Source organism: Pseudomonas sp. CFBP13508 (assembly GCF_005233515.1).
In the GTDB taxonomy this organism is placed as follows: domain Bacteria; phylum Pseudomonadota; class Gammaproteobacteria; order Pseudomonadales; family Pseudomonadaceae; genus Aquipseudomonas; species Aquipseudomonas mercuritolerans.
Genome location: NZ_QFZZ01000003.1, coordinates 395,266 through 505,588, shown reverse-complemented (window position 1 = coordinate 505,588; position 110,323 = coordinate 395,266). Strand labels below are relative to the sequence as shown.

The window sequence follows — 110,323 nt, the reverse complement described above, 5'->3', positions numbered from 1 at the left end:
CCTGTAGGAGCTGCCGAAGGCTGCGATCTTTTGCTCTGGCTGTTTAGCGGCGACGTTCGAGCGAATAAACAAACGGCGCAACAATTTCGATCGAGCCGTTGTTGAGCATGTCGGCCGGCGGCTTGGGCAGTGGTTGCGCGCGGCGGATCATGTCCAGGGTGGCCCGGTCCAGATCAGCGTTGCCAGAGCGGCCCACCAGTTCGAACGACAGTACATTACCTTCGCCATCGACCACGAAGCGCAGACGATTCAAACCTTCCTTGCCACGCGACTGTGCACTCTGCGGGTACTTTTTGTACTTCTGCAAATGCGCGAGCAGGGTGCCTTGCCAACTGGCCTTGGCCGCCAGTTGCGCTGGCGACGGGCCCGGTGCCGGCTGGGCGGATTTCTCCGTCGGTGCCTGGGTCGGCTGGGTATCGGCCGGTTTCTCCTCGGAAGGTTTTTCCTTCGGCGGCTCGGGCAGCTTTTTCTCGACCGGCTTCGGCGGTTTTGGCTTGGGTTTCGGCTTGGGTTTGGGTACCGCGATTTCCGCTTTCGGTGCTTCAGCCAGTTTCGGGATCGGCAACTCTTCCACCGGAGCCGGTGGCTGCGGCGGCGTGACGACTTTCGGCGGAGCCGGCGGTGGCGGGGCGGGCAACGGGGCCAGCTCGACCATCATTGCCTGCGGCGGCAATTCGATGGGCGGGCGGGCAGTCCAGTTCAGCGCCAGCGCGATGGCCAGCGCATGCACGCCCAGCACCACGGCCAGGCTACCGCTGTAACGCGTCAGCTTATGGCGCGTCGTGATCATTTCTTGGCTGCCGTCTCAAGTCCGACCAGACCAACCTTCAGGTAACCGGCGGCGCGCAGGCTGTCCATCACGCTCATCAGGTCGCCGTAATCCACGCCTTTGTCGGCCTGGAAGAAGATGGTGGTGTCTTTCTTGCCCTGGGTCTTGGCGTCGAGGGTGGCGCCGAGGGTTTCGGCTTTCACTTCGTCGTCACCGAGGAACAGGCGCTGGTCAGCTTTGACACTGAGGAACACCGGTTTCTCTGGCCTCGGCGCCGGTTTGGCGGTCGAGGCGGGCAGGTCGATTTTGATGTCCACGGTGGCCAGCGGCGCGGCCACCATGAAGATGATCAACAGCACCAGCATCACGTCGATGAACGGCGTAACGTTGATTTCGTGGTTCTCGGCCAGATCGTCGTCTGCGCCTTCTTTCAAATGCAGGCCCATGGCCGATTACCCCACTTTAACCATGTGCGGCTGCGAGCTGCGCTCAGGCTGGTGGTCGAGATCGCGGCTGACCAGCAGCAGGACTTCTGCCGAGGCATCGGAGACCTGCGCCTTGTAACCGGCGATGGAGCGGGCGAAGACGTTGTAGATCACCACCGCAGGAATCGCCGCAACCAGACCCAGTGCAGTGGCCAGCAGTGCTTCAGCAATACCCGGTGCGACAACGGCGAGGTTGGTGGTCTGGGTTTTGGCGATGCCGATGAACGAGTTCATGATGCCCCACACGGTACCGAACAGACCTACGAACGGTGCGGTCGAACCGATGGTGGCGAGGACGCCGGTGCCGCTGCTCATGTTGCGACCGCAGGCAGCAACAAGGCGCTCGAGGCGGAAGCTGACACGCTCCTTGATGCCTTCTTTCTCGCGGCTGTTGACCGACAGGCGCATCTCTTCGAGCGCGTCATGCACCAGCAGGTTGGCGAGGGTGCCTTCTTTACCAGCGGTGGCGCTGGCTTCCTTGAGGGTGGTGGCTTTTTTCAGTGCGGCGATTTCGCCACGCAGACGACGCTTGGCGCCCATCAGCTCGAAGCCTTTGGCGATCCAGATGGTCCAGGTGATGATCGATGCGATGGCCAGACCGATCATCACGATTTTCACGATGATGTCGGCGTTCTGGTACATGCCCCACGGCGACAGGTCGTGGGCCATGCCCAAGGTGTTGTCGGCTTCGAGGACTTCAGGTGCGTCGGCCGCGTCGACAGCCTGCACCGGATCGGTGGCGGCCGGTGCAGCCGGAGCGGCAGCGGGTGCGCTCTGCTCGGTGGCGGCTGGTGTGGCTGGCGCTTGAGCGTCGGCGAAGGCCGCGGTCGGTGCCAGCATCAGGCTGAGCAACAGAGCCGCGACGGCGCTCCAGGCGCGAGGTCGAGTGGTTGGCGAAGCGGGAGTTTGATTACGTGTCATGCTGGCCGGACCTGAGGTAGAAAAACGTTATTGCTCTTCCAGGCCTCGTGAGGCCGAGAACAAAAGTGGCGTGCATTATTGCAAGTAATTCTTGTTAACAAAAGTAATAGAGTAACTTTTTTTCCACCATTGCTAGCCGTTCGTCCTGTGCCAGAGCTAGTCTGTGCCTTTCCGATGGGAGTTTTCTGATGTCCGCGCCTTCTGTTTTGATTGCCGGTTGTGGTGATGTCGGCAGTCGTCTGGCCACGCAATTGCTGGCGGCTGGCTGGCAAGTCCATGGCCTGCGCCGCGACGTTTCCAAGCTGCCGGAGGGTGTCATCGGCGTCGCCGGCGATCTGTTCAACGAAGAATGCCCGGCGACCTGGCCAGTGGGTGCCGTGGATTATCTGGTGTATTGCGCTGCGGCCACTGATCACGATGAAGAGGGCTATCGCAAGGCCTACGTGCAGGGCTTGCAGAATGTGCTGAGCTGGCTGGGCGACTATGGGCAAGTGCCCGAGCGACTGATCTTTGTGTCCAGCAGCAGCGTTTACGGTCAGCAGGATGGCGCTTGGGTGGATGAGACCTCCGAGACGGTCGCGGCCGGATATTCAGGTCGCTTGATGCTTGAAGCCGAGCAGGTCGCGCTCAATAGCGGCATCCCGGCAAGCGTGCTGCGCTTGACCGGGATTTACGGGCCGGGTCGCGAGTGGCTGCTGACTCAGGTGCGTCGCGGCTATCGCGTGGCGATTGATCCGCCGCTGTATGGCAATCGGATTCATGCCGATGATGCAGCGGGGCTGCTGGCGTTCTTGCTGGAAAAAGACCGTGAGGGGGGCAAGCTGGACCAGCTCTATATCGGTGTGGATGACGCGCCAGCGCCGTTGGCCGAAGTGGTGGGCTGGTTGCGCGAGTACCTGGGCGTGACTGAATGGGCCGAAGACGCCAGCGTGCGGCGCACTGGCAGCAAGCGTTGCAGCAATGCGCGGGCGAAAGCGTTGGGGTGGGTGCCGAAGTATTCGAGTTATCGCGAAGGCTATGCAGCGATTCTTGAAGGTAAGTGCTGAGTTTTAAGCAACACAAAAACCACTGTGGGAGCGAGCCTGCTCGCGAATGCGGTATGTCAGTCATTATCAGTTTGACTGACCCACCGCGTTCGCGAGCAGGCTCGCTCCCACATTTGATCTTCTGAGATTTCGGAGGCAGGTTACTGCTTCTCCAGCAACCACTTGCGCTCACCTGCGGCAAACTGCGGTTGCTCATCCGCCAGCGCAGCGTTGACTGCCTGCAGAATCTCCAGCTCCTTGCCCTTGCGCACAAAGATCCAGTTATTACCTTGGCCATTGAGTTGCAGCCACATGCTGTCGTTGCCATTGCTCATGGACGCGCAATCGCCCGCCAGACACAAGGCATAACGGTCAACGCCCGGCAGGCCGGTCACCTGGCCGTCGGCCTGGAACTGCACGGTACCGCCTTCACCCTGGCCGCTGGCGATGGTCCAGTTGCCGCCCAGGTACGCCGAGTACAGCGCGCGTTCGAAGCTCGCACCGATTGGCGCGCCTTCGGGCACCGGGATCTGTGCGCGATCGAAGAGTTGTTCGGGTTCGTTGTCGCTGGCGGCTTGCTGCAGGCGTCCGCCGTCGCGTTTCAGTTCACTGGCGGAGCTGCCATAGAAGTCGACTTTCCAAGCGCCGGACTCTTCGCCCAGCAGCCGTCCTTCGACATTCTCAAAACCGTTGGTGTAGCGGGCCTGACCGGCCTTGGTGTTGACGTCCCATTCCAGATTCGGGCCGTAAGCCTGGAGCGCTTCACGCAGGGGACCGCCCTTGGCGGCGGCATCGATCGCCACCTGATTGATCCAGGTGCCGCTGATGTCACGGTCGGCAGGGTCGCTGGCGCAGCCGCCGAGAAACAGGGCGAGCAGCGAGAGAGCTAGCGCTTTGCGCATGGTGGAATCCTTTCAAAACCTTTTCTTGCGGCAGTCGGCGCGGCGTGGAGGCCGCGCCGTGCGCATCACTCGATGACCAGAATGGCATCCATTTCAACCTGCGCACCCTTCGGCAGGGCGGCCACGCCGATGGCGGCGCGGGCAGGGTATGGCTGGTCGAAGTACTTGCCCATGATCTCGTTGACCTTGGCGAAGTGGCTCAGATCGGTGAGGAAGATGTTCAGTTTGACGATGTCCTTGAACGAACCGCCGGCGGCTTCGGCCACGGCTTTGAGGTTCTCGAAGACCTGGACGGTCTGGGCTTCGAAGCCTTCGACCAGTTCCATGGTTTTCGGGTCCAGAGGAATCTGGCCCGACATGTACACGGTGTTGCCTGCCTTGATCGCCTGGGAGTAAGTACCGATGGCGGCCGGGGCCTTGTCGCTGGTGATGACGGTTTTGGTCATGTAGGACTCCTTGTAATAGGCAGGTTATGCACGCATGCGGGTGATGCGGATCACCCCGGTCAAGGCGCGCAGTTTCTTGATCACGCGGGCCAGGTGCACACGGTCGTGAACGCTGACCACCAACTGCACGACGCTGATGCGACCATCGCGTTCGTCCATGCTGATTTTCTCGATGTTGCCGTCGGCCGCGTTGACGCTGCTGGCCAGCAGGGCGATCAGGCCACGCTGGTGTTCCAGCTCGACGCGCAGCTCGACGTTGAATTCGCCGGTGACATCCTTGGCCCAGGAGAGCTGGATGCATTTTTCCGGGTTGTGCCTGATTTCGCTGATGTTGCGGCAGTTGTCCAGGTGCACGACCATGCCTTTGCCCGCCGACAGGTGCCCGACAATCGGGTCGCCCGGGATCGGCGTGCAGCACTTGGCGTAACTGAGCACCAGGCCTTCGGTGCCGCGAATCGCCAGCGGGCCTTCCGGGCTCGGCAGTTGTTCGCCTTCGCCAAGCAGGCGGCGGGCGACCACGTAGGCCATGCGATTGCCCAGGCCAATGTCTTCGAGCAGGTCTTCGATCAGTTCGAGACGGTATTCGGTAAGCATCGCTTTGACGCGCTCGGCCGGAATCTTTTCCAGCGAGCTGTCGAAACCGTTGAGGACCTTGTTCAGCAGACGTTCGCCGAGACTGATGGACTCCGAACGGCGCTGCAGTTTCAACGCATGACGAATGTGCGTGCGCGCCTTGCCGGTAACGACGAAGTTGAGCCACGCCGGATTTGGCCGTGCGCCGGGGGCGCTGACGATCTCGACCGTGGAGCCGCTTTGCAGCGGTTCCGACAGCGGCGCGAGACGACGATTGATCCGGCAGGCGATGCAGCTGTTGCCGACATCGGTGTGTACCGCGTAGGCAAAGTCGACCGCCGTGGAGCCTTTCGGCAGCTCCATGATCCGGCCTTTTGGCGTGAACACGTAGACCTCGTCCGGAAACAGGTCGATCTTCACGCTCTCGATGAATTCCAGCGAGTTGCCGGCGCGTTGCTGCATTTCCAGCACGCCTTTGACCCACTGGCGGGCGCGGGCGTGAGTGCCTTTCGGCTGCTCGTCGCCGCTGGATTTGTACAGCCAATGCGCGGCGATGCCGTTGTTGGCCATCTCTTCCATTTCGCGGGTGCGGATCTGGATCTCGATCGGTACACCGTGCATGCCGAACAGCGTGGTGTGCAGCGACTGATAGCCGTTGGCCTTGGGGATCGCGATGTAATCCTTGAAGCGTCCGGGCAACGGTTTGTACAAATTATGCACAGCACCCAGTACGCGGTAGCAGGTATCGACCTTGTCGACGATGATCCGGAACGCATAGACGTCCATGATCTCGTTGAAGGCCCGACGCTTGCCGCGCATTTTCTTGTAGATGCCGTAGAGGTGTTTCTGCCGCCCGCTGACTTCGCCCTGGATGCCGTCGATGGCGAGGCAATGGCCAAGGGACTCTTCGATCTTGTTGACGATTTCCTTGCGGTTGCCCCGGGCGCGCTTGACCGCCTGGTAGATCCGCGCGGAACGCATCGGGTGCATTGCCTTGAAACCTAGGTCTTCGAACTCGATGCGGATCGCGTGCATGCCCAGCCGGTTGGCGATGGGTGCGTAGATCTCGAGGGTTTCCTTGGCGATGCGTCGGCGCTTTTCGCCGGACAGCACTTCCAGCGTGCGCATGTTGTGCAGACGGTCGGCGAGTTTTACCAGGATCACCCGGATGTCGCGCGCCATCGCCATGGCCATTTTCTGGAAGTTTTCCGCCTGGGCTTCGGCCTTGGTCTCGAAATTCATCTGGGTCAGTTTGCTGACCCCGTCGACCAGTTCGGCCACGGTTTCACCGAACTGCGCTTGCAGCGCTTCCTTGGCGATACCGGTGTCTTCGATCACGTCATGCAGCATCGCGGCCATCAGGCTCTGATGGTCCATGTGCATGTCGGCAAGAATATTGGCCACGGCAAGAGGATGCGTGACGTACGCCTCGCCGCTGCGACGGCGTTGACCGTCATGGGCTTGTTCGGCGTAGAAATACGCTCGGCGGACCAGGTTGACCTGGTCGTTGCCGAGGTAGGTCGATAAGCGATCGGCGAGGGCGTCTATGCTCGGCATGATGAATCCTGCCGAAAGCTGTGACCCCGCGCCGTGCTACGTCGACCAGGCATAGGCTTAGACGGCCTCGTTCGACTCGTCCTCGAACGCTGCGAACAGCGGTTCATCCTGGACGATTTCCTGCTCGGCGATGAACTCGTAGCTCATCAGGCCTTCAGCAATTTCACGCAGCGCGACAACGGTCGGCTTGTCGTTTTCCCACTGCACCAATGGCTCTTTGCCGCCGGTGGCCAGTTGACGGGCACGCTTGGTAGAGAGCATGACCAGCTCAAAGCGGTTTTCCACGTGTTCTAGGCAGTCTTCAACGGTTACGCGGGCCATGGTATTCCTCGGAGCGAATGCAATATGCGCGCTGCCCGGTTGGGCGAGCGGACTGAACAGTTTAAAAAATCACCAGCGATTAGGGAAGCGCTGATTTTTTGACCAGACCCTTCAACGCGCTGCAAGCACCAATGTAAAGCGCTTGCAGGCATTTTGGGAAGTGCTGATTTAGCCGAGCAATTCAGCCAGCAATTTGCCGAAACGCACTTGCTGGCGTTTCTGTTGCAGCTGATTGGCGCGGAAAATCGCTTTCAGATCGTCCAGCGCGTGGGCGAAATCGTCGTTGATTATCAGGTAATCGTAATCGACGTAATGGCTCATCTCGCTGACCGCCTCGCGCATGCGGCCGTCGATGATCTCGTCGCTGTCCTGGCCGCGGTTGGTCAGGCGCTGGTGCAGGGCTTGCAGCGATGGCGGCAGGATGAAGATCGAGCGCGCTTGCGGCATCAGCTTGCGCACTTGCTCGGCGCCTTGCCAGTCGATTTCCAGAATCAGGTCGTGACCTTCGTCCAGGGTCTGTTGCAAACGGCTTTGCGAGGTGCCGTAGAAGTTGCCAAAGACTTCGGCGCGTTCAAGGAAGTCGCCGTGCTCGCCCATCTTCACGAACTCTTCGCGGGTCACGAAATGGTAGTTCACGCCATCCACTTCGCCCGGGCGCATGGCGCGGGTGGTGTGCGAGACCGAAACGCGGATCTCCGGATCGGCGTCGGTCAACGCCTTGACCAGGCTGCTCTTGCCCGCGCCCGATGGCGCGGAAATGATGTACAGGGTGCCGGTGTGTTGGGTCATGTCAGGGTAGCCTTACTCAATATTCTGCACTTGTTCGCGCATCTGCTCGATCAACACTTTGAGGTTGACGGCGGCCTGGGTGCTGCGCGGGTCGAAGGCTTTGGAGCCCAGTGTGTTGGCTTCGCGGTTGAGCTCCTGCATCAGGAAGTCCAGACGCCGCCCGGCGGCACCACCGGACTTGAGCACCCGGCGAACTTCGATGATGTGGGTGCTCAGGCGATCCAGTTCTTCGGCCACGTCGCTTTTTTGCGCGAGGATGACCATTTCCTGTTCCAGGCGCTGCGGGTCGAGCTCGGCCTTCATGTCGGCAAAGCGGTCGAGGACTTTCTGGCGCTGGGTAGCGAGCATCTGCGGCACCAGTTCTCGCAGGGTCACGACGTCTTCTTCGATGGAAGTAAGGCGGTCGTTGATCAGACGAGCCAGCTCCGCGCCTTCGCGCTCGCGGCCAGCCTTCAGATCCTTCAAGCCCTGATTGAACAGCTCCAGCGCTTCGGCGTTCAGCGCTTGCGGGTCGGTCGCATCGGCCACCAGCACGCCGGGCCAGGCCAGCACTTCCAGCGGATTCAGCGCGGCGGGATTCTTGATCAGGCCGGCCACGGTTTCCGCAGCGGCAACCAGTTGTGCAGCGCGCTCGCGGTCGACTTGCAGCGGCTTGCCGGTGCTTTCTTCGGTGAAGCGCAGCGTGCATTCCAGTTTGCCCCGCGACAGACCCTGGCGCAGCGCTTCACGTACGGCGCCTTCGAGGTCGCGAAACGATTCGGGCAAGCGCAGGTGCGGTTCCAGATAGCGGCTGTTGACCGAGCGCAGTTCCCAGCTCAGGGTGCCCTGAACGCCGGCTTTCTCGACGCGGGCGAAGGCGGTCATGCTGTGCACCATGGCGGTGACCTCGCAATGCAGATCGGCGCGAAACGCTGTTTCGCAGGCGCGATTTCAATGAATTTAAGCCGACTGGCAGCAAAGGCGCAGGATTGTAGCGCAGTGCGGCGAGTGCGCCCAAACACACGGTGTGACAAAGCGCTGCAGCCCGTCGGTTATGCGCGCTTGAGGGGCTTCGGTCGTCGGCCGGCGGTTTTAACCAGTGCCCACTCGCGGTGCAGCGCTCTATAATGCTCGGCAGTTTTCCGTCCTCAGTACAGGTATCCCTATGAAACGTCCAAGTGGTCGCGCTGCCGATCAGCTCCGCTCGATCCGCATCACCCGCAACTACACCAAACACGCCGAGGGATCCGTACTGGTCGAATTCGGTGATACCAAAGTCATTTGCACCGTCAGCGTCGAAAACGGCGTACCGCGCTTCCTCAAAGGCCAGGGCCAGGGCTGGTTGACTGCCGAGTACGGTATGCTGCCGCGCGCCACCGGCGAGCGTAACCAGCGTGAAGCCAGCCGTGGCAAGCAGGGCGGTCGTACTCTGGAAATCCAGCGCCTGATCGGCCGTTCCCTGCGCGCAGCGCTGGACATGTCCAAGCTCGGCGACGTGACCCTGTACGTCGATTGCGACGTGATCCAGGCCGATGGCGGTACTCGCACCGCCTCCATCACCGGCGCCATGGTTGCACTGGTCGATGCCTTGAAAGTGATCAAGAAGCGCGGCGGCTTGAAAGGCGGTGACCCGCTCAAGCAGATGATCGGTGCGGTCTCGGTGGGCATGTACCAGGGCGAGCCGGTGCTGGATCTGGACTATCTTGAAGATTCCGCAGCTGAAACCGATCTGAACGTGGTGATGACCAGCACCGGTGGTTTCATCGAAGTGCAGGGCACCGCCGAGGGCGCCCCTTTCCAGCCTGAAGATTTGAATGCCATGCTGGAACTGGCGAAGAAAGGCATGAACGAGATCTTCGAACTGCAGAAGGCTGCGCTGGCCGACTAAGGTTCTTGACCACAAGGAGGACGTGATGAGTGACGAGCAAGAGTTGCTGCCCAAGCCGAGCCAGGAGGTTCGCCAATGGGCGATGTTCTGTCACTTGTCCGCCTTGCTGGGGATCTGGATTCCGTTCGGCAATCTGATCGGGCCGCTGATCCTATGGCAGATGAAGCGCGAGAAGGACCCTTTCATCGATGCACAGGGCAAAGAGGCGCTGAATTTTCAGATCACTGTCGCCATTGCCTCGATGATCTGCTTTTTGCTCATGCTGCTGATCATTGGTTTCTTCCTCTTTGGTTTGCTGGCAATCGCGGCATTGGTCCTGACGATCATTGCAGGGGTCAAAGCCAACGAAGGTTTTCCTTACAGATATCCGTTCACTTGGCGACTGATCAAGTGAAAGTCTGTTGTATCGCAATATGAAAATGCCCCGACTTATCGGGGCATTTTTATTTGTGCAACTTAATAATTGGTTTTTGTTGTAGGACTAGTCTGTTAACGATGTGCGGTTTGGCATTTATTTGCTGATATTCGTCTATTACATGTTTGGTCACAACTGATCGATCCAGTGCTTGTTCCCGTTCTTGTTATTGGCGCGAACGGGTTGTTAAAGTTGCCCAATGTAATGTTTCGGTTGAAACATTCCGATATGTTCAAGCCATCGATGGCGCTTGAATTCCCCAGTAATCAGTGTTGAGAAAATCAGCCGGTTCACCCGTCGAGCCCAGGTAAACGCTCGCCTCGTGAATACTTAGCCAAGAATAATCCACATGATTGAGCTCGATTTCTACGGCACGCTCGTGGCCGCTTCCTTAGTATTACTGCTCGGACGCGGACTCGTTACGCGTGTTGGCTTTCTGCGAAGTTACAATATTCCTGAACCGGTGGCGGGCGGCCTGGTGGTTGCCGTGCTCCTGTTGATATTGCGCACTTGCGATATAGAAGTCCGCTTCGATACATCATTGCAAACACCGTTGATGTTGGCTTTCTTCGCCACGATTGGCTTGAGCGCGGACCTCGCCAGCCTGAAAAAGGGTGGCCGCGTTGTCGGCGTCTTTCTGCTGGCGGTCATTGGCTTGCTGGTGGTGCAGAACGCCATGGGAATAGGGTTGGCAACTTTGCTTGGGCTTGATCCTTTGATGGGCTTGCTGACGGGGTCCATCACGCTCGCCGGCGGTCACGGCACTGGCGCTGCATGGGGCGCGGTGTTCAGCGAGAAATATGGCCTGGCCTCGGCTTCGGAACTGGCGCTGGCCTCAGCGACGTTCGGTCTGGTGCTGGGCGGGCTGATCGGTGGGCCCGTCGCGCGGTTGCTGATCAAGCGCGTGCAAGTGCCAGGTTGCAATCCGCAACAAGCGCCGCGATTGCCAAAAGGTTTTGAACAGCCGAACAAGGAACGTTCGATCACGCCTTTTTCGTTCGTCGAGACGCTGGCGCTGATTGCCGTCAGCCTGCTCGCAGGCAATCTTTTGAATGGCTTGCTGCAAGGCACTGCTTTCGAGCTACCGACGTTTGTCTGCGTGCTGTTTGTGGGTGTGGTGTTGCGCAACAGTCTGTCAGCGCTTGGCTTGTATCAGGTATTCGAGCGCGAAGTTTCCGTGCTCGGCAATGTCAGCCTCTCGCTATTTCTGGCAATCGCTTTGATGTCGCTGAAGCTTTGGGATCTGGCGGCGCTGGCATTGCCGATCTTCATTATTCTGGCCGTGCAGGCGCTGGTCATGGCGCTGTTCGCGATTTTCGTGACGTTCCGCGTGATGGGCGGCAACTATGATGCCGCCGTACTCGCTGCGGGGCATTGCGGCTTTGGTCTGGGCGCCACACCGACGGCGATTGCCAACATGCAAGCCGTGACGCAGCGCTATGGGCCTTCGCAGATCGCGTTTCTGGTGGTGCCGATGGTAGGAGCGTTCTTCATCGATATCGTTAACGTCATCGTGATCAAGCTGTACCTGACCTTGCCATTCTTGGCTGCGGTCTAGCATAGACAGGCGCATAAAAAATGCCCGCATCTCACGATGCGGGCATTTTTTTGGCTGCGAGGACGCTTAGATGGTCAGCGTCCAGTCGTAGTCGACGATCAACGGCGCGTGCTGCGAGAACCGTGGCTGACGCGGCAGGCGTGCACTGCGCACCGAGCGACGCAGGCCCGGGGTCAGGATCTGATAATCGAAACGCCAGCCCAGATTGAGCATCTCGGCCTGTTCGTTATCCGGCCACCAGCTGTACTGATCGCCTTCACGACTGACTTCGCGCAGCGCATCGACATAGCCCATGTTGCCGACAATCTCGTCCATCCACGCGCGTTCCGGCGCGAGGAAGCCTGGAGATTGCTGGCTGTCGCGCCAGTTCTTGATGTCGAGTTTCTGCTGCGCAACGTACAGCGAGCCACAGTAAATGTACTCGCGACGTTTGCGTCGCTGTTTGTCCAGGTACTTGCCGAAATCGTCCATGAGCTTGAACTTCTGGTTCAAGTCCTCATCGCCGTTCATCCCCGAAGGAAACAGCAAGGTGGCAATACTGACTTTGTCGAAATCTGCTTGCAGGTAGCGCCCGTAGCGGTCGGCCGTCTCGAAACCGAGACCGCTGATGACAGCCTTCGGTTGCAACCGCGAATACAAAGCCACGCCGCCTTGGGCAGGGACTTCAGCATCGCAGGCATAAAGGAAGTAGCCATCCAGTTGGAAGGCTGGGTCATCCAGTTCAAAGGCGGAGGCACGGGTGTCCTGCAGGCAGATGACGTCGGCATTCTGGGCTTGCAGCCAACTGAGCAAACCGCGCTCGACTGCCGCCTGAATACCATTGACGTTCACACTGATGATCCGCATAAATGGCCCCAAAAATCGCGTGCGTGTATGATACACGGCGTCAAGCTAATTAGCTAAATCCGTGGTATTTGGGGTTTTTTTCATGCAAGCGTATCAGCGCGATTTCATTCGTTTTGCCATCGATCGCGGCGTTTTGCGCTTCGGTGAGTTCACCCTGAAGTCCGGGCGCACCAGTCCCTACTTCTTCAACGCCGGCCTGTTCAACTCCGGTTCGGCCCTGGCGCAACTGGGGCGTTTCTACGCCGCCGCCATCGCCGAAAGCGGCATCTCCTTCGACGTCCTGTTTGGCCCGGCTTATAAAGGCATTCCGCTGGCGGCCACGACCGCCGTTGCGCTGGCCGAGCATCACGATCGTGACCTGCCATGGTGCTTCAACCGCAAGGAAGCCAAGGCCCACGGCGAAGGCGGCAGCCTGGTCGGCGCACCGTTGACCGGCGAAGTCTTGATCATCGACGACGTGATCACCGCCGGCACCGCCATTCGTGAAGTGATGCAGATCATCGCTTCCCAGGACGGCGCCAAAGCCGCCGGTGTGCTGATCGCACTGAACCGCCAGGAGCGTGGCAACGGCGAGTTGTCGGCGATCCAGGAAGTCGAGCGCGACTTCGGCATCCCGGTGATCAGCATCGTCTCGCTGAATCAGGTGCTGGAGTTCCTCGCCGACGATCCCCAGCTCAAGCAGCATCTGTCAGCTGTGGAAGCGTATCGCGCGCAATTTGGCGTGTGATCCATACCTGTAGGAGCTGCCGAAGGCTGCGATCTTTTGATCTTGTTTTTCAGGATCAAGATCAAAAGATCGCAGCCTTCGGCAGCTCCTACAGTGGTCTACGCAGTTTTTGCCATTTCCTGAGCAGTCTCAGCGCCAATCCGACATTGACCAGCGCAAACACCAATAGCGCAACAACCACCATCACGTACAACGTGCGATCCACATCGAAATCCCAAAGGTCCAGCGTGCTGCTGCGCATGATCCCGACTGCTGCCGGCAAGTTAACGTAAAACAGCGCCACGAAAGCGCACGTCAATGGCAATGCTCGCCAGTAGAAAGCAGCCATCACCTTGTCTCGACTGCGCTTGCGGGCCTGCGAACCTTTTTGAAATTCATCCTCAGCCAGCGCTTCATTGAGCGCCGGCCACGCCAGATTGAACATGAACGTGGTCAGGGTCAGCAGCAAGCCACTGACCGCGACGATGTCACTGAACGGCATTCAGACCCAGCGTTGCACAGAGCAATGCGTGGGAATCTTCGCTGATCTCGAATTGCCCGGCGCTGCCCTTGCGTTTGGTGATGGGTTTGAAGGTCGGCTCGTTCTGGGTGATGAGCATGTTCAATTCATCGCGGATCACGTCCGAGCTGATCACCACCAGAAACACGTTTTGCGCATGTTCGGCGGACTCGATCACTGCGCGCATGCTGTGCTGCAGGATGTCGTCGAGCTGATTGCGAAAGCGCGATACGGTGTTCTTCAACAGGGTTTTGCTTTGGCTCTGGGTCAGTTGAAAGATCGTCGAGATCTGCGATTCGGTCGGCAGGGTTTGCCCGAAGTAACTCTGGATCAGATACAGCAGGCGATCCTGCTTGGCTTCGTCCGCCCGGCTGGGCATGCCGCCCTCGACCAGCATTTTCAGGTATTCGGTCAGACTGGCTTTGGCGATGCGCTCCAGCGCATGGGCGATTTCAGCGTCGCCGATGCGCAAGGTCTTTTTTACCGGTTCTTTTTGTTCCTGCTCGAAAGCGTCGGCGTCGATCATGAACGAGATCTGCATGGCTCAGGCGCTCCGGAATTATTTTTTGCTGGCAGCCGGCTTTTCGGATTTTTCCGGGTACGGATCTTGTGGGGCGTCACCCTGGCCGGTGAGGGTTTTCCAGCCGTTCAGGACATGCGCCGTTTTCCTGAACTGCGGGCAGGGTGGCATAGAGGTTTTGGCTTGATTGGAATAACGATGGCCGCAGTCCACGCATTCGTAGGTGCCTGCTGAAACATCGCTGCCGTAGGGAACGTAATCTTTCTGCATGAGTGAATCTCCGTTGGATGAGAGGAAGATCCTATGGAGATTTGTTCTGAGTGGATGTCGGACGTTTCGCTGTATCGAGTCAGGCTTTTCCTGCGCGCACCAAAAAATCGCAGCCTTCGTCAGTTCCTGCAAAAGCGGATTCTCGCATGTGCGAAATCCCCGTAGGAGCTGCCGAAGGCCGCGATCTTTTGCTTTCAGCTATTAGCGATCAGGGACGCTTGCGATTGCTGATCAGCGTACCCACGCCAGTGTCAGTGAAGATTTCCAGCAGGATCGCATTCGGCACACGACCATCGATGATCAACGAACTGCCAACCCCACCCTGAACCGCTTCCAGTGCGCAACGGATCTTCGGCAGCATGCCGCCGTAGATCGTGCCGTCAGCGATCAAGTCGTCGACTTGCTGAGTGCACAGGCCGGTCAATACATGCCCCGATTTGTCCATCAGGCCGGCAATGTTGGTCAGCAGCATCAGTTTTTCAGCTTTCAGTGCTTCGGCAACCTTGCCCGCCACCAGGTCGGCGTTGATGTTGTACGATTCGCCGTTCTCACCGACGCCAATCGGTGCGATGACCGGGATGAAGTTGCCTTTGACCAGCAGGTTCAGCAGTTCGGTGTTGATGCCGACGACTTCGCCAACGTGGCCGATGTCGATGATTTCCGGCTGGGTCATTTCCGGGGTCTGGCGGGAGACGGTGAGCTTCTTCGCCCGGATCAGCCCGGCATCTTTACCGGTCAGGCCGATGGCGCTGCCGCCATGGCGGTTGATCAGGTTGACGATGCTTTTGTTGACCTGACCGCCAAGGACCATTTCCACCACGTCCATGGTCGCCGCGTCGGTGACGCGCATGCCGTCGACGAAATGGCTTTCGATCGACAGGCGCTTGAGCAGATCACCGATCTGCGGGCCGCCACCGTGCACGACCACCGGATTGATACCCACGGCTTTCATCAGCACGATGTCGCGGGCGAAGCCGGTTTTCAGCTCCTCGCTTTCCATCGCGTTGCCGCCGTATTTGATCACCAGGGTCTTGCCGACATAACGTCGGATGTAAGGCAGTGCTTCGGACAGGACCTTGGCAGTGTTGGCGGCGGCTTCGCGTTCGAGGGTCATTCAGGGCTCCGGGTGGATCAGAACGGTAATTGGAGATCAGGTGCAACGCGTTTCAGTTGGGCGTGGAACACATCCTTGATGCGCTGCAGTTCAGCCTCGTCATCGGCCTCGAAGCGCAGCACCAGCACCGGTGTGGTGTTGGATGCGCGCACCAGGCCCCAGCCTTTGGCGTAATCGACCCGCACGCCGTCGATGGTGGTCAGGTCGGCGCCTTCGCCCCACTGAGCATCGTGCAGTGCATCAATGATGCTGAATTTGCTCTCTTCGGTCACATGGATATTGATTTCCGGCGTGGAAATATCGTTCGGGAAGGTCGCAAACAGCTCTTCCGCAGTGGATTTTTCCTTGCTGAGGATCTCCAGCAGACGTGCGGCGCTGTAGATGCCGTCGTCGAAACCGAACCAGCGCTCCTTGAAGAAGATGTGCCCGCTCATTTCGCCGGCCAACAGCGCGCCGGATTGTTTCATTTTCTTTTTGATCAACGAGTGACCGGTCTTCCACATTAGCGGCCGACCGCCGTATTCCTTGATCAGCGGCACCAGGCGACGGGTGCATTTGACGTCGAAGATGATTTCCGCGTCCGGGTTACGCGCCACTACGTCGCGAGCGAACAGCATCAGCAGACGGTCCGGGTAGACGATGCTGCCGGTGTTGGTCACCACGCCGACGCGGTCGCCGTCACCGTCGAAGGCCAGACCGATATCGGCGTTGGTTTCCTTGACCTTGGCGATCAGGTCGACGAGGTTTTCCGGTTTGCCCGGGTCCGGGTGATGGTTGGGGAAGTTGCCGTCGACTTCGCAGAACAGCGGGATGACTTCGCAGTTCAGCGCTTCGATCAGTTGCGGGGCGATCACGCCGGCCGCGCCGTTGCCGCAGTCGACCACGACTTTCAGGCGGCGGGCCAGTTTGATGTCCTGGACGATTTCGGTGTTGTAGCGGTCGAGGATTTCGACCTGAGTGACGCTGCCCTGGCCGCTGCTCAGGTCATTGTTCTTGATGCGCTCGTGGAGCACCTGAATCTGCTCGTTGGCGAGGGTGTCGCCGGCGATGACGATTTTGAAACCGTTGTAGTTCGACGGATTGTGGCTACCGGTGAGCATCACCCCGGACTTGCCGGCCAGCACGTTGGCGGCGTAATACAGCGCTGGCGTTGGCACCAGGCCGACATCGCTGACGTGGCAACCGCTCTCGGCGATGCCGCGAATGAGTTCCGCGACCAGCTCCGGGCCGGACAGGCGACCGTCGCGACCGACCGAAACATTCGGTTCGCCCTGGGCCAGGCTCTGCGAGCCGATGGCACGGCCGATCCAGTAGGCGGTTTCACCGTTGAGGTATTCCGGCACGGTGCCGCGAATGTCGTAGGCGCGGAAAATGCTGTCAGGCAGCTTCGGGGCGATCTTGGCGGGGGTGCTCATCTGTGGACATGCTCCATCTCGAAAAGGGCGGGACAGACCGACGAAATGTTCGACGGCAGGCTCAAACTGAAGGGTATGACGGCGTTTTCCACAGAGAGTTCGTGCTATGAAAGGGCCATGATGCCTCGGCGGACCGGGCTCGCGACCAGCAAAACCTTGATTTACGGTGTTAAAACCTGCTGCCGATGTAGTGCATTTTTTGTGGTGAGGGGATAAGCCCCCTCACCACAATAATTTCTATCCGGTTATTTGGTGCCGGTATGGCCAAAACCACCGGTACCGCGCTCGGTCTCGACAAACTCTTCAACCATTTCGAAATGCGCCTGCACCACCGGCACCAGCACCAATTGCGCCAAGCGTTCGCCGACGGTCATGGTGAAGTCGCTCTGGCCGCGGTTCCAGCAGGAGACCATCAGCGGGCCCTGGTAGTCGGAGTCGATCAGGCCGACCAGATTGCCCAGCACGATGCCGTGTTTGTGGCCCATGCCCGAGCGCGGCAGGATCAGCGCGGCGAGATTCGGGTCGCCGATGTACACCGACAGGCCTGTAGGAATCAGCACGGTTTCACCCGGTTTGATCACGATGTCCTGTTCCAGCATGGCGCGCAGGTCGAGGCCGGCGGAGCCCGGGGTGGCGTATTGCGGCAGCGGGAATTCGGTGCCGATGCGTGGGTCGAGGATCTTGGCTTGCAAAGCGTGCATGTAAATTAAACCTGGTTCAGACGTTCGGCGATAAAAGTGACCAGTTGGCGAGCAATCTTGCTCTTGCTGGTCTGGGCGAAAACCGTGGCGTGCAGCTCACGGTCGATGACGCTGCAGGCGTTTTCTTCGCTGTTGAAACCGATGCTCGGGTTGGCGACGTCGTTGGCGACGATCAGATCGAGATTCTTGTCCTTCAGCTTGCGTGCAGCGTAGTCGAGCAGGTGTTCGGTTTCGGCAGCGAAGCCGACACTGAACGGACGGTCGGGACGGGTCGCGATAGTGGCAAGGATGTCCGGGTTGCGCACCATTTGCAGGACGAAGCCGTCACCGCTCGTAGGATCTTTCTTGAGTTTATGCGGGGCGACGACTTCAGGGCGATAGTCCGCCACCGCTGCCGACGAGATGAACACATCGCAAGGCATGGCAGATTCGCAGGCGGCGAGCATGTCGCGGGCGCTGACCACATCGATCCGCGTCACGCGATCCGGCGTCGGCAGGTGCACCGGGCCGCTGATCAACGTGACACGGGCACCGGCTTCCACGGCTGCTTCGGCGAGGGCAAAACCCATTTTGCCGGAGCTGTGGTTGGTGATGTAGCGCACCGGGTCGATGTTTTCCTGAGTCGGGCCGGCGGTGATCACCACATGCTTGCCGGTCAGGGCCTGGCGCTGGAAGCAATCAGCGGCGAGCAGCGCCAGATCGGTGGCTTCCATCATGCGGCCCATGCCGACGTCGCCGCAGGCCTGGCTGCCCGAGGCCGGGCCGAAAGTCTTCAGGCCACGGCTTTCGAGCAGTTGCAGGTTGGCCTGGGTCGCCGGGTCGCGCCACATCGCCTGATTCATTGCTGGCGCGACAGCAACCACGGCGTCGGTGGCCAGCACCAATGTGGTCAGCAGATCGTTGGCAATGCCTTGGGCCAGGCGGGCGATCAGGTCGGCGGTGGCCGGGGCGATCAGCACCAGATCGGCCCATTTCGCCAGCTCGATATGGCCCATGGCGGCTTCGGCGGCAGGGTCGAGCAAGTCGAGGTGAACCGGGTGGCCCGACAGGGCCTGCATGGTCAGCGGGGTGATGAATTCGGCGCCGCCATGGGTCATGACCACGCGCACTTCGGCACCCTGGTCGATCAGGCGGCGAACCAGATCGGCGCTCTTGTAGGCCGCAATGCCGCCGCCGACGCCCAGAACGATGCGTTTCCGATACAGCCGCTGCATAGGTCTGCCTTTCATTTCGTTGATGACTGCGGCGCGATGCCCCTCCCCAGGGTTGAATCGACCGCCAAAAAGATGGGCTACGATATCACAGCGACCGCTACGGAACAGCGGCGCCCACAGACAAGGAGGTGCTATGAGTATTCGCGATTGGCCGGCGGCGGAACGGCCGCGGGAAAGGCTGTTGGAACACGGCGCAGGGAGTCTTTCGGACGCTGAGCTGTTGGCGATTTTTCTGCGCACCGGATTGCCCGGAAAAAGCGCAGTCGACCTTGCCAGGCATCTGCTGACGCAATTCGGTGGCCTGCGTTTGCTGCTTGAGGCCGATCAGGACGCATTCAGCAAACAATTGGGCCTCGGCCCGGCCAAGTTCGCCCAACTGCAAGCCGCGCAGGAAATGAGCAAGCGCCATCTGGCCGAGCGCTCACGGCAGAAACCGGCGCTGGAGAACCCTCAGGTCGTCCGCGATTACCTCAAGGCGATGCTGCGACATGAGCCGCACGAGGTATTCGGCTGCCTGTTTCTCGATTCAAAGCACCAGGTGCTGAATTTCGAGGCGCTGTTTCGCGGCTCGATCGACAACACCAGCGTGCACCCCCGGGAGGTGGTGAAGCGCGCGCTGGCCAATAACGCCGCAGCGGTGATCCTCTGTCACAACCATCCGTCCGGCAACACCGATCCGAGTCAGGCCGATCGGCTGCTGACCAAGCGCCTGCAGAAAGCGCTGGAGCTGATTGACGTGCGAGTGCTCGATCACTTCATCGTCGGAGATGGCGAACCGCTGTCGATGGCGGAGTGTGGCTGGATGTAGTTCTCGGCGCCAATTCTGGACCCTGTGGGAGCGAGCCTGCTCGCGAAGGCGTTGTATCAGTCAGCATCATTGTTTGCTGACAGACCGCTTTCGCGAGCAGGCTCGCTCCCACAGATTGTTTACATCCACCGGTTTGTGTCAGACAGGTTATTTGAGGCTGACCTTGGAATAATCCTGCCGTCCGAACGGGCTGACGGAATAACCCTGAACATCCTTGCGCGTCAAAGCGTAGGCCGTCGGGTGCGCCAGTGGCAGCCACAACGCCTGCTGCTGGATCTGCGCCTGTGCCTGTTCATACAGCTTGGTGCGCACGCCTTGTTCGCTGGTGGTCTTGCCGGCGCTGATCAGCTTGTCCAGGTCGGCGTTGCAGTACCGTGCGAAGTTGGTCCCGGACTTCACTGCTGCGCAGGAAAATTGCGGCGTGAGGAAATTGTCCGGGTCGCCGTTGTCGCCGGCCCAGCCCATGAACAGCAGGTCATGCTCGCCGGCCTTGGCGCGTCGAATCAGCTCGCCCCATTCGATCACACGGATCTCAGCCTGAATGCCGATCTCGGCCAGATCCGATTGCAGCATCTGCGCGCCGAGGCTCGGGTTCGGGTTGAGCAGGCTGCCCGACGGCCGCGTCCAGATTGTGGTCTGGAAGCCATCCTTCAAGCCGGCCTTGGCCAGCAGCGCCTTGGCTTTGGCCACGTCGTGTGGATAGCCCGGCAGGTTCTTGGCATAGCTCCAGGTGTTCGGCGGGTACGGGCCGTTGGCCGCTTCGGCGGTGTCTTCGAACACGGCTTTGATGTAGTTGGCCTTGTCGAAAGCGAGGTTGATCGCCTGGCGCACTTCCGGTTTGTCCAGTGGCGGATGCTGGCTGTTGATGCCCACGAAAGCGGTCATGAAAGCGTCAGTCTTTTCGACTTTCAGCGACAGTTCCTTCAGCGCAGCCTGTACGTCCAATGGTTTTGGCGACAGGGCGATCTGGCATTCATTGCGCCGCAGCTTTTGCAGGCGCACGTTGGCGTCCGGCGTGATGGCGAAGATCAATGGGTCGACGGCAGGTTTGCCACGGAAATATTCCGGGTTGGCCTTGTAGCGGATCGCCGCGTCTTTCTGGAAACGGTTGAACACGAACGGGCCGGTGCCGATCGGCTGGCTGTTGAGTTTGTCGGTCGCGCCGGCCTTCATCAGTTTGTCAGCGTATTCGGCGGAATAGATCGAGGCGAAGCCCATGCTCAGGGTCGCGAGGAAAGTCGAATCCGGATGGTCGAGAGTAAAGCGCACGGTCAACGGGTCGAGGGCGTCGATTTTCTTGATCAGAGTCGGTAGCTGCATCGACTGCGCATGGGGGAAGCCGCTCTGGGCGACTTTGTGCCAGGGGTTGGCCGGGTCGAGCATGCGGTCGAAGCTGAACTTGACGTCTTCGGCACTCAGCTCGCGGCTCGGTTTGAAGTAGTCGGTTGTATGAAATTTCACCTGCGGGTGCAGCTTGAATACATACGTCAGGCCGTCGGTGCTGACTTCCCAACTGTCGGCCAGGCTCGGGATGACCTTGCCACTGGCAGTGTCGAAATCCACCAGACGGTTCATCAGCACATCGGCCGAAGCATTGGTGGTGGTCAGCGAGTTGTACTGCACCACGTCGAACCCTTCGGGACTGGCCTCGGTACACACGCTCAGCGCGGCGGCCTGGGCGAGGGGGCTTAGCAACAGCGGAGCGAGTAACAGGGGTAGGGCAGCGAGGCGCATGGTCGGTTTCCTTTACAGATCGAAGGCCCATCTGCAAGTGCAGTCTGGAAAAGTCCTACCCTAGAGCTCTGAATTGCAAATGACTATCCCCTTTTTGCATTTTCAGGCGCACTCTTTCGCGGTTTCGAACGTGGGCAGCCAGATGAAAAGTCTGAATCGGCTGTAGGGCGGGATTTCTGCGACGAGTGGTCAAAACTGGCCGCAGCCTTTGTCCAAGGCGTTTGCGGCGGAAAAAATCGCCCTTTTGCCGATTGATTGCACACCGATTGTTGTTGCACCCCGGTCTTTCTGGTATAAAGCAGCGCTCTTTTCTAGGGGCCCGGTTCCTTCACTGTAGGTGTAGCCGGTAAGACCTCTAAAGAAACGCGGCGCCTGGCGCCAAATGACTGAGAGATTAAGCGGCCAACCCATGCCGGGTTGGGCATGTGGTTTTAGAGGGCTGAGGCATGTCGAGAGTATGTCAAGTTACCGGTAAGGGTCCGGTGACTGGGAATAACATTTCCCACGCAAACAACAAAACCCGTCGTCGTTTCCTGCCGAACCTGCAGCATCACCGCTTCTGGGTTGAAGAAGAGAAACGTTTTGTGCGTCTGCGCGTATCTGCCAAAGGCATGCGTATCATCGACAAGCGTGGCATCACTGTCGTGCTCGCCGAACTTCGCCGCGATGGCAAGATTTAAGGGAGCTAATCATGCGTGAATTGATTCGTTTGATCTCGAGCGCCGGTACTGGTCACTTCTACACTACCGACAAGAACAAGCGTACTACCCCGGACAAAATCGAGATCAAGAAATATGATCCGGTTGTTCGCAAGCACGTGATGTACAAGGAAGGCAAAATCAAGTAATTGATTTTCCTGGCTGCGAAAAAGGCCCGTATCGTGAGATACGGGCCTTTTTTGTTTGCCGTGGATTTGGTGTTGCCTGTCCTGCGCTCCCACAATGAAATGCGTTCGAATGTGGGAGCGAGCCTGCTCGCGAAGAGGCCGATAAAATCAGCGCAAAGACTCAAGCCTTCTGTTCAAAGATCACATAAACCTTGCGACAAGCCTCCAGCACTTCCCAGGTTCCGCGAAACCCCGCCGGAATCACGAAGCGATCGCCAACGCGCAAGGTCTTGGCATTGCCATCGCTGTCACGCAACACCGAAACCCCCTGCAGAATCTCGCAGTACTCATGCTCGGTGTAATTCACCGTCCACTGACCCACCGCGCCTTCCCACACACCCACGCCCATTTGCCCACAAGGGCTGTCGTATTGATGAAACACCGCCTGCTCAGGATCGCCCTTTAGCACTTTCGCCGGGTCCGGTCGATAGCGCTCGGCTTCGCTGCTGGCGAGGCTGATGTCGACGACGTTCTGGATGTTCATTGTTGTTTTCTCCGCTAATGACGGCGCGTTGGCTGGAATGGGCCAAAGTCTATGTTTATTAAAATGAACACCGCAAGGCCGTATGGCCAGCTTATGTCAAATATATTGAAACAAACCCGGTCGCTGGTTTAGGGTGGCGGGTGCCTCGGGCCGAAAGTGCAGGCTGGCCGGGCAGAATTCTTGAACAGCGCCGCAGCGCTTGCGGTGCTCGTATTCAATAAGAGGAGGACACCCGAATGACCACCCTGACTCGTGCCGACTGGGAACAACGCGCCCGCGATCTGAAAATCGAAGGCCGCGCCTTCCTGAATGGCGAATACACCGACGCCGTCTCCGGCGAAACCTTCGAATGCATCAGCCCGGTCGATGGCCGTCTGCTCGGCAAGATCGCCAGCTGTGATGCCGCTGATGCCGACCGTGCCGTGGAAAACGCCCGCGCCACTTTCAATTCCGGCGTCTGGTCGCGCCTGGCGCCGACCAAGCGCAAAGCCACCATGATCCGCTTCGCCAGCCTGCTGAAACAGCACGCCGAAGAACTGGCGCTGCTGGAAACACTCGATATGGGCAAGCCGATCAGCGATTCGCTGTACATCGACGTACCGGGTGCGGCGCAGGCTTTGAGCTGGAGCGGTGAAGCGATCGACAAGATCTACGACGAAGTCGCCGCGACTCCACATGATCAACTGGGGCTGGTAACCCGTGAGCCGGTGGGCGTGGTTGGCGCTATCGTGCCGTGGAACTTCCCGCTGATGATGGCCTGCTGGAAACTCGGCCCGGCGCTGTCGACCGGTAACTCGGTGATCCTCAAGCCGTCGGAAAAGTCGCCGCTGACCGCCATCCGCATCGCTGCGCTGGCCATTGAGGCCGGGATCCCCAAAGGCGTGCTCAACGTACTGCCGGGCTATGGCCACACCGTGGGCAAGGCGCTGGGTCTGCACAATGATGTCGACACGCTGGTGTTCACCGGCTCGACCAAGATTGCCAAGCAGTTGATGGTCTATGCCGGCGAATCGAACATGAAGCGCGTCTGGCTGGAAGCCGGTGGCAAGAGCCCGAACATCGTCTTCGCCGATGCGCCGGACCTGCAGGCCGCCGCTGAATCCGCCGCCAGCGCCATCGCCTTCAACCAGGGCGAAGTGTGCACCGCCGGTTCGCGCCTGCTGGTCGAGCGTTCGATCAAGGACAAATTCCTGCCAATGGTGATCGAGGCGCTGAAAGCCTGGAGGCCGGGCAATCCGCTGGATCCGGCGACCAACGTCGGTGCGCTGGTCGATACCCAGCAGATGAACACCGTGCTGTCGTACATCGAATCCGGCCATAGCGATGGCGCCAAACTGGTCGCCGGCGGCAAGCGCATCCTCCAGGAGACCGGTGGCACTTACGTCGAGCCAACCATTTTCGATGGTGTGAGCAACGCGATGAAGATTGCCCAGGAAGAGATTTTCGGTCCGGTGTTGTCGGTGATCGCTTTCGACAGCGCCGAAGAAGCCATCCAGATCGCCAACGACACGCCATATGGTCTGGCCGCAGCGGTGTGGACCCAGGACATCTCCAAGGCACACCTGACCGCCAAGGCTTTGCGCGCCGGTAGTGTGTGGGTCAATCAGTACGATGGCGGCGACATGACCGCGCCGTTCGGTGGCTTCAAGCAGTCGGGCAACGGTCGCGACAAATCGCTGCATGCCTTCGACAAGTACACCGAGCTGAAGGCGACGTGGATCAAGCTGTAATTCATTAAGAGAGCCTGAGTTAATCAGGCTCTCGAACCTACAGAGATCCCCTGTGGGAGCGAGCCTCTGTGGTGAGGGGATTTATCCCCGTTCGGCTGCGAAGCAGTCGCTAAACCATTGCACGCGGTGTACCTGATACATCGTGGTTGCAGGTTTTGGGGCCGCTGCGCGACCCAACGGGGATAAATCCCCTCGCCACAGGGGCTCGCTCCCACAGTGTTTTGGGTGAATACAAAAAGAATATCCACAGGAGCGTGGAACATGCGGTGGGCGACGTATTTCGCCGTGTTGGCGTCTGTCTTGAGTGTCGGCCTGGCCCTGGGGGTCAGCATGCCGCTGGTGTCGTTGCGTCTGGAGGGCTGGGGCTATGGCTCGTTCGCCATCGGCGTGATGGCAGCCATGCCGGCAATCGGCGTGCTGCTGGGGGCGAAGATTTCCAGCCATCTCGCCGCGTATTTCGGCACGGCGAACCTGATGCGACTGTGCCTCTGGGCCGGGGCACTGTCGATCGGCCTGCTGGCGCTGCTGCCAAGTTATCCGATCTGGCTACTGCTGCGCCTGCTGATCGGGGTGATCCTGACCATCGTGTTCATCCTCGGCGAGAGCTGGATCAATCAACTGGTGGTCGAGCGGTGGCGTGGGCGACTGGTCGCGCTGTATGGCAGCAGCTATGCGTTGAGCCAACTGTCTGGTCCGTTGCTGCTGGGGGCGCTCGGTACCGAGCATGATTACGGTTTCTGGGTCGGGGTCGGCCTGCTCACGCTCTCGCCCCTGCTGCTGCTGGGGCGCAGCGGTGCGCCGAACAGTGAGGCCAACAGCGTGACCTTTGGCGATCTGTGGGGCTTCGCCCGCGAGTTGCCGGCGATTGCCTGGGCGGTGTCGTTGTTCGCCGCGTTCGAGGCGATGATCCTGACACTGCTGCCGGTGTACTGCCTGCAACAAGGGTTCACCGCCGAAATCGCGCTGGCCATGGTCAGTACCGTGGTGGTCGGCGATGCGCTGCTGCAATTGCCGATCGGCGCATTGGCCGATTACCTGTCGCGGCGCACGCTGTTCGCCGGGTGCGCGGTGGTATTGATGCTGTCGAGTCTGGCCATTCCGATGTTGCTCGACACGCTGCTGATCTGGCCGTTGTGGGTGCTGTTCGGCGCCAGTGCCGGCGGCTTGTTCACCCTGTCGCTGATTCTGATTGGCGAGCGTTATCGAGACGATGCGCTGGTTCGCGCCAATGCGCATATCGCGCAGTTGTGGGGTGTCGGTTGTCTGGTCGGGCCGTTGGCGGCGGGGGCGGGGAGTCAGTGGATCAATGGGCATGCGTTGCCGCTGCTGATGGCGGCGGGGGCGTTTGGCCTGGTGCTTTTGTTGTTGCGCCAAGGGGCCTTTGGCACAACGGCGGAAGCAGCCTGAGCGCATTCTTGTGGGAGCGAGCCTGCTCGCGAAAGCGGTGCGCCAGTCAGCTCATTTGCTGGATGTGAAACCGTTTTCGCGAGCAGGCTCGCTCCCACGAAGGATCACAACATCCGCTCCAGGCCAACGTTGGTGCTGAACCACGAGTTGAAGCGCCGCCACCAGCTCCCCGGCTCCTTGGTCAGGGTGTGCATCTGGCCGTTGTCTTCGGTGACCCAGACGACCTTGCCGTCCTCGAGTTTCGCCTGATAACTCAAGGTCGGCGCCATGCCTTGCAACGCCAGTGCGCGCACGTGCTCGGCCAGTTCCGGGCTGTCGACGAGCACGCCGACTTCGGTGTTCCACAGCACTGAGCGCGGGTCGAAGTTGAATGAGCCGATAAACGATTTGCGCCGGTCGAAGATCATCGCCTTGCTGTGCAAACTCGAATCCGAACCGCGAAACGACTTGCTGTAGAACACTCGCGGCCCGCTGCCATAGTTATCCCCAGGCTGGCGGCGCAGTTCATAAAGTTTCACCCCGTGTTCAAGCAACGCCTTGCGATAGGGCGCGTAACCGCCATGCACCGCCGGCACGTCAGTGGCCTCCAGTGAATTGGTCAGCAGGCTCACGGAGACCCCGGCATCGGCGCGCCCGGTCAGGTAGACCAGCCCCGGCTGGCCGGGCACAAAGTAGGCGGAAATCATGATCAGCTCTTTGCTGACACCGGTCAGCTCCGGCGCCAGTTGCGTGGTCAGCAGCAGATGCGGATCCGGTTCGCCCTTGGACAGGACCTTGCTCGGCGCATCCCACAGCGCCTGGTTCCAGGCCCAGATCAGCTCTTTACGCCAGATGTCCATGCGCGGGTCGGTGGTGAATTTCATCAACTGTTGATAGAGCGCGTGGTTCTGCTTGCGGGTTTCTTCCAGCGATTCTTCCAGGCGCGTGCGCGTGTTTTGCAGGTCGGCGGCAGTCGGTTGGCTGGAGAGGAATTCGTCGATCGGCTTGCTCAGCGCGCTGTTCCAGTACTGGTCGAAACTGTGTCCGAGCTGTTCGGCCACCGGGCCGATGCTGAGCATGTCGATGTCGGTGAAATTCAGGTTGGGTTCGGCGTCGAAATATTCATCGCCCAGATTGCGCCCGCCGACGATGGCCGCGCTGTTGTCCGCCAGCCACAGTTTGTTGTGCATGCGCCGGTGCTGCACGGACAGATTGAACAGTCGTCCGGCCGCGCGCGTTACGCCGGTGCTGCGCCCCAGGTGCAACGGATTGAACAAACGAATCTGGATCTGCGGATGCGCCGCCAGGGTGGCGATGATCTGGTCGAGGCCGTCGCTGGTGGTGTCGTCGAGCAGGATGCGCACGCGCACGCCACGGTCGGCCGCCTTGAGCACTTCCTCCACCAGCATCCGCGTGCTGATGCCGTCGTGGACGATGTAGTACTGCAAATCGAGGCTGACCTGGGCATGACGAATCAGCTCGGCCCGGGCGGTAAACGCCTCGCCACTGTCGGAGAGCAGGCGAAACCCCGACTGCCCTTTGTAGGGCGCGGCCTGAGCCTGAATCGAACGGCCGAAGCTGGAGTCCGACGCCGGCAGGGCCTGGCTTGGTTCGCGCGGCACATCGAGGCTGGCGCAGCCGCTGAGGAACGAGGCGAGTATCAGTGAAGCGAGTAAGGGCTGTCTGAAGCTCACGTAGGATCGTTCCGGTTGGCGGCTGGGGTCGGCAATTTGGACGCCGGGCGCGCAAAAAAGGTCAGTCGGTCTCAGCGAGCAGTTTGATTGCCGCAGCGCCGACCTTGCGCACCGCTTCTTCGATCTGCGCTGTTGGTTTGGCAGCGTAGTTCATCCGCAGACAATTGCGGTACTTGCCCGAGGCGGAAAAGATGCTGCCGACAGCAATCTGTACGCCCTGATCGTGCAGCGCGCGATTCAGTTTCAGCGTGTCGAAACCGTCCGGCAGCTCCACCCAGAGCATGAAGCTGCCCTGTGGGCGACTGGCGCGGGTGCCGGCGGGAAAGTAGCGCGTCACCCAATCGATCATCGCGTCACGGTTGCGCTGGTACTGCATGCGCATGCGCCGCAAGTGCGGCTCGAAATGGCCGGCCTTGATGAATTCGGCGATGGCGATCTGCGGTTGTGGCGCGGTGGATCCGGTGCTGATGTATTTCATGTGCAGCACTCGCTCGAGATATCGGCCCGGCGCCACCCAGCCGATGCGCAGCCCCGGCGCGAGGGTCTTGGAGAACGAGCTGCAGAGCAACACGCGGCCATCTTCATCGAAGGATTTGATCGTGCGCGGGCGCGGGTAGGTGTAGGCCAGTTCGCCGTACACATCGTCTTCAATGATCGCCACATCGAAACGCTGGGCCAACGTCAACAGCGCGCGTTTGCGCGATTCGGGCATGACGTAGCCGAGCGGGTTGTTGCAGTTTGGGGTGAGCTGAATGGCCTTGATCGGCCACTGTTCCAGCGCCAGTTCAAGGGCGTCGAGGCTGATCCCGGTGAGCGGGTCGGTGGGGATTTCCAGGGCTTTCATGCCCAGGCCTTTGAGGGTCTGCATGGCGCCGTGGAAGCTCGGCGAGTCCACCGCGACGATGTCGCCCGGCTCGCAAATCGCGTGGATGCTGGTGGACAGGGCTTCGTGGCAGCCAGTGGTGATGACCAGATCGCTGGCGCTCAACTGACAGCCGGAATCGAGCATCAGCCGTGCGATCTGTTCGCGCAGTTCGAGGTTGCCGTGGATGTTGTCGTAATACAGACCAGGCATGTCCTGCCGGCGACTGATACGCGCCAGTCCGCGCAGCAGCGGCTTCATGGTAGGTGAGCCAACATCGGGCATGCCACGGCCCAATTGCACGACGTCCTTGCGCGGTACGGCGCGGATCAATTCCAGCACCTGGTCCCACTGCGAAATCTCCACTGGCCGTTGCGCCGGACGGCCGACCGCGGGCAATTCCGGCAGTTCGCGACTGACCGGCACAAAATAGCCGGACTTGGGTTTTGGCGTGGCGAGGCCGCTGTCTTCAAGCACCCGATACGCCTGCTGCACCGTGCTCAGGCTGACTCCATGTTCGACGCTTAAGGCGCGCACTGACGGCAAACGATCGCCGGGGCGATAGAAGCCTTGTTCGATGCGAGTGCCGAGCAATTCGGCGAGGTTTACATACAGAGTCATGACGGCCTCGGTGCGTCTTGGTGGAAACCAGTACAGATGCGGCAAAAATCAGTCATTCAGTCAGTGAATCGGCAAATCTGTATGGAGTTAATACAGGTTCGTTGAGTCTGTAATGGTTTTTCCCGCCCGCGCATCATGGAATCTCTGGCTACCCAAGTAAACAGGAGCAACGAAAATGAACGGCTTGAGCGATGTGCGGCTGACGTTACACAGTCAGGAACTGGCGGCAGGGCAGAAGGACAGCGCGCGCAATCTGCTGCGTAACGCACCATCCGGCCTCAGTCGCTGGGATCTGTTCTGGCATCGTCTGCACACGCGCAAAGCGTTGCTGGGACTGACGCCGGAGCAGCTCAAGGATGTCGGGCTGACGCGGGAGCAGGCAAGGGAGGAGGGGTTGAAGCCGTTTTGGCGGATCTGAGATATGTATTGTTCTTGCGGGCCTCATCGCGAGCAGGCTCGCTCCCACAGTGACCGCGTGCTGCCTGAATAAACGCGTTTACTGTGGGAGCGAGCCTGCTCGCGAAAGCGGATCAAGGGCCGCCGAGATACCCTCAGACCAACTCTTTCAGCCGATGCCACAACATCCCCAACGCCAACAACGGCGAGCGCAAGTGCTTGCCGCCGGGAAAGGTGATGTGCGGCACCTTGGCGAACAGATCAAAGCCGCCGCCATGCTGCCCGCTGATTGCCTCGGCCAGCAGCTTACCGGCCAGGTGGGTGGCATTCACCCCATGCCCGGAATACGCCTGGGCGTAATACACGTTCGGCTGCTCGGCGAGCCGGCCAATCTGCGGCAGGCGGTTGGCACCGATGCCGATCATCCCGCCCCACTGATAATCGATTTTCACCCCGGCCAGTTGCGGGAACACTTCAAGCATCTTCGGCTGCATATAGGCGCCGATGTCTTTCGGATCGCGTCCCGAGTAATGACACGCGCCGCCGAACAGCAAACGTCGATCCGCCGAGAGCCGGTAGTAATCCAGCGCCACCCGCTGGTCGCAGACCGCCATGTTCTGCGGCAGCAGGTTGTGCGCTTGCTCTTCGCTCAGCGGTTCGGTGGCGATGATGTAGCTGCCGGCGGGTAGCACCTTGCCGCTCAGTTGCGGGTTGAGGTCATTGAGATAGGCATTGCAGCCCAGCACGAGCGTCTTGGCCCGCACCGATCCCTGCGCCGTGTGCACCTTCACTTCAGGGCCGTAATCGATGCGCGTCACCGCCGAACGCTCGAACAACTGCACGCCCAGTTGCTGCGCCGCTGCCGCTTCGCCCAGCGCCAGATTCAGCGGATGCAGATGTCCGGAGCCCATGTCGATCAAGCCGCCGACATAGCGCTTGGAACCGACCACGGTGTGCATTTCACTGGCCTGCAACAGGCGGGTTTCGTAGCGGTAACCGAGGCCGCGCAACTCTTCGGCATCTTCGGCAAAACCGTCGAGATCGGAAGGCTTGTTGGCGAGATCGCAATAGCCCCAGGTCAGGTCGCAGGCAATACTGAAACGCTCGACGCGCCGGCGAACAATCTCCACGGCCTCAAGGCCCATGAGTTTCATCTCGCGCACCCCGTCGGCACCGATGACATTGGCGAACTGATCGAGGCCGTGACCGACACCGCGAATCAGTTGCCCACCATTGCGACCGCTGGCGCCCCAGCCGATCCGGTGCGCTTCCAGCAACACCACGCTGAAACCGCGTTCGGCCAATTCCAGCGCCGTATTCAGCCCGGAAAATCCACCACCGACCACGCAGACATCCGCCACCACCTCGCCTTGCAGCACGGGATGGTCAGGCTGCGGCAGGCTGCTGGCGGCGTAATAAGAGGCAACGTGGGGTTGGCTCGCGGTGGTCTGGGCGCGGGCGGTCATGGGCATCATCCAACGGCTGAGTGTCGAGAAAATTTGACGGAGCATAAGCCGCACGCCCGAACGTGGGCAACATCGGTCGTCCTGCGGTGTCTGGATCCGGGCTTTTGCGGCACAATCATCAGCCCGCCACTTTGGTCACCGTTTCGATGAGCTGCAACAGCCAGAAAATCCGCAACCTGCGTCAGCAGATCCCCACGTTCGACTGCGTGCCGGGCTGCCACGACTGCTGCGGGCCGGTGACCACTTCGCCCGAGGAAATGGCCCGGCTGCCGCGCAAGACCCGCGCCGAACAGGATGCCGCGCTGGAAGAACTCAACTGTGTGCACCTGGGGCCGAATGGTTGCACGGTGTATGAAGAGCGGCCGCTGATCTGCCGCTTGTTTGGCACCACCAAGACCTTGCCATGCCCGAACGAGCGGCGGCCGGTGGAGTTGATTCATCCACGGGTGGAGAAGCAGATTTTCGAGTACATGGCGGCGAATCGGCAGGTGTTGGTTTAGCCGTTGCGTTCAGTTCAGACCGAGTCGACTTCTTCGCGAGCAGGCTCGCTCCCACAGGAGATTGCATTTCAAATGTGGGAGCGAGCCTGCTCGCGAAGGGGACGCCGACGATTTCAGTCCGGAATCGGCAGGCACAGGCTCTCTTTCACCTCTTCCATGACGATATAGCTCTTCGATTCACGCACATGCGGTAGCTTCAAGAGAATGTCGCCCAGCAGTTTGCGGTACGAGGCCATCTCGGAAATCCGCGCCTTCACCAGATAGTCGAAATCCCCTGACACCAAATGACACTCCAGCACATGCGGCAGCTTCAGCACCGCGCGTCGGAACTCTTCGAATGTGTCACCGGATTTGTAGTCGAGGCTGATCTCAACGAACACCAGCAAGCTACCCTTCAAATGCTGCGGATTGAGCCGGGCGTTGTAGCCCATGATGATCCCTTCGCGCTCCAGACGCCGCACGCGCTCGGTGCACGGCGTGGTCGAGAGGCCGACCTTTTCTCCGAGTTCGGTGAAGGAAATCCGCCCGTCCGCCTGGAGGATGCGCAAGATGTTGCGGTCGATCTTGTCCAGCTCACGTTTGGTCTGAGTGTTGGTACGCATAGGGGATGCGCCTCCGTGAAAAGGGTTTTTGCCGAGAATTGTCGCCAAATATAGGCGCTTATATAGTGAAAAGCACTGGCATTTCTTTTTTAAACTGCGCCCATCATTGCTCTAACAAACCGTTCGGCGAAAAGCCGCGATGAGGGATTGAAAATGCGCGTCATGGTCTTGGGTAGCGGCGTCATCGGTACCGCCAGTGCTTACTATCTGGCCCGTGCCGGGTTTGAAGTGGTGGTGGTCGACCGGCAGCCTGCTGCGGCCATGGAGACCAGTTTCGCCAACGCCGGCCAGGTCTCGCCGGGTTACGCCTCGCCGTGGGCCGCGCCGGGCGTGCCGCTCAAGGCCATCAAGTGGTTGCTTCAGCGCCACGCGCCATTGGCGATCAAGGCCACCGCCGATATCGACCAATACCTGTGGATGGCGCAAATGCTGCGCAACTGCACTGCCAGCCGTTACGCGGTGAACAAGGAGCGCATGGTGCGTCTGTCCGAGTACAGCCGTGACTGCCTCGATGAATTGCGCGCCGAAACCGGTATCGCCTACGAAGGCCGCAGCCTCGGCACCACGCAGTTGTTCCGTACTCAGGCGCAACTGGATAACGCCGCCAAAGACATCGCGGTGCTGAAAGAATCCGGCGTGCCGTTTGAAGTCCTTGACCGCGCCGGCATCGCCCGCGTCGAACCGGCGCTGGCAGGCGTGACTGACATTCTCGCTGGCGCGCTGCGTCTGCCCAACGACCAGACCGGCGACTGCCAGATGTTCACCACCCGTCTCGCCGAAATGGCGCGCAAGCTCGGCGTGGAATTCCGTTTTGGCCAGGACATCCAGAAACTCGACTACGCCGGTGATCGCATCAACGGGGTATGGATTGACGGCAAGCTGGAAACCGCTGACCGCTACGTGCTGGCACTGGGCAGCTACTCGCCGCAACTGCTCAAGCCGCTGGGCATCAAGGCCCCGGTGTATCCGCTCAAGGGCTACTCGCTGACCGTGCCGATCACCAACCCGGACATGGCGCCAACGTCGACCATTCTCGACGAGACCTACAAGGTCGCGATCACCCGTTTCGACAACCGCATCCGCGTCGGCGGCATGGCCGAGATCGCCGGTTTTGACCTGTCGCTGAACCCGCGTCGGCGCGAAACCCTGGAGATGATCGTCAACGACCTTTATCCTCAGGGCGGCAATCTGGCCGAAGCGAGTTTCTGGACCGGCCTGCGCCCGACCACGCCGGACGGTACGCCGATCGTTGGCGCCACGCCGTTCAAGAATCTGTTCCTCAACACCGGTCACGGTACGCTTGGCTGGACCATGGCCTGCGGTTCCGGCCGTTTGCTCGCCGACCTGATGGCGAAGAAAAAGCCGCAGATCAGCGCTGAAGGCCTCGATATTTCCCGTTACGGCAACCAGACCCAGGAGTCCGCAAAACATGTCAATCCAGCGCCAGCTCACCAATGAGCGCATGAGTCAGATCGTCAGCCACAACGGCACCGTGTATCTGGCCGGGCAGGTCGGCGACGACTTCGACGCCGGAATTGAACAGCAGACCCGCGACGTGCTCGCCAATATCGAACGTCTGCTCGATCTGGCCGGGACGGACAAACAGCATCTGTTGTCGGCAACGATCTATTTGAATGACATCGAAGCGCACTTCGCCGGGATGAACGCGCTGTGGGACCAGTGGCTGCCCAAAGGCGCCGCGCCGGCCCGCGCCACCGTCGAAGCGAAGATGGCCAAGCCGAGCATTCTGGTGGAGATCTCCATCGTCGCCGCGCTGCCATAACGTTCCCAAGATCCCTCTCCCGGTGCTGTTGGCGGTTCACGTCGTCAGTCAGCGCCGGTTTTTCTTCCCATGACCGCCCAGAAGTCTGCCGCCATGCGTCCTGCCCGTGCCCTGATCGACCTTCAAGCCCTGCGTCACAACTACCGAATTGCCCGTGAAGTCACCGGCGCCAAGGCGCTCGCGGTGATCAAGGCGGACGCCTATGGCCATGGCGCGGTGCGTTGCGCCCAGGCGCTGGAAGCCGAGGCGGATGGTTTTGCCGTGGCTTGTATCGAAGAAGCTCTGGAGCTGCGTTCCGCCGGGATTCGCGCACCGGTATTGCTGCTGGAAGGCTTCTTCGAAGCTGACGAGCTAGCGCTGATCGTCGAGCATGATTTCTGGTGCGTGGTGCATTCGCTGTGGCAGCTCGAAGCGATCGAGCAGGCAGTCCTGAGCAAACCGATCACGGTATGGCTCAAGCTCGATTCCGGCATGCACCGCGTCGGCCTGCATCCGAAAGATTATCCAGCGGCCTATCAGCGTCTGCTGGCCAGCGGCAAAGTGGCGAAAATCGTATTGATGAGCCACTTCGCTCGCGCTGATGAATTGCATGCGCAGAGCAGTACCGAGCAGGTGGCGGTGTTCGAAGCGGCGCGTCAGGGTCTGGCGGCGGAAGTCAGCCTGCGCAACTCGCCAGCTGTGCTCGGTTGGCCAGAATTCCAAAGCGATTGGGTACGCCCGGGCATCATGCTCTACGGCGCGACCCCGTTCGAAGAAGCCAACGCCGTCGCTGAACGCCTGCAACCGGTGATGACTCTCGAGTCGAAAGTCATCAGTGTGCGTGAATTGCCGGCCGGCGAACCGATCGGTTATGGCGCCAGATTCATCACCGACAAGCCGATGCGCATCGGCGTGGTCGCCATGGGTTACGCCGACGGCTACCCGCGCCAGGCACCGACCGGCACATCCGTGCTGGTGGCTGGCAAACCCAGCCGCTTGCTGGGGCGCGTGTCGATGGACATGCTCTGCATCGATCTGACCGACGTAGCGGAAGCGGGGCTTGGTTCAACTGTCGAGCTGTGGGGTAAAAATGTTCTCGCCAGCGACGTGGCGAAGTGGGCCGAGACCATCCCGTATCAGATCTTCTGCAACCTGAAACGTGTGCCAAGGCTCTATTCCGAGGGTTGACGCCGCTGCGGGGGGCAAGTGTTGTAAATACTGAACGCTGTCGCCATGATAACGCTCAATATTCTTACAACATCAGGAGGCTCCCGCCTTGGACGTCGGTGAACGACTGCAATCGATCCGCAAGCTCAAAGGGCTTTCCCAGCGTGAACTCGCCAAACGCGCGGGCGTCACCAACAGCACCATTTCGATGATCGAAAAGAACAGCGTCAGCCCTTCGATCAGTTCGCTGAGAAAGGTGCTCGGCGGCATTCCCATGTCGATGGTCGAGTTCTTTTCCGAAGAGATCCTGCAGGACCAACCGACCCAGATCGTCTACAAGGCCAACGAGCTGATCGACATCTCCGACGGCGCCGTGACCATGAAACTGGTCGGCCGCGCCCACCCGAGCCGGGCCATCGCCTTCCTCAACGAAATCTACCCGCCGGGCGCCGACACCGGCGAAGAAATGCTCACCCACGAGGGCGAGGAAACCGGGATTCTGGTGGAAGGCCGCCTCGAACTGGTGGTGGGTCTGGAAACTTTTATCCTCGAAGCCGGCGACAGCTACTATTTTGAAAGTACCAAGCCGCATCGTTTCCGTAACCCGTTCGACGTGCCGGCGCGACTAATCAGCGCAGCCACACCGGCGAATTTCTAAGCAGAAGGCGCCAGGCCAATACGGCAAAGGCCCCAGAACCGTTTTACCGATGGGCAACAAGACCCCTCTAACCATGGGGTTGTTTCAGTACAGCGGCCTACCCGCTATACTTGCGCCCGCCTGCGAACCGTGGCCGCAGGCGTGAATAGCCACCATTGAGGGTGAACGCGTGAACCTAATTATGAAAATGCTGGCTGCACCAGCAACCGTAGTGGCCCTATGGGCTGTCAGCGCTCAAGCTGCGACAAATGACGACATCGCCAAACGCCTCGAGCCCGTCGGCCAGGTGTGTGTTCAAGGGCAGGAATGCAAAGGCATGGAAGTGGCCGCGACGGCTGGCGGCGGTGGCGGGGCGAAGGCACCTAAAGACGTGATCGCCAAGCACTGCAACGCTTGCCACGGCACGGGCCTGCTTGGCGCGCCGAAGATCGGCGACAAGGCAGCCTGGAAGGAGCGGGCCGATCATCAGGGTGGTCTGGACGGCATCCTCGCCAAGGCCATCACCGGCATCAACGCCATGCCACCAAAAGGCACCTGCGCCGATTGCTCCGATGAAGAGCTCAAGGGTGCGATCAAAGAGATGTCCGGTCTGTAATCAGCGGCGGCTTTGAAAAAACCGTCTTCGGACGGTTTTTTTGCGCCTGCGGTTCAAGAGTCCCTCACCCCAGCCCTCTCCCGAAGGGAGAGGGGGCCGACCGAGGTGTCTTGCGTCGGACATCGACCTGAAAGATTGAGTCGATTATGGATTCAGTAGGGCTATTTCAAGTCGGCGTACCTCCCAAATATTCCCCATTCAGTCCCCTCTCCCTCCGGGAGAGGGCTAGGGTGAGGGCAACAATTTCGAGTCGGATAAATATTTGAAGAACAGCGCACATTCACTCTGAAGCTGTCCTTTGCAGCAAACTCAAGGCAATCTCGGTCTACCCCTATCAACGGAACGGGCGGGAGGCTTCAGATGGTGCAGTTGTGTTCGATCGAACAGGCGGTGGACGACGTACTGGCGCGCTTGCCTGCGCACATCCACTTGGGCTTGCCGCTGGGGCTGGGCAAGCCGAATCACTTCGTCAACGCGCTGTACCGGCGCATCAAGGACCTGCCCGAGCGGCAGCTGACGATCTATACCGCGCTGTGCCTCGGTCGGCCGAATCTGGGCGATGGCTTGCAGAAGCGCTTTATCGAGCCCTTTGTAGAGCGGGTGTTTGGTGATTATCCGGAGTTCGATTTCCTCGCCGATCTGCAGCGCGACAGCCTGCCCGACAACATCCGTATCCAGCAGTTTTTCATGCAGCCTGGCAGTCTGCTCAACAGCGCGCCGGCGCAGCAGGATTACGTCAGCAGCAATTACAGCCATGCCGCTCGCGACATCAACGCAGCGGGTCTCAATCTGGTGGCGCAATTGCTCGCCAGCAGCAGCGAACACCCTGATCGCTTAAGCCTGAGCTGCAACCCGGACATCACCCTCGACCTGTTGCCGATGATCGCCAAGCGCCGCGAGGCGGGGGAGACCATTGTGCTGGTCGGCCAGGTGCATACGGATCTGCCGTACATGCCCGGCGATGCGGAAGTCGACATCGACACGTTTGATCTGCTGATCGACGAGAAGGACAGCTGCACGCTGTTTTCCACGCCGAACATGCCGGTGGGCTTTCAGGATCATTTCATTGGCTTGCACGCCAGTACGCTGGTGCGCGATGGCGGCACATTGCAAATTGGTATCGGCTCGATGGGGGATGCGTTGACTGCTGCGCTACTTGCCCGTCAGGCCGATAACGCCGGTTATCAGGCGGTGCTCGATGACATCAACCTCAGCCAATGGGCGCAATTGATCCAGCGCGAGGGCGGCACCGCGCCATTTGCCAAAGGCCTTTACGGTTGCAGCGAGATGTTCGTCAACGGGCTGTTGGTATTGGCGGATGCCGGGATCATTCGGCGCAAGGTCTATCCGGATGTGCCGACCCAGGAGCAGGCCAATGCCGGTACCCTCGACGAAGCCGCGCAGCCCGACGGTATCTCGGTGCACGGCGGCTTCTTCCTTGGCCCGCGCAGTTTCTATGAGCGGCTGCGCGAGTTGCCGCAAAGCAAGCTGCTTGAATTCAACATGACCCGCATCAGCTACATCAACGAGCTGTACGGCCAGGAAGAGCTCAAGCGCTTGCAGCGCATCGATGCGCGCTTCATCAACACCGTGTTCACCATGACTCTGCTCGGCGCCGGCGTGGCTGATCAATTGGCAGACGGACGCGTGCTCAGCGGGGTTGGCGGCCAGTACAACTTTGTTGCCCAAGGCCATGCGCTGGAGGGCGCGCGATCGATGTTGATCCTGCGCAGCTGGCGCGAGTCCGGCGGCGAGGTCAGCTCCAATATCGTCTGGGACTACGCCCACTGCACGATCCCGCGGCACCTGCGCGACATCGTCGTCACCGAGTACGGCATCGCCGACCTGCGCGGAAAATCCGACGCAGCGGTGATCGAAGCGCTGCTCAACATCAGCGATTCTCGGTTCCAGCCGGGGTTGATCGAGCAGGCGCAGAAAGTCGGCAAGCTGCCAAAGGATTTCCGTATCGATCCACGGTTTGCCGATAACACACCGCAACGCTTGCAGGCGATTGCCGCACGGCATCCGAACCTGTTTCCGGAGTATCCGCTGGGCTGTGATTTCACTGCGATTGAACGGGATCTGCTGCGGGCGCTGAACTGGCTGAAGAGCAAGTTCAAGCTGACCGAGATTCTGGAATTGGGCAAGGCAGCGCTGGATGCGCCGGAGGCTTCAGCGTTCCCGGAACATCTTGAGCGGATGCAGCTCACAAACCCGGAGGGGTTGAAAGAAGACCTGTTTCAGCGCCTGCTGCTCACAGGCCTGAAAGCCACCGCGCAGTAACTGACCACCCCCAGAACCCACTGTGGGAGCGAGCCTGCTCGCGAAAGCGGTGTGTCATTCACTCAACAGGGTGACTGACACAATGCATTCGCGAGCAGGCTCGCTCCCACAGGGGTAACTCGGTGCCGCTGGTTACTCGATGAAGGTAACGACGCCATCCTTCAGCGATTGCACGCGGGCCAGCGATTCAACGCGGTAGCCCTGCGAGTCCAGTTCGGCGCGGCCGCCCTGGAACGACTTCTCGATGACGATGCCCAGACCGGCAACGGTGGCGCCGGCCTGTTTGATGATCGAGATCAGCGCTTGCGAGGCCTTACCGTTGGCCAGGAAGTCGTCGATGATCAGCACGCGGTCGCTGCTGGTCAGGTGGCGCGGGGAGATGGCCACGGTGCTTTCGGTCTTCTTGGTGAACGAGTAGACGGTCGCCGAGAGCAGGTTTTCAGTCAGGGTCAGCGACTGTTGCTTGCGGGCGAAGATCACCGGCACGCCGAGGTTCAGACCGGTCATGATTGCCGGAGCGATGCCTGAAGCTTCGATGGTGACGATCTTGGTGATCCCGGAATCCTTGAAAAGTGCGGCGAATTCGTCACCGATCAGCTTCATCAGGGCCGGGTCGATCTGGTGGTTCAGGAAAGCGTCGACTTTCAGGACCTGATCGGAAAGCACGATGCCTTCTTCGCGGATTTTTTTGTGCAGTGCTTCCACAACAGCTTCCTCTGTTGGCGCGATGGGCGCCGAAGGTAGATTAAAAAGTAGTCGATTCTAGCGCTTTAACATCGCGCGTATGTCGGCCAATGCGCTATTGCCACGCACGGCTTTGACTTCAGTCGGGGTGTCGTCGTTGCCTTCCCAGGCCAGATCGTCTGGCGGCAGCTCATCCAGAAAGCGACTCGGCGCGCAGTCGATGATTTCACCGTACTGCTTGCGCTTGGCAGCGAAGGTGAAGGCCAGGGTCTGGCGGGCGCGGGTGATGCCCACGTAGGCCAGGCGGCGTTCTTCCTCGATGGTGTCGGCTTCGATGCTGGACCGGTGCGGGAGGATTTCCTCTTCCATGCCCATGATGAACACGTAGGGAAATTCCAGCCCTTTGGAGGCGTGCAGCGTCATCATTTGCACGCCTTCGGCGCCGTCCTCTTCTTCCTGCTGGCGCTCGAGCATGTCGCGCAGCACCAGTTTGCCGATGGCGTCCTCGACGGTCATTTCGCCGTCCTCGTCCTTCTCAAGGGTGTTTTTCAACGCCTCGATCAGGAACCAGACGTTGCCCATGCGGTAGTCCGCAGCCTTGTCGCTGGAGCTGTTGGTACGCAGCCAGTTCTCGTAGTCGATGTCCATGACCATGCTGCGCAGCGCCGAGATCGGATCTTCGCCGGCGCACTGCTCGCGGACTTTGTCCATGAAGCGCTTGAAGCGCGCCAGACGATCGGTGAAGCGGCTGTCGAGATGTTCGCCCAGGCCGATTTCGTCGGTGGCGGCGTACATCGAGATCTTGCGTTCGGTGGCGTAGTTGCCGAGCTTTTCCAGGGTGGTCGAGCCGATCTCGCGGCGTGGCACGTTGATCACGCGCAGGAAGGCGTTGTCGTCATCCGGATTGACGATCAGGCGGAAGTAGGCCATCAGGTCCTTCACTTCCTGGCGACCGAAGAAGCTGTTGCCGCCGCTCAGGCGATACGGCACCTGATGGTGTTGCAGCTTCAATTCGATCAGCTTGGCCTGGTAGTTACCGCGATAAAGAATGGCGAAATCGCTGTAAGGGCGATCGGTGCGCAAATGCAGGCTGAGGATTTCCATGGCCACGCGCTCGGCTTCGGCGTCCTCGTTGCGGCAGCGGATCACGCGGATCTCGTCGCCGTGGCCCATCTCGCTCCACAACTGTTTTTCGAATTCGTGCGGATTGTTCGAGATCAGTACGTTGGCGCAGCGCAGGATGCGGCTGGTGGAGCGGTAGTTCTGCTCGAGCATCACCACTTTCAAGGACGGATAGTCGTCCTTGAGCAGCATCAGGTTTTCCGGGCGCGCGCCACGCCAGGCGTAGATCGACTGGTCGTCGTCGCCGACCACGGTGAACTGGTTGCGCTTGCCGATGAGCATCTTCACCAGTAAATACTGGCTGGCGTTGGTGTCCTGGTATTCGTCGACCAGCAGGTAACGCACCTTGTTCTGCCACTTTTCGAGAATGTCGGCGTGTTCTTCGAAGAGTTTTACCGGCAGCAGGATCAGGTCGTCGAAGTCCACCGCGTTGAACGCCTTGAGCGTGCGCTGATAGTGGGTGTAGACGATGGCAGCGGTCTGTTCTTTGGGATTGCGCGCGTTTTCCAAGGCCTGGGCGGGCAGGATCAGGTCGTTTTTCCAGGCGCCGATCATGTTCTTGATCTCGTCGACGCCGTCGTCGCCTGCGTATTCCTTCTGCATGATGTCGGTCATCAGGGCCTTGACGTCGGTCTCGTCGAAGATCGAGAAACCGGGTTTGTAGCCCAGCCGCGCATGCTCCTTGCGGATGATGTTCAGGCCCAGGTTGTGGAAGGTGCAGACGGTCAGGCCGCGCCCTTCGCCGGCACGCAACAGGGTGCCGACCCGCTCTTTCATCTCGCGCGCGGCCTTGTTGGTAAAGGTCATGGCGACGATGTACTGGGCGCGAATGCCGCAGTTCTGGATCAGGTGCGCGATCTTGCGCGTGATCACGCTGGTCTTGCCGGAGCCAGCACCGGCGAGCACCAATAGAGGGCCGCCGACGTAGTTCACGGCTTCTTGCTGCCGGGGATTGAGTCGGGACATACGAAAATTCGGGAGTCGTTGACGAAATGGGCCGGCATTTTAACAGGCTCAGCGATTTCTGCTGCTCTGTCCGACTTGTGACGCAGCGCGCGATTCAGATTTGCCGGTTTTGTTACTTTCACGCAGGATACGCGGGGATTTTGCGGCTAATGTTCTCATTCGTGACACAAAATAACGTTTCGATGCCGTTGTCATCAGACAACGCATTGGTCATTGTTCAGCACACCGGCATAATGCCCCGCCTACATCATTGCAGAGTCTAGGGAGTCAGCTTGTCTACGCCTGTCGAACCCTTGCGTTTGCTGCTACTGGCCGAAGAGCCAGCGTGGACAGCGTTGTTGCGTGAGTGTCTGGCTCCGATGGGGAGCGCGGCGGTGCTGATCAGCGCGCCGAACTGGGATTCGGTCAGCCGCCTGTTCGAAGACAACCGCCACGCGGTACTGCTGACCCTGCCAGCGTTGCAGCCGCCGCCCGGGCGTTGCAGCCTGCCGACCGTTCTGCTGCTGGAGCACGAGCCGGCCACCGCGCCGGTCGGTGTCAGCGACTGGCTGGTGTTCGACGCCCTCGACGCCGGCATGCTCCAGCGTTGCCTGCGCCATGTGCGCGAGCGCGGCGTGCTGGAAAACACTCTTCAGCGCCTCGCCGAACAGGACCCGCTGACCGGTATCGCCAACCGTCAGGGCTTCCAGACTCTGCTCACGGCGCGCCTTGCCGAAGGCGACGGTCGCGGTCTCGCCCTCGGCCATCTCGATCTCGACAATTTTCGCCATGCCAACGACGCCCTCGGGCATCAGGCCGGGGATCGTCTGATTCTGCAGGTCGTCGCGCGGCTGAAAAGTCAGCTGGAGGCCGGCGATCAACTGGCACGGCTGGGCAGCGATGAATTCGCTCTGCTGATCGATACCCGCCGCGCGCCGCAACGCGCCGAGTGGATGGCCGAACGCATTACTGAGGCGTTGGCCGAACCTTATTGGGTTGACGGCGAAAGCCTGCTGATCGGCTCCAGCCTCGGCATCGCCCACGCCCGCGCCAATGGCGGTGCCGATCCTTTGATGTGGCACGCCCATATAGCCATGCAGCAGGCCAAGAGCACACAGGGCTGCACCTTTCATATCTTCAACGAACGCATCAACCGCAACGCGCGCAGCATGGCCGACCTCGAAAGCGAACTGCGCCGGGCTTTGCGCCGCGATGAGCTGGAACTGCATTACCAGCCACGCCTGAATCTTGAAGACGGCCAGATTGTCGGCCTCGAAGCGCTGGTGCGCTGGCGTCATGGCGAGCGCGGTCTGTTGCCACCGAGCGAATTCGTGCCTCTGGCCGAGCAGAGCGGTCTGATCGTGCCGCTGGGCTACTGGGTCATTTCCCGCGCCTTGCGCGATATGCAGGCCTTGCGCGAGCAGGGGCTGCCGGCGCTGCACATGGCGATCAACCTGTCGTTCCGCCAGTTTCAGGACAGCCAGTTGCTGCCGACGCTCAGCCGCCTGATTGCCGAGCGCGGCGTCGAAGCGCAGTGGCTGGAATTCGAACTGACCGAAACCGCGGTGATGCGGCGCAGCGATCTGGTCAAGCAAACCATGGACGCCCTCGGCCGCCTCGGTGTGCGCTTCTCGCTGGACGATTTCGGCACCGGGTTTTCCTCGTTCGTGCACCTCAACAGCCTGCCGATCACCTTGTTGAAGATCGACAAGAGTTTTGTCGGCGGCATGGAACAGCGCGAAGAGAACCGCAAACTGGTGCACGCGATGATCAACCTCGCGCACAACCTGCATCTGGAAGTAGTCGCGGAAGGGGTCGAGACGCCGGAGCAACTGGAGTTGCTGCGCGGGTTCGGCTGCGATCAGGTGCAGGGTTACCTGATCAGCCGACCGCTGCCGCTGGATGAGTTGGTGGAATATCTGACCTTTGGAGCCAGTCAGCAGGCTTCGGTGGAAGCCATTTAAAAGATCGCAGCCTTCGGCAGCTCCTACCTTGGAATGTGTTCCTTTGTAGGAGCCGCCGAAGGCTGCGATCTTTTGATCTTAATCCGCGCCGATGGCCTCGAACCTCTCTGCAACTGGCTCGCGCCGAATCATCCGCTGCATCTTCCATTCGAACGCCAGCGTCAGGCTCACCGCCGCGCACGCCAGGCCCAACGCCAGACCCCACCAGACGCCCGTCGGCCCCCAATTGAGATGGAACGCCATCCACCACGCCGCTGGTGCGCCGATCAGCCAATAGCAAGCGAGCCCCACGAGAAACGTAGTCTTGGCATCCTTGAGCCCACGAATACAGCCCATGGCAATCGTCTGCGTGCCGTCGAACAGCTCGAACCACGCCGCTACGGCCAGCAGGCTCACCGCCAGACGGATCACTTCGGCAAACGCCGGATCGTTGTGGTCGAGGAACAGGCCGACCAACTGGTTCGGCCACAGCCAGAACACCAGGGCAAAACCGAGCATCACCACGGCGCCGAAGGCGATGCCGACACGCCCGGACATGCGCGCATCGACCAATTGCCCGGCGCCATAGTGTTGGCCGACGCGCATGGTGATGGCGTAAGACATCCCGGCCGGGACCATGAAGGCCACCGACACGATCTGCAGGGCGATTTGATGCGCGCCCATCTGCGTACTGCCCATGGTGCCCATGCACAACGCGGCAAAGGCAAACAGCCCGACTTCCACCGCATAGGTGCCGCCAATCGGCAGGCCCAGACGCCACAGTTCTTTCAGGTATTGCCGGTTCGGCCGCGACAGACCGGCGCGCAACGGATAAGCGTCATACGCCGGATGCCGGCGGATATGCCAGGCCAGCGCCAGTGCCATGCAGTTGGCGACAATCGCCGTGACCAGACCGATACCGGTCAGGCCCAGTTGTGGCAGGCCGAACATGCCGGTGATCAGCGCGTAGTTGAGCAGGAAGTTGGCCACCGTACCGGCGAGGCTGATGACCATCACTGGCGTCGCCCGGCCGATTGCACTGGTAAAACCGCGCAGGGCCATGAAGCTCAGGTAGCCGGGCAGGGCGAAGGGCAGGGCGATGAGAAATTGCCCGGCGGCGTTGACGTTGGTTTCGGTTTGGCCGAACAGCAGCAACACGGGTTTGAGGTTCCACAACAACAGCCCGGCGCCGAGGGCCATCAGCCAGGCCAGCCACAACCCGGCCTGGGTCAGGCGCGCGGCACCGATGATGTCGCCGGCACCCTGACGGATCGCCACCAGTGTGCCGACCGCTGCAATCACGCCGATGCAGAAAATCGACACGAACGAGTAGCTCGCGGCACCGAGGCCGCCACCGGCCAGCGCTTCGGGGCTGAGGCGCGCCATCATCAGGGTGTCGGTCAGCACCATCAGCATGTGCGCCAACTGCGAAGCAATCAGCGGCCCCGCCAGCCGCAGAATGGCCCAGAGTTCGGTACGCACAGGATGCTGCATGGTCATCACCACCCAAATATCAGAGGAAGCAGAAGAGCGTCGATTCTCGGCGCTTGGCAGGCTTTGCACAAAGGGATAAAAAGGATGGGTGGCATGATTAATACTCATCCTGAATCGTCCTGCCGAATTGGCTGTATCCCCGCTATTGGAGCTTTGTGTATGTCCCGACGCCTTCCGCCGTTGTATGCCCTGCGCGCATTCGAAGCTGCAGCGCGACACAGCTCGTTTACCCGCGCGGCGGAAGAACTGTCGATCACCCAGAGCGCGGTCAGTCGGCACATGCGCACTCTTGAAGAACACTTCGCCTGCCGGCTGTTTCATCGCAGCGGGCGCAACCTGCAACTGACCGAATCGGCGCGGCTGCTGTTACCCGGTATCCGCGAAGGCTTCGCCGCCCTTGAGCGCGCCTGCAATACCTTGCGCGCCGAGGACGACATCCTGCGCATGAAAGCGCCATCGACCCTGACCATGCGTTGGCTGCTGGCGCGGTTGAGTCGCTTCCGCCATTTGCAGCCGGGCAATGAGGTGCAACTGACCAGCGCATGGATGGATATCGATTCGGTGGACTTCAACAACGAACCATTCGATTGCGCAGTTTTGCTCAGTGACGGGCATTTCCCGCCGGACTGGGAAGCGAGCCTGCTGTTTCCCGAGGAATTGATTCCGGTCGGCGCGCCGAACCTGCTCAATGATCAACCTTGGGATGTAGCGCGTCTGGCGGCTGCTGAACTGCTGCACCCGACCCCGGATCGCCGCGATTGGCGCAGTTGGCTGGAGCGCATGGGCCTGTCCGATAAGGTTTCGCTCAAGGGCGGGCAAGTGTTCGATACGCTGGAGCTGGGCATGATCGCCGCGGCGCGCGGCTACGGCGTTTCGATGGGTGATCTGTTGATGGTCGCCGAGGATGTCGCACAAGGGCGCTTGAGCCTGCCCTGGCCAACCGCCGTCGCCAGTGGCCTGAATTATTACCTGGTGTGGCCAAAAACCCGTCCGGGAGGTGAACGTTTGCGCCGCCTCAGCGACTTCCTGCAAGGTGAAGTCCGCGCCATGCGACTGCCCACAGTAGAGCGCTTGAGCTGAAACGTTCGAGCCGGCACAATGCCATCACTGCGCCATGCCCACGCAACACGCTCAAGTATTCGGTTTTACCGCCGACTACGAGCATGTGGAACCGTCGTGCCGGTTTCGCGCTACACCCCCATTATTAGAATATTTTCCGGGCAATTACCGCGATCAAGGAGGATTCGGTGGCTCGGCCAGGAGCTGTTCATGTCTCAACCTCGTGCTCGGATCGCCTCGCAGCTGGGCCTTGCCCTTGCTGTGATACTGGCGATAGTCATCAGCGGCAGTACGGTTTTTGCCTTGCGTTCGCTGGATTCCGCCAACCTCGCCACCCGTGAAGAGCACTTGGCCAGTGAGGCCCGGCTGCTGGCCGATCAACTGAGCACCTTTCACGGTACGCTGCGCGAAAGCACCCTGCGCCTGAGCGGACTGTTCGAAAAGCGCTTCGGCAGTGGTTTGAGTGTGCACCCGGATCAGCCAGTGACCGTGGCCGGCGTGCAGACCCCGGGCCTGCATCTGGGCAACGAGGTGCTGAACAACAACTTCAAGGAAGTTGACGAGTTCAAGCAGATGACCGCCGGCGTGGCCACGGTATTCGTGCGCAGCGGCGAAGACTTCATTCGCGTCAGCACCAACGTCAGCAAGCAGGACGGCACCCGTGCCATCGGCACTGTGCTCGACCACGCCAACCCGGCGTACGCGAAGTTGATGGCGGGGCAGAGTTATGTCGGCCGCTCGTTGCTGTTCGAGCGCTACTACATGTCGCAGTACACACCGGTGCGCGATGCGGGCGGCAAGATCATCGCCGTGCTGTACGTCGGCTTCGATTACACCGATGCGCAGAACGCGCAGTTCGCCAATCTCAAGCGCTTCCGCATTGGCAAGACAGGCTCGCTGGCCCTGCTCGACGAGCAGAACAAATGGCTGGTGCCGATTGCCGGCGTCGAAAACCTGGATCAAGCCGCACCGACCATCAACAACCTGGTGAAAACCCCGGGTAAGGGTGAGTTCTGGAGCGACAAGGGCGAGGACTTCTACAGCATCGCCGTACCGTTCGAAGGTGGCCCGTGGTCGGTGGTGGCGAGCATGCCGAAAGCCGAGATCCGCGCGGTGACCTGGAGCGTCGGTACGCAACTGGCGATCGGTAGCCTGCTGGCGATGTTGCTCGCGGTCGGTTCCGTGGTCTGGCTGCTGCGCAGCAAACTTGCCCCGCTGGGCGATCTGGTGCGTCAGGCTGAAGCCCTCGGTGCCGGTGATCTGAGCGTGCGTCTGAACGTATCGAGCCACGACGAAATCGGTCAGCTGTCCCGCGCGTTCAACCAGATGAGCCAGGCCCTGTCGACCATGGTCGAGCACATCCGCCGGGCCTCGGAAGAGGTCAACAGCCGCGCGCAGGCGTTGTCCGGTTTGTCCGGTGGTGCGTATGAGGGCATGGAGCAACAGTCGGGCGAAATCACCAGCATGGCCGGCGCCGTGGAAGAGTTCAGCGCCACTTCGCTGAACATTGCCGACAACATGGGCGCGACCCAGCGCCTGGCGCAGGAAAACGCGCAGCAGACCCAGATTGGCCGCAGCTCGATGGAAGAAGCGTCGTCGTCGCTGGAGCAGATCGCTGGCGCGCTGAACAGCACCGCCAGCGTGATCAACACGCTGGGGCAGCGCTCGCAGGAAATCGGTGGGATTGTCGGCGTGATCACTTCGATCGCCGAGCAGACCAACCTGTTGGCACTCAACGCTGCCATCGAAGCCGCGCGTGCCGGTGAACAAGGTCGCGGTTTTGCCGTGGTCGCGGACGAAGTGCGCAGCCTCGCCTCGCGTACCCGCCAGGCGACCGACGAAATCTCCAGCATGATCCACAGCATCCAACAGGAAACCGGCAACGCGATCAGCACCATGGAACAGGGCAATGTGCTGATGCAGGAAGGCCTGTCGCGCAACGCCAATGTCGCCTCGGCGCTGGCGCGGATTGATGAGCAGAGCCGTTCGGCAGGCCAGCAGTTTGCTGCGATCACCACCGCCACTCAGGAACAAAGCAGCACTGCGACGTTGCTGAGCAGCAATTTGCAGAGCATCGCCTTGGCCAACAGCGAGCAGCGTGAGGTGGTGTCGAACCTGGCTGTCACCGCGAAAGAGCTGGAGAAGCTGGCGGCGGATCTGCGTTCCGAGGTTGATCGCTTCCGTTGATGCATCTTTGAAACAGCTATCGCGAGCAGGCTCGCTCCCACAGTAGTCGGCGTAATTCACAAATATTGTGAAGGCCCGAAATCCCTGTGGGAGCGAGCCTGCTCGCGAATGCTTTTCTGCCACCGCTTCTTTGGACTTGCTGAAACGTTTCCGCAGCGCTATAAAAATGGCATAACTCCAATAAAGGCTGCTGCCATGACCCCGCTCAAACTCCTCGTCGCCCTCGGCGCATTCTCTGCCGCTTCTCATGCCATGGCTTGGGACTATGTCCTGCTCGACGCCAACACTCCGGCAAAAAACTGGACGATCACCAGTGAGCAACTCGGCGTAAAAACTGCCAAACCGTTTTCCGTGGCCCTGCGTACCCTGCATGGCGGTCGTCAGGAGGGCGTCAGCATTGTCGATATCGATAACGGCACGATGAAACTCTCGGTAGTGCCGACCCGTGGCATGAATGTGTTGCAGGCTTCGGTGGGCGACGTGCGGATGGGCTGGGACTCGCCGGTCAAGGACGTGGTCAACCCGGCGTTCATCGAACTCAACGGTCGCGGTGGCCTGGGCTGGCTCGAAGGCTTCAATGAGCTGGTGACCCGTTGCGGTTATGAGTGGGTTGGCCATCCCGGCATGGACAACGGCGAATTGCTGACCTTGCACGGTCGCGCCGCCAACATCCCGGCCAGCACCGTCACTTTGCACATCGACGAGAAGCCGCCGTATGCCATCACGCTGCGTGGCGAGTTGAAAGAGCAGGCATTCAAGAAAGTCGATTTCTCGGTAGCGACCGAACTGGTCACCGAACCGGGCAGTGCACGCTTTGCCCTCAACGACACTCTGACTAACAACGGCGACTATCCAAAGGAATACCAGGCGCTGTATCACAGCAACTTCAGCACGCCGTTTCTTGAGCAAGGAGCGAAATTCGCTGCGCCGGTGAAGCAGGTGTCGCCGTTCAACGACAAGGCCAAGGGTGATCTGCCCGACTGGCAGACCTATCGCGGGCCAACCAAGGACTACGATGAAACTGTCTACAACGTCGTGCCGTATGCGGACGCCAAGGGCGACACCTTGACCGTGCTGCATAACAAAGCCGGTAGTCTCGGCGTATCTGTTGGCTTCAATACCCAGCAGTTGCCAGTGTTTTCGCTGTGGAAAAACACCGACACCCAAGGGCAGGGCTACGTCACCGGGCTGGAGCCGGGAACCAGTTTTTCCTACAACCGTCGCTATCAGCGGCCGTTGAATCTGGTGCCGACCATTGCGCCGAAAGAACATAAACAGTTCCAGATCAGCTACAGCCTGCTGGCCGACAAAGCTGCGGTGGATAACGCGTTGAAGCGCGTGACCGATATCCAGGCCGGGCGCGACACCGAAGTGCGCCAGGCACCGCTGGTTGATCTGACTGAGCATTAAGGTGTCGCCGGCCGGTATTGCAGTGCCTCGGCCAGATGCTCGCGGGTAATCGCATCGGCCTGTTCAAGATCCGCCAGCGTGCGCGCGACCTTGAGCAGGCGATGCGCCGAGCGCAGCGACAGGATCAGTCGCTCGCAGGCCGCTTCAAGCCATTTTTCATCGGCTGTGGATAACTTGCAGTGATGCTTCAGCCCCGGCAGATCGAGAAACGCATTGGCACAGCCCTGACGTTTCTGCTGGCGTTCCCGCGCTTCGGCGACCAACGCCGCAGCGCTGGCGCTGTCCTCGCCGGGCTTGGCTGCCGGATTCAATGCGGTCGCTTCACGCGCCACGGTCAGGTGCAGATCGATCCGGTCGAGTAGCGGCCCTGAGAGCTTGTTGCGATAGCGCTGGACCATGTCCGGTGTGCACGAGCATTTGCCACTGGGTTCGCCAAGATATCCACAGGGACACGGATTCATCGCTGCCACCAATTGAAACCGCGCGGGGAAACGTACGCGATCCTTGGCCCGAGCAATGACGATATGCCCGGATTCCAGCGGCTCGCGCAGCACCTCGAGAACCTTGCGATCAAACTCTGGCAATTCATCTAGAAACAGCACGCCGTGATGGGCGAGGGTGATTTCGCCGGGTTGCGGCTTTGAACTGCCACCGACCAGCGCCGGTCCGGAAGCGGAGTGATGCGGTTGGCGGAAGGGGCGTTGCGGCCAATGAGTCAGAGGCACACCACTGGCGACCGATTGAATCGCTGCCACTTCCAGCGCTTCACACTCGGAAAGCGGCGGCAGTAATCCTGGCAGACGACTGGCCAGCAGCGTCTTGCCGGTTCCCGGTGGCCCACTGAACAGCAAGTTATGCGCCCCCGCTGCGGCAATCAGCAGTGCGCGTTTGGCGGCTGTCTGCCCCTGCACCTCATTGAGGTCGGGATAGGGTTTGGCGGCATGCATCAAGCCGTCGGAAACGTAAGGCTCCACCGGCGTGTGCCCGTTGAAATGGGCCACCGCCTCCAGCAAGTGATCGACCGCAAACACCTTCAGCCCGGATGCCAGACACGCCTCTTCCGCATTCGCCCGTGGCACCACCAACGCCCTCCCGGCCTTGCGCGCCGCCAGTGCCGCCGGCAGCACGCCACGCACCGGTCGCACGGCGCCAGACAGCGCCAACTCACCCAGACATTCCACATCGTCCAGCGTCAGACACGGCACTTGCACACTGGCCGACAAGATCCCCAAGGCAATTGCCAGATCGAAGCGCCCGCCATCCTTGGGCAGATCCGCCGGCGCAAGATTCAAGGTGATCCGCCGCGCCGGAAATTGCAGCCCGGAATTGATGATCGCGCTGCGCACCCGATCCTTGCTCTCCTTCACCGCCGCTTCAGGCAGGCCGACCATGGTCAGCGACGGCAGACCGTTGGCCAGATGGACTTCGACGGTAACGGCGGGGGCTTCCACGCCAATCTGGGCGCGACTGTGGACAATGGAGAGGGACATGGTCGTTCCTTGAGCTGAATCGGGGAGCCGCTTCCTGCGGGTTTTTGAAGGGTAGTTGAGCCGGGCTTCAGTGCTGAAATAGAGGTTTACAAGACGTATCCAGACCCGATTGGCTGTCACTGTTTGCCTGAATTGAAGCGTTGACTCTCGCCCGGCATTGACGGATCCTCCCGCTCGAGGACTGCAACTGCGCATTCGTCGGGACTGGGCACCAGTAAAAGCTCCCCCGCATTTTTGGCAGCAGAGACAGCTGGTTTCTCTGAAGTAGTGACGACGGGCCGACTCGTCGGATTCTGAACCCATGGCGGCGAAGCCAGGAGCTAAAGAATCGCTGCGACTACTCCTCCAAACACAATAAAGGCGTCCTATGGACGCCTTTTTATTTTTGACTCAGGATCTTCTACCGGCCAGCGGGCCGCTTGGCTCAAGCTCTGGCCCACACGTAACAGCAACTTCAATAAATCGCCGTTGGTTGGCTGACATGTCCCCAGCCAACCGGAGTGCTTCGAGATGTAGTTCAACAATCTGAAGAAGCTTTTCCTTTCGCTTTTTTGGGCTCATACGCACCTCGTGCGATTGGGTTGTTGATTTCGATGTTATTGACCGTTCACAGAAATGACAAGCCGGTTGGTGTGGTCGAACTCGAACCCCAGTTTCCGGTAGTAAAAAACAACATTCGGATCAGGATCCTGGATCTCGATTTCTTTGCATCCTAGCGCTCGCGCATAGTGATCTGCGACAAGCAGAGCAATCGGCGCGATCCTGCCGCGAAGCGGGTGCGCGCTATCCGGATGCCCTTCCAACAAAACAATCTTTAAGCAGATAGAGCTTGCGCGCGGGGTCGCATAGCACATGCCGCAAAGAATCTGTTTGTACCATATCGCCAAATCCAGACCTTTCGCATCTTTACTTTTCCAGTCTGCAACGTCATCCCAAGGGAAAATTGTTGGCCCCTCCCAGAGAAAGTATTGCTTTATCGCTGCTGGGGTAATTGGCTCAAACTTGACCGCTGCTGCATCAATATTTGGGATTCTCGGGGCAATGTCCTTGAGAAAGAATTTGTAGGCGATCTTTCGCGAATTTGATCTGAATGTCTGGTTACGAAGATCCGTTGCTTTGCCTTTTCTTCTCATTGTTTTCATCTGTTTGGATCTGGTCGCAGAAGATAGCCAGCAGAGAGGGGGCAGCGAAATCAGACGTGGCGGACGCGTTTTGTAGGACGTTACTTCTGTGAGTGGAGGATTTCGGAGCAGGGTGGGGGAACGAAGACACAAAAAGGTCATTTCAGTGGGGATTGTTGCAGGGCTGTGCATCAAAAGATCGCAGCCTGCGCTAATTCATACACATGAAGCTGAAGGTAGTGCCGACCTTCAGTCGCTAGCAGGCTAGCTGCTCCCACAGGGGATAGCAGCGGATTATTCCGCGGGCGGTGTCAGCTTCGCTTCCATCTCGGCGACTTTGGCTTCGAGACTTTCGAGGCGGGCCCGCGTGCGAGCCAACACCACCATCTGACTATCAAACTCTTCCCGGCTGACCAGATCGAGTTTGCTGAAGGCACTTTGCAGCAGCATCTTGAACTGGCTTTCGATTTCGGCTTTCGGCAGCGGGGTGTCGCCGTTGAAGAGGCGGGAGGCGGTGCCGCTCAGGGCGTCGAGGAAGTCTTTGGGCGCGAGCATGGGAAATGTCCTGGAAACAATGGCCGGCAGTGTATCACGCAGTGTCTATAGTCAATCCCGTTGCACGGATGCACGCTTTTCGCGCAGGGGGACGGACGGTGGCGCACCGTTGTTGTGCGTATCGGCAAAGGCTTTTCTGCCGGAACGCGTGCAACGGGGGCCAAGAGATTGAAATGCAGGGTTTTTGCCGAGCTGGCAAGGTTTCTGCTTAGTCACCCTCGACCCATGCACTGATGCAGTCGCTGTGACGAATGCAGTGCGGCAGACGAAGCGGGGAGTTTCGTCTGATGCGGTTAGCTGGCGTCAACGATGCGTTACAAAGCCAGGCACTGCGCTTAGACTTGAGACGGGTTTGTTTTCCTGGGGCAAGTCCACCAATTCGGGAGAGAGTTTCATGAAGCTAGTCACTGCCATCATCAAGCCGTTCAAGTTGGACGACGTGCGCGAGTCGCTGTCCGAAATCGGCGTGCAGGGCATTACCGTTACTGAAGTCAAGGGCTTCGGCCGGCAGAAGGGTCACACCGAGCTGTATCGCGGCGCGGAATATGTGGTCGATTTTCTGCCCAAGGTGAAAATCGACGTGGCCATCGACGACAAGGATCTGGATCGGGTTATCGAGGCGATAACCAAAGCGGCCAACACCGGCAAGATCGGTGACGGCAAGATCTTCGTGGTCAATCTGGAACAGGCGATCCGCATCCGTACCGGCGAAACCGATACCGACGCGATCTAAGCGCCGCCACAAACCCAACGCCCCAGGAGAAAACAATATGACTCTGCGTAAATTCGCAGGGCTAGGCGCCCTGTTGTCCATCGTAATGCCCGGCATCGCCATGGCGGCAGACGAAGTGGCAGCGCCAGTCCTCAATTCCGGCGACACCGCCTGGATGCTCACCTCGACAGCGCTCGTGCTGTTCATGACCATTCCCGGCCTGGCGCTGTTCTACGGCGGTATGGTTCGCTCGAAAAACATTCTTTCCGTGCTGATGCAGTGCTTCGCCATTACCGGTCTGATCAGCATCCTGTGGGTCATTTATGGCTACAGCATTGCCTTCGACACCACCGGCATGGAGCAGGGCGTCGTCAACTTCAATTCGTTCTTCGGTGGCATGGGCAAGGCGTTCCTCGCCGGTGTCACGCCTTCGAGCATTACCGGCCCGGCGGCGCTGTTCCCTGAGGCGGTGTTCATCACCTTCCAGATGACCTTCGCGATCATCACCCCGGCGCTGATCGTCGGTGCGTTCGCCGAGCGCATGAAGTTCTCCGCGATGCTGATCTTCATGGGCATCTGGTTCACGCTGGTTTATGCACCGATCGCGCACATGGTCTGGTCCGGTAACGGCGGCCTGATGTGGGACTGGGGCGTGCTCGACTTCGCTGGCGGCACCGTGGTGCACATCAACGCCGGTATCGCCGGTCTGGTCGCGTGCCTGGTGCTGGGCAAGCGCAAAGGCTTCCCGACCACACCAATGGCTCCGCATAACCTCGGCTACACGCTGATGGGCGCGGCGATGCTGTGGGTCGGCTGGTTCGGCTTCAACGCTGGTTCCGCTGCTGCCGCCAACGGCACTGCCGGTATGGCCATGCTGGTTACCCAGATCGCCACTGCCGCTGCGGCACTGGGCTGGATGTTTGCCGAGTGGGTCACCCACGGCAAGCCAAGCGCACTGGGTATTGCTTCGGGTGTGGTCGCCGGTCTGGTCGCGATCACCCCGGCCGCTGGCACCGTGGGCCCGATGGGGGCACTGGTGATCGGTCTGGCTGCAGGTGTGGTGTGCTTCTTCTGCGCCACCACCCTGAAACGCAAACTCGGCTATGACGACTCCCTGGATGCCTTCGGCGTGCACGGTATCGGCGGTATCCTCGGCGCGATCCTCACCGGTGTGTTTGCCGCACCGGCACTGGGCGGCTTCGGCACCGTGACTGACATTGGCGCGCAGGTCTGGATCCAGATCAAAGGCGTCGGCTTCACGGTGATCTACACCGCGATCGTCACCTTCATCATCCTCAAGGTGCTGGACGCCGTCATGGGTCTGCGCGTAACCGAGGAAGAAGAGTCGGTCGGCCTCGATCTGGCACAACACAACGAACGCGGCTACAACCTGTAAGTACGCGCGATAAAAAAATTGCCCGGTTCGCCGGGCATTTTTTTGTCCGGGATTTGTCATTCAGGGAGCGGCTGAAAGGATTTTTCTTACGGCTTTGGTCGTCTTTACGACGAGGCTTTTTCTGCGGGCAATCGCTTACATCGCTGCAGGAATATTAGGGCCTTTGTTTTTTTTCAGAGCACGCTAGAATGCGCCCCGAACGAGCGGAGAACTGTATGTGGCAACAGACTCTGATAACCCTGCGGGCAAGGCCCCGGGGCTTTCATCTGGTGACGGACGAGTTGCTCACAGGCTTGCCTGAACTCAAGACCTGTCGGGTCGGTCTGTTGCATTTGTGGCTGCAGCACACGTCGGCGTCGTTGACCATCAACGAGAACGCCGATCCGGCAGTTCGTCGCGACTTCGAACGATTTTTCAATCGTCTGATCCCACAAGGAACAGACGGCTACGAGCACAACGACGAAGGCCCGGATGATCTCCCGGCGCACTTCAAGGCCAGCGTGCTTGGTTGCCAGATCAGTCTGCCGGTTGCGGCAGGGCGGCTGGCCCTGGGTACTTGGCAAGGGATTTATCTGGGCGAGCACCGTGATCATGGCGGTGCCCGTAAAGTCCTCGCCACCTTGCACGGTGAACAGGCATGAGCCGCTGCCGGGCAGCGGCAGAAGATTTTTCAACGGCGGCTTCGACAGCCGCCAAAGCTGGTCTATAACTAATCTGCTTTTGGCAAGTCATGAGGTAGAACATGAGCGACGATGATCTGGAAAACGACGACCTCGAAGTAGGCGACGAAGACGAGGCCGAGGAAGGCCTGGAAGCGGCAGCGGAAGACGTTGCCGAAGATGATGGCGGTGACGACACGCCGGCCCCGGCTGCCAAAGGCAAAGCCAAGGCTGCGGTCTCGGTCGACGAGTTGCCGAGCATCGAAGCCAAGAACAAGGAGCGTGACGCCCTGGCCAAGGCCATGGAAGAATTCCTTGCGCGCGGCGGCAAGGTGCAGGAAGTGGAGGCCAACGTGGTCGCCGATCCGCCCAAGAAGCCGGACAACAAGTACGGCAGCCGCCCTATCTGAGGCGCGTCGCTCGCTTGCTGAAAAAGCCCGCCGTCGCTGCGGGCTTTTTCATGTCTGAAATAAATCCGTTGAAAACAAATGCAGTCCCCTGTGGGAGCGAGCCTGCTCGCGAAGAGGGCATGTCAGCCGACATACATGTTGGATGACACACCGCATTCGCGAGCAGGCTCGCTCCCACAGGGCTGTAGATCAGTTCGAGGAAGCATTCCAGCGGGAGAGGACGGCGGGCAATTCCGTGAGACTGCGAATCTCCGCATCCGGCAAGCGCTCCGCTTCCCAGACCTTGCCCGTCGGGTTGAACCACACCGCGCGCAATCCCGCCTGCTGCGCCCCGGCAATGTCATCGCCGGGATGATCGCCGACATGCACCGCCGCTTCGGCACTCACATCGCCACGCCGCAAGGCTTCATGAAACAGCCGCGCATCCGGTTTGGCGATGCCGATGTCTTCGGCGCACAAGGCAAACTTGAAGTAATCCGCCAGCCCCAGCCGGCGCACGTCGGCATTGCCATTGGTGACCACGCCGAGGGCGTAATGATTGGCGAGCAGCTCCAGCAGCGGCTCGACTTCCGGGAACACTTCGATCTGATGCCGCGCATGCAGGAACACTTCAAAAGCCTTGTCAGCCAGCTCCGACGCTTCGCCGTGGGCATACCCGGCTTCTTCGAGCGCATGGAACAGCACACGTCGGCGCAGCGCGCTGATGCGGTGTTTGAGTCCCGGTTCGCCCGCCAGCACTCGCTCGCGAATCGACCACAAATGCTCCACCGGCACCGCGCCCAGGTTCGACGCATGCTCGCTCAGCCATTCGCGCAACACGGTTTCGGCGCTGGCGATCACCGGAGCGGTGTCCCACAGGGTGTCGTCGAGGTCGAAGGTGATCAACTGAATGCTCATGAATCATCGCCTTTCATGCGTTTGGCCCGGGGATGGGCGCTGTCGTAGACCGCCGCCAGATGCTGGAAGTCGAGGTGGGTATAGATCTGTGTGGTTTTGATATCAGAGTGACCGAGCAATTCCTGCACCGCGCGCAGATCCTGTGAAGACTCGAGCAAATGGCTGGCGAACGAGTGCCGCAGCATGTGCGGATGCAGGTTCTGCCCCAGCTCGCGCTCGCCAGCAAGTTTGACCCGCACCTGAATCGCCCGCGGGCCGAGACGACGACCTTGCTGGCTGACAAACACCGCATCGTCCGCCGGGTTGGTCATGGCTCTAAGCGGCAACCAGTGTTCCAAGGCTTCGCGAGCCTTGGTGCCAACCGGCAACAGCCGAGTCTTGCTGCCCTTGCCGAGCACCTGAACCATGCCGTCGGCGAGGTCGAGTTGATCGAGATTGAGCCCGGTCAATTCGGACAGACGCAGGCCTGACGAATAGAACAGCTCGAGAATCGCCTGATCGCGGCGGGCGAGAAAGTCATCCTCGACCGCACCTTCCAGCAATTGCAGGGCGCGGTCAGTATCGAGGGTCTTCGGCAGGCGCCGTTCGCCTTTCGGCGGGGCCAGGCCGGTGGCCGGGTCGTGGTCACACAGGCCTTCGCGATTCAAATAGTGATAAAGCCCGCGCACCGCCGAGAGCAGGCGGGCGAGGCTGCGCGAGGACTGGCCTTGCGCATGCAATCGGGCGATCAGGCTGCGCAGACGCTGGATGTCCAGCGCGGCCCAACTGCCGATGTTCTGCTTGATGCACCAGCCGAGGACTTTATCGAGGTCGCGGCGATAAGCCGACAGGGTGTGCGGCGACACCTGTCGCTCACTGCGCAGATGTTCGCAGTAAGCGTCCAGTTGTCGTTCCATGGTCAGCGTACCGAGCGCAGCGAGCTGTTGACCCGTGGCAGCACGCGGCCCATGACCTCGGCGATGTAACTGAGGAACAGGGTGCCGACCGAGCTCTTGTAATGCTGCGGGTCACGGCTGGCGATGGCCAGAATGCCGTGGATGCCTTGATGGCTGACGGCAACCACGGCGGTCGAGCCGATCTGCTGGCGCTGTTCTTCGCCGAAGAGGAAATCCAGCTCATGTTCACGCAGGCTGCCGCTGACGCTTTTGCCTTCGGTGAGCAGGCCACCGATCGCGGTTTGCGCGTCGGCGTGAGTCACCCAGCGGCCGACCGGGGCCGGGTTGTCGCCGAGCAGGATCAGGCTGACGAAAGGCACCTGAAAATCCTGACGCAGGCTGTCCTCAACGCTGATGACCACGTCTTCCAGGGTCGATGCATCCATCAGCGCGAGGATCAGGCGGCGGGTCTTTTCGAACAGGCGATCGTTGTCGCGGGCCACGTCCATCAGATGCGAAAGGCGATGGCGCATCTCGATATTGCGATCGCGCAGGATGGTCATCTGCCGCTCGACCAGCGACACGGTGTCGCCGCGTCGGTGCGGAATGCGCAACGACGGCAGCAGTTCTTCGTGCTCGACGAAGAAGTCCGGATGAGCCTCCAGGTAGGCGGCAACCGCGGCTGCCTCAAGGCTCTCGGACGCTGATTCGTCGACTGGTCGGGCGGGTACCTGTGGCTTGTCGGTCATGATTTCTGCTCGCTCAAAGACGCACTTGTCCTTCGTATACACGCACTGCCGGACCGGTCATCAACACCGGTTCGCCCGGGCCGGCCCACTCGATGGACAGACGCCCGCCGGGCAGGTCGATCAACAGCGGCGAATCCATCCACCCCTGACTGATGGCCGCCACCGCTGCCGCACAGGCGCCGGTGCCGCAGGCCTGGGTTTCCCCGGCGCCGCGTTCCCATACGCGCAGTTGCGCACGATGGCGGTCGATGACCTGAAGGAAACCGACATTGACCCGCGCCGGGAAGCGCGGATGGTGTTCTATCTTCGGCCCCAGTTCATGCACCGGTGCACTGTTGATGTCATCCACGCGTATGACCGCATGGGGATTGCCCATCGACACGGCGGCCAGCTCGACCGTGGCGCCTTCGACGTCCAGCTGATAACTGCTGGCCTGGGCTGGCGCCTGGAATGGAATATCCGCTGGCACCAGGCGCGGCGCGCCCATGTTCACGCCGATCTGGCCGTCGTTACGCACGTCCAGTTCGATGATGCCGCCCTTGGTCTCGACGCGGATCTGCCGCTTGGCAGTCAGACGTTTGTCGAGCACGAAGCGAGCGAAGCAGCGCGCACCGTTGCCGCATTGCTCCACTTCCGAACCGTCGGAATTGAAGATCCGGTAGCGAAAATCCACGTCCGGGTTGCTCGGCGCTTCGACTATCAGCAACTGGTCGAAACCGATACCGGTGTGGCGGTCGCCCCATTGCTTGGCGTGTTTGGGCTGAATGTGCGCGTGCTGGCTGACCAGGTCGAGGACCATGAAGTCGTTGCCCAGGCCGTGCATTTTGGTAAAACGCAGCAGCATGGGTTACTCCGGCAGCAGGCTTTCGCCGGCAAACAGCTCGGCCACGGTTTCGCGGCGACGCACTTCAAAAACCTGATCTCCATCCACCAGCACTTCAGCAGCACGGCCGCGGGTGTTGTAGTTGGAGCTCATGACGAAACCGTAGGCACCGGCCGAATGCACTGCCAGCAAGTCGCCTTCTTCCAGCGCCAGCTCGCGGTCCTTGGCGAGGAAGTCGCCGGTTTCGCAGATCGGGCCGACGATGTCGTACTTGCGTGCGGCGCTGTCGCGCGGTTTCACCGCGGTGACGTCCATCCACGCCTGATAAAGCGCCGGGCGGATCAGATCGTTCATTGCCGCGTCGACAATGGCGAAATCCTTGTGCTCGGTGTGCTTGAGGTACTCGACCTGGGTCAGCAGCACGCCGCCATTGGCGACGATGAAGCGGCCCGGCTCGAATACCAGCGCCAGATCACGTCCGTTGAGGCGCTCGCGTACAGCTTTGATGTAGTCGGCAGCCAGCGGCGGCTCTTCATCGCGATAACGCACGCCCAGGCCGCCACCGAGATCGATGTGGCGCAGGTGAATGCCACAATCGCCGAGACGGTCGACCAGATCGAGCAAGCGATCCAGTGCATCAATGAACGGCGGCAGGGTGGTCAGTTGCGAACCGATGTGGCAGTCGACACCGACCACTTCCAGGTTCGGCAGATGCGCGGCGCGCACGTACACGTCTTCGGCGTCGGCAATGGCGATGCCGAACTTGTTCTCTTTCAGACCGGTGGAAATGTACGGGTGGGTGCCGGCATCGACGTCCGGGTTCACGCGCAGCGAAACCGGGGCGCGAACACCCAGCTCGGCGGCGACCACTTGCAGGCGCTCGAGCTCGTCGGTGGATTCGACGTTGAAGCAGTGCACGCCGACTTCGAGGGCGCGACGCATGTCGTCACGGGTCTTGCCGACGCCGGAGAAAACGATCTTGTCGGCGCTGCCACCAGCGGCCAGTACACGTTCCAGCTCACCACGGGAAACGATGTCGAAACCGGCGCCGAGACGGGCCAGGACATTCAGTACACCGAGGTTGGAGTTGGCTTTGACCGCGAAGCAGACCAGATGCGGCATGCCGGCCAGCGCATCGGCGTAGGCCAGATACTGCGCTTCGATGTGGGCGCGCGAGTAGACATAGGTGGGCGTGCCGAAGCGGTCGGCGATGGCGGACAGCGCCACACCTTCCGCGAACAGCTCCCCGCCACGGTAGTTAAAAGCGTCCATGGCGATCCCTTAGTAAACGTCGTGCTTGTGAGCCTTGGATGGCTGCTTCTGCGAAGACTGGGCTTGTTCGGCCGGGTCCTGGTCGTCATCGGGCAGGTACAGCGGGCCTTTTTGACCACAGGCCGAAACCAGGCAGGCAACCGCGACGAGCGCAGCAAGGGAAGAGATCAGGCGCTTCATGGCGAAATCCTTGAAAATGCGTTAATTGCGCCGGAGTATACCGGCCACCCGGCAGCTTGCCTATGCGAGGGGGTTCCCGTCCGGCGGGGCTCCTGAGAAGCGCATCATCCCTGTGGGAGCGAGCCTGCTCGCGAAGGCGTCGGCAAATTCAACAGGCTCGTTGCCTGACACACCGCTTTCGCGAGCAGGCTCGCTCCCACAGGGGCGGTGTTGAATAGGCGACAGGTGCTTGGTCGTTAATCTTTGCAATCGGCCGGCAGCGTCCGTATCTTTCGGCGCTTGAGCCTGATCAGACATTTTTGAGGTTGCCGCAATGAGTTTGTCCGAAGCCCGTTTCCACGATCTGGTCGATGAAACCCAGGAAAAACTGGAAGACATATTTGACGAAAGCGATCTGGACATCGATCTGGAAAGCTCGGCCGGCGTGCTGACGGTCAAATTCGAAAACGGCAGCCAGTTGATCTTCAGCCGCCAGGAGCCATTGCGTCAGCTGTGGCTGGCGGCCGTGTCCGGTGGTTTCCACTTCGACTACGACGAAGAAAGCGAGCGCTGGATGTGCGACAAGAGCGAAGAGCAATTGGGCGAAATGCTTCAGCGCCTCGTCAAACAGCAGGCTGGCGCCGAATTCGATTTCGAAGGTCTGTGATTCGTGGCTGATGCAGCGCCTGTTCGCCCGCCGAAACCGCTCTACAGCAACGTCAGCCCGGCGGTGCCTTCGCCGTGCACGGGCGTCTGTCGTCTGGACGAGCAGAAGGTCTGCCTCGGCTGCGCGCGCCACGTCGAAGACATTCGCGAATGGCGCTCGGCGGATGATCAGCGGCGCCGGGTGATATGCCAGCAGGCTGCCGCACGAAAATCCCAAGCCTGTTGATATCGTGGCGAGGGGATTTATCCCCGTTGGGTCGCGTAGCGGCCCCAAAATCTATACGGCTGCTGCGCAGCCGAACGGGGATAAATCCCCTCGCCACAAGGGTTTCACCCAGGCAAAAAAGGGCGTGACTTGTATATTTTTTGAGCTGTGATAGTGTCCGCGAACGCCTCAAACCACCGAGGCACGGTGAAAACCCCGTCTTTTTTGGCGGGGTTTTGCTTTTTTTGTGCAGAAGAAAGGAGTCTGCCTGGATCATGACCGCACCTTCCATCACCCTTACCCGTCTGGACGTGCAACGTCTGGAGCGCCTGATCGACAGCCTGAGCGAGAAAGACCAGGCTGCGCCGGGCGTGATTGCGCTGCAAACCGAGCTGGACCGCGCCGATACCGTGGTCGGCCACGATGAAGTGCCCGCCGATGTCGTGACCATGAATTCCCGCGTGCATTGCCGCGAAGAAGGCAGTGGCAAGGATTACCACCTGACGCTGGTCTATCCCAAGGAGGCCAACGCCGACGAAGGCAAGATCTCGATCCTGGCACCGGTCGGCAGTGCGCTGCTGGGCCTGAAGGTCGGTCAGCACATCGACTGGCCGGCGCCGGGCGGCAAGTCGCTGAAACTGACCTTGCTGGAAGTGGAATCGCAACCGGTCAACGGCGGCGCCTTTCCCGAATAAATCCCCGCTTCAAACCTGTTCGAGCGCTTCATTCAACGAGCGCTCCAGGTCCGCCTTGTAGCGCAGATAGAGATTGCTTGAACTGTGCCCGTCACCGAGCAGCCCCGAGAGATCGAGGTCTGTGATGTAGCAGCGATAGCGCTCGGTCTCGCGGCGCTGCTCGACGATCTCCCGGGCGACCACGCTGAACAACTGGTCGCCATGCTCCAGCTCGCTGAATTCGCGCTGATTGCAATACAAGGTGACCTGCACTTCGCCCGGCGCGGCTTTGCCGATGATCGCCTGTACGTCATAGAACGGTTTGTTCACCGGTGTCTGCGGTGCTGGCCGGGTTTCGACCCTGCGTGAGCGCCCCGGGCCTGACAGCTGGTAATACAAAGTCTCGGGGCTGCCCGCAGGGCCACCGTCCATCGGCAATTGCGCTTCACGGCGGTACTGGATCGATTGCAGAAAACGCTGCAGCGGTACCAGCAGACTCTGCTCGTCGTGGTACGGCAGTTGCTGCTGCCACAGCGCATTGAATTCATCCAGCACGTACAGCTCGGCCTGCTGCTCGCTGATGCGGTAGAACACCTGAATGCACTCCGGCTGACCCATCGGCAGGATCAGCGCGAGGTCATGGTCCTCCAGTGCCATCGGGTCGAGGTGCAGCGGGCTGTAGCGCGGTTGTTCTTCGCCCAGATAATCGAGCAGTGCCGGCAGAGTGGCGAGGGCGACATGGTTGACCTGACCCGGCACCAGCTCCAGCACGTGATAGTGCTGCTGCACTTGAATCAGGTAGCGATGATTCAAATTGCTGAGCAACAGGGTCTGCGCGGTGTCGACGATTTCCTCGACGCGGCGGGCAATGAACTGCGCGCGGTTGTGGCAGAAGCAGCGTACTTTCAGGGATGGCTGCACAGGCCCGCGCGGCAGGTTGTTGAGGTAATCGCGCAGGCAATCGAGCAGCGCATGCGGGCCGTCGAAACGATTGACCAGCACTTCGTTCCAGCTGTTGAGCGTGACCTGATCGAGGGTCAGCACCAGGTTCTCGCGCACACCGGCATAGCTCAGCGAGTCGGTGCGCTCGGTGGTCATCAGGATGTTCAGATCGCGGTGATGCTTGAGCGGGTCGACGCCGACGTTAATCAGCATCAGCACTTCGCTGGGCACGGCGGCGCGCAGCAAGGGCTCTTCGGCGACGGTGGACAAGGGCAGGGCGATGCACTGCTGCAGGCTGCCGAGCAGGTTGAACAGCTCGAACTCGCTCAAGTCGCTGGTGCCCGGATGCAGGGCCAGACGCGTACTGCTGTCGATCACGCCGTTGCGGTGGCACCAGGTCAGCAGTTCAAGCAGCTCGCGACTGCGCTTGATTGGCGCGAAGTGTTCCCACTCCAGCGCCGTCAGGCTGCCGTTGTACAAACCCCACTGGGTCTGCCCCGGCTCTTTTTTGTTCGGCGATTGCACCAAGGTCAGGGTGTCTTCGGCCAAGTCCGGGGCGATGCCCGGATTGATGAATTCGACCTTGTCGGCCTTGCGCTCGAACGCCGCGTACAGGCGCCGGCCGAGCACATTGAGGTCGCGCTTGTTGATCAGGCTGACAGTCTGTTCGTTGCGGGCGAATTGCGTCAGGAAGCGATAGCTGTAATTGAGTTCGTTGACCAGCGCGCGTCGCTCGGCGCTGACCTGGCGGACTTTCCATTGACTGCGACTGTCGAGCAGCGCCAATTGGCGCTGATCCCAGTGCCACTCGCCGGCCAGGCGTTCGAGCAACGCGCGTTGCCAACCTTGGCTGCGGCTGTTGCCGGTGAGCTTGCGGTTGACCTTCAGATACAGCGCGCGGCGCACCAGTTCAAGACGCTCCGGTTCGTTGCGTGCGAGCAGGTATTCCTCGATACGGCGGTACACGACCATGTACGGGTCCAGTTCATCAAGATCGAGCTGATTGGCGAACACGGCTTTCTTGAAGCGCAGGCTCAGGCACTGCACGTGCGGGTGTTCGCTGGCGTACACCTCGGTCAGCAGCAGTTTGAGCACTGACTTGTAGGGCGACTCGATGCCTTTGAACAACTGCCACAACCCGGCGCCGATGAATTCTCCGGGCGGAATGGTCGCCATCGGCCCGAGATCGAGGGTTTCGTCGGCGCGAATAAAGCGTTTGGACAGTAGGGTGTGGGTGTACGCGTCGTAGGCTGTTTCTTCATAGACCGGCACCAACCACCAGATCGGCGTGCGCCCGGCCAGCCAGATCGCCGTGCGATAAAACTCGTCGAGCAGCAGATAGTGCTGGGTGCTGCCGCAGTTGTCCGAACTGAGCTTGGAATCTCGTTCGCCTTTGACGAAGCGCGCCGGGTCGATCAGGAAGAAATGCGCTTCGGCACCCTGGCTCGCAGCCCAGGCTTCCAGCAATTGGCACTTCTTGCTCAGCTCGGCGAGCTCGCTCTCGCTCAGATCCGGCCCATGGCAGACCCACACGTCCATATCGCTCTGATCGGCCTGGGCCAGCGTGCCGAGGCTGCCCATCAGGAACAGGCCGTGGATCGGTCGCGGCGGGTTACTGCCATGGCGCGGCCTATAAGAGAACGAGCGAGTCAGGCGCTGCGCCTCAGTCAGCGCATTGGCGTCCGGCTCATAATTCGAGAGCCCGGCCGGCGTACTGCCCGAGACATAGCCAGGCAGCAACGGATGATTGACGTGAAAGAACAGCGGCAACAGCGTCAGCACGCTTTGCTGGCGCGTCGACAACCCTTCGAGTGCGCGGCCGAGGCGGCCTTCATTGAGTTTGAGAAAACGTGCGCGCAGTTGGCTGAGTACCTTGCGGTCGATGCCTTCGTCCAGGTCGGGGCGGATTTCGTGGGTGCGCGTCATGTCAGCTCAAACCGGCTTGCAGGCTCGGATGTAGAGGGTCTCGGATTGGCCGCAGTTTAGCCTCTGCGCAGCAGGACGTTTAAGCTGAATTTGTTTTTTGACGGCAGATTTTTATCGACAGCGTTCAGGCTGGCCCGCGGAAATCCCGTGGCAGGAGTTTCCGTGGGCAAAGTCAGAGAAATCAGGCGGTTTCCTGTTCTTTCAAAATCGTCAGTACGGTCTGCACGTTTTGCGCGGCATCGCGACCGAGGCTGGTCAGATAACCGCCATCGGGCTGGTCGGTGAGTTCTTTTTCAAAGAGGCGCTGGGCCGCAGCGATGTGTTTCGGGGCAGCGGTCTGATGAATTTTCAGACCTTCCTGGGAACTGTCCAGGTTGAAGAGTGCAAGGACTTCCAGTTCGGCAACCAACTCAGGGGTAAGCGACATAAGGACTCCAGACTTTCTAGGAATTGGACGACAGCGCCCCTAAGGTGAACCCGCTGGTGCGGCATGTCCAGTGCTCAGATCAGGGGATTTTGTCTTGAGGCGAATTCCAGTGTAGTCCGCATAAAAAAGATCGCAGCCTTCGGCAGCTCCTACGAGAGATTGGTGCAGGAGCTGCCGAAGGCTGCGATCTTTTGATTTTATTATTTTTCCGGTGGCAGCTCTGGCAGCTTGCGCAATGCCGTTTCGTACCATTCGGTGTCGAACGGGCGGTCTTCATCGAGCATCGCGTCAATCTCATAGGCAAGCACGTGAGCCATGAGGTTGAGGATCTCCTCACGGTCCATGCCGACCAAAGTCAGCTTGTTCAACGTCGCCTTCGCCGCCGGCGGGTTGTCGCTTTCGATCTGGTTCTCGATGGCTTCGATCAGGGTCGCTTCGGTGAATGCTTCTTCGTCGTCATCGTTGACGATATCTGTCGGCTCGCTCATTGCAGGCTCCTCAGGGAAAGGCGCCAGTTTACCCGCATTCAGCGGCGTGATGCTGCTGGCGGGAAACGCCGCGGCGATCTATAAACAGGCACTGCCCACCCCGCACGGCCTGGAGGCTCTGTGATGTTCAAGCTCTACGGATTCGCTGTCAGCAACTACTACAACATGGTCAAACTGGCACTGCTGGAAAAAGGCCTGGCCTTCGAAGAGGTGACCTTCTACCCGACACAAACCCCGGAATCACTGGCCATCAGCCCGCGCGGAAAGGTCCCGGTGCTGGGTGTCGACGCCGGTTACATCAACGAAACCGCGATCATCCTCGAATACCTCGAACAATCACAAAAGGGCACGCCGCTCCTGCCCAGCGATCCGTTCGAGCGCGCGCAGGTATTGGCGATTGCCAAGGAGATCGAGTTGTACATCGAGTTGCCGGGGCGTGCCTGCTATGGCGAAGCGTTTTTCGGTATGACATTGCCGGAGGCGATCAAGGAGAAGACCCGGACCGAGCTGCTGCTGGGCTTCGCCGCGCTGGGCCGTCATGGCAAGTTCGCTCCGTACGTGGCGGGTGACAGCCTGAGCATTGCCGATTTGTATTTCCTCTACAGCGTGCCGCTGGCCTTTGCGGTCGGGCAGAAGCTGTTCGGGATCGATCTGCTGGCCGAGATGCCGCAGGCGAGAGCGCTGCTGGAGCGGCTTGAGCAGAATCCGCACGTGCAGAAGATTGCGGCGGACAAGGACGCGGCGATGCCGGCGTTTTTGGCAATGATTGCTGCCAAGAAGTGAATTTTGTAGCGCTCTGAAGGAAGCCTTCGCGAGCAGGCTCGCTCCCACATTGAGCCGGTGGTGAACACAAATTTTGTGAACATCCAGAATCCCTGTGGGAGCGAGCCTGCTCGCGAAGCTTTTTTGGCTTCTAGCGGCTGGCGATCAACGCCTGACCGCGCGCCACCGCAGCCTTGACCTGCGCCGGCGCAGTCCCGCCGATATGGTCGCGTGCATTCACCGAGCCTTCGAGGGTCAGCACGGCAAACACGTCCTGCTCGATCTGATCGCTGAACTGACGCAGTTCTTCCAGGCTCATCTCGGCCAGATCCTTGCCGCTGTCGACGCCGTATTTCACCGCGTGGCCAACGATTTCATGGCAGTCGCGGAACGGCAGGCCACGGCGCACCAGATAATCCGCCAGGTCAGTCGCAGTGGAGAAACCGCGCAGTGCCGCTTCACGCATGATCGCGTGTTTCGGCTTGATCGCCGGGATCATGTCGGCGAACGCGCGCAGCGAATCGCGCAGGGTGTCGGCGGCGTCGAACAGCGGTTCCTTGTCTTCCTGGTTATCCTTGTTGTACGCCAGCGGCTGGCCTTTCATCAGGGTCAACAGGCCCATCAGCGCGCCGAACACGCGGCCGGTCTTGCCGCGCACCAGTTCGGGCACGTCGGGGTTTTTCTTTTGCGGCATGATCGAGCTGCCGGTGCAGAAACGATCCGGCAGATCGATGAACTGGAACTGCGCGCTGGTCCACAGCACCAGCTCTTCGGAGAAGCGCGACAGGTGCATCATCGCGATGCTCGCGGCCGAGCAGAATTCGATGGCGAAGTCGCGATCGGAAACGTTGTCCAGCGAGTTGCCGCCGACGGCGTCGAAGCCGAGCAGTTGCGCGGTGTATTCGCGGTCGATCGGGTAAGTGGTGCCGGCCAGCGCGGCGCTGCCCAACGGCATGCGGTTGGTGCGCTTGCGGCAGTCGACCAGACGCTCGTAGTCGCGGCTGAGCATTTCGAACCAGGCCAGCATGTGGTGCCCGAAGGTCACTGGCTGTGCGGTCTGCAGGTGAGTGAAGCCCGGCATGATACTCGCGGCCTCACGCTCGGCTTGCTCCAGCAGGCCTTTTTGCAGGCGGGTGATCTCGGCGAGGATCAGGTCGATTTCATCGCGCAGCCACAGGCGGATATCGGTGGCGACCTGGTCGTTGCGGCTGCGCCCGGTGTGGAGCTTTTTACCGGTGACGCCGATGCGGTCGGTCAGGCGCGCTTCGATGTTCATGTGCACGTCTTCGAGGTCGACGCGCCAGTCGAACTGGCCGGCCTCGATTTCGCCCTGAATGGTGTTCAGGCCATCGATGATGCTGTCGCGCTCGGCATCGGTCAGCACGCCGACCTTGGCCAGCATGGTGGCGTGGGCGATCGAGCCCATGATGTCGTGGCGATACAGGCGCTGGTCGAAAGTGACGGAGGCGGTGAAGCGGGCGACGAAGGCGTCGACGGGTTCACTGAAGCGGCCGCCCCAGGACTGATTGGTCTTGTCAGTGCTCATGAATTCGCTCGTATCGGCTTGAAGAAATGGCGTGAAACGCTGGCGCGGATAATAACAGGGTTGCCAATCCTGTCGCTGACACCGGTCGATACGTTTTTTTCGCGGATGTGTCAGGCATGTCCGGCGCGGTCTGCAAGGAATTTACAAAAGGATATTTTTTGATTGAGCAATATCGTTCCGACGAACGTCTACAGTGGACATAAGGGTCGGTGCGATTGCGGATCATGCAAAGGTCTGGCCACCGACTATAAGAAGAGGGGGCGGGTGAGTTGTCCAACGGCCAACCACCGTGAGAAACGCAGGAAACAGTGGGCTCTGAGCGGTACGACCCGGACGCTGGCAAATATTGCTGGCCGACGTACGGCACTTTTTGGCGCTCGGGCTAGTCTTAGCGTGGATCGCGGTGACGCAGGTCACTACACCTGTCTACGCTATCCTTGTGCGAGACTCACGCAGGAATCCAGCGCAATATGAATGTCCTGATCGTTGATGACGAACCCCTGGCTCGCGAGCGCATAAGCCGTATGGTGAGCGAACTCGAGGGTTACACAGTCCTGGAGCCCAGTGCCACGAATGGCGAGGAGGCGTTAGCGCTGATCGACAGCCACAGGCCGGATATCGTGCTGCTCGATATCCGCATGCCGGGCCTCGATGGCCTGCAGGTTGCTGCCCGACTGTGCGAACGAGAGACGCCGCCGGCCGTGGTGTTTTGCACCAGTCCCGATGAATTTGCCGTGGAAGCCCTGCAGGCCAGCGCCGTGGGCTATGTGGTGAAACCTGTGCGAACCGAACACTTGAATGAAGCCCTGAAGCGGGCTGAACGTCCCAACCGGGCGCAACTCTCGGCCCTGACCCGTCCCGCTGCCGAAAGTGGCAACGGCCCACGCAGCCACATCAGCGCACGGACCCGTAAAGGCATCGAGCTGATTCCGCTGGATCAGGTGGTCTACTTCATCGCCGACCACAAATACGTGACCCTGCGTCACGAAGCCGGCGAGGTGCTGCTCGACGAACCCCTCAAAGCCCTTGAAGACGAATTCGGCGAACGCTTTGTGCGTATCCACCGCAATGCGCTGGTCGCCCGCGACCGCATCGAGCGATTGCAGCGCACACCGCTGGGACATTTCCAGTTGTTCCTCAAAGGCCTCAATGGCGACGCACTGATTGTCAGCCGTCGGCATGTTGCCGGTGTGCGCAAGATGATGCAGGGGCTTTGACCCAGTCCTCACCGGCCTTTTCGTGTTCTTTTATCCGGCATGGCAGGCCAGGGAGGCCGCGCCGGTTCTGATTCAGGTCAAAGTGAAATTGACTGAGCTGTTATTATCCGCCGTATCTATTCAGTACGGATTGTTCCATGTCCCCTCGCGAAATCCGCATCGCCACCCGTAAAAGTGCGCTGGCCCTCTGGCAGGCCGAATACGTTAAAGCCCGTCTGGAAGCGGCCCACCCGGGCCTGCTGGTGACGCTGGTGCCCATGGTCAGTCGCGGCGACAAGCTGCTCGACTCGCCACTGTCGAAGATCGGCGGCAAGGGCCTGTTCGTCAAGGAACTGGAAACCGCGCTGCTGGAAAATCAAGCCGATATCGCCGTGCATTCGATGAAAGACGTGCCGATGGACTTCCCGCAAGGCCTGGGTCTGTTCTGCATCTGTGAGCGTGAAGACCCGCGCGATGCTTTCGTCTCCAACACCTACGCCAGTCTTGAAGCGCTGCCTGCCGGGGCCATCGTCGGCACTTCGAGCCTGCGTCGGCAAACGCAATTGCTGGCGCGGCGTCCCGACCTGCAGATCCGTTTCCTGCGCGGCAACGTCAACACCCGTCTGGCCAAACTCGACGCCGGCGAGTACGACGCGATCATCCTCGCCGCCGCCGGTTTGATCCGCCTCGGTTTCGAGGATCGCATCACTTCGGCGATCAGTGTCGATGACAGCTTGCCGGCCGGTGGCCAGGGCGCGGTCGGCATAGAATGCCGCAGCGCCGACCACGAAATTCACGCCTTGCTCGCGCCTTTGCATCACGCCGATACCGCTTCGCGGGTGAACGCCGAACGCGCCCTCAACAAACACTTGAACGGCGGCTGCCAAGTGCCCATCGCCTGCTACGCGGTGCTCGAAGGCGAGCAACTGTGGTTGCGCGGCCTGGTCGGTGAGCCGAGCGGCGGCAGGCTGCTCAGTGCCGAAGCCCGCGCGCCGCGCGCGGACGCTGAGACCTTGGGCGTGCAGGTCGCTGAAGACCTGCTCAAGCAAGGCGCCGACGACATTCTCAAAGCGGTGTACGGCGAGGCGGGTCACGAGTGACGGCCTGGCGCCTGCTGTTGACGCGCCCTGCGGATGATTGCGCGGCGCTGGCCGAACAGTTGGCCGGGCACGGGATTTTCAGCAGTTGTCTGCCGCTTTTGGACATCGTTCCGCTGCCGCTCTCTGAGACTATTCGCCAGGCGATTTCGCGATTGCCCGATTGCAGCGCGGTGATTGTGGTCAGCAAACCGGCGGCGCGGATCGCGGTGGATCTGCTCAAGTCCGCAGGCGCGGCCTTATCGGGCATGCCGTGGTTCAGCGTCGGCGCGGCGACCGCAGGCATTCTTCGCGAGCATGGTCTCGATGTCAGCTTCCCGGCTGATGGCGATGACAGTGAAGCCCTGCTGCAATTGCCGCGTCTGCGCGAGGCGGTGAGCCAGCCCGGTGCGCAGGTGATGATCCTGCGCGGCGAGGGCGGTCGTGAACTGCTCGCCGAGCGCCTGCGCGCGCTTGGTGCTAGTGTCGAGTATCTGGAGTTGTATCGCCGCGACCTGCCAGCCTACCCGTCAAACGAGCTGCCACGGCGGATCGAAGCGGAACGCTTGAACGGGCTGGTGGTCAGCAGTGGACAGGGTTTCGAGCACCTGCGGCAGTTGGCCGGCGATGCCTGGCCGAAGATCGCGCAGTTGCCGTTGTTTGTTCCAAGCCCGAGGGTCGCCGAGCTGGCACGTGCCGCCGGGGCTCAAACAGTTGTGGATTGCCGCGGCGCGAGTGCCGCGGCTTTGCTGACGGCGTTACGGGAATGTCCCGTGCCGTTTTCTAATGCAAAGGATGGATACGTGAGCGAAACAGCCTTGCCAAAAGATGACGTCCAGCCTGCGCTCGATGCCCAGGTTGAAACTCCACCACCGGCCAAAGAGCCGCGCCGAGGCAATGGACTGGCGATTGTCGCCTTGCTGCTCGGCGCCGCCGGTGTCGCCATCGGTGGCTGGGGTGTCTGGCAGGTGCGCCACCTGCAAAGCAACACGCAGCAACAGTCGAGTCAGGTGCAGGCGTTGAACGATCAGGCGCAGAGTCTGAAGCTCAACGAACAGCGTCTGACCGAGCGCCTGGCGCAGTTGCCCGGTGCTGACGAACTCGCCGAACGCCAGCGTCTGGTCACGCAATTGCAGGGCGATCAGCAGCGCCTCAATCAACGTCTGGAAACCGTCCTCGGCGCCAGCCGCAAGGACTGGCGTCTGGCCGAGGCCGAACACTTGCTGCGTCTGGCCAGCCTGCGCCTCTCGGCGTTGCAGGACATCAGCAGTGCGCAGGCGCTGGTGCAGGGCGCCGATGAAATCCTCCGTGAACAGAACGATCCGGGTTCCTTCGCCGCGCGCGAACAAGTGGCGAAAACCCTGGTCGCCTTGCGCAGCACCGAACAGCCTGATCGCACCGGGCTGTTCCTGCGTCTCGGCGCGCTGCGCGATCAAGTCATCGACCTCACCGAGCTGGCGCCGGAGTACAAGGATCGCGGCGAGTCGCTGCTGGGCCTGACCAGCGATGGCGATGGCGCCAGTCGCTGGGCGCAGTGGTGGGACAAGGTTTCGCGCTATATCCGCATCGACTTCAATGCTGACAAGAACGTCAAACCGTTGCTGGCCGGACAGAGCCTGAGCCAGGTGCGCCTGGCCCTGAGCCTGGCGCTGGAGCAGGCGCAGTGGGCCGCGCTCAACGGTCAGGCGCCGGTATACACCCAGGCGTTGGCCGAGGCGCGCGATGTGCTCAAGGGCAATTTCAATCCGGACAACCCGCAAAGCAAAGTCATGCTGGAACAGGTCGCCGAGCTGAGCAAGGAACCGGTCACCGTCAAGACTCCGGATCTGACCGGCACCTTGAGTGCGGTGCAGGGATATCTGGAGCGACGTAACGTCAATGCCGAGGAATCGGTGAAACCGTTCGCCAAGCCTGCCGCCAATGCTGCGCAGGAGGCGACCCCATGAAGCGCCTCTATGTAATCGTGTTTCTGGTCATCGCCGCGACGGCAGCACTGGGCCTGGCGATTGCCGAGCATTCCGGTTACGTGCTGGTGGCGTACAAGAGCTTCCGCTACGAATCGAGCCTGTGGGCGACACTGGCGGTGATAGCGGTGCTGTGGCTGCTGTTCTGGGGCATCAAGGTGCTGGTCGAGCTGGTGATGACCTCCACCGGCGTGGTCAATCCGTGGTCGCGACGCAATCGCAGCCGCCGCGTGCAAGTGGCGATCGAACACGGACAACTGGATCTGGCTGAAGGTCGCTGGGCCAGCGCGCAACGGCATCTGACCCGCGCAGCGGAAGCCGAGCGTCAGCCGCTGCTGTATTACCTCGGCGCCGCCCGTGCGGCGAACGAGCAAGGCCAGTACGAAGAAAGTGATCGTTTGCTTGAACGCGCGCTGGAGCGTCAGCCGCAAGCCGAATTGGCGATCGCCCTCAGTCACGCACAGTTGCAGACCGATCGTGGCGACACCGACGGTGCGCTGGTGACCTTGCAGGCGATGCATGAACGGCATCCGCGCAGCGCGCAGACATTGCGTCAATTGCAACGTCTGCATCAGCAGCGTGGCGAATGGTCGGCGGTGATTCGTTTGCTGCCTGAGTTGCGCAAGGACAAAGTCCTGCCGCCGGCCGAGCTGGCCGAACTCGAGCGTCGCGCCTGGGGTGAGAATCTGTCCCTGGCAGCGCAACGCGAAGAAGACGGTACCGTGGGTCTACAATCGCTCAAGCGGGCGTGGGAACAGCTGACTTCGGCGCAGCGTCAGGAAGCGCCTTTGGTGCTGGCCTATGCTGAGCAACTGCGCCAGCTTGGCGCTCAGGTCGAGGCCGAAGAAGTGCTGCGCACAGCGCTCAAGCGCAAGTACGACAGCCATCTGGCGCGTCTGTATGGTCTGGTTCGTGGCAGCGATCCCGCGCGTCAGCTGCAGACTGCTGAAGGCTGGCTAAAGGAGCATCCGGCCGATGCGAGCCTGTTGCTGACCCTGGGCCGTTTGTGTCTGCAAACCAGTCTGTGGGGCAAGGCCCGTGACTATCTGGAAAGCAGTCTGCGTGTGCAGCGCAATCCGGAGACCTGTGCGGAACTGGCCCGCCTGCTTGCTCAGCTTGGCGATACCGAGCGCAGCAACCAGTTGTTCCAGGAAGGTCTCGGGCTGCTGGATGAACGCTTGCTGGCGGCGCCTTTGCCGGTTGTGGCGAAGGTCTGAAGGGCGGGGGAGGATGCTCCCTCGCGAACTTCGATGACCGAAAATTCCCCTTCTTTGCGCTCAAGAGACAAAGTCCTACAGAGCGCTTCACCATTTCCTATCGAGCCTGTCGGGTTTTCCCTACACCTGTGGTGAACTGTCGGCAGGTCCTTGCCTTGAAAGGCTGACACGCTTTCCTCTACCGTAACCGTCTGTCTCTACTGTTACGGAAAAGCCATGTCGTTGGCCTGCTCACGCTCCTTGTTCTTCATGGCTTTCATTGCGGGGGCCTTTGCTCTGGGAGCTTCCTATTACCTCGAATACGCGGTCGGCCTGACGCCTTGCAGTCTGTGCCTGGTGCAGCGGTTGTTCCTCACCCTGCTGTGCATTGGCTGCGGCGTGGCGGCGGTGCATGGCCCCCGGCGCGGCGGATTATGGTGGTACTGGCTGTTTGCGCTGGGCGCCAGTCTGGGCGGAACCACCGCTGCGTGGCGGCAGGTCCTGATCCAGAGCGACTCCATGCTGCAACTGGTCAGATGCTCGCCAACCGTGGAGTCACTCTTCAGTGGTTTGCCGTGGATCTGCGCATTACAACGGATGTTCAACGGCGGCGCCGATTGTGCGGACATCTCTTGGACGCTGTTCGATTTGAGCATCCCTGAATGGAGTCTGCTGTTTTTTGTCGGCGTGTCGATTCTTGCTGTTTGTCAGTTGTTGCGTCTGATCTGGAGCGCTCTGCAACGACCGGTCAGCGACGAAGCGTCGCACCACATGCTGGTCAGGGATTAAACACTTGTATGAACTTTATCTCCTGCGTACCTTGAAGCCATAGGCGTGCGGGCATAATCTGGCCGGCACGTGTCATTGGATTTATGTTGCTCGATGACGCTCTGCCCGATCGTCCACCAGTCAAATCAGAACAGGGCGCGGGTGTAGAGCAGCATGACCCACAAGGGAAGAGAGATCGCCATGCTCGAAAGTTGTCAGAATGCTCAGGAACGTTGGGGTGGGGTTCATCTGCTGATCGACCGCTGGTTGCAGGAGCGTGAAGAGCTGATCGGCGCCTACGACAAGCTCGGTGCGCAGCCTGAGTCGCTGTCCGAGAGCCGCAAGCCTTTGCAGGAATTCTGCGGGGTGCTGGTCGATTACGTATCGGCGGGGCACTTCGAAATCTATGAACAGCTGACTGGCGAAGCCAAGGCGTTCAACGACAAGCGCGGTCTGGAGCTCGCCGAAACGATCTACCCGCGCATTGACGTCATTACCGAGAAGCTGCTCGCGTTCAACGACCTGTGCGATGAAGGCAAATGCGTTGCGGAGAAATTCAAGGAATTGGGCGGCTTGTTGCACGAGCGCTTTGAACTTGAAGATTGCCTGATCGAAGTGCTGCACACGGCACACAAGGAAGAAGATCCGGTTCAGGCCTGATCCACGTCCTTCATGAAAAAACGGTGCGCCCGAAAGCGCACCGTTTTTTTATGCCTGATCAGCTCGTCGCGCCGCGCAATTCCACTTCAAAAACCAGTGGCGTGAATGGCGCAATCAGGTCGCCGGCACCGTCGGCGCCATAGGCCTGATCCGATGGAATCACCAGTCGCCATTTCGCCCCCACCGGCATGTTCTGCAAGGCGGTGCGCCAACCGGCGATTACGCTGTCGAGGTTGAACCATTGCGGCTGGGTGTTCTGATCGAACACGGTACCATCCGGCAGCTTGCCGACATACAGCACCTGCACTTTGCCGTCCGGGCCGGCCTTGGCGCCAGTGCCCGGAACCAGTTCAGTCAGAAGGATGCCGTCGGCCAGTTCCTTCACCCCCGGTTTGGCTTTTTCCGCACTGAGAAAGCGTTGCTCGTTTTCCATCGCCGCGTCGCTCGATTGCCGTGATGCCTGCTCGGCATTGCGCGATTCGTGGTCGGCCAGAATCTGTTCGATACGCGCTTCACTCAGCGCCAGCGGCTTGCCCTGATACGCCTGTTGCAGACCTTCGATCAGCGCCTGGATCTGCAACTGCGGCACCTCCTGACGCAGCCGTTCGCCGAGGCTGGCACCGAGGCTGTAAGCCAGATCATGAGCATCGTTCGCCGTGTTTTTTTCATCGGCATACGCCGTCGAAAAAAACACGCAGAGGGACAAAATAAAGTAGCGCGACATGGGCACTCTCCGACCTGGGATGCGGGGGATTATGCCAGTGCAAACGTCTGCATCGGTGAACTGCTTTTTCCCGCGCGCAGAACATTTCGGCTTCGGTGCAACGCAACGGTGCAGATACTGTCAACATGCCCTAGCGGCGGTATCAGCAGAGGTCTAGTATGAGCCGCACTCACGTCAGCCAGGAGGTAAACCATGTCGGCCACCAAGAAGCCTGTAAATACTCCGTTGCACTTACTCCAACAGTTGTCGGGCAGCCTGCTCGAGCATTTGGAAAACGCTTGCTCGCAAGCCTTGGCTGATGCTGAAAAACTGCTCGCCAAGCTGGAAAAACAGCGTGGCAAGGCGCAGGAAAAACTGCACAAATCGCGCACCAAATTGCAGGACGCCGCCACCGCCGGCAAAGCCAAGGCACAGAACAAGGCCAAGGCTGCCGTGAAAGAACTCGAAGACCTGCTGGACGCTTTGAAAGATCGTCAATCCGAGACCCGCAGCTACATTCTGCAGCTCAAGCGCGATGCCCAGGAAAGCCTGAAACTGGCCCAAGGTGTTGGTCGCGTGCAGGAAGCAGTGGGCAAGGTTCTGTCGTCGCGTTCGGCCAAACCGGCAGCAGCACCAGCGAAGAAAGTCGCTGCCAAGCCTGCTGCAAGCAAAGCCCCGGCGAAGACCGCTGCGGCGAAACCTGCTGTTGCGAAAACCGCCGCCAAACCAGCGGCCAAGGCGCCAGTGAAAGCGGCTGCCAAACCAGCGGCAAAAACTGCAGCGAAGAAGCCGGCGGCGAGCGCGGCAAAACCGGCGGCTAAAACCACCGCAGCCAAACCTGCTGCAGCCAAGCCAGCAGTGAAAGCCACCCCTGCCAAAGCCGCGGCAAAACCGGCCGCGAGCAAAGCTGCACCGGCAAAAACCGCAGCCGCCAAACCTGCTGCCAAAGCAGCAGCGAAACCAGCAGCAAAACCTGCTGCCAAGACTGCCGCTGCGAAGCCTGCTGCCAAAACTGCGGCCAAGCCGGCCGCCGCCAAACCTGCTGCGAAAGTGGCGGTAAAACCGGCTGCCAAACCAGCCGCAACATCGGCAGCAAAACCTGCGGCAAAAACCGCTGCGAAACCGGCCGCCAAGCCAGCTGCGAAACCCGCTGCTGCCAAGCCTGCGACCGCTGCTGCAAAGCCGGCCGCCAAGCCAGCCGCAAAACCAGCGGTGAAAAAGCCTGCAGCTGCCAAGCCAGCCGCGACCAAACCGGCTGCCGCTCCAGCAGCCAAGCCTGCACCTGTGGCGACCCCGGCTGCCCCAGCTGCCTCGGCACCGTCGTCCGCCACTCACTCGACCCCTTCGACTGCGCCAGCGCCAGCCGCCTCGTCGAATGTCAGCAGCACCCCGACCAGCGCTTCCTAAGTGCCGGTCGCCGCGACGCGCAGCACTTGCAGCGCGTCGCGGCTCAGGCTGGCGGCATTGCCGGCCAAGCCCTCAAGCCAGGTCACCGAACCTGCATCGTTGCGCGTCCACTCCTGCGCCACACCTTCCAGCCGTGACAGCAAGGTTCGCTCAGCTTCAAGCTCCAGTGACTTGATCTGCTCGCGCATGCCTGCCACCACCGCATCATCGACGGCCCGCGCTTTCCATTGCATGCGCAGGGTTCGCAGAGGCTGCACCACCTCGACATCCCACGGCGCGGTCAAGGCCTTGAGCAGACGTACGCGCGGTTCATCGCAGGTCACCGCACGCTGCTCCAGCCATAAACCGCAGAGCAACAGGCAGACATTGGCGCCCGCCGTTTGCAACTGCAGGCAGGCATCTTCCACGCCCGGTCGGGCGTAGACATCAAGGGCAAAGCTCCACAGGTCAGAGGACATCGTGCTACTCGCGCCAGTTGTGAGCGAAGCTGGTAGACTCCGCCGCCATTATGATCCGACTTCAGAACCTGACTTTACAGCGTGGCCCGCAACGTCTGCTAGAAGACGCCGAGCTGACCCTGCACGCCGGCCACAAAGCCGGCCTCATCGGCGCCAATGGTGCCGGCAAATCCAGCCTGTTCGCCCTGCTGCGCGGCGAGTTGCACCCGGATTCGGGCGACTGCCTGCTGCCGGCCGACTGGCGTATCGCGCATATGCGCCAGGAGGTCGACACTCTTGAGCGCCTGGCGGTTGATTATGTGCTCGATGGCGACCTGCGTCTGCGCGAGGTGCAGCGCGAGCTTGCCGCCGCCGAGGAGGCCCACGACGGCACCGCACTGGCGCGCCTGCACGCGGAACTCGACAGCGCCGACGGTTACACCGCCGATGCGCGGGCGCGAAAGCTGCTCGCCGGCCTGGGTTTCACCAATGAGCAGATGGACCGTCAGGTAGGCGATTTCTCCGGTGGCTGGCGGATGCGTCTGAATCTGGCGCAGGCACTCATGTGCCCATCGGATCTGCTGCTGCTCGACGAACCGACCAACCACTTGGACCTCGATGCGATCATCTGGCTCGAAGAGTGGCTGAAGAGTTATCCGGGCACCTTGCTGCTTATTTCCCACGACCGGGATTTTCTCGACGAAGTGGTCGATCACGTCGCCCATGTCGATCAGCGCAAACTGACCCTCTACCGGGGCGGCTACACCGCGTTTGAGCGCGCTCGCGCCGAGCGTCTGGCCCAGCAGCAACAAGCCTACGAGAAGCAGCAGGCGCAGCGTGCGCACATGGAGAGCTACATCGCTCGCTTCAAGGCGCAAGCGACCAAGGCCCGTCAGGCGCAGAGCCGGATCAAGGCGCTGGAGCGCATGGAAGAATTGTCGGCGGCCCACGTCGATTCGCCGTTCGACTTCGTCTTCCGCGAGTCGACCAAGATCTCCAGTCCGCTGATCGACCTGTCCGATGCGCGCTTGGGTTATGGCGACAAGACCATCCTCGAGAAGGTCAAGCTGCAACTGACCCCGGGTGCGCGGATCGGTCTGCTTGGGCCGAACGGTGCGGGTAAATCGACGCTGATCAAGAACCTCGCCGGCGAGCTCGAACCGCTGGCCGGGCGCCTGACCCGTGGCGAAAACACCGTGGTCGGCTACTTTGCCCAGCATCAGCTCGACTCGCTCGACTCCAAGGCCAGCCCATTGTTGCATTTGCAGCGTCTGGCGCCGGGTGAGCGCGAGCAGACCCTGCGCGACTTCCTCGGCGGCTTCGACTTCCGGGGCGCACGCATCGATGAGCCGGTGCTGAATTTCTCTGGTGGCGAGAAGGCCCGTCTGGCCCTCGCGCTGATCGCCTGGGAGCGGCCGAACCTGTTGCTGCTCGACGAACCGACCAACCACCTCGACCTGGAAATGCGCCTGGCGCTGACCATGGCCCTGCAGGAATTCAGCGGCGCGGTGCTGGTGGTCTCTCACGATCGGCACTTGCTCAAGAGCACCACCGACAACTTCTATCTGGTTGCTGACGGCAAGGTCGAAGAGTTCGATGGCGATCTCGAAGACTACGCACGTTGGCTGGTGGAATACCGTCAGCGCAATGCGCCGGTCAGCAACACGCCGATCAACCCGGACAAGACCGACAAGAAAGCGCAACGCCAAGCGGCGGCAGCGTTGCGTCAGCAACTGGCGCCGCACAAGCGCGAGGCCGACAAGCTCGAAGCCGAACTGGGCAAGCTGCACGAGAAACTGGCCAAGGTCGATGCCAGCCTGGGTGACAGCGATATCTACGAGCCGGCACGCAAGAATGAATTGCGTGATCTGCTCGCCGAACAGGCCAAGTTGAAGGTGCGTGAAGCCGAGCTGGAAGAAGCCTGGATGGAAGCGCTGGAAACCCTGGAAAGCATGCAGGCGGAGCTGGAGGCGTTGTCCTGATGGAAGCCTTCAAGCTGCCCTTTGCGGCGGTGTGGGTCGAACCGTTGTGGTTCACCGCGCAGATTCTGCTGATTCTGCTGGCCGGTTACCTGACCCAGCGTTTCGTCGCCAAAGGCCTGACTCGCCTGGGTGAGCGCTATCCGTTTCCGCCGCAGTTGCTGATGCCGTTGCGCGGCGTGTTGCGCTGGCTGATCATGGGCAGCGCGCTGCTCTTCGTGCTTGAGCGCCTCGGCGTTTCGGCCACGGTGCTGTGGACGGCGCTGTCGGGATTTGTCGCGGTGGCGGCGGTGGCGTTCTTTGCCATGTGGAGTGTGCTGTCGAATTTGCTCTGCGCGATTCTGATCTTCACCGTCGGGCCGTTCCGCCTCGGCGACGTGGTCGAGCTGGTGGACACCACCGACAAGCCTGGCGTCAAAGGCCGGGTGATCGCGATCAATCTGCTCTACACCACGCTGGTCGAGGCCGAAGAACTCGGTACCGGCAGCGCCATGGTGCAGGTGCCGAACAGCCTGTTCTTCCAGCGTTCGGTGCGGCGTTGGCGCGGGACCGATGTGTTTCCTTCCAGCGGGTTTGAGAAGTAATTTCTACGTCGTCTGTTCCGACGCCTTCGCGAGCAGGCTCGCTCCCACATTGGAATGCGTTCCTCCTGTGGGAGCGAGCCTGCTCGCGAAGGGGCCCTCAGCTTCCCGCAATATTTAGCAAAAAACTGGTAGTCATCCACACGAAGCCGCATTAGCTTAGGCATTTGTCACAAGCATCGGCCGAGGTATGCGATGGAGCTTCAAACATGGCTGGCATTCTTTGCCGCCTGCTGGGTGATCAGCCTGTCCCCGGGCGCGGGCGCCATCGCGTCGATGTCCAGCGGTCTGCAATACGGATTCTGGCGCGGCTATTGGAACGCACTGGGCCTGCAGATCGGTCTGGCGGTGCAGATCGCGATCGTCGGCGCGGGTGTTGGCGCTGTGCTTACCGCTTCGGCCACAGCGTTCCATGCGATCAAATGGTTCGGTGTCGCCTATCTGGTTTACCTGGCGATCAAGCAATGGCGCGCGCTGCCCATGGACATGAGCGATGACGCCGCAGTGCGGCCGATCGGCAAGCCACTGGCCCTGGTGTTTCGCGGCTTTCTGGTGAACATCAGCAACCCCAAGGCGTTGGTGTTCATGCTCGCGGTGTTGCCGCAGTTCATCAATCCCCATGCGCCGCTGCTGATTCAGTATCTGGTGATCGGCGTGACCATGGTGTTCGTCGACCTGATTGTCATGGCCGGCTACACCGGACTGGCGTCGAAGGTGCTGCGCCTGCTGCGCACGCCCAAGCAGCAGAAGCGCATGAACCGCACCTTTGCCGGATTGTTCATTGGCGCGGCGGCGTTCATGGCGACGTTGCGCAAAGCGGCGGCGTAAACCGCTCGGGCAAAAAAAGGCGACCTCAAGAGGTCGCCTTTTTCATGTCTACCGAGACATCGGGGCAAGCGAGCTTTTGTGGCGAGGGGATTTATCCCCGTTGGACTGCGCAGCAGTCCCAATCGTCTTGCATCAATAACGAGGGCCGCTTCGCGACCCAACGGGGATAAATCCCCTCGCCACAGAGCCCTTCGCCACAAAAGTTGTCAGATCCGGCTCAGCGTAAAATCACCGGCGCCGTGTCACGCGGCAGATTGTTGCGCTGCGGCGCTTCACGCGGCTGCTCGTAACCGTCACCACCACCGAGCTGCATGCTCAGTTGCCCGGCCACGTCTTCGCCCAAGGCCTTCGACACCTCGCGCACCACCCGCGGACGGTTCAGCGAGATCTTGATGTCGCGATGGTTCACCAGTTTGGTGTCCTGCGCTTCGCCCATCGCCGTGAAGGCCGAGGTGATCTCGTAGGTCTTGGTGTTGATCAGGCTGAAATCCGCCACCAGCGTCAGGCCCAGCACCGCCGAGTAGCTGTCGGTGTGCGCCAGCTCATTGATGTCCTGGGTGAAGTCGATGTCGGACACGGTGCCGAACAGCACGTAGTCGGCGCCTTTGAAGTTGCCGGCCTTGATGCGCTTGATCACGTCATACACATCGCCTTTGGATGAGGCGGTATACGGCGTGCCCTGCACCAGCTGGAACATGCCGGTACGCAGGATTTCACCCTTGATGTCGCCGGTGAATTTGCGCAACTCGCCCTGTTCGATGTAGCTGGTGGTCGCTTCGATCTCGTTGTAGCTCGAAGAACCGCTGGCGCTGTAGTAACTCTCGCGGTGATTGCTCTGCGCCGAAACGATGTGGATGTATTGCTCCACGCGCTCCTGATACGCCAGATCCGTCACCGCCACTTTCGGGGCCGCCTGCGCGCTGAACGCGCAAGCCAGGGCCATCATGCCAATCCATGTGCGCATCGATTAACGCTCCGTGGTTTTGCGGATCTCTTTTTCGTCCATCCACTCGGCCAGACCGCTTTCGACGTCGATCAACTGCAGGCTGAATTTGTAGAAGACGTCCTTGTAGTCGCTGCTGCGCTTGACGATCGAGCTGATCGAGCCTTCGATGCGGTACTTGGCGGCAACCATGTTGCCGGTCTTGGCCACGGTGCTTTTCTTGTACAAGCCGCTCTGGTTTTGCAGCTTGAGCTGGTCAACCTGGCTCTGCATCGCATTGTTGTCGCTGGCGAAGCGCGCAACACCGGTCTTCATCAACTGAGTCTTGATGCTGGTGGTGATTTCGCGGGTGTCGATGTACTCGCTGGTCTTGTTCTTCACATCGTAGACCTGAACTACCGGACGACCCTGCAGGATGCCGGACTGGGCCAGCGAGCGGGTCATCGACTCGGCGATCATTTGCAGGTCGGTCGAACCGAATTCGTTGGTCACGGTTTCAACAGCCTTGGTGTCGCCATAGCTGATGTTCTTGCTGCCCAGGGTCGGCGAGGTGTTGGCGCAACCGGAGGCGAGCAGGGCGATGACGGCGATGCAGGAAAAGCGTGCAAACATGAGAAAGCTCTCTCAATCAGAAATAGGGTGGCGGGTTTACGGCGTCTTGATTTCCAGACGGAAATCCACGGCTTTCGGGGTCGGCGCGATGGCCTGAATGAAGCTGGTCTGGGCGCCGTACATCATCTGGCTTTTCCACACTTCTTCTTCGGCAACCGGGAAACCTTCGGCGCCAAGCCAGGCGAAGCGGTAGTAGAAAATCTTGTTGCTGTTGAGGGTGTTGCTCAACTGCACGTTGACGGTCATGAAGCCGTTTTCACGAGCCACGCGCATGGCGCCGACGACGATGTGTTTCTGCGGGCCCATGGCCACGACTTTGCTCGCGGCGCTGCCCGGCTCCGGCGGTGGCGGGGTGGCGCAGCCGGCCAGCAAGGCGAGGGCGGCGACGGCGATGATCTTCAAGCGCATTGCAAAGACTCCGTTCTTAAGGTTGTTTGAGGCTGGCGACGTTGGTCGCGGCAGCGCTCGGCATTACGTGAGCAGCGATGCCGCCAGCGAATACCTGGTTGCCCACGGCACGCAGGCTGATCACTTGGTAGCGCTGGTCGACAGTGACCTTGACCACCGAGCCGCCGACGGCGCTCGGCAGGGTAACCTGATGCTCACCTTTTTTCAGGCGCAGACGCACCACTTGGGTGTTGTCCGGCAGGGTGCGCCATGTACGGGTATCGGCACCTTCAAGCACCGCTGAAGAAATACCCACGGCGAGACCGGCCAGCGGATTGGTCTCGTTGATCTGCTTTTGCGCCACGCCTTTGGTGATTGCGCGCACGGTGGTGCGCACGATGATCCCCGGCATGTCATCGCGTAGAGCGCGGCGGGACATGGCGGTGGTGCTGTTCAGCGCGGTCAGGTCGACCTGCTTGCCGTCGACGCCGATCTGCGCAAAAGGCGCGGTGGAGGTGTCCGGTTTGATGATCGGGAACGACAGCGGAGTGATCACCACGTTGTTGGAAATCGGCAGCGGCAGCGGTACGCGAATCGAGTCGCGGGCCGGGGCCAGACCGCTCTGCACGACGATGAGAATGTCGCTGTCATCGGATTTGGAAGGCTTGTCGAGATTGACCAGCGCCTGCTCGAGCAGCGGCGTGTTCGGGCGCAGTTCGGCAGCCTTGCGATAACCCGGCGCGGCCAGATCCTTCTCGCCCAGGGCTTCGTAAACGAAACCGGCCAGGTAATGGCTGAACGCACTCTGGTAGCTGTTTTTCAGGCCGACCACTTCCGGTGCGTCGAGGCTGGCCACCGGATAACCCTGCAGATCCTTGTACTGGGTCTTGATGCCTTCTTTTTCGGCCTGTTCTTCGCTCTTGAGGTATTCCTTGTCGCGCAGGTCAGCGATCACCGCTTCGCGTTCGTGGGTCTTTTTGATCGCCGTGCGGGCACCATCGAAATCGTTGACTGCCAACAGGTTCAGGGCCATCTGCGTGGTCAGCATGACTTTTTCGTAGTCATAGCCTTCGTAGCGACGCACCTTGTCGTTGACGATGAAGCTGCCGAACTGCGCCAGGTACTTGGCCGAGTCAAGCTTGACCGCGTCTTCCCACTGACCGACTACCTGGTCGGCACTGCCCCAAGCGTTCTGGCTGCCCGACAGATCGCCCTTGGCGCGCAGCAGTTCACCTTTCTCGAAGTAATAGAGCAGGTCTTTGTCGGTGCCGGTGTTGTTCTTTTCCAGCAGGGTCAGCGCCGCGTCGACGTTGCCGGAAGCCAGTTGCTGATTGGTCTGGGCCAGTTCGGAATCGTAGTTGCGAAACGCTGCGCAGCCGGACAACAGCGTGACGGCGCTGAGCGCGAGCAGCATGGGAGCGCGGAATGCCATGGGTACTTCTTCCCTGAGTAACAAAACTTGCAGCCGCGTGTGCTGGTCGGGCTGGTGTGACCTATCGACGGCGGCGCTGGCCTCCTGCCAATTCCTCATGGGTGAGGAGCTTTTGATGCCGGCTCGCTGGGCGAGGGCGCGGCATTATAAGCGCGGGGTGATGGCGATGTAATGTCTTTTTAGTGGCCTAACGAAGGCTCGTGCCATCATTTGGTCAAGTTGTTCACGACGCGTTCGGCCGCTGTTTTGCCGGGCGCGAACGCGCTGCCATTGGCGAAAACTCGATCGCCTAGGGCGCGCAGGGTGATGACCTGGCGGTTCTGATCGATCCGGATAGTCAGCGGCGCGGCGTTATTGACGTGGGGCAGGGTGATCGCATGTTCACCTTTCTTCAGGCGCAGGCGCATTACCTGAGTCAGATTGGGCAGGGTGCGCCAGGTACGCGTATCGGCTTGTTCGAAACCATCCCAATGGGTCACGTACGATGCTTTGCTCGGGTCGCGTCGGTTGTCGGTGGCTTGCACATCGGCGGCCAGAAAGGCTCGGTAGGTGGTGCGCTGGATGATGCCGGGCATGTCATCGCGCAGCGTACGCAAGGACATGTCGGTGATGCTGTTGACCGGTATCAGTTTCTTCTGCCGTCCATCGATGCCGATCTGATTGAACGACGGCGTTGAAGTGTCGGGCACCATCACAGGGAACGAGATGTTGGCGACAATGACCTGACCGTCTGCCAGCTTCACCGGGTACGGCACACGCAGCGAACTGCGTGCGGGAGCGAGGCCGCTTTGCACGATGATCAGCACGTCGCTTTCGTCACCCTTGAGGCCGGGACTGTCGAGGTCACGCAATGCCTGCTGGAAGAACGGCAGATCCGGGCGTAATTCGATGGCTTGGCGATAGCCTGGCGCGGCGAGATTCTTTTCCCCGAGCGCTTCATATGTAAAGCCCGCGAGGTAGTGACTGAACGCGCTTTGGTAGCCGTTCTTCAAGGCGATCACCGCCGGCGCGTCCAGCATGACTACCGGATAACCCTGCAAATCCTTGTAATGCACGCGCACACCCTGCTTTTTCGCTACCTCTTCGACGCGCTCATATTCGAGCTCGCGCTGCCGTGCGATCAGCGCTTCGCGCTCATGGGTTTTCTTGATGTCGGCGCGGGCGCCGTCGAAATCATTCACGGCCAGCTGGTTGAGGGCCATCTGCGTGGTCAGCATGACTTTTTCATAGTCATAGCCGTCGTAGCGGCGCAACTTGTCATTGATGATGCTGCCCCAGTGATTACCCATGGCAGCCAAGAGTTTGTCGCCGGTGGTTTCAATGGTGTCCTGGCGTTCGACCACCATTTGCTCGGCACTGCGCCATGCCGCCTGACTCTGCGGCAGTTCGCCGCCCGCACTCAACACCGCACCTTTCTCGAAGTAATAGAGCAGATCCTTTTGCTCGTCCGGGTTATGCGCTTCGATCAAGGCCAGCGAGCCGGCGACATTGCCTTGCTTCAATTGCTCGGTGGTCTGTTCCAGCTCCAGATCGTAATTGCGATAAGCCGCGCAACCCGCCAGTTGTGTAATGGTGGTCAACAGCAGGGGAAGCAGCAGGCAGTGGCGCATTGAAAGGGGGCTTCCTTGAGCAAATGGGGAGCATTTACGTTATTGGAGTCGATGGTGGCACATCGCTTCAGCGATATGAATCATTCCCTGCCGACACCGACAAAGCTTGAGAGAAACGTCTGCGAAGTGAACAATATGTAACTTCGCATTTCCATTTGAGATTCGTTCATGACTGCCTCGTCCCGATTGCTGGCCTGGCTGCTGTTCCCGTTATTGTCCCTGAGCAGCCTGCCGCTGCTGGCCGATACCGTGGAAGGCGCGCCGCAAGCGTTGCACCTGCTCGATTACATCAGTGCCGATTACCCGCCAACGGTCGCGGCAGGCAAAGTCATCGACGATGGCGAATACCGCGAGCAGCTGGAATTCACCCAGGTTCTGCAAGGCTTGATCACTTCCTTGCCAGCCAAACCGGAAAAAGTCGCGCTGGAACAGGGCGTGGAGTCTTTGCACGCAGCCATCAGTGCGAAGCAGGACGGTGCTGATGTCGCCCGTCAGGCCCGACAGCTGGGGGCGAAACTGGCGGTGGCTTATGAAGTCAGTCAGGCACCGATCATCACTCCAGACCCGACACGCGGCGCGCCGCTGTATGCGCAGAACTGCTCGGTGTGCCACGGCGATACAGGTGCTGGCGACGGCCCGGCCGGTGTCGGTCTGACCCCCGCGCCTGCCAACCTTCGTGATGCGGCGCGCATGGATCACCTGAGCCTGTACGCGATCTACAGCACCCTCGGCCAGGGCGTCGAAGGCACCGACATGCCGGCGTTCGCCGATCAGCTCGATGATCGCCAGCGCTGGGATCTGGCCACCTACATCGCCGGCTTCAGTGCCGATGCGGCGGCCGCCAAGTCCGACAAGGTCTACAACATCGCCGACCTGGCCCGCCAGACCCCGGCCGAAGTGCAGGCTGCCGAGGGCGCAGAGGTCGCGGCAACGTTCCGGGCTCAGCGCGCGCAACCGCCGCAGGTCAAGCGCGGTCCAGCGCAGTTGCTCGATTACACCGCCGCCACGTTGGACAAGAGCCTCGCGGCCTACCGCGCCGGTGAACATGATCAGGCCTATGACCTGTCGGTAGCGGCGTATCTGGAAGGCTTCGAACTGGTCGAAAGCTCGCTGGATAACGTCGATGCCAACGTGCGCAAGGACACCGAAAAATCACTGATGGCGTACCGGCAGTCGCTGCAGGACGGTCTGCCCGTCGAGCAGGCCGAGCAGCGTCTGGACGCGGCCAAGGCCAAACTCAAGGAATCCGCCGGCCTGCTGGGCAGCGATGGTCTGAGCTGGTCGCTGAGCTACATCTCCGGTCTGTTGATTCTGCTACGCGAAGGTCTGGAAGCGATTCTGGTGCTGGCGGCGATCCTCGCCTTCCTGCGTAACACTGGCCAGCAATCGGCGGTGCGCAGCGTCAACGTCGGTTGGGGCCTGGCCTTGCTGGCAGGCTTGGGCACCTGGGCGCTGGCGGCGTATGTGATCGACGTCAGCGGTTCGCAGCGTGAGTTGCTCGAAGGCGCCACCGCGCTGTTTGCCAGCGTCATGGTGTTGTGGCTCGGCGTGTGGATGCATGACCGCCGTCACGCGGCGGCCTGGCAGGATTACATCAAAAGCAGCCTGGTCGGCGGCGGTGGTCGCTTCGGTTTTGCGATCCTGGCGTTCTTCTCGGTCTACCGCGAATTGTTCGAAGTGATCCTGTTCTACGAAACCCTGTGGCTGCAGGCCGGGCCGGCCGGGCACAACGCCGTGCTGGCCGGCGGCGCGACGGCGCTGGTGCTGCTGGTCGGCCTGGCGTGGGTGATCCTGCGCGGCTCGGCGAAACTGCCGCTGACCTTGTTCTTCAGCATCAACGCCGCGCTGTTGTGCGCGTTGTCGGTGGTATTTGCCGGGCATGGCGTGAAGGCCTTGCAGGAAGCCGGGATCTTCGGCACACGGCCGGTGGCGTTCTTTGAATTCGACTGGCTGGGGATCCATGCCGATGCCTATTCGCTGACCGCGCAGGTGGTGGCGATTGTGGCGATTGCTGTGCTGTATGGGCGCAGTTGGGTGGCGGAGAAGCGTCGGGTTTCGGCTGCATAAAGGCATTCGCTGCGCTCATATTCGCGAGCAGGCTCGCTCCCACAGGTTCGGTATGTATCCTGTGGGAGCGAGCCTGCTCGCGAATTTTTTGGAGGCAAGAACATGCGTGTATGGATCGATGCCGACGCCTGTCCGCGGGCGGCGAAGGATCTGGTGGTGAAGTTCGCGTTAAAGCGCCAGTTCGAAGTGGTGCTGGTGGCCGGGCAGCCGCAGATCAAGCCGGGGCTGGCGATCGTCAAACTGATTGTGGTGCCGAGCGGGCCGGATGCGGCGGATGATTATCTGGTCGAGCATGCGGTGCCGGGCGAGCTGGTGATCTGCAGCGATATTCCGCTGGCCGATCGGCTGGTGAAGAAGGGCGTGGCGGCGCTGGATCCGCGCGGCAAGGAGTTCGATGCGCAGAACATGGGCGAACGCCTGGCGGTGCGTAACCTGTTTACCGATCTGAGGGAGCAGGGCCAGATGAGCGGCGGCCCGGCGCCGTTTGGCGAGCGTGAAAAGCAGGCGTTTGCCAATGCGCTGGATCGGATTCTGACCCGACTCACTCGCAAGCCCTGAGTCTTGCACAATCGCTGTGGGAGCGAGCCTGCTCGCGAAATCTGTGTGTCATACAACCTGATGTTGGCTGATACAACGCATTCGCGAGCAGGCTCGCTCCCACATTTGTTTCACGTACGGCGAGGGATCAAGCGTCGTTTTCGTGAGTCAGTTCGAGCACGCGGTCGACCAGTTTGTTGATCCCCGAAGCCGCTTCACTGATGGTCTGCGCCAGCATGTACGCCGGGGTGGTGACCAGTTTGCGCGCCTTGTCTTCGACGATTTCGGTCACGGCGCACTCTTCGTGGGTAGCGCCCATCTTGTTCATGGCCGCAGCGGTGTCGGCGTCGTTACCGATGGTGCAGGTCACCCCCGGGCCATAGATTTTCGCCGCCAGCGCCGGGGAGATGCAGATCAGCCCGACCGGTTTGCCCGCTTCGGCAAATGCTTCGGCCAGGGCCAGCACTTCGGGTTGCACGGTGCAGCCGGCGCCTTCGATGGCGAAGTTCGACAGGTTCTTCGCTGCGCCAAATCCGCCGGGCACGATCAGTGCGTCGAAGTCCTCGACGTCGGCATCGCGGATATCCTTGACGTTGCCCCGGGCAATGCGCGCCGACTCCACCAGCACGTTGCGCGATTCCGGCATTTCTTCGCCGGTCAGGTGATTGATCACATGCAATTGCGCGATGTTCGGCGCGAAGCACTGCACCTGTGCGCCGCGCTGGTCGAGGCGCAGCAGGGTGATGACACTTTCCTGGATTTCGGCGCCGTCGTACACGCCACTGCCGGACAGGATCACTGCAACTTTTTTGCTCATGGGCTTCTCTCCAGATTCATGGCGCTCAATGTCCCTCAAATCGTCGCGTGTGGCCATAGGGGCATGGCTGGCGCGCGCGGGAACAGAGCGCTCTCTCAATGGATCACAACGGCGGCGGGGTGTTCATTATTTGCCTGGACTGCGCATGGCAGCCGCCAGCGAATGGCTTATTCGGCTGGCGTTTTCGGGCCGGCAGGAGGGGTCGCTTCGGCCTGGCGCAACTGCTCTGCCTCGGCGGCCTTGGCGAGTTGCTCGTCCTGGTAGATTTTCTTCGCCAGTTGCGCATTCTTGAAGCGGCGCCGCAGCCACAGGCCCAGCCCGAGAATAAGCAAGGCGCCGAGCACCCACAGCTCGTACTTCTTGATGCTGCCGAGCATGCCTTCCAGCACTGCGCCGAAGTGGTAAGCCGCCGCAGCCAGCGCGGTGGCCCAGATCGCCGCGCCGATGCCATTGAGCAGCAAGTAACGTCCCGGTGGATAACCGGACAGGCCGATCGCCACCGGCATCACCGTGCGCAGGCCATAAACGAAGCGGAAGCTCAGGACCCAGATGTCCGGATGTTTGCGGATGTGCTCCAGCGCACGGTCGCCCATCATCTGCCAGCGCGGTTTGCGCGCAAGCAATTTGCGCCCGTGCTTGCGCCCCAGGAAGTACCACAGCTGGTCGCCGGCATAACTGCCGAAGAACGCCACGACCACCACCAGGTTGATGTCCATGTATCCACGGAACGCAAGAAAGCCTGCGAGCACCAGAATGGTTTCGCCTTCGAAGAACGTGCCGAGAAACAAGGCAAAGTAGCCAAAGTCGTGCAGAAATTGTTGGAGCATTGTCTGGGTGCTGGCGAAATGAACGCGCAGCCTAACCCTTCGGGCACATTCATGAAAGTGTCCAAATGTGTCTCGACGTGAACATTTCCTACATCGACAATGGATTGCGGCTACCTGTCACAGAGCACACATAACTGTCATCTGTTAGTCATAATGGCCGTCTATAACTGTCACGCTCGCCCGTTTGCCCGGGCTCAGGAGTCTGCCGTGAGCTTTACCCCCGCCAATCGTCTGTTCCCTGCCACTCGTCTGCGCCGCAATCGTCGTGATGATTTTTCGCGGCGCCTGGTGCGTGAAAACGTATTGACGGTCGATGACCTGATCCTGCCGGTGTTCGTGCTCGACGGTGAAAACCGCCGCGAAGCCGTGGCTTCGATGCCGGGCGTCGAGCGACTGAGCATTGATCTGCTGCTTGAAGAAGCGGCGAAATGGGTCGAGCTGGGCATTCCGGCGCTGGCGCTGTTCCCGGTCACCCCGCCTGAGCTGAAATCCCTCGATGCCGCCGAAGCGTGGAACCCTGAAGGCATCGCCCAGCGTGCCACGCGCGCCCTGCGTGAGCGGTTCCCGGAGCTGGGCGTGATCACTGACGTCGCGCTGGACCCGTTCACCACCCACGGTCAGGACGGCATTCTCGACGAAGACGGCTACGTGCAGAACGACATCACCGTCGATGCGCTGGTGCGTCAGGCGCTGTCCCACGCCGAAGCCGGCGCGCAGGTGGTGGCGCCGTCGGACATGATGGACGGTCGCATCCAGGCGATTCGTGAGGCGCTGGAAATCGCCGGCCACGTCAACGTGCGCATCATGGCCTACTCGGCCAAGTATGCCAGTGCCTACTACGGGCCTTTCCGCGATGCCGTGGGTTCGGCGTCGAACCTCGGCAAGGCCAACAAGGCTTCTTATCAGATGGACCCGGCCAACAGCGACGAAGCGCTGCACGAAGTCGGTGCCGACTTGTCCGAAGGTGCGGACATGGTCATGGTCAAGCCGGGCATGCCCTACCTGGACATTCTTTTTCGCGTCAAAGATGCCTTCAAGGTGCCGACCTTCGTCTATCAGGTCAGTGGCGAATACGCCATGCACATGGCCGCTATCCAGAATGGCTGGTTGAGCGAAGCGGTGATCCTCGAGTCACTGACCGCCTTTAAACGTGCCGGTGCAGATGGCATCCTGACTTACTTTGCCGTTCGTGCCGCTCAATTGTTACGAGAGCAGAAATAGCCCTCCCAGGAACATTCCATGAATACCGAAGGACTCACTGAAGTTGCCGTAAAAGAAGCTCAGCCGGTGGTCGAGCAAATCACCGAAACCCCGCCGGAACTGGAGCCTGCGCCACCCGCGCCGGTTGCCGAAACCGCTGTGGCGGTGCCGGCGATCGCCATTCCCGGCCTGGATGACAGCAGCCTGTACATCCACCGCGAGCTTTCGCAATTGCAGTTCAACATCCGCGTGCTGGAACAGGCGCTGGACGAGTCCTACCCGTTGCTGGAGCGGCTGAAGTTCCTGCTGATCTTCTCCAGCAACCTCGACGAATTCTTCGAGATCCGCGTCGCCGGGCTGAAAAAGCAGATCACTTTTGCCCGCGAACAGGCCGGCGCTGACGGCTTGCAGCCGCATCAGGCGCTGGCGCGGATCAGCGAACTGGTCCACGGTCACGTTGACCGCCAGTACGCGATCCTCAACGACATCCTCCTGCCGGAGCTGGAAAAGCATCAGGTGCGCTTCATCCGTCGGCGCAACTGGACAACCAAGCTCAAGACCTGGGTACGCCGCTATTTCCGCGACGAGATCGCGCCGATCATCACCCCGATCGGCCTCGACCCGACGCACCCGTTCCCGCTGCTGGTGAACAAGAGCCTGAACTTCATTGTCGAGCTCGAAGGCATCGACGCCTTCGGGCGCGACTCCGGTCTGGCGATCATCCCGGCGCCGCGTCTGCTGCCACGGATCATCAAGGTGCCGGAAGAAGTCGGCGGCGCCGGCGACAACTATGTATTCCTGTCGTCGATGATCCACGCCCACGCCGATGACCTGTTCCAGGGCATGAAGGTCAAAGGCTGCTACCAGTTCCGTCTGACCCGCAACGCCGACCTGGCGCTCGATTCCGAAGACGTCGAAGACTTGGCCCGCGCTCTGCGTGGCGAGTTGTTCTCGCGGCGTTACGGTGACGCGGTGCGTCTGGAAGTCGCCGACACCTGCCCGAAACACCTCTCGGACTATCTGCTCAAGCAGTTCAACCTGAGCGAGACCGAGCTGTACCAGGTCAACGGCCCGGTCAACCTGACGCGCCTGTTCAGCATCACCGGTCTGGACAGCCATCCGGAGCTGCAATACACGCCGTTCACCCCGCAGATCCCGAAACTGCTGCAGAACAGCGAAAACATCTTCAGTGTGGTCAGCAAGCAGGACATCCTCCTGCTGCACCCGTTCGAGTCGTTCACGCCGGTGGTCGACCTGCTGCGTCAGGCCGCGAAAGACCCGCACGTACTCGCCGTACGGCAAACGCTGTACCGCTCCGGGGCCAACTCCGAGATCGTCGATGCGCTGGTGGATGCCGCGCGTAACGGCAAGGAAGTCACCGCGGTGATCGAGCTGCGTGCGCGCTTCGACGAAGAATCCAACCTGCAACTGGCCAGCCGTCTGCAAGCGGCCGGTGCGGTGGTGATCTACGGAGTGGTCGGCTTCAAGACCCACGCCAAGATGATGCTGATCCTGCGCCGTGAGGCTGGCGAAATCGTCCGCTACGCGCACCTTGGCACCGGCAACTACCACGCCGGTAACGCCAAGCTCTACACCGACTACAGCCTGCTGACCTCCGACGACGCCTTGTGCGAAGACGTCGGCAAACTGTTCAGCCAGTTGATCGGCATGGGCAAGACACTGCGCATGAAAAAGCTGCTGCATGCGCCGTTCACCCTGAAGAAGGGCATGCTCGACATGATTGCCCGCGAAACCCAGTTCGCCCTCGAAGGCAAACCGGCGCACATCATCGCCAAGTTCAACTCGCTGACCGATCCGAAGATCATCCGCGCGCTGTACAAGGCCAGCCAGTCCGGCGTGCGCATCGATCTGGTGGTGCGCGGCATGTGCTGCCTGCGTCCGGGCATCGCCGGGGTCTCGCACAACATTCATGTGCGCTCGATCATCGGCCGCTTCCTCGAGCACACGCGGGTGTTCTACTTCCTCAACGGCGGCGACGAGCAGATGTTCCTCTCCAGCGCCGACTGGATGGAGCGCAACCTCGACAAGCGTGTCGAGACCTGCTTCCCGGTGGAAGGCAAGAAGCTGCTGACCCGAGTGAAGAAAGAGCTGGAGCTGTACCTGACCGACAACACCCACAGCTGGAGTCTGCAGTCGGACGGCCGCTACATCCGCAACACACCCACCGGCAACCAGAACCCGCGCAGTGCGCAGGCGACGTTGCTGGAGCGGCTGGGTAGCCCGATACTGCCTGTCAGCAGCTAAAGCAAAGCCAAGAGCAAAAGCCCCTCACCCTAGCCCTCTCCCGGAGGGAGAGGGGACTGACCGAGGTGTCTTGCGTCATACATTGACCTGAAATACCTGATCGAACTCTGGCCTCAACGCTAGTACAAATCGGCTCCCTCTCCCTCGGGAGAGGGCTGGGGTGAGGGGAGAGCTACACCGCCGCTCTCAAACCAAACCCAATAAAAAGGCGATCCTAACGGATCGCCTTTTTTGTGCCAGCCAGTTACTCAGTGCACCGTGAGAATAATCCCCACCCGCGTCAACCAATCGGCCTCGAGGCCGAAATCCGCCTGAGTCAGCTGATTTTCATCCAGCCAGTTCTCCGGGAATTCCACATCGAGATGGTCGCCATTGGCATGTAGCACCACCTGCGGCATCGCCTGGGTTCCGCGAATGTGATGGAACAGAATGGCGAACCGCAGCAGCACGCACAGGCGAATCAGTTTGATGCCGTCATCGCCGAATTCGGCGAACTTGTCCTTGGGAATATTGCGCCGGTGCCCGCGCACCAATAGCGCGAGCATCTGCTGATCCTCGCGGGAGAAGCCGGCCAGGTCCGAGTGCTCGATCAGGTAGGCGCCATGCTTGTGGTAGTGATAGTGAGCGATGTCGAGGCCGACTTCGTGCACTTTCGCCGCCCAGCCGAGCAGTTCGCGCCAGATGCCGTCGTCCAGTTCCCAGTCCACGGCGACCTGATCGAAGGCGTGCAGGGCCTTGCGCTCGACCCGCGCCGCCTGTTCCAGGTCGACGTGATAGCGCTCCATCAGCGAGGTCAGGGTGCGTTCGCGCACGTCTTCGTGATGATGACGTCCGAGCAGGTCATACAGCACGCCTTCACGCAGCGCGCCTTCGCAGTGATCCATGCGTTGCAGTTCGAGGGCGTCGAAGATCGCTTCGAGAATCGCCAGGCCCGCCGGGAAAATTGCCCGACGATCAGGCTTGATGCCTTCGAAATCGATCTTGTCGGCGTCGCCCAGCTTGAACAGCTTGCGCTTGAGCCATGCCAGGCCTTCGGCGTTGACCTCGCCGCTGCCGTGGCCGCCAGCCTTCAGGGCCAGGCCGATGGCGCGAATCGTACCGGAGGAGCCGATGGCTTCATCCCAGGTCAGGCGATGCAGGGCGTGCTCGATGCTCATGATTTCCAGGCGCGCCGCCGTGTAAGCCTGGGCGTAGCGCGCCGGGGTGATCTTGCCGTCCTTGAAGTAGCGCTGGGTGAAACTCACGCAGCCCATTTGCAGGCTTTCGCGCAATAAAGGCTCGAAGCGCTGGCCGATGATGAATTCGGTACTGCCGCCGCCGATGTCGGCGACCAAACGTTTGCCCGGGGTATCGGCGAGCGTGTGCGAAACACCGAGATAGATCAGGCGCGCTTCTTCACGGCCGGAGATGACTTCAACCGTGTGGCCGAGGATTTCCTCGGCGCGGCGGATGAATTCGCCACGGTTGCGCGCTTCACGCAGGGCGTTGGTGCCGACGATGCGCACGGCGCCGAGCGGCATACCGTTGATCAGTTGCGCAAAGCGCTTGAGGCAATCGAGGCCGCGCTGCATCGATTCTTCGTTGAGCTGGCGCGCATCGTCGATGCCGGCGGCCAGTTGCACCTTCTCGCCGAGGCGCTCGAGAATGCGGATTTCGCCGTTCTGGGCCTTGGCCACGACCATGTGAAAGCTGTTGGAGCCCAGGTCGATTGCGGCGATCAGGGACAGATTCTTGGCTTGGGATTGCGGCATGGTCAGGGGGTCTCGGTCGATAACCCCGACATCGTGCCACGATCAAACGCTGGCGCCAACGCGCATGGTTCAAACCGTTGATTCAGCGTAGAAAGTCTGGGGATCGCGGCGCGGCCATTCGCGAGCAGGCTCGCTCCCACAGATGAGCGCATTCCCCTGTGGGAGCGAGCCTGCTCGCGAAGAGGGCATCACTGCTTCAGAGAATCTTCAGGCTGTCGCTTCCACCGTGCCAATAAAGTTCGCCAGCTCCGCCGTCTGCGGATTGGCAAATAACACCTTCGGATCGCCCACCTCGTGCACCTTGCCGTGGTGCATGAAGACCAATTTATCGCCGACTTCCCGGGCAAAGCGCATCTCGTGGGTGACCATGATCAGCGTCATGCCTTCCTTGGCCAGTTGCCGAACCACGCTGAGCACTTCATTGACCAGCTCAGGGTCGAGCGCCGAGGTGATTTCATCGCACAGCAGCACCTTCGGCGACATCGCCAAAGCCCGGGCGATCGCCACCCGCTGTTGCTGCCCGCCGGACAGGCGATCCGGAAAGGCATCGAATTTCTCCCCGAGTCCGACTCGCTCGAGCATTTCCCGCGCCAGTTCGGCTGCCTTGGCTTTGGGCACCTTCTGCACCACTTGCGGCGCGAGCATGACGTTCTCCCCGACGGTCAGGTGCGGGAACAGGTTGAACTGCTGGAAGACCATGCCGACCTTCTGTCGCAGACTGCGCAGATCGGCGCGGGCGGCGTCGAGGTATTCGCCGTCGACTTCGATCACGCCGTCGTTGATCGACTCCAGGCCGTTGAGTGTGCGCAACAGAGTCGATTTGCCCGAGCCGCTGCGGCCGATGATCGCCACGACCTGACCTTCCTCGACGCTGAGGTCGATGCCTTTGAGTACGTGGTGATCGCCGTAGTATTTATGCAGGGCGGAAATTCTAAGCAGAGGCATGCAGTCTCCTTTCCAGGTAGCGCGCACTGAGGGACAAGGGGTAGCAGAGCAGGAAGTAGCCGAGGGCGACGAGGCCGTAGACCATGAACGGTTCGAACGTGGCGTTGGCGAGCATGCCGCCGGTCTTGGTCAGTTCGGTGAAGCCGATGATCGAGGTCACCGCTGTGCCCTTGACCACTTGCACCGAGAAGCCCACGGTCGGCGCCACGGCGATGCGCAGCGCTTGCGGCAGAATTACGTAGCGCAGCTGCTCCAGCGGATTGAGCGCCAGGCTCGACGAGGCTTCCCACTGACCGTGGGGAATGGCCTCGACGCAGCCGCGCCAGATCTCTGCCAGATAGGCGCTGGTGAACAAGGTCAAAGCGATCGCGGCGGCCATCCACGGCGAAATCTCGATCCCGGCCAGCGCCACACCGAAGAACACCAGAAACAGTTGCATCAATAGTGGCGTGCCCTGAAACAGCTCGATCCAGGTGCGGGCGATGCTGCTTGGCAGGGTGTTCTTCGAAATGCGCATCACCAGAATCAGCAGGCCGACGAGGCCGCCGCCGATGAATGCCACCAGCGACAGCGCCAGCGTCCATTGCAGGCCGGTGAGCAGGTTGCGCAGGATGTCCCAGAAAGTGAAATCGCTCATTGGCTGCTCCTCGCAATGAACCGCCGGCCGAACCAGTTGAGCAATTGGCGGATCAGCAGCGCCATGCACAGGTAGATCAGGGTGGTCAGCGCGTAGGTTTCAAAGGCGCGGAAGTTGCGTGACTGAATGAAGTTGGCGGCGAAGCTCAATTCTTCCGTGGCGATCTGCGAACACACCGCCGAACCGAGCATGACAATGATGATCTGGCTGCTCAGCGCCGGCCAGACCTTGCCCAGCGCCGGCAGCAGGACGACGTGGCGGAACGCTTCGAAGCGGGTCATCGCCAGTGCCGCAGCCGCTTCCAGTTGCCCGCGCGGAATCGCCTGGATGCCGGCGCGGATGATTTCGGTCGAATAGGCGCCAAGGTTGATCACCATCGCCAGCACCGCCGCCTGCCACTCGGAGATCTGCATGCCGAGCGACGGCAGGCCGAAGAAGATGAAGAACAGTTGCACCAGAAACGGCGTGTTGCGGATCAACTCGACGTAGACGCCGAAGATCGCCGAGAACGGGCGAATCTGCCACGCCCGCACCAGCGCCCCGACAATGCCCACGCCGACCCCGAGCAGCGCGCCGATGGCGGTCAGCTCCAGCGTGAACAAAGCGCCGCGCAGCAGCAGGTCGGTGTTTTCCACCACCGGCAAAAAATCGAACTGATAAGCCATGAAGGTCTCCCGCGCAGTCGATCAGAGATCGGCCGGCAGCGGCTCTTTCAGCCAGGTTTGCGAGTTCTTTTCCAGTGCGCCGTCAGCCTTGGCGGTGTTGAGGATGTCGTTGACCTTGGTCAGCAGCGCCGCTTCGTTCTTGTTCACACCGACGTAGACCGGCGAATCCTTGAGCTTCACTTTCAGCGCCGGTACGCGCTTGGGGTTCTTCTCGCTGATGGCCACCATTACCACGTTGCCGCTGGCGATCAGATCGACCTGGCCTGCCAGATAAGCGGCGATGGTCGAGTTGTTGTCTTCGAAACGTTTGATGGTCACGCCTTCGGGGGCGACTTTGCTCAGCTCGATGTCTTCGATGGCGCCACGGGTGACGCTGATGGTCTTGCCCTTGAGGTCGTCGAGGCTGGTGATCGCAGCGTCGGGCGGGCCGAACACGGCGAGATAGAACGGCGCATAGGCGCGGGAGAAGTCGATGACCTTCTCGCGCTCGGCGTTTTTGCCGAGGCTGGAAATCACCAGATCGACCTTGCCGGTGGTGAGGAACGGGATGCGGTTGGTGCTGTTGACCGGGGTCAGTTCGAGTTTGACCTTGAGTTGGTCAGCGAGCAGTTTCGCCGTGTCGATATCCAGGCCGCGCGGCTTCATGTCCGGGCCGACCGAGCCGAACGGCGGGAAGTCCTGGGGCACGGCAACTTTCAGCGTGCCGCGTTTGACCACGTCGTCCAGACCGTCGGCGTGAGCGGGGGCCTGGCACAGCAGCAGGCCGGTAAACAGGGAAGCGAGGAGGGCGCTGTAACGCTGGGTCATGGACTATCTCCGGATCGGCGGGAAGTGGTTGCTGCGATCGGACAGAGCATGGCCCGTGCCAACAGGCGGATTTCGCCCCGGCAGGCCGCGGCACCAGCGGCTTCGTTCGGTCTTACTGGTCTGAACAGTCAGCTCGGTTTTCGCACTGCGATGGCGCATCGGCTGCACGCGCCGAACCCCGCTGGGGCACGACTTGCCGGACTCGACGAATAGCTTTACAACTAGCCGCACCTTGGCCCTGACGCGTCCGCACATCATGAATTCGATCTCCCGCGCCGTACCCGAAGTGGCGCTGCAAGCGATCCGCAAACTGATCACCGAGCAGGGCTTCGGTGCCGGTGACGCGTTGCCTTCGCAACGGGATCTGGCGCTGCAACTGGGCGTCAGCCGGGCATCGTTGCGTGAAGCGTTGTCGTCGCTCAGTGCACTGGGCGTGGTCAGCATTCAGCCGGGCAAGGGCGTGTTCGTGCAGTCGCCGGTCGAATTGTCGCGCGGCGACAACGCGCCAGGCTGGTCGTTTGCGGCGCAGGCATCACCGCTGGATATCTTTCAACTGCGCTATGCGCTCGAAGGGTTTGCAGCAGGGTTGGCGGCGGTGACGTTGAGCACGTTCGATCTGGATGCGCTGGAAGACAACGTTGCGGCCATGCGCGAGCAACTGAAGCTCGGCGACTTTGAAGCGGCGGCGAAACTCGACTTCGAATTTCACCGGCGCATCCTCCTCGCCAGCGGCAATCAAGCGATGCTGAGCATCCTCACCGCCAGCGCCGAGATTTTTCTCGAGAGCCAGAAACTGCCGTTCATCCGCGCCGAGCGCGCCATGGAAACCTGGCAGGAACACCGCAAGATCCTCCGCGCACTAGCGCGCCGTGCGTCGGGAGCAGCGCAAAAAGCCATGCAGGAACATGTGCGCAACGCCGCCCTGCGTACCGGAATCGCCTTCATCGCTCCCGCCACGGCGTGACTTGAGCTATACCCAAACTCATCAAGGGCCATAGCAACACTCAATCATCTGCGGCTTCCTGAACAAGGGAAGGGCGGCTATGATGGGCCACGTTTTTTTGCTTACAACCTGGAGAATTCCATGAGCAGCGATCTGATCAAACACGTTAGCGACGCTAGCTTCGAAGCCGACGTACTCAAGGCCGAAGGCGCTGTCCTGGTCGACTACTGGGCTGAATGGTGCGGCCCTTGCAAAATGATCGCACCGGTTCTGGACGAGATTGCCGAGACTTACAAAGGCAAGCTGACCGTCGCCAAACTGAACATCGACGAAAACCAGGAAACCCCGGCCAAGCATGGCGTGCGTGGTATCCCGACGCTGATGCTGTTCAAGAACGGCAACGTTGAAGCGACCAAGGTCGGCGCACTGTCGAAGTCGCAGCTGGCGGCGTTCCTCGACGCCAACATCTGAGCGTCGCAGTAAAACGCTGAAAAAAAGCCCCGCAAATCGCGGGGCTTTTTGCGTATTCAGGGCTAGACGCTCCGAAACTCAGGTGGTACATTCGGCCCCGCACTGGTTTCTCCAATGCCCCCTGCTAGCCGTCGCCGACGCACTCCTTTTCGAATTAGTTCGCGATCCTGTCGCCTTCTCCGCGGCGCGGCCTCATTAAGCCAAAAGCTTAATTTCCCCCCCTCCATAAATGATTACGTCATTCCTATATGAATCTGACTGAACTCAAGCAAAAGCCGATTACCGAACTGCTCGAATTGGCCGAACAGATGGGCATAGAAAATATGGCCCGTTCGCGCAAGCAGGACGTGATTTTCTCCCTGCTGAAAAAGCACGCGAAAAGCGGCGAGGAAATCTCCGGTGATGGCGTGCTGGAGATTCTCCAGGACGGCTTCGGCTTCCTGCGCTCCGCAGACGCTTCCTACCTCGCCGGCCCTGACGACATCTACGTCTCGCCGAGCCAGATCCGCCGCTTCAACTTGCGCACCGGTGACACCATCGTTGGCAAGATCCGCCCTCCGAAGGAAGGCGAGCGGTATTTCGCCCTGCTCAAGGTCGACACGATCAACTTCGATCGTCCGGAGAACGCGAAAAACAAGATTCTCTTCGAGAACCTGACGCCGCTGTTCCCGACCGTGCGCATGAAGATGGAAGCCGGCAACGGTTCCACCGAAGACTTGACCGGTCGCGTGATCGACCTGTGCGCGCCGATCGGCAAAGGCCAGCGTGGCCTGATCGTCGCACCGCCGAAAGCCGGTAAAACGATCATGCTGCAGAACATCGCAGCGAACATCGCCCGTAACAATCCTGAAGTTCACCTGATCGTGCTGTTGATCGACGAGCGTCCGGAAGAAGTGACCGAAATGCAGCGCACCGTGCGCGGCGAAGTGGTTGCCTCGACCTTCGACGAGCCGCCGACCCGTCACGTGCAGGTTGCTGAAATGGTCATCGAGAAGGCCAAGCGCCTGGTCGAACACAAGAAAGACGTGGTGATCCTGCTCGACTCCATCACTCGTCTGGCCCGTGCCTACAACACCGTGATCCCGAGCTCCGGCAAGGTATTGACCGGTGGTGTCGATGCCCATGCCCTCGAGAAGCCGAAACGTTTCTTCGGTGCCGCGCGTAACATCGAAGAAGGCGGCTCGCTGACCATTATCGCCACCGCGCTGGTTGAAACCGGCTCGAAGATGGACGAAGTGATCTACGAAGAGTTCAAGGGTACCGGCAACATGGAGCTGCCTCTGGATCGCAAGATCGCCGAGAAGCGTGTGTTCCCGGCTATCAACATCAACCGCTCCGGCACCCGCCGCGAAGAGTTGCTGACCGCCGACGACGAACTGCAGCGCATGTGGATTCTGCGCAAGCTGCTGCACCCGATGGACGAAGTTGCCGCCATCGAGTTCCTGGTCGACAAGCTGAAAACGACCAAGACCAACGACGAGTTCTTCTTGTCGATGAAGCGCAAGTAATACGCTGGCGTTTCAACAAAGGACGCTCCCGCGAGGGGGCGTTTTTTTTGCCCCGAAAAATCTCGCGGCCATCACGGATATCTGTTCATGGGCCGATTTTGCGGCGTCGGCAGCGCACTCCCGAGTTCAAGGCCTGCGCCTTCGCCGCAGTGCGGGGGCCACAATCGAGCGATGACGGGCTGCTGTTTGCCCGTCAGAGCAGGTAGGATGTACGCCTATTTTGAGGGTGCCATCGTCAATGAAATTCAAGGATCTTCGGGATTTCGTGCAGCAGCTTGAGCAGCGCGGAGAGTTGAAACGCATCCAGATTCCCGTCTCGCCGGTGCTGGAGATGACTGAGGTGTGCGACCGCACGCTGCGGGCCAAAGGCCCGGCACTGTTGTTCGAGAAGCCCACCGGTTACGACATTCCGGTGCTCGGCAATCTGTTCGGCACCCCCGAGCGCGTGGCCATGGGCATGGGCGCCGAGTCGGTCAGCGAGCTGCGCGAAATCGGCAAGCTGCTGGCCTTTCTCAAGGAGCCGGAGCCGCCGAAGGGCTTGAAGGACGCGTGGTCGAAACTGCCGATCTTCCGCAAGATCATTTCGATGGCGCCAAAAGTCGTCAAAGACGCGGTGTGCCAGGAAGTGGTCATCGAAGGCGACGATGTCGATCTGGCGATGTTGCCGGTGCAGACCTGCTGGCCCGGCGACGTCGGCCCGCTGATCACCTGGGGCCTGACCGTTACCAAAGGTCCGAACAAGGAACGCCAGAACCTCGGTATCTACCGCCAGCAAGTGATCGGCCGCAACAAGGTGATCATGCGCTGGCTCAGCCACCGTGGTGGTGCCCTCGATTTCCGCGAGTGGTGCGAGAAGCACCCGGGCCAGCCGTTCCCGGTGTCCGTGGCCCTGGGCGCCGATCCGGCGACGATTCTCGGTGCCGTGACGCCGGTGCCGGACAGCCTTTCGGAATATGCTTTCGCCGGTCTGCTGCGGGGTAACCGCACCGAACTGGTCAAGTGCCGTGGCAACGATCTGCAAGTGCCGGCCACCGCCGAAATCATTCTTGAAGGCGTGATTCATCCGGGCGAGATGGCCGACGAAGGCCCGTATGGCGACCACACCGGTTACTACAACGAAGTCGACAGCTTCCCGGTGTTCACCGTCGAGCGCATTACTCACCGGATCAAACCGATCTATCACAGCACTTACACCGGCCGTCCGCCGGATGAGCCGGCGATTCTCGGCGTGGCGCTGAACGAAGTGTTCGTGCCGATCCTGCAGAAGCAGTTTCCGGAGATCACCGACTTCTACCTGCCGCCGGAAGGTTGCTCGTACCGCATGGCTGTGGTGACGATGAAGAAGTCGTATCCGGGGCATGCCAAGCGCGTGATGCTCGGCGTCTGGTCGTTTTTGCGACAGTTCATGTACACCAAGTTCGTTATCGTCACTGACGACGATATCAACGCCCGCGACTGGAACGACGTGATCTGGGCCATCACCACGCGCATGGACCCCAAGCGCGACACGGTGATGATCGACAACACGCCGATCGACTACCTCGACTTCGCCTCGCCGATTTCCGGCCTGGGCTCGAAAATGGGCCTGGATGCCACCCACAAGTGGCCGGGCGAAACCACCCGCGAGTGGGGCCGCGTGATCGTCAAGGACGACGCCGTCACCCAGCGGATCGATGCCATCTGGAATCAGTTAGGAATAGATTGATGCGTGTAACCCTGCAGCCTTCCGGAGCCGTGCTCGAGATCCAACCCGGTGAGCGGATTCTCGACGGCGCGCGGCGCCTGGGCTATGACTGCCCGCAAAGCTGCCGCAACGGCAATTGCCACGTGTGTGCAGCGCTGCTGGTCGAGGGCCGCGTCGAGCAGGCCGGCAAAGTCCACGATCATGGCGAGTTCTACACCTGCATCGCCGCACCGCTGGAAGACTGCGTGCTGTTGTGGGATGGCGTGCTCGCACTCGGTGAATTGCCGGTGCGCAGCCTGTCGTGTCAGGTCATCGAGTGTCGCGAGGTCGGTGGCGACACCTGGCGCGTGCGTCTGCGTGCACCGGCCGGCAAGCCGCCGCGCTATCACGCCGGGCAGTATTTGATGATCGAGCGCGAGAGCGGCGAGAAATCCGCCTTCTCGATGGCTTCGGCACCCCACGGCGGGCGTGATCTGGAAATTCACGTGCTGGCGCGCGAAGCCAGTGCGTTGAGCCTGATCGAACAGCTGCAACGCAACCCGCTGGTGCGTGTCGAGCTGCCCTTTGGCGATACCCACTTGGCCGAATTGCCTGACGGTCCGCTGGTGCTGATCGCCGCTGGCACCGGCATGGGCCAGATTCATGCCTTGATCGAGCATTGCCGCGCTGAAGGTTTCAAGCATCCGGTGCATCTGTACTGGGGCGTGCGCCGCCCGGAAGATTTTTATCAGATCGAACACTGGGACGAATGGCTGAAGCTGCCCAATCTGTTCCTGCACAAAGTGGTCAGTGACCAGTGCGGCTGGGAAGGGCGCTGCGGCATGCTGCACGAGGCGGTTTGCGAGGATTTCCCCGATCTGAAGCCGCTACATGTCTATGCCAGCGGTTCGCCAGCGATGGTTTACGGCACCCTGGATGCGCTGGTCGAGGCGGGCATGGATGCGCATCAGATGCGCGCCGATGTGTTCGCCTATGCGCCGCGCTCTTGAAAATGTGGGAGCGAGCTTGCTCGCGAATGCCGTTTTTCAGTCACCATTGACGTCGCCTGACAGATTGCTTTCGCGAGCAAGCTCGCTCCCACATTGGTTCTATGCGTTATAACTCCGCTTATAGCCGATCGGTATTTATGTAATTGAATAAATACCGCTAGGTTATATATCAATCAGGCAATTAATCACCGCCGGTGTGATGGCACTTAATTTGCCTTAAAACATATGTGCCTTATTGTTACAGCGGTGCGTTCTATTAAGTAATTCTTCACCCGCGGGGAGCTGAACGCTATTCGCCATGAGCGCCATTGAAAACGCAATTCTGAACCTGGCTTACCCTCCGCGGCTCGATCTTGGGCCGCAGCTGACGCACGAACAACTTCTCGCTTCCATGCAATCGACCATGGCGCGCCACAAGGGCGGGCCGGTGTGGCTGTTCGCGTATGGTTCGCTGATCTGGCGGCCGGAGTGCACGGCAGTCGAGCGCATGCGCGGTCGCGTGCACGGCTACCATCGCGGCTTGTACCTGTGGTCCCACGAGCACCGCGGTACGCCGGAGATGCCCGGTCTGGTATTCGGTCTGGATCGCGGCGGTTCGTGCAGTGGCTTTGCCTACCGCTTGCCGGAAGACAATCTCGATACCGCGCTGTATGCGCTATGGAAACGTGAGATGCCGTTTCCGTCGTACCGTCCGCACTGGCTCAATTGCCGGCTCGAAGATGGCACTCAGGTGCAGGCCTTGGGATTCGTGCTGGAGCGTCACCTGCCGAGCTATGCCGGCAACTTGCCCGATCATGTGCTCAGCCAGGTGTTCGCCAGCGCCAGCGGGCGCTACGGCACCACTCGCGATTATGTCGAGCAGACCGTTCACGCCCTGCGCAGCCACGCCATGCCAGACCGCAATCTGGAGGCGCGGCTCAAGCGCTGTAAATCACACAGCGATCAGGCGACCGCTTCACGGCTCTGACTGGCGACTTGCTTGTGCCACAGCGTTGGCGCCAGGAAGGCCATCGCCAGCAGGCAAGCGCCGACCAGCAGCACGAAACCGCCATCCCAGCCGAAGTGGTCAACGGTGTAGCCCATCGCCGCACTGGCCGCGACCGAACCCCCCAGATAACCGAACAGACCGGTGAAGCCCGCTGCAGTACCGGCGGCTTTCTTCGGCGCCAGTTCCAGCGCTTGCAGGCCGATCAGCATCACCGGGCCGTAGATCAGGAAGCCGATCGACAGCAGGGCGATCATGTCGACCATCGGATTGCCGGCCGGATTCAGCCAGTAAACCAGGGTCGCGACAGTCACCAAGGCCATGAACACCATGCCGGTCAGACCACGGTTGCCACGGAAGATCTTGTCCGACATCCAGCCGCACAGCAGCGTGCCCGGAATGCCCGCCCACTCGTAGAAGAAATAGGCCCACGAGGTTTTATCCACGGTGAAGCCCTTGGCTTCCTTCAGGTACGTCGGCGCCCAGTCCAGCACGCCGTAGCGCAGCAAGTAGACGAAAACGTTGGCCAGAGCGATGTACCAGAGCATTTTGTTGCGCAGCACGTATTTGACGAAGATTTCCTTGGCGCTGAATTCGTCTTCGTGGCTGGCGTCGTAGCCTTCCGGGTAGTCGTTCTTGTACTGCTCGATCGGCGGCAGGCCGACCGATTGCGGGGTGTCACGCATGGTGATGAAGGCGAACACCGCCACGCCCAGTGCGACTGCTGCCGGGACGTAAAACGCCGCGTGCCAGTCGTTGAACAGGCCCATGCCGATCAGGAACAGCGGGCCGATCAGACCGCCGCCGACGTTATGCGCCACGTTCCATACCGACACCACGCCGCCGCGTTCCTTCTGCGACCACCAGTGCACCATGGTCCGCCCGCTCGGCGGCCAGCCCATGCCCTGCGCCCAGCCGTTGATGAACAACAGAATGAACATCATCGTTACGCTGGACGTTGCCCACGGCGCGAAACCGAAAATGAACATCACCCCGGCCGAGACCAGCAGACCGAACGGCAGGAAGAAGCGCGGGTTGGAACGGTCGGACACCAGGCCCATGAGGAACTTCGACAGGCCGTAAGCAATAGCGATCGCCGACATCGCCAGACCAAGGTCGCCACGGCTGTAGCCTTCGTCGATCAGGTACGGCATGGCGAGGGAGAAGTTCTTGCGCAGCAGGTAGTAACCGGCGTAGCCGATAAAGATACCGGCGAAGATCTGCCAGCGCAGGCGGCGGTAGGTGCTGTCTATTTTTTCTTCAGGCAATGGAGCCTGATGTGCGGCAGGACGAAAGAAAGCAAACATTCAAGAGCTCCAGTTTTCTTGTTTTGACTGCGGATGCGAATGTTACAGTTTCGTTACCGAAAATAGCATCGCTTCACGTCGGCAAAACAGCGGAAATTTGGGCAGATGAGCGTTCCTTTATGAACATGTCGCTCTGAGATAAGAAGGCGGCGCTGAGGGGATGGTGGCTCGGGTGGGTTTCTGCGGTTTAACGTATTGGCGAGGCGGATCTCAACGGTAAAGCGATCCGGATTGCTGCTCCGGATCGCTCCATGTTTTAACGAACCTGAACGACAACCTTGCCCACAGCCTTGCGCTGGCCAAGATCATCGATCGCCTGCGCGGCATTGCTCAGCGGATACACCTGCGACACCAGCGGTTTGAGTTTGCCCTCGGCAAACCAGGCAAACAGCTGCTGGAAGTTTGCTGCGTTGTCCGGGGGTTGGCGCTGGGCAAAGGAGCCCCAGAACACGCCGAGCACCGCCGCGCCTTTGAGCAGGGCGAGGTTGACCGGCAGTTCCGGGATGCGTCCGCTGGCGAAGCCGACCACCAGCAGGCGGCCGTTCCAGGCGATGGCGCGAATGGCCTGGTCGAACAGGTCGCCGCCGACCGGGTCGTAGATCACGTCGGCGCCCTGGCCATCGGTGAGGCGTTTGATCTCGTCCTTCAGACTGGCTTCGCTGTAGTTGATCAGCTCATCGGCGCCGGCAGCCTTGGCCACCGCGAGTTTTTCGGCGCTGCTGGCGGCAGCGATCACGCGGGCACCCATGGCTTTGCCGATCTCCACTGCGGCGAGGCCGACGCCGCCCGATGCGCCGAGCACCAGCAGGGTTTCGCCCGCTTGCAGGTTGGCGCGTTGTTTGAGCGCGTGCATCGACGTGCCATAGGTCATGCTGAATGCAGCGGCAATGTTGAAGTCCATCGACGGTGGAGTCGGCAACACGTTGTAGCCTGGCACCGCAACCTGCTCGGCAAAACTGCCCCAACCGGTCAGCGCCATGACCCGGTCGCCGACTTTCAGATGGCTGACCTTTTCCCCGACTTCACGCACCACGCCCGCCGCTTCACCGCCCGGCGAAAACGGGAAGGGCGGTTTGAACTGGTACTTGCCCTCGATGATCAGCGTGTCCGGGAAGTTGACCCCGGCGGCGTGCACGTCCAGCAGGATTTCATTCTTCTTGGCGACAGGACTGGCGACGTCTTCCAGCACCAGCGATTCGGCAGGGCCGAAGGCTTTGCACAGCACGGCTTTCATCAGGGCTATTCCTTTGGGAGTGATGGCCGATAAGTGTAGGTGTGTGAATCAACGGGTCAACGAGCATGTCCGGCCCTGATAGTCAGCCATAAGCTTGTGCTTGCGCGGCGGGTCGTTATGCTAGGCCGCAAACCGGATAAGGAGCGAATTGTGAAAGCGTGGATCATGTTGTTGCTGGCCCTGTCTCTGCCTGTGGCAGCACTGGCCGAAGAAGCCAAAGAAGGCGAGGCGCCGAAGGTCAATTACATCACCCTGAGCCCGCCGTTCGTCGGCAACTATGGCCTCGACGGCACCGCCAAGCTCAAGGTCTACAAGGCCGATGTGGCCCTGCGCGTAACCGGCGAAGAGGCGACCAAACTGGTCAAGGCCAACGAGCCGCTGATCCGCAATCAGCTGGTGGCGTTATTCACTCAACAGTCGACCGAGGCGATGGGCAGCATCGAGGGCAAGGAAAAGCTGCGTCAGGAAGCGTTGAAGCAGACCCAGCAGGTCATGAATGACGAGACCGGCAAGCCTGTTGTTGAGGATCTGTTGTTCAACAACCTGATCATTCAGTAAGTCATTCGCTGTCCGGGCAGGCCTCTTCGCGAGCAGGCTCGCTCCCACAGTGGATTGGTGGTGATGCACATTTTTGCATTCACCGAATAACCCTGTGGGAGCGAGCCTGCTCGCGAAAGCTATTTATCAGGCAAAAATGAATCAGGTTTGAGCCCGATAACCGCCGCCCACTGTTCTGGTGTGACCGGCATCACCGACAACCGCGAGCCCTTCTGCACCAGTGGCAGCTCCGCGAGCGCCGTCTGCTGCTTCAGATAATCCAGCTTCAACACCCGTTTGAACGTCTCGACATGCTCGACATCGATCGCGCTCCAGGCATTTTTTTCTGCTGTAGCCTTCGGATCGAAGTAATGGCTGTCCGGCTCCAGCGCCGTCGGATCGGGATAGGCCGCTTCAATAATCTTGCCGATCCCGGCAATCCCCGGCTCGGGGCAGCTGGAATGATAGAAAAAGAACTCGTCACCGACCGCCATCGCCCGCAGGAAATTGCGTGCCTGATAGTTGCGAACCCCGTCCCAGCGCGCCTTGCCGAGCTTTTCCAGGCCCTTGATCGAGAGTTCGTCGGGCTCTGATTTCATCAGCCAGTAGGCCATGTGTTGTGCTCCTGAAGCGGTCATTGGGCAGGTTGTCGGGCAATTTTATGACAAACCGACAGTCGGTTGACGTCAGCGTTTGCGCACAGGTTCACGTTGCCGCAAAATGCCGGCCTTTAAAGCTTGACGCTGCTGCACGGCCTACGAACGGAAACCGCTGCTGTCATCGTGATGATGTGCCTTGAGGGGGGCAATCGATGAAACGCAAACCGGATTTGCTATGGACTTTGGTAATTTTGTTTGGCCTGGGCGTGGTAACCACCGGTTACGCGCAGAGCCTGTGGGCCAACAAGACCGATGCGCCGATTGAAGTGGCGCAACAGGTGCAACAGTCGACCGCTTTCAAACGCTGAACCTGTCTCTTCGACGCCGCTGTTCCGTGCGGCGTCTACTCTGCGAAATACCACGCCTTGTCGGTGACCGTGCCTTGTAACGGCACATCCCAGCTCGCCTGCGCCAAACGCTCGACCTTCTGACATTCATGGGCCAGGCCCAGCAGCGTCGGCTTGCGCCAGTTTTTGCGCCGGGCCAGATAGGCGAGGCTGCGGTCATAAAATCCGCCGCCCATGCCCAGGCGCCCGCCGACATCGTCAAACCCCACCAGCGGCAACAGCACCAGATCCAGCGCCCAGACCTTGCGTTGCCGAGCCAGATTGGCCCGGGGCTCAAGGATGCGGAAACGATTGGGCATGAGCTTTTCGCCGGGGCGGATGCGCTGGAAGACCATTTTCGTTCGTGGCCAAGCACTGAGTACCGGCAGATAAGTCGCCTTGCCGCGACGCTGGGCTTCGCGCAGGAGCAGGCGCGGATCGATTTCACCGTCGGTGGGCAAATACAGGGAGATATGTTTTGCCCGTCGAAAGTGCGGGTCTTGCGCCAATTGCCGGAACAGGCCTTTGGCAGCCTGGCGTTGTTCGCCTGGCGTCAGTGCGCGGCGCGACTTGCGCAGCAGGCGGCGGAGTTGCGGGCGGCGGAGTTGCGGGCGGGGCAGCAGCGCGGGTTCGGTCATGGTTCGGCTTCGGCAGGTGGATGCAAAAACGTACGCATAAAAAATCCGATGTCGGCATACACCGACATCGGATTCGAATCAGGCTCCCCGGATGAACCGCTGTCAACTCAGCCCTTGAACCCGAAAGTTCAAGGTGGAAGAAGCAGTAGACTTTAAGGCTTTCCGTCTAGCGGACATGCACACCAGCCCAACGTGCAACTTCCAGGGTAGTGCGAATCGGCTCCGGGACATCGTCAACTGGCAAGCACCCCAGGGAGTGCCGCGAGTATACCTCAAGCTGTCAGTCGAATCAGCCCTTGGCGGTGTTCTGATCGTCGGCCAGGACCAGATCGACACGATCAAGCAAGTCGCGCACCTGTTCGCGGGTCGAACCGCTGGCCTGGATGTCCGGGCGCTCTTCTTTGTGCAACAGGTCGTGGGTGATGTTCAGCGCGGCCATCACGGCAATGCGGTCGGCGCCGATGACTTTGCCGCTGCTGCGGATCTCGCGCATCTTGCCGTCCAGGTAGCGGGCGGCGCTGACCAGATTGCTGCGTTCTTCCGGCGGGCAGATGATCGAATACTCTTTGTCGAGGATCT

General features: G+C 60.6%; 109 protein-coding genes, 1 other RNA gene and 4 pseudogenes (1 of these 114 cut by a window edge). 55 read left to right on the top strand and 59 right to left on the bottom strand.

Translation table 11 applies throughout. The annotated features are described in order from the left end of the window. Positions 1–43 precede the first annotated feature (43 nt). The 3 genes from PspCFBP13508_RS10755 to exbB are packed head-to-tail and all read right to left on the bottom strand — an operon-like array spanning position 44 to position 2,175. Positions 44–790, bottom strand: coding sequence for an energy transducer TonB (locus tag PspCFBP13508_RS10755; protein ID WP_042608108.1), 747 nt, complete (start codon positions 788–790; stop codon positions 44–46). Then, the gene (gene exbD, locus PspCFBP13508_RS10750) at positions 787–1,215 is read right to left on the bottom strand and encodes a TonB system transport protein ExbD (RefSeq protein WP_137214407.1); all 429 of its coding nucleotides are present in this window, start codon (positions 1,213–1,215) and stop codon (positions 787–789) included. The genes PspCFBP13508_RS10755 and exbD overlap by 4 nt, the downstream gene beginning before the upstream one ends. A gap of 6 nt (positions 1,216–1,221) precedes the next feature. Further along, positions 1,222–2,175, bottom strand: coding sequence for a tonB-system energizer ExbB (gene exbB, locus PspCFBP13508_RS10745; RefSeq protein ID WP_024014803.1), 954 nt, complete (start codon positions 2,173–2,175; stop codon positions 1,222–1,224). A 188-nt stretch (positions 2,176–2,363) separates the two neighbouring features. Between exbB and PspCFBP13508_RS10740 the strand changes: the two genes are divergently transcribed. Beyond that, positions 2,364–3,221 (top strand): SDR family oxidoreductase, encoded by an 858-nt coding sequence (locus PspCFBP13508_RS10740; protein ID WP_137214406.1) that lies wholly within the window; start codon positions 2,364–2,366, stop codon positions 3,219–3,221. 140 nt (positions 3,222–3,361) lie between these two features. On the opposite strand, the gene PspCFBP13508_RS10735 is transcribed toward PspCFBP13508_RS10740, so the two are convergent. From PspCFBP13508_RS10735 to PspCFBP13508_RS10710, 6 genes are all read right to left on the bottom strand, one after another. After that, positions 3,362–4,102 (bottom strand): hypothetical protein, encoded by a 741-nt coding sequence (locus PspCFBP13508_RS10735; protein WP_125927416.1) that lies wholly within the window; start codon positions 4,100–4,102, stop codon positions 3,362–3,364. A gap of 65 nt (positions 4,103–4,167) precedes the next feature. Further along, positions 4,168–4,548, bottom strand: a complete 381-nt coding sequence (locus tag PspCFBP13508_RS10730) for a RidA family protein (RefSeq protein WP_014340863.1) — start codon at positions 4,546–4,548, stop codon at positions 4,168–4,170. Between the two features lie 24 nt (positions 4,549–4,572). After that, the gene (gene spoT / locus PspCFBP13508_RS10725) at positions 4,573–6,678 is read right to left on the bottom strand and encodes a bifunctional GTP diphosphokinase/guanosine-3',5'-bis pyrophosphate 3'-pyrophosphohydrolase (RefSeq protein WP_007920338.1); all 2,106 of its coding nucleotides are present in this window, start codon (positions 6,676–6,678) and stop codon (positions 4,573–4,575) included. Between the two features lie 57 nt (positions 6,679–6,735). Then, positions 6,736–6,999, bottom strand: coding sequence for a DNA-directed RNA polymerase subunit omega (gene rpoZ / locus PspCFBP13508_RS10720; protein ID WP_008030604.1), 264 nt, complete (start codon positions 6,997–6,999; stop codon positions 6,736–6,738). Between the two features lie 168 nt (positions 7,000–7,167). Then, entirely contained in the window at positions 7,168–7,788 is a 621-nt protein-coding gene (gene gmk, locus PspCFBP13508_RS10715) for a guanylate kinase (RefSeq protein WP_039757364.1), read from the bottom strand. A gap of 12 nt (positions 7,789–7,800) precedes the next feature. Further along, positions 7,801–8,664 (bottom strand): YicC/YloC family endoribonuclease, encoded by an 864-nt coding sequence (locus PspCFBP13508_RS10710; protein WP_137214405.1) that lies wholly within the window; start codon positions 8,662–8,664, stop codon positions 7,801–7,803. Between the two features lie 268 nt (positions 8,665–8,932). Here PspCFBP13508_RS10710 and rph point away from each other — a divergent pair, with 268 nt between their 5' ends. The 3 genes from rph (at position 8,933) to gltS (ending at position 11,628) form a co-directional block, all read left to right on the top strand. Then, entirely contained in the window at positions 8,933–9,655 is a 723-nt protein-coding gene (gene rph / locus PspCFBP13508_RS10705; protein ID WP_027610407.1) for a ribonuclease PH, read from the top strand. A gap of 25 nt (positions 9,656–9,680) precedes the next feature. Continuing rightward, a complete protein-coding gene (locus PspCFBP13508_RS10700; protein WP_016772541.1) occupies positions 9,681–10,049 on the top strand; it encodes a DUF4870 domain-containing protein in 369 nt (122 codons plus the stop codon). Between the two features lie 370 nt (positions 10,050–10,419). Continuing rightward, positions 10,420–11,628, top strand: a complete 1,209-nt coding sequence (gene gltS / locus PspCFBP13508_RS10695) for a sodium/glutamate symporter (protein ID WP_137214404.1) — start codon at positions 10,420–10,422, stop codon at positions 11,626–11,628. A 66-nt stretch (positions 11,629–11,694) separates the two neighbouring features. Here gltS and PspCFBP13508_RS10690 read toward each other — a convergent pair whose 3' ends face one another. Further along, positions 11,695–12,474: an exodeoxyribonuclease III gene (locus PspCFBP13508_RS10690; protein WP_016772543.1), complete on the bottom strand. Its 780-nt coding sequence runs from the start codon at positions 12,472–12,474 to the stop codon at positions 11,695–11,697. An 82-nt stretch (positions 12,475–12,556) separates the two neighbouring features. Here PspCFBP13508_RS10690 and pyrE point away from each other — a divergent pair, with 82 nt between their 5' ends. Continuing rightward, positions 12,557–13,201 (top strand): orotate phosphoribosyltransferase, encoded by a 645-nt coding sequence (gene pyrE / locus PspCFBP13508_RS10685; RefSeq protein WP_137214403.1) that lies wholly within the window; start codon positions 12,557–12,559, stop codon positions 13,199–13,201. Positions 13,202–13,289: 88 nt separating this feature from the next. Here pyrE and PspCFBP13508_RS10675 read toward each other — a convergent pair whose 3' ends face one another. The 7 genes and pseudogenes from PspCFBP13508_RS10675 to coaBC form a co-directional block, all read right to left on the bottom strand. Beyond that, positions 13,290–13,682 (bottom strand): hypothetical protein, encoded by a 393-nt coding sequence (locus tag PspCFBP13508_RS10675; protein ID WP_137214402.1) that lies wholly within the window; start codon positions 13,680–13,682, stop codon positions 13,290–13,292. Continuing rightward, a complete protein-coding gene (locus PspCFBP13508_RS10670; RefSeq protein ID WP_137214401.1) occupies positions 13,669–14,241 on the bottom strand; it encodes a hypothetical protein in 573 nt (190 codons plus the stop codon). The genes PspCFBP13508_RS10675 and PspCFBP13508_RS10670 overlap by 14 nt, the downstream gene beginning before the upstream one ends. An 18-nt stretch (positions 14,242–14,259) precedes the next feature. Beyond that, entirely contained in the window at positions 14,260–14,490 is a 231-nt protein-coding gene (locus PspCFBP13508_RS10665; RefSeq protein WP_016772547.1) for a hypothetical protein, read from the bottom strand. 208 nt (positions 14,491–14,698) lie between these two features. Then, positions 14,699–15,604, bottom strand: a complete 906-nt coding sequence (gene argB, locus PspCFBP13508_RS10660; protein ID WP_130912047.1) for an acetylglutamate kinase — start codon at positions 15,602–15,604, stop codon at positions 14,699–14,701. Between the two features lie 17 nt (positions 15,605–15,621). Then, positions 15,622–17,025 (bottom strand): annotated as a pseudogene (locus PspCFBP13508_RS10655) (phosphomannomutase/phosphoglucomutase); the annotation flags it as partial. Positions 17,026–17,264: 239 nt separating this feature from the next. Beyond that, positions 17,265–17,720 (bottom strand): dUTP diphosphatase, encoded by a 456-nt coding sequence (gene dut, locus PspCFBP13508_RS10650; protein ID WP_016772550.1) that lies wholly within the window; start codon positions 17,718–17,720, stop codon positions 17,265–17,267. 5 nt (positions 17,721–17,725) lie between these two features. After that, positions 17,726–18,934 (bottom strand): bifunctional phosphopantothenoylcysteine decarboxylase/phosphopantothenate--cysteine ligase CoaBC, encoded by a 1,209-nt coding sequence (coaBC, locus tag PspCFBP13508_RS10645; protein WP_016772551.1) that lies wholly within the window; start codon positions 18,932–18,934, stop codon positions 17,726–17,728. 133 nt (positions 18,935–19,067) lie between these two features. Between coaBC and radC the strand changes: the two genes are divergently transcribed. Further along, positions 19,068–19,742 (top strand): DNA repair protein RadC, encoded by a 675-nt coding sequence (gene radC, locus PspCFBP13508_RS10640; protein ID WP_041476636.1) that lies wholly within the window; start codon positions 19,068–19,070, stop codon positions 19,740–19,742. A 147-nt stretch (positions 19,743–19,889) separates the two neighbouring features. Here radC and PspCFBP13508_RS10635 read toward each other — a convergent pair whose 3' ends face one another. Next, positions 19,890–21,476 (bottom strand): ABC transporter substrate-binding protein, encoded by a 1,587-nt coding sequence (locus PspCFBP13508_RS10635; RefSeq protein WP_137214400.1) that lies wholly within the window; start codon positions 21,474–21,476, stop codon positions 19,890–19,892. Positions 21,477–21,922: 446 nt separating this feature from the next. Between PspCFBP13508_RS10635 and rpmB the strand changes: the two genes are divergently transcribed. Together rpmB and rpmG are read left to right on the top strand one after the other, a co-directional pair. Beyond that, positions 21,923–22,156, top strand: a complete 234-nt coding sequence (gene rpmB, locus PspCFBP13508_RS10630; protein WP_007920377.1) for a 50S ribosomal protein L28 — start codon at positions 21,923–21,925, stop codon at positions 22,154–22,156. A gap of 11 nt (positions 22,157–22,167) precedes the next feature. Further along, entirely contained in the window at positions 22,168–22,323 is a 156-nt protein-coding gene (gene rpmG / locus PspCFBP13508_RS10625) for a 50S ribosomal protein L33 (RefSeq protein WP_016772554.1), read from the top strand. A gap of 160 nt (positions 22,324–22,483) precedes the next feature. On the opposite strand, the gene PspCFBP13508_RS10620 is transcribed toward rpmG, so the two are convergent. After that, entirely contained in the window at positions 22,484–22,846 is a 363-nt protein-coding gene (locus PspCFBP13508_RS10620; protein WP_016772555.1) for a cupin domain-containing protein, read from the bottom strand. 236 nt (positions 22,847–23,082) lie between these two features. Here PspCFBP13508_RS10620 and PspCFBP13508_RS10615 point away from each other — a divergent pair, with 236 nt between their 5' ends. Next, complete coding sequence (locus tag PspCFBP13508_RS10615; protein ID WP_137214399.1) at positions 23,083–24,576, top strand: aldehyde dehydrogenase; 1,494 nt, start codon at positions 23,083–23,085, stop codon at positions 24,574–24,576. Positions 24,577–24,837: 261 nt separating this feature from the next. Beyond that, positions 24,838–25,983, top strand: a complete 1,146-nt coding sequence (locus tag PspCFBP13508_RS10610; protein ID WP_137214398.1) for an MFS transporter — start codon at positions 24,838–24,840, stop codon at positions 25,981–25,983. 104 nt (positions 25,984–26,087) lie between these two features. Here PspCFBP13508_RS10610 and PspCFBP13508_RS10605 read toward each other — a convergent pair whose 3' ends face one another. Beyond that, on the bottom strand, positions 26,088–27,656 hold the full coding sequence (locus tag PspCFBP13508_RS10605; RefSeq protein WP_137214397.1) for a phospholipase D family protein: 1,569 nt from the start codon (positions 27,654–27,656) through the stop codon (positions 26,088–26,090). Between the two features lie 61 nt (positions 27,657–27,717). Continuing rightward, entirely contained in the window at positions 27,718–29,139 is a 1,422-nt protein-coding gene (locus tag PspCFBP13508_RS10600; protein ID WP_137214396.1) for a PLP-dependent aminotransferase family protein, read from the bottom strand. A gap of 175 nt (positions 29,140–29,314) precedes the next feature. On the opposite strand from PspCFBP13508_RS10600, the gene PspCFBP13508_RS10595 reads away from it, so the two are divergent. Beyond that, positions 29,315–29,557 carry a DUF1127 domain-containing protein gene (locus PspCFBP13508_RS10595; RefSeq protein WP_130912043.1) on the top strand — a complete coding sequence of 81 codons (243 nt, stop codon included), beginning with the start codon at positions 29,315–29,317 and terminating at the stop codon, positions 29,555–29,557. Positions 29,558–29,690: 133 nt separating this feature from the next. Here the strand turns inward: PspCFBP13508_RS10595 and PspCFBP13508_RS10590 are convergent, their stop codons facing one another. After that, a complete protein-coding gene (locus PspCFBP13508_RS10590) occupies positions 29,691–31,001 on the bottom strand; it encodes an FAD-binding oxidoreductase (protein WP_137214395.1) in 1,311 nt (436 codons plus the stop codon). 146 nt (positions 31,002–31,147) lie between these two features. On the opposite strand from PspCFBP13508_RS10590, the gene PspCFBP13508_RS10585 reads away from it, so the two are divergent. Then, the gene (locus PspCFBP13508_RS10585) at positions 31,148–31,501 is read left to right on the top strand and encodes a YkgJ family cysteine cluster protein (protein WP_123441968.1); all 354 of its coding nucleotides are present in this window, start codon (positions 31,148–31,150) and stop codon (positions 31,499–31,501) included. 113 nt (positions 31,502–31,614) lie between these two features. Here the strand turns inward: PspCFBP13508_RS10585 and PspCFBP13508_RS10575 are convergent, their stop codons facing one another. Beyond that, entirely contained in the window at positions 31,615–32,103 is a 489-nt protein-coding gene (locus tag PspCFBP13508_RS10575) for an Lrp/AsnC ligand binding domain-containing protein (protein WP_010465173.1), read from the bottom strand. A 153-nt stretch (positions 32,104–32,256) separates the two neighbouring features. On the opposite strand from PspCFBP13508_RS10575, the gene dadA reads away from it, so the two are divergent. The 6 genes from dadA (at position 32,257) to PspCFBP13508_RS10545 (ending at position 38,568) form a co-directional block, all read left to right on the top strand. Then, complete coding sequence (dadA, locus tag PspCFBP13508_RS10570) at positions 32,257–33,561, top strand: D-amino acid dehydrogenase (protein ID WP_122506211.1); 1,305 nt, start codon at positions 32,257–32,259, stop codon at positions 33,559–33,561. Next, positions 33,533–33,886 (top strand): RidA family protein, encoded by a 354-nt coding sequence (locus PspCFBP13508_RS10565; RefSeq protein WP_137214393.1) that lies wholly within the window; start codon positions 33,533–33,535, stop codon positions 33,884–33,886. Before dadA ends, PspCFBP13508_RS10565 begins: the two co-directional genes overlap by 29 nt. A gap of 93 nt (positions 33,887–33,979) precedes the next feature. Beyond that, complete coding sequence (gene alr / locus PspCFBP13508_RS10560) at positions 33,980–35,053, top strand: alanine racemase (RefSeq protein ID WP_137214392.1); 1,074 nt, start codon at positions 33,980–33,982, stop codon at positions 35,051–35,053. A gap of 88 nt (positions 35,054–35,141) precedes the next feature. After that, positions 35,142–35,690: a cupin domain-containing protein gene (locus PspCFBP13508_RS10555; RefSeq protein WP_016772566.1), complete on the top strand. Its 549-nt coding sequence runs from the start codon at positions 35,142–35,144 to the stop codon at positions 35,688–35,690. Between the two features lie 181 nt (positions 35,691–35,871). Continuing rightward, complete coding sequence (locus PspCFBP13508_RS10550) at positions 35,872–36,285, top strand: c-type cytochrome (RefSeq protein ID WP_130912302.1); 414 nt, start codon at positions 35,872–35,874, stop codon at positions 36,283–36,285. A gap of 360 nt (positions 36,286–36,645) precedes the next feature. After that, entirely contained in the window at positions 36,646–38,568 is a 1,923-nt protein-coding gene (locus PspCFBP13508_RS10545; protein WP_137214391.1) for an acetyl-CoA hydrolase/transferase C-terminal domain-containing protein, read from the top strand. Positions 38,569–38,700: 132 nt separating this feature from the next. On the opposite strand, the gene PspCFBP13508_RS10540 is transcribed toward PspCFBP13508_RS10545, so the two are convergent. After that, positions 38,701–39,273, bottom strand: coding sequence for a xanthine phosphoribosyltransferase (locus PspCFBP13508_RS10540; RefSeq protein ID WP_016772573.1), 573 nt, complete (start codon positions 39,271–39,273; stop codon positions 38,701–38,703). 57 nt (positions 39,274–39,330) lie between these two features. Further along, complete coding sequence (gene rep, locus PspCFBP13508_RS10535; RefSeq protein ID WP_016772574.1) at positions 39,331–41,340, bottom strand: DNA helicase Rep; 2,010 nt, start codon at positions 41,338–41,340, stop codon at positions 39,331–39,333. Between the two features lie 272 nt (positions 41,341–41,612). Between rep and PspCFBP13508_RS10530 the strand changes: the two genes are divergently transcribed. Next, positions 41,613–43,283 (top strand): bifunctional diguanylate cyclase/phosphodiesterase, encoded by a 1,671-nt coding sequence (locus PspCFBP13508_RS10530; RefSeq protein WP_016772575.1) that lies wholly within the window; start codon positions 41,613–41,615, stop codon positions 43,281–43,283. 78 nt (positions 43,284–43,361) lie between these two features. Here PspCFBP13508_RS10530 and PspCFBP13508_RS10525 read toward each other — a convergent pair whose 3' ends face one another. Beyond that, on the bottom strand, positions 43,362–44,756 hold the full coding sequence (locus PspCFBP13508_RS10525) for a NorM family multidrug efflux MATE transporter (RefSeq protein ID WP_125925375.1): 1,395 nt from the start codon (positions 44,754–44,756) through the stop codon (positions 43,362–43,364). 159 nt (positions 44,757–44,915) lie between these two features. On the opposite strand from PspCFBP13508_RS10525, the gene PspCFBP13508_RS10520 reads away from it, so the two are divergent. The 3 genes from PspCFBP13508_RS10520 to PspCFBP13508_RS10510 all read left to right on the top strand — a co-directional run bounded on the left by PspCFBP13508_RS10520 (position 44,916) and on the right by PspCFBP13508_RS10510 (position 49,412). Continuing rightward, positions 44,916–45,836 (top strand): LysR substrate-binding domain-containing protein, encoded by a 921-nt coding sequence (locus tag PspCFBP13508_RS10520; RefSeq protein WP_137214390.1) that lies wholly within the window; start codon positions 44,916–44,918, stop codon positions 45,834–45,836. 189 nt (positions 45,837–46,025) lie between these two features. Continuing rightward, positions 46,026–48,002: a methyl-accepting chemotaxis protein gene (locus PspCFBP13508_RS10515; RefSeq protein ID WP_016772578.1), complete on the top strand. Its 1,977-nt coding sequence runs from the start codon at positions 46,026–46,028 to the stop codon at positions 48,000–48,002. Positions 48,003–48,197: 195 nt separating this feature from the next. Continuing rightward, on the top strand, positions 48,198–49,412 hold the full coding sequence (locus tag PspCFBP13508_RS10510; RefSeq protein ID WP_137214389.1) for an aldose 1-epimerase family protein: 1,215 nt from the start codon (positions 48,198–48,200) through the stop codon (positions 49,410–49,412). On the opposite strand, the gene PspCFBP13508_RS10505 is transcribed toward PspCFBP13508_RS10510, so the two are convergent. The 3 genes from PspCFBP13508_RS10505 to PspCFBP13508_RS10495 all read right to left on the bottom strand — a co-directional run bounded on the left by PspCFBP13508_RS10505 (position 49,409) and on the right by PspCFBP13508_RS10495 (position 52,578). After that, positions 49,409–50,902, bottom strand: coding sequence for a YifB family Mg chelatase-like AAA ATPase (locus PspCFBP13508_RS10505; protein ID WP_137214388.1), 1,494 nt, complete (start codon positions 50,900–50,902; stop codon positions 49,409–49,411). The genes PspCFBP13508_RS10510 and PspCFBP13508_RS10505 overlap by 4 nt on opposite strands. Before the next feature lie 596 nt (positions 50,903–51,498). Continuing rightward, on the bottom strand, positions 51,499–52,044 hold the full coding sequence (locus PspCFBP13508_RS10500) for an N-acetyltransferase (protein ID WP_330221309.1): 546 nt from the start codon (positions 52,042–52,044) through the stop codon (positions 51,499–51,501). Between the two features lie 273 nt (positions 52,045–52,317). Further along, positions 52,318–52,578: an accessory factor UbiK family protein gene (locus PspCFBP13508_RS10495; RefSeq protein WP_008086041.1), complete on the bottom strand. Its 261-nt coding sequence runs from the start codon at positions 52,576–52,578 to the stop codon at positions 52,318–52,320. A gap of 394 nt (positions 52,579–52,972) precedes the next feature. On the opposite strand from PspCFBP13508_RS10495, the gene glnK reads away from it, so the two are divergent. From glnK to sutA, 4 genes are all read left to right on the top strand, one after another. Next, a complete protein-coding gene (gene glnK, locus PspCFBP13508_RS10490) occupies positions 52,973–53,311 on the top strand; it encodes a P-II family nitrogen regulator (RefSeq protein WP_002555808.1) in 339 nt (112 codons plus the stop codon). A gap of 37 nt (positions 53,312–53,348) precedes the next feature. After that, positions 53,349–54,686: an ammonium transporter gene (locus PspCFBP13508_RS10485; RefSeq protein WP_041476939.1), complete on the top strand. Its 1,338-nt coding sequence runs from the start codon at positions 53,349–53,351 to the stop codon at positions 54,684–54,686. A gap of 215 nt (positions 54,687–54,901) precedes the next feature. Next, on the top strand, positions 54,902–55,327 hold the full coding sequence (locus tag PspCFBP13508_RS10480; protein ID WP_130912471.1) for a secondary thiamine-phosphate synthase enzyme YjbQ: 426 nt from the start codon (positions 54,902–54,904) through the stop codon (positions 55,325–55,327). 101 nt (positions 55,328–55,428) lie between these two features. After that, complete coding sequence (gene sutA / locus PspCFBP13508_RS10475) at positions 55,429–55,755, top strand: transcriptional regulator SutA (RefSeq protein WP_016772583.1); 327 nt, start codon at positions 55,429–55,431, stop codon at positions 55,753–55,755. Positions 55,756–55,944: 189 nt separating this feature from the next. On the opposite strand, the gene PspCFBP13508_RS10465 is transcribed toward sutA, so the two are convergent. The 6 genes from PspCFBP13508_RS10465 to PspCFBP13508_RS10440 are packed head-to-tail and all read right to left on the bottom strand — an operon-like array spanning position 55,945 to position 60,551. Continuing rightward, entirely contained in the window at positions 55,945–56,652 is a 708-nt protein-coding gene (locus tag PspCFBP13508_RS10465; protein WP_137214387.1) for an HAD-IA family hydrolase, read from the bottom strand. Continuing rightward, entirely contained in the window at positions 56,649–57,548 is a 900-nt protein-coding gene (xerC, locus tag PspCFBP13508_RS10460; protein ID WP_024014773.1) for a tyrosine recombinase XerC, read from the bottom strand. The genes PspCFBP13508_RS10465 and xerC overlap by 4 nt, the downstream gene beginning before the upstream one ends. A gap of 2 nt (positions 57,549–57,550) precedes the next feature. Further along, positions 57,551–58,276, bottom strand: a complete 726-nt coding sequence (locus PspCFBP13508_RS10455) for a DUF484 family protein (protein ID WP_024014772.1) — start codon at positions 58,274–58,276, stop codon at positions 57,551–57,553. 13 nt (positions 58,277–58,289) lie between these two features. Beyond that, positions 58,290–59,120, bottom strand: coding sequence for a diaminopimelate epimerase (dapF, locus tag PspCFBP13508_RS10450; RefSeq protein ID WP_137214386.1), 831 nt, complete (start codon positions 59,118–59,120; stop codon positions 58,290–58,292). Between the two features lie 3 nt (positions 59,121–59,123). Beyond that, positions 59,124–60,371: a diaminopimelate decarboxylase gene (gene lysA, locus PspCFBP13508_RS10445; protein WP_137214385.1), complete on the bottom strand. Its 1,248-nt coding sequence runs from the start codon at positions 60,369–60,371 to the stop codon at positions 59,124–59,126. A 9-nt stretch (positions 60,372–60,380) separates the two neighbouring features. Then, a complete protein-coding gene (locus PspCFBP13508_RS10440) occupies positions 60,381–60,551 on the bottom strand; it encodes a lipoprotein (RefSeq protein WP_016772589.1) in 171 nt (56 codons plus the stop codon). Positions 60,552–60,654: 103 nt separating this feature from the next. Between PspCFBP13508_RS10440 and PspCFBP13508_RS27645 the strand changes: the two are divergent. The 4 genes and pseudogenes from PspCFBP13508_RS27645 to rnk form a co-directional block, all read left to right on the top strand. Beyond that, positions 60,655–60,753 (top strand): annotated as a pseudogene (locus tag PspCFBP13508_RS27645) (metal ABC transporter ATP-binding protein); the annotation flags it as partial. A gap of 111 nt (positions 60,754–60,864) precedes the next feature. After that, positions 60,865–61,197: an iron donor protein CyaY gene (gene cyaY, locus PspCFBP13508_RS10430; protein WP_041476930.1), complete on the top strand. Its 333-nt coding sequence runs from the start codon at positions 60,865–60,867 to the stop codon at positions 61,195–61,197. Between the two features lie 3 nt (positions 61,198–61,200). Then, positions 61,201–61,422: a DUF1289 domain-containing protein gene (locus tag PspCFBP13508_RS10425; protein ID WP_130912469.1), complete on the top strand. Its 222-nt coding sequence runs from the start codon at positions 61,201–61,203 to the stop codon at positions 61,420–61,422. 254 nt (positions 61,423–61,676) lie between these two features. Beyond that, entirely contained in the window at positions 61,677–62,096 is a 420-nt protein-coding gene (rnk, locus tag PspCFBP13508_RS10420; RefSeq protein ID WP_130912468.1) for a nucleoside diphosphate kinase regulator, read from the top strand. Positions 62,097–62,105: 9 nt separating this feature from the next. On the opposite strand, the gene PspCFBP13508_RS10415 is transcribed toward rnk, so the two are convergent. From PspCFBP13508_RS10415 to PspCFBP13508_RS10405, 3 genes are all read right to left on the bottom strand, one after another. After that, a complete protein-coding gene (locus tag PspCFBP13508_RS10415; protein ID WP_137214384.1) occupies positions 62,106–64,943 on the bottom strand; it encodes a class I adenylate cyclase in 2,838 nt (945 codons plus the stop codon). 181 nt (positions 64,944–65,124) lie between these two features. Continuing rightward, positions 65,125–65,370: a TIGR02647 family protein gene (locus tag PspCFBP13508_RS10410; protein WP_016772594.1), complete on the bottom strand. Its 246-nt coding sequence runs from the start codon at positions 65,368–65,370 to the stop codon at positions 65,125–65,127. A 200-nt stretch (positions 65,371–65,570) separates the two neighbouring features. Further along, the gene (locus tag PspCFBP13508_RS10405) at positions 65,571–65,858 is read right to left on the bottom strand and encodes a hypothetical protein (RefSeq protein WP_130912466.1); all 288 of its coding nucleotides are present in this window, start codon (positions 65,856–65,858) and stop codon (positions 65,571–65,573) included. Between the two features lie 123 nt (positions 65,859–65,981). Here PspCFBP13508_RS10405 and PspCFBP13508_RS10400 point away from each other — a divergent pair, with 123 nt between their 5' ends. After that, a complete protein-coding gene (locus tag PspCFBP13508_RS10400; protein WP_137214383.1) occupies positions 65,982–66,641 on the top strand; it encodes a glutathione S-transferase in 660 nt (219 codons plus the stop codon). Between the two features lie 130 nt (positions 66,642–66,771). On the opposite strand, the gene argH is transcribed toward PspCFBP13508_RS10400, so the two are convergent. Continuing rightward, the gene (gene argH / locus PspCFBP13508_RS10395; RefSeq protein ID WP_137214382.1) at positions 66,772–68,166 is read right to left on the bottom strand and encodes an argininosuccinate lyase; all 1,395 of its coding nucleotides are present in this window, start codon (positions 68,164–68,166) and stop codon (positions 66,772–66,774) included. A 321-nt stretch (positions 68,167–68,487) separates the two neighbouring features. Between argH and PspCFBP13508_RS27640 the strand changes: the two are divergent. The 8 genes and pseudogenes from PspCFBP13508_RS27640 to PspCFBP13508_RS10360 all read left to right on the top strand — a co-directional run. Further along, a pseudogene (locus PspCFBP13508_RS27640) lies at positions 68,488–68,640 on the top strand (sensor histidine kinase); the annotation flags it as partial. After that, entirely contained in the window at positions 68,637–69,383 is a 747-nt protein-coding gene (locus PspCFBP13508_RS10385; RefSeq protein ID WP_137214381.1) for a LytTR family DNA-binding domain-containing protein, read from the top strand. The pseudogene PspCFBP13508_RS27640 and the gene PspCFBP13508_RS10385, both read left to right, overlap by 4 nt. Before the next feature lie 137 nt (positions 69,384–69,520). Next, positions 69,521–70,462 (top strand): hydroxymethylbilane synthase, encoded by a 942-nt coding sequence (gene hemC / locus PspCFBP13508_RS10380; protein ID WP_137214380.1) that lies wholly within the window; start codon positions 69,521–69,523, stop codon positions 70,460–70,462. After that, a pseudogene (locus PspCFBP13508_RS27635) lies at positions 70,459–71,205 on the top strand (uroporphyrinogen-III synthase); the annotation flags it as partial. The gene hemC and the pseudogene PspCFBP13508_RS27635, both read left to right, overlap by 4 nt. Positions 71,206–71,241: 36 nt before the next feature. After that, positions 71,242–72,384: a uroporphyrinogen-III C-methyltransferase gene (locus PspCFBP13508_RS27630; protein WP_241669513.1), complete on the top strand. Its 1,143-nt coding sequence runs from the start codon at positions 71,242–71,244 to the stop codon at positions 72,382–72,384. Then, the gene (locus PspCFBP13508_RS10370) at positions 72,381–73,619 is read left to right on the top strand and encodes a heme biosynthesis protein HemY (protein WP_137214378.1); all 1,239 of its coding nucleotides are present in this window, start codon (positions 72,381–72,383) and stop codon (positions 73,617–73,619) included. The genes PspCFBP13508_RS27630 and PspCFBP13508_RS10370 overlap by 4 nt, the downstream gene beginning before the upstream one ends. Before the next feature lie 216 nt (positions 73,620–73,835). Continuing rightward, the gene (locus tag PspCFBP13508_RS10365; protein ID WP_137214377.1) at positions 73,836–74,387 is read left to right on the top strand and encodes a disulfide bond formation protein B; all 552 of its coding nucleotides are present in this window, start codon (positions 73,836–73,838) and stop codon (positions 74,385–74,387) included. A gap of 180 nt (positions 74,388–74,567) precedes the next feature. Continuing rightward, positions 74,568–75,026 carry an Rsd/AlgQ family anti-sigma factor gene (locus tag PspCFBP13508_RS10360; RefSeq protein WP_016985889.1) on the top strand — a complete coding sequence of 153 codons (459 nt, stop codon included), beginning with the start codon at positions 74,568–74,570 and terminating at the stop codon, positions 75,024–75,026. Between the two features lie 58 nt (positions 75,027–75,084). Here the strand turns inward: PspCFBP13508_RS10360 and PspCFBP13508_RS10355 are convergent, their stop codons facing one another. Beyond that, a complete protein-coding gene (locus PspCFBP13508_RS10355) occupies positions 75,085–75,750 on the bottom strand; it encodes an FKBP-type peptidyl-prolyl cis-trans isomerase (RefSeq protein ID WP_016772603.1) in 666 nt (221 codons plus the stop codon). Positions 75,751–75,942: 192 nt separating this feature from the next. Here PspCFBP13508_RS10355 and PspCFBP13508_RS10350 point away from each other — a divergent pair, with 192 nt between their 5' ends. Then, the gene (locus tag PspCFBP13508_RS10350) at positions 75,943–77,136 is read left to right on the top strand and encodes an AlgP family protein (RefSeq protein ID WP_130910603.1); all 1,194 of its coding nucleotides are present in this window, start codon (positions 75,943–75,945) and stop codon (positions 77,134–77,136) included. On the opposite strand, the gene PspCFBP13508_RS10345 is transcribed toward PspCFBP13508_RS10350, so the two are convergent. Next, complete coding sequence (locus PspCFBP13508_RS10345) at positions 77,133–77,594, bottom strand: TIGR02444 family protein (protein WP_137214376.1); 462 nt, start codon at positions 77,592–77,594, stop codon at positions 77,133–77,135. The two genes, PspCFBP13508_RS10350 and PspCFBP13508_RS10345, sit on opposite strands and share 4 nt — an antisense overlap. 50 nt (positions 77,595–77,644) lie before the next feature. Between PspCFBP13508_RS10345 and PspCFBP13508_RS10340 the strand changes: the two genes are divergently transcribed. The 3 genes from PspCFBP13508_RS10340 to rhtB all read left to right on the top strand — a co-directional run bounded on the left by PspCFBP13508_RS10340 (position 77,645) and on the right by rhtB (position 80,961). Further along, positions 77,645–79,555, top strand: a complete 1,911-nt coding sequence (locus tag PspCFBP13508_RS10340; protein WP_137214375.1) for an ATP-binding cassette domain-containing protein — start codon at positions 77,645–77,647, stop codon at positions 79,553–79,555. After that, positions 79,555–80,136, top strand: coding sequence for a mechanosensitive ion channel family protein (locus PspCFBP13508_RS10335; RefSeq protein WP_024014760.1), 582 nt, complete (start codon positions 79,555–79,557; stop codon positions 80,134–80,136). The genes PspCFBP13508_RS10340 and PspCFBP13508_RS10335 overlap by 1 nt, the downstream gene beginning before the upstream one ends. A 192-nt stretch (positions 80,137–80,328) precedes the next feature. Continuing rightward, the gene (gene rhtB, locus PspCFBP13508_RS10330) at positions 80,329–80,961 is read left to right on the top strand and encodes a homoserine/homoserine lactone efflux protein (RefSeq protein ID WP_016772608.1); all 633 of its coding nucleotides are present in this window, start codon (positions 80,329–80,331) and stop codon (positions 80,959–80,961) included. 217 nt (positions 80,962–81,178) lie between these two features. Here rhtB and PspCFBP13508_RS10325 read toward each other — a convergent pair whose 3' ends face one another. The 5 genes from PspCFBP13508_RS10325 to PspCFBP13508_RS10305 form a co-directional block, all read right to left on the bottom strand. Next, on the bottom strand, positions 81,179–81,925 hold the full coding sequence (locus tag PspCFBP13508_RS10325; RefSeq protein WP_016772609.1) for a hypothetical protein: 747 nt from the start codon (positions 81,923–81,925) through the stop codon (positions 81,179–81,181). Between the two features lie 3 nt (positions 81,926–81,928). After that, positions 81,929–82,516 (bottom strand): penicillin-binding protein activator LpoB, encoded by a 588-nt coding sequence (gene lpoB, locus PspCFBP13508_RS10320; RefSeq protein WP_016772610.1) that lies wholly within the window; start codon positions 82,514–82,516, stop codon positions 81,929–81,931. A 36-nt stretch (positions 82,517–82,552) separates the two neighbouring features. After that, entirely contained in the window at positions 82,553–82,924 is a 372-nt protein-coding gene (locus PspCFBP13508_RS10315) for a YcfL family protein (RefSeq protein WP_016772611.1), read from the bottom strand. Positions 82,925–82,940: 16 nt separating this feature from the next. Next, a complete protein-coding gene (locus PspCFBP13508_RS10310) occupies positions 82,941–84,335 on the bottom strand; it encodes a hypothetical protein (RefSeq protein ID WP_056791673.1) in 1,395 nt (464 codons plus the stop codon). Between the two features lie 206 nt (positions 84,336–84,541). Beyond that, positions 84,542–85,945 (bottom strand): hypothetical protein, encoded by a 1,404-nt coding sequence (locus tag PspCFBP13508_RS10305; protein ID WP_137214374.1) that lies wholly within the window; start codon positions 85,943–85,945, stop codon positions 84,542–84,544. Between the two features lie 168 nt (positions 85,946–86,113). Here PspCFBP13508_RS10305 and PspCFBP13508_RS10300 point away from each other — a divergent pair, with 168 nt between their 5' ends. Both PspCFBP13508_RS10300 and PspCFBP13508_RS10295 read left to right on the top strand, forming a co-directional pair. Beyond that, positions 86,114–88,012 carry an FTR1 family protein gene (locus PspCFBP13508_RS10300; protein WP_137214373.1) on the top strand — a complete coding sequence of 633 codons (1,899 nt, stop codon included), beginning with the start codon at positions 86,114–86,116 and terminating at the stop codon, positions 88,010–88,012. A 102-nt stretch (positions 88,013–88,114) separates the two neighbouring features. Further along, positions 88,115–88,570 carry a YaiI/YqxD family protein gene (locus PspCFBP13508_RS10295; RefSeq protein ID WP_042607095.1) on the top strand — a complete coding sequence of 152 codons (456 nt, stop codon included), beginning with the start codon at positions 88,115–88,117 and terminating at the stop codon, positions 88,568–88,570. A 127-nt stretch (positions 88,571–88,697) separates the two neighbouring features. On the opposite strand, the gene elbB is transcribed toward PspCFBP13508_RS10295, so the two are convergent. Both elbB and PspCFBP13508_RS10285 read right to left on the bottom strand, forming a co-directional pair. After that, a complete protein-coding gene (gene elbB / locus PspCFBP13508_RS10290; RefSeq protein ID WP_016772616.1) occupies positions 88,698–89,366 on the bottom strand; it encodes an isoprenoid biosynthesis glyoxalase ElbB in 669 nt (222 codons plus the stop codon). 167 nt (positions 89,367–89,533) lie between these two features. Next, positions 89,534–90,193 (bottom strand): DedA family protein, encoded by a 660-nt coding sequence (locus tag PspCFBP13508_RS10285; RefSeq protein ID WP_056791681.1) that lies wholly within the window; start codon positions 90,191–90,193, stop codon positions 89,534–89,536. Positions 90,194–90,400: 207 nt separating this feature from the next. Here PspCFBP13508_RS10285 and hemB point away from each other — a divergent pair, with 207 nt between their 5' ends. After that, entirely contained in the window at positions 90,401–91,414 is a 1,014-nt protein-coding gene (gene hemB, locus PspCFBP13508_RS10280; RefSeq protein WP_016772618.1) for a porphobilinogen synthase, read from the top strand. An 18-nt stretch (positions 91,415–91,432) separates the two neighbouring features. Then, positions 91,433–93,658 carry a polyphosphate kinase 1 gene (gene ppk1, locus PspCFBP13508_RS10275; protein WP_016772619.1) on the top strand — a complete coding sequence of 742 codons (2,226 nt, stop codon included), beginning with the start codon at positions 91,433–91,435 and terminating at the stop codon, positions 93,656–93,658. A gap of 248 nt (positions 93,659–93,906) precedes the next feature. Here the strand turns inward: ppk1 and ppx are convergent, their stop codons facing one another. The 5 genes from ppx to PspCFBP13508_RS10250 all read right to left on the bottom strand — a co-directional run bounded on the left by ppx (position 93,907) and on the right by PspCFBP13508_RS10250 (position 98,463). Next, a complete protein-coding gene (gene ppx, locus PspCFBP13508_RS10270; RefSeq protein ID WP_137214372.1) occupies positions 93,907–95,409 on the bottom strand; it encodes an exopolyphosphatase in 1,503 nt (500 codons plus the stop codon). 207 nt (positions 95,410–95,616) lie between these two features. Continuing rightward, positions 95,617–96,354, bottom strand: a complete 738-nt coding sequence (locus PspCFBP13508_RS10265; RefSeq protein WP_007911148.1) for an amino acid ABC transporter ATP-binding protein — start codon at positions 96,352–96,354, stop codon at positions 95,617–95,619. Then, the gene (locus PspCFBP13508_RS10260) at positions 96,341–96,991 is read right to left on the bottom strand and encodes an amino acid ABC transporter permease (protein ID WP_016772621.1); all 651 of its coding nucleotides are present in this window, start codon (positions 96,989–96,991) and stop codon (positions 96,341–96,343) included. Before PspCFBP13508_RS10260 ends, PspCFBP13508_RS10265 begins: the two co-directional genes overlap by 14 nt. Next, positions 96,988–97,656, bottom strand: coding sequence for an amino acid ABC transporter permease (locus tag PspCFBP13508_RS10255; protein WP_016772622.1), 669 nt, complete (start codon positions 97,654–97,656; stop codon positions 96,988–96,990). Before PspCFBP13508_RS10255 ends, PspCFBP13508_RS10260 begins: the two co-directional genes overlap by 4 nt. A 21-nt stretch (positions 97,657–97,677) precedes the next feature. After that, positions 97,678–98,463 (bottom strand): transporter substrate-binding domain-containing protein, encoded by a 786-nt coding sequence (locus tag PspCFBP13508_RS10250; protein WP_137214371.1) that lies wholly within the window; start codon positions 98,461–98,463, stop codon positions 97,678–97,680. A 256-nt stretch (positions 98,464–98,719) separates the two neighbouring features. Between PspCFBP13508_RS10250 and PspCFBP13508_RS10245 the strand changes: the two genes are divergently transcribed. From PspCFBP13508_RS10245 to PspCFBP13508_RS10220, 6 genes are all read left to right on the top strand, one after another. Continuing rightward, positions 98,720–99,427: a FadR/GntR family transcriptional regulator gene (locus tag PspCFBP13508_RS10245; protein WP_073471078.1), complete on the top strand. Its 708-nt coding sequence runs from the start codon at positions 98,720–98,722 to the stop codon at positions 99,425–99,427. A 120-nt stretch (positions 99,428–99,547) separates the two neighbouring features. Beyond that, positions 99,548–99,877, top strand: a complete 330-nt coding sequence (gene trxA / locus PspCFBP13508_RS10240) for a thioredoxin TrxA (protein ID WP_003206727.1) — start codon at positions 99,548–99,550, stop codon at positions 99,875–99,877. A gap of 248 nt (positions 99,878–100,125) precedes the next feature. After that, on the top strand, positions 100,126–101,385 hold the full coding sequence (gene rho / locus PspCFBP13508_RS10235; RefSeq protein ID WP_003229334.1) for a transcription termination factor Rho: 1,260 nt from the start codon (positions 100,126–100,128) through the stop codon (positions 101,383–101,385). Between the two features lie 238 nt (positions 101,386–101,623). After that, entirely contained in the window at positions 101,624–103,090 is a 1,467-nt protein-coding gene (gene ubiD / locus PspCFBP13508_RS10230; protein WP_039757427.1) for a 4-hydroxy-3-polyprenylbenzoate decarboxylase, read from the top strand. Next, positions 103,090–104,058 (top strand): CDP-6-deoxy-delta-3,4-glucoseen reductase, encoded by a 969-nt coding sequence (locus PspCFBP13508_RS10225; protein ID WP_137214370.1) that lies wholly within the window; start codon positions 103,090–103,092, stop codon positions 104,056–104,058. The genes ubiD and PspCFBP13508_RS10225 overlap by 1 nt, the downstream gene beginning before the upstream one ends. A 298-nt stretch (positions 104,059–104,356) precedes the next feature. After that, on the top strand, positions 104,357–105,025 hold the full coding sequence (locus tag PspCFBP13508_RS10220; RefSeq protein WP_042607082.1) for a gamma-glutamylcyclotransferase: 669 nt from the start codon (positions 104,357–104,359) through the stop codon (positions 105,023–105,025). Here the strand turns inward: PspCFBP13508_RS10220 and glpT are convergent. Then, entirely contained in the window at positions 105,001–106,350 is a 1,350-nt protein-coding gene (gene glpT / locus PspCFBP13508_RS10215) for a glycerol-3-phosphate transporter (protein ID WP_024014747.1), read from the bottom strand. The genes PspCFBP13508_RS10220 and glpT overlap by 25 nt on opposite strands. A gap of 256 nt (positions 106,351–106,606) precedes the next feature. Further along, on the bottom strand, positions 106,607–107,584 hold the full coding sequence (locus tag PspCFBP13508_RS10210; RefSeq protein ID WP_137214369.1) for an NADPH:quinone oxidoreductase family protein: 978 nt from the start codon (positions 107,582–107,584) through the stop codon (positions 106,607–106,609). A gap of 150 nt (positions 107,585–107,734) precedes the next feature. On the opposite strand from PspCFBP13508_RS10210, the gene PspCFBP13508_RS10205 reads away from it, so the two are divergent. Then, positions 107,735–108,142 (top strand): flagellar basal body-associated protein FliL, encoded by a 408-nt coding sequence (locus PspCFBP13508_RS10205; RefSeq protein ID WP_056791694.1) that lies wholly within the window; start codon positions 107,735–107,737, stop codon positions 108,140–108,142. Positions 108,143–108,261: 119 nt separating this feature from the next. Here the strand turns inward: PspCFBP13508_RS10205 and PspCFBP13508_RS10200 are convergent, their stop codons facing one another. Further along, entirely contained in the window at positions 108,262–108,735 is a 474-nt protein-coding gene (locus PspCFBP13508_RS10200) for an EVE domain-containing protein (RefSeq protein ID WP_130911325.1), read from the bottom strand. A 197-nt stretch (positions 108,736–108,932) separates the two neighbouring features. Between PspCFBP13508_RS10200 and PspCFBP13508_RS27420 the strand changes: the two genes are divergently transcribed. After that, on the top strand, positions 108,933–109,088 hold the full coding sequence (locus PspCFBP13508_RS27420) for a hypothetical protein (RefSeq protein ID WP_024014743.1): 156 nt from the start codon (positions 108,933–108,935) through the stop codon (positions 109,086–109,088). Positions 109,089–109,123: 35 nt separating this feature from the next. Here PspCFBP13508_RS27420 and PspCFBP13508_RS10195 read toward each other — a convergent pair whose 3' ends face one another. The 3 genes from PspCFBP13508_RS10195 to PspCFBP13508_RS10185 all read right to left on the bottom strand — a co-directional run. Further along, on the bottom strand, positions 109,124–109,744 hold the full coding sequence (locus PspCFBP13508_RS10195) for a 5-formyltetrahydrofolate cyclo-ligase (protein WP_137214368.1): 621 nt from the start codon (positions 109,742–109,744) through the stop codon (positions 109,124–109,126). 80 nt (positions 109,745–109,824) lie between these two features. Further along, positions 109,825–110,003, bottom strand: a non-coding RNA gene (ssrS, locus tag PspCFBP13508_RS10190) — 6S RNA. A 30-nt stretch (positions 110,004–110,033) separates the two neighbouring features. Further along, positions 110,034–110,323, bottom strand: the 3' portion of a protein-coding gene (locus PspCFBP13508_RS10185; RefSeq protein WP_016772632.1) for a cell division protein ZapA. Its footprint extends 28 nt past the window's final position; 290 of the gene's 318 nt are visible here — the last part of the coding sequence; its start codon lies beyond the right edge, outside the window — the gene reads right to left on this strand; its stop codon occupies positions 110,034–110,036.

Coding starts and splice junctions, on each gene's coding strand:
- PspCFBP13508_RS10755 (WP_042608108.1), bottom strand. CDS start 790: ATGATCACGACGCGCCATAAGCTGACGCGTTACAGCGGTAGCCTGGCC.
- exbD (WP_137214407.1), bottom strand. CDS start 1,215: ATGGGCCTGCATTTGAAAGAAGGCGCAGACGACGATCTGGCCGAGAAC.
- exbB (WP_024014803.1), bottom strand. CDS start 2,175: ATGACACGTAATCAAACTCCCGCTTCGCCAACCACTCGACCTCGCGCC.
- PspCFBP13508_RS10740 (WP_137214406.1), top strand. CDS start 2,364: ATGTCCGCGCCTTCTGTTTTGATTGCCGGTTGTGGTGATGTCGGCAGT.
- PspCFBP13508_RS10735 (WP_125927416.1), bottom strand. CDS start 4,102: ATGCGCAAAGCGCTAGCTCTCTCGCTGCTCGCCCTGTTTCTCGGCGGC.
- PspCFBP13508_RS10730 (WP_014340863.1), bottom strand. CDS start 4,548: ATGACCAAAACCGTCATCACCAGCGACAAGGCCCCGGCCGCCATCGGT.
- spoT (WP_007920338.1), bottom strand. CDS start 6,678: ATGCCGAGCATAGACGCCCTCGCCGATCGCTTATCGACCTACCTCGGC.
- rpoZ (WP_008030604.1), bottom strand. CDS start 6,999: ATGGCCCGCGTAACCGTTGAAGACTGCCTAGAACACGTGGAAAACCGC.
- gmk (WP_039757364.1), bottom strand. CDS start 7,788: ATGACCCAACACACCGGCACCCTGTACATCATTTCCGCGCCATCGGGC.
- PspCFBP13508_RS10710 (WP_137214405.1), bottom strand. CDS start 8,664: ATGGTGCACAGCATGACCGCCTTCGCCCGCGTCGAGAAAGCCGGCGTT.
- rph (WP_027610407.1), top strand. CDS start 8,933: ATGAAACGTCCAAGTGGTCGCGCTGCCGATCAGCTCCGCTCGATCCGC.
- PspCFBP13508_RS10700 (WP_016772541.1), top strand. CDS start 9,681: ATGAGTGACGAGCAAGAGTTGCTGCCCAAGCCGAGCCAGGAGGTTCGC.
- gltS (WP_137214404.1), top strand. CDS start 10,420: ATGATTGAGCTCGATTTCTACGGCACGCTCGTGGCCGCTTCCTTAGTA.
- PspCFBP13508_RS10690 (WP_016772543.1), bottom strand. CDS start 12,474: ATGCGGATCATCAGTGTGAACGTCAATGGTATTCAGGCGGCAGTCGAG.
- pyrE (WP_137214403.1), top strand. CDS start 12,557: ATGCAAGCGTATCAGCGCGATTTCATTCGTTTTGCCATCGATCGCGGC.
- PspCFBP13508_RS10675 (WP_137214402.1), bottom strand. CDS start 13,682: ATGCCGTTCAGTGACATCGTCGCGGTCAGTGGCTTGCTGCTGACCCTG.
- PspCFBP13508_RS10670 (WP_137214401.1), bottom strand. CDS start 14,241: ATGCAGATCTCGTTCATGATCGACGCCGACGCTTTCGAGCAGGAACAA.
- PspCFBP13508_RS10665 (WP_016772547.1), bottom strand. CDS start 14,490: ATGCAGAAAGATTACGTTCCCTACGGCAGCGATGTTTCAGCAGGCACC.
- argB (WP_130912047.1), bottom strand. CDS start 15,604: ATGACCCTCGAACGCGAAGCCGCCGCCAACACTGCCAAGGTCCTGTCC.
- dut (WP_016772550.1), bottom strand. CDS start 17,720: ATGCACGCTTTGCAAGCCAAGATCCTCGACCCACGCATCGGCACCGAA.
- coaBC (WP_016772551.1), bottom strand. CDS start 18,934: ATGCAGCGGCTGTATCGGAAACGCATCGTTCTGGGCGTCGGCGGCGGC.
- radC (WP_041476636.1), top strand. CDS start 19,068: ATGAGTATTCGCGATTGGCCGGCGGCGGAACGGCCGCGGGAAAGGCTG.
- PspCFBP13508_RS10635 (WP_137214400.1), bottom strand. CDS start 21,476: ATGCGCCTCGCTGCCCTACCCCTGTTACTCGCTCCGCTGTTGCTAAGC.
- rpmB (WP_007920377.1), top strand. CDS start 21,923: ATGTCGAGAGTATGTCAAGTTACCGGTAAGGGTCCGGTGACTGGGAAT.
- rpmG (WP_016772554.1), top strand. CDS start 22,168: ATGCGTGAATTGATTCGTTTGATCTCGAGCGCCGGTACTGGTCACTTC.
- PspCFBP13508_RS10620 (WP_016772555.1), bottom strand. CDS start 22,846: ATGAACATCCAGAACGTCGTCGACATCAGCCTCGCCAGCAGCGAAGCC.
- PspCFBP13508_RS10615 (WP_137214399.1), top strand. CDS start 23,083: ATGACCACCCTGACTCGTGCCGACTGGGAACAACGCGCCCGCGATCTG.
- PspCFBP13508_RS10610 (WP_137214398.1), top strand. CDS start 24,838: ATGCGGTGGGCGACGTATTTCGCCGTGTTGGCGTCTGTCTTGAGTGTC.
- PspCFBP13508_RS10600 (WP_137214396.1), bottom strand. CDS start 29,139: ATGACTCTGTATGTAAACCTCGCCGAATTGCTCGGCACTCGCATCGAA.
- PspCFBP13508_RS10595 (WP_130912043.1), top strand. CDS start 29,315: ATGAACGGCTTGAGCGATGTGCGGCTGACGTTACACAGTCAGGAACTG.
- PspCFBP13508_RS10590 (WP_137214395.1), bottom strand. CDS start 31,001: ATGACCGCCCGCGCCCAGACCACCGCGAGCCAACCCCACGTTGCCTCT.
- PspCFBP13508_RS10585 (WP_123441968.1), top strand. CDS start 31,148: ATGAGCTGCAACAGCCAGAAAATCCGCAACCTGCGTCAGCAGATCCCC.
- PspCFBP13508_RS10575 (WP_010465173.1), bottom strand. CDS start 32,103: ATGCGTACCAACACTCAGACCAAACGTGAGCTGGACAAGATCGACCGC.
- dadA (WP_122506211.1), top strand. CDS start 32,257: ATGCGCGTCATGGTCTTGGGTAGCGGCGTCATCGGTACCGCCAGTGCT.
- PspCFBP13508_RS10565 (WP_137214393.1), top strand. CDS start 33,533: ATGTCAATCCAGCGCCAGCTCACCAATGAGCGCATGAGTCAGATCGTC.
- alr (WP_137214392.1), top strand. CDS start 33,980: ATGCGTCCTGCCCGTGCCCTGATCGACCTTCAAGCCCTGCGTCACAAC.
- PspCFBP13508_RS10550 (WP_130912302.1), top strand. CDS start 35,872: ATGAAAATGCTGGCTGCACCAGCAACCGTAGTGGCCCTATGGGCTGTC.
- PspCFBP13508_RS10545 (WP_137214391.1), top strand. CDS start 36,646: ATGGTGCAGTTGTGTTCGATCGAACAGGCGGTGGACGACGTACTGGCG.
- rep (WP_016772574.1), bottom strand. CDS start 41,340: ATGTCCCGACTCAATCCCCGGCAGCAAGAAGCCGTGAACTACGTCGGC.
- PspCFBP13508_RS10525 (WP_125925375.1), bottom strand. CDS start 44,756: ATGCAGCATCCTGTGCGTACCGAACTCTGGGCCATTCTGCGGCTGGCG.
- PspCFBP13508_RS10520 (WP_137214390.1), top strand. CDS start 44,916: ATGTCCCGACGCCTTCCGCCGTTGTATGCCCTGCGCGCATTCGAAGCT.
- PspCFBP13508_RS10515 (WP_016772578.1), top strand. CDS start 46,026: ATGTCTCAACCTCGTGCTCGGATCGCCTCGCAGCTGGGCCTTGCCCTT.
- PspCFBP13508_RS10510 (WP_137214389.1), top strand. CDS start 48,198: ATGACCCCGCTCAAACTCCTCGTCGCCCTCGGCGCATTCTCTGCCGCT.
- PspCFBP13508_RS10505 (WP_137214388.1), bottom strand. CDS start 50,902: ATGTCCCTCTCCATTGTCCACAGTCGCGCCCAGATTGGCGTGGAAGCC.
- PspCFBP13508_RS10500 (WP_330221309.1), bottom strand. CDS start 52,044: ATGAAAACAATGAGAAGAAAAGGCAAAGCAACGGATCTTCGTAACCAG.
- PspCFBP13508_RS10495 (WP_008086041.1), bottom strand. CDS start 52,578: ATGCTCGCGCCCAAAGACTTCCTCGACGCCCTGAGCGGCACCGCCTCC.
- glnK (WP_002555808.1), top strand. CDS start 52,973: ATGAAGCTAGTCACTGCCATCATCAAGCCGTTCAAGTTGGACGACGTG.
- PspCFBP13508_RS10485 (WP_041476939.1), top strand. CDS start 53,349: ATGACTCTGCGTAAATTCGCAGGGCTAGGCGCCCTGTTGTCCATCGTA.
- PspCFBP13508_RS10480 (WP_130912471.1), top strand. CDS start 54,902: ATGTGGCAACAGACTCTGATAACCCTGCGGGCAAGGCCCCGGGGCTTT.
- sutA (WP_016772583.1), top strand. CDS start 55,429: ATGAGCGACGATGATCTGGAAAACGACGACCTCGAAGTAGGCGACGAA.
- PspCFBP13508_RS10465 (WP_137214387.1), bottom strand. CDS start 56,652: ATGAGCATTCAGTTGATCACCTTCGACCTCGACGACACCCTGTGGGAC.
- xerC (WP_024014773.1), bottom strand. CDS start 57,548: ATGGAACGACAACTGGACGCTTACTGCGAACATCTGCGCAGTGAGCGA.
- PspCFBP13508_RS10455 (WP_024014772.1), bottom strand. CDS start 58,276: ATGACCGACAAGCCACAGGTACCCGCCCGACCAGTCGACGAATCAGCG.
- dapF (WP_137214386.1), bottom strand. CDS start 59,120: ATGCTGCTGCGTTTTACCAAAATGCACGGCCTGGGCAACGACTTCATG.
- lysA (WP_137214385.1), bottom strand. CDS start 60,371: ATGGACGCTTTTAACTACCGTGGCGGGGAGCTGTTCGCGGAAGGTGTG.
- PspCFBP13508_RS10440 (WP_016772589.1), bottom strand. CDS start 60,551: ATGAAGCGCCTGATCTCTTCCCTTGCTGCGCTCGTCGCGGTTGCCTGC.
- cyaY (WP_041476930.1), top strand. CDS start 60,865: ATGAGTTTGTCCGAAGCCCGTTTCCACGATCTGGTCGATGAAACCCAG.
- rnk (WP_130912468.1), top strand. CDS start 61,677: ATGACCGCACCTTCCATCACCCTTACCCGTCTGGACGTGCAACGTCTG.
- PspCFBP13508_RS10415 (WP_137214384.1), bottom strand. CDS start 64,943: ATGACGCGCACCCACGAAATCCGCCCCGACCTGGACGAAGGCATCGAC.
- PspCFBP13508_RS10410 (WP_016772594.1), bottom strand. CDS start 65,370: ATGTCGCTTACCCCTGAGTTGGTTGCCGAACTGGAAGTCCTTGCACTC.
- PspCFBP13508_RS10405 (WP_130912466.1), bottom strand. CDS start 65,858: ATGAGCGAGCCGACAGATATCGTCAACGATGACGACGAAGAAGCATTC.
- PspCFBP13508_RS10400 (WP_137214383.1), top strand. CDS start 65,982: ATGTTCAAGCTCTACGGATTCGCTGTCAGCAACTACTACAACATGGTC.
- argH (WP_137214382.1), bottom strand. CDS start 68,166: ATGAGCACTGACAAGACCAATCAGTCCTGGGGCGGCCGCTTCAGTGAA.
- PspCFBP13508_RS10385 (WP_137214381.1), top strand. CDS start 68,637: ATGAATGTCCTGATCGTTGATGACGAACCCCTGGCTCGCGAGCGCATA.
- hemC (WP_137214380.1), top strand. CDS start 69,521: ATGTCCCCTCGCGAAATCCGCATCGCCACCCGTAAAAGTGCGCTGGCC.
- PspCFBP13508_RS10370 (WP_137214378.1), top strand. CDS start 72,381: ATGAAGCGCCTCTATGTAATCGTGTTTCTGGTCATCGCCGCGACGGCA.
- PspCFBP13508_RS10365 (WP_137214377.1), top strand. CDS start 73,836: ATGTCGTTGGCCTGCTCACGCTCCTTGTTCTTCATGGCTTTCATTGCG.
- PspCFBP13508_RS10360 (WP_016985889.1), top strand. CDS start 74,568: ATGCTCGAAAGTTGTCAGAATGCTCAGGAACGTTGGGGTGGGGTTCAT.
- PspCFBP13508_RS10355 (WP_016772603.1), bottom strand. CDS start 75,750: ATGTCGCGCTACTTTATTTTGTCCCTCTGCGTGTTTTTTTCGACGGCG.
- PspCFBP13508_RS10350 (WP_130910603.1), top strand. CDS start 75,943: ATGTCGGCCACCAAGAAGCCTGTAAATACTCCGTTGCACTTACTCCAA.
- PspCFBP13508_RS10345 (WP_137214376.1), bottom strand. CDS start 77,594: ATGTCCTCTGACCTGTGGAGCTTTGCCCTTGATGTCTACGCCCGACCG.
- PspCFBP13508_RS10340 (WP_137214375.1), top strand. CDS start 77,645: ATGATCCGACTTCAGAACCTGACTTTACAGCGTGGCCCGCAACGTCTG.
- PspCFBP13508_RS10335 (WP_024014760.1), top strand. CDS start 79,555: ATGGAAGCCTTCAAGCTGCCCTTTGCGGCGGTGTGGGTCGAACCGTTG.
- rhtB (WP_016772608.1), top strand. CDS start 80,329: ATGGAGCTTCAAACATGGCTGGCATTCTTTGCCGCCTGCTGGGTGATC.
- PspCFBP13508_RS10325 (WP_016772609.1), bottom strand. CDS start 81,925: ATGCGCACATGGATTGGCATGATGGCCCTGGCTTGCGCGTTCAGCGCG.
- lpoB (WP_016772610.1), bottom strand. CDS start 82,516: ATGTTTGCACGCTTTTCCTGCATCGCCGTCATCGCCCTGCTCGCCTCC.
- PspCFBP13508_RS10315 (WP_016772611.1), bottom strand. CDS start 82,924: ATGCGCTTGAAGATCATCGCCGTCGCCGCCCTCGCCTTGCTGGCCGGC.
- PspCFBP13508_RS10310 (WP_056791673.1), bottom strand. CDS start 84,335: ATGGCATTCCGCGCTCCCATGCTGCTCGCGCTCAGCGCCGTCACGCTG.
- PspCFBP13508_RS10305 (WP_137214374.1), bottom strand. CDS start 85,945: ATGCGCCACTGCCTGCTGCTTCCCCTGCTGTTGACCACCATTACACAA.
- PspCFBP13508_RS10300 (WP_137214373.1), top strand. CDS start 86,114: ATGACTGCCTCGTCCCGATTGCTGGCCTGGCTGCTGTTCCCGTTATTG.
- PspCFBP13508_RS10295 (WP_042607095.1), top strand. CDS start 88,115: ATGCGTGTATGGATCGATGCCGACGCCTGTCCGCGGGCGGCGAAGGAT.
- elbB (WP_016772616.1), bottom strand. CDS start 89,366: ATGAGCAAAAAAGTTGCAGTGATCCTGTCCGGCAGTGGCGTGTACGAC.
- PspCFBP13508_RS10285 (WP_056791681.1), bottom strand. CDS start 90,193: ATGCTCCAACAATTTCTGCACGACTTTGGCTACTTTGCCTTGTTTCTC.
- ppk1 (WP_016772619.1), top strand. CDS start 91,433: ATGAATACCGAAGGACTCACTGAAGTTGCCGTAAAAGAAGCTCAGCCG.
- ppx (WP_137214372.1), bottom strand. CDS start 95,409: ATGCCGCAATCCCAAGCCAAGAATCTGTCCCTGATCGCCGCAATCGAC.
- PspCFBP13508_RS10265 (WP_007911148.1), bottom strand. CDS start 96,354: ATGCCTCTGCTTAGAATTTCCGCCCTGCATAAATACTACGGCGATCAC.
- PspCFBP13508_RS10260 (WP_016772621.1), bottom strand. CDS start 96,991: ATGAGCGATTTCACTTTCTGGGACATCCTGCGCAACCTGCTCACCGGC.
- PspCFBP13508_RS10255 (WP_016772622.1), bottom strand. CDS start 97,656: ATGGCTTATCAGTTCGATTTTTTGCCGGTGGTGGAAAACACCGACCTG.
- PspCFBP13508_RS10250 (WP_137214371.1), bottom strand. CDS start 98,463: ATGACCCAGCGTTACAGCGCCCTCCTCGCTTCCCTGTTTACCGGCCTG.
- PspCFBP13508_RS10245 (WP_073471078.1), top strand. CDS start 98,720: ATGAATTCGATCTCCCGCGCCGTACCCGAAGTGGCGCTGCAAGCGATC.
- trxA (WP_003206727.1), top strand. CDS start 99,548: ATGAGCAGCGATCTGATCAAACACGTTAGCGACGCTAGCTTCGAAGCC.
- rho (WP_003229334.1), top strand. CDS start 100,126: ATGAATCTGACTGAACTCAAGCAAAAGCCGATTACCGAACTGCTCGAA.
- ubiD (WP_039757427.1), top strand. CDS start 101,624: ATGAAATTCAAGGATCTTCGGGATTTCGTGCAGCAGCTTGAGCAGCGC.
- PspCFBP13508_RS10225 (WP_137214370.1), top strand. CDS start 103,090: ATGCGTGTAACCCTGCAGCCTTCCGGAGCCGTGCTCGAGATCCAACCC.
- PspCFBP13508_RS10220 (WP_042607082.1), top strand. CDS start 104,357: ATGAGCGCCATTGAAAACGCAATTCTGAACCTGGCTTACCCTCCGCGG.
- glpT (WP_024014747.1), bottom strand. CDS start 106,350: ATGTTTGCTTTCTTTCGTCCTGCCGCACATCAGGCTCCATTGCCTGAA.
- PspCFBP13508_RS10210 (WP_137214369.1), bottom strand. CDS start 107,584: ATGAAAGCCGTGCTGTGCAAAGCCTTCGGCCCTGCCGAATCGCTGGTG.
- PspCFBP13508_RS10200 (WP_130911325.1), bottom strand. CDS start 108,735: ATGGCCTACTGGCTGATGAAATCAGAGCCCGACGAACTCTCGATCAAG.
- PspCFBP13508_RS27420 (WP_024014743.1), top strand. CDS start 108,933: ATGAAACGCAAACCGGATTTGCTATGGACTTTGGTAATTTTGTTTGGC.
- PspCFBP13508_RS10195 (WP_137214368.1), bottom strand. CDS start 109,744: ATGACCGAACCCGCGCTGCTGCCCCGCCCGCAACTCCGCCGCCCGCAA.